The organism is Roseofilum reptotaenium CS-1145 (genome assembly GCF_028330985.1).
Taxonomy (GTDB): Bacteria; Cyanobacteriota; Cyanobacteriia; order Cyanobacteriales; family Desertifilaceae; genus Roseofilum; species Roseofilum reptotaenium.
Map to the genome: position 1 here is coordinate 1 of NZ_JAQMUE010000034.1, position 115,343 is coordinate 115,343.

General features: G+C 44.5%; 99 protein-coding genes, 2 tRNA genes and 3 pseudogenes (1 of these 104 running past the window's edge). 54 read left to right on the top strand and 50 right to left on the bottom strand.

Annotated features, from left to right (window positions below):
* Positions 1-232: 232 nt before the first annotated feature.
* The 4 genes from PN466_RS04855 to PN466_RS04870 all read right to left on the bottom strand — a co-directional run bounded on the left by PN466_RS04855 (position 233) and on the right by PN466_RS04870 (position 2,378).
* A complete protein-coding gene (locus PN466_RS04855) occupies positions 233-661 on the bottom strand; it encodes a hypothetical protein (RefSeq protein ID WP_271937426.1) in 429 nt (142 codons plus the stop codon).
* Between the two features lie 117 nt (positions 662-778).
* Positions 779-1,849: a hypothetical protein gene (locus PN466_RS04860; RefSeq protein ID WP_271937428.1), complete on the bottom strand. Its 1,071-nt coding sequence runs from the start codon at positions 1,847-1,849 to the stop codon at positions 779-781.
* A 282-nt stretch (positions 1,850-2,131) separates the two neighbouring features.
* Positions 2,132-2,203, bottom strand: a tRNA-Asn gene (locus PN466_RS04865).
* Positions 2,178-2,378 carry a 3'-5' exonuclease gene (locus PN466_RS04870; RefSeq protein WP_271937429.1) on the bottom strand — a complete coding sequence of 67 codons (201 nt, stop codon included), beginning with the start codon at positions 2,376-2,378 and terminating at the stop codon, positions 2,178-2,180. The genes PN466_RS04865 and PN466_RS04870 overlap by 26 nt, the downstream gene beginning before the upstream one ends.
* Positions 2,379-2,682: 304 nt before the next feature.
* Between PN466_RS04870 and PN466_RS04875 the strand changes: the two genes are divergently transcribed.
* From PN466_RS04875 to bicA, 5 genes and pseudogenes are all read left to right on the top strand, one after another.
* Complete coding sequence (locus tag PN466_RS04875) at positions 2,683-3,204, top strand: hypothetical protein (RefSeq protein WP_271937430.1); 522 nt, start codon at positions 2,683-2,685, stop codon at positions 3,202-3,204.
* A 170-nt stretch (positions 3,205-3,374) separates the two neighbouring features.
* A pseudogene (gene bioB, locus PN466_RS04880) lies at positions 3,375-4,367 on the top strand (biotin synthase BioB); the annotation flags it as partial.
* Positions 4,364-4,963 (top strand): biotin transporter BioY, encoded by a 600-nt coding sequence (locus tag PN466_RS04885; RefSeq protein WP_278002991.1) that lies wholly within the window; start codon positions 4,364-4,366, stop codon positions 4,961-4,963. The pseudogene bioB and the gene PN466_RS04885, both read left to right, overlap by 4 nt.
* A 25-nt stretch (positions 4,964-4,988) precedes the next feature.
* Positions 4,989-5,465: a signal peptidase II gene (lspA, locus tag PN466_RS04890; protein ID WP_271937433.1), complete on the top strand. Its 477-nt coding sequence runs from the start codon at positions 4,989-4,991 to the stop codon at positions 5,463-5,465.
* Between the two features lie 81 nt (positions 5,466-5,546).
* Positions 5,547-7,238, top strand: coding sequence for a bicarbonate transporter BicA (gene bicA, locus PN466_RS04895; RefSeq protein WP_271937435.1), 1,692 nt, complete (start codon positions 5,547-5,549; stop codon positions 7,236-7,238).
* 43 nt (positions 7,239-7,281) lie between these two features.
* Here the strand turns inward: bicA and PN466_RS04900 are convergent, their stop codons facing one another.
* A complete protein-coding gene (locus PN466_RS04900) occupies positions 7,282-7,713 on the bottom strand; it encodes a phosphate-starvation-inducible PsiE family protein (protein WP_271937437.1) in 432 nt (143 codons plus the stop codon).
* 171 nt (positions 7,714-7,884) lie between these two features.
* On the opposite strand from PN466_RS04900, the gene PN466_RS04905 reads away from it, so the two are divergent.
* The 4 genes from PN466_RS04905 (at position 7,885) to PN466_RS04920 (ending at position 12,565) form a co-directional block, all read left to right on the top strand.
* Positions 7,885-10,131 carry a transglycosylase domain-containing protein gene (locus tag PN466_RS04905; protein ID WP_271937438.1) on the top strand — a complete coding sequence of 749 codons (2,247 nt, stop codon included), beginning with the start codon at positions 7,885-7,887 and terminating at the stop codon, positions 10,129-10,131.
* Between the two features lie 256 nt (positions 10,132-10,387).
* Positions 10,388-10,987, top strand: a complete 600-nt coding sequence (locus PN466_RS04910; RefSeq protein WP_271937439.1) for a DUF1997 domain-containing protein — start codon at positions 10,388-10,390, stop codon at positions 10,985-10,987.
* A 107-nt stretch (positions 10,988-11,094) separates the two neighbouring features.
* Positions 11,095-11,682: a hypothetical protein gene (locus PN466_RS04915; RefSeq protein ID WP_271937441.1), complete on the top strand. Its 588-nt coding sequence runs from the start codon at positions 11,095-11,097 to the stop codon at positions 11,680-11,682.
* 13 nt (positions 11,683-11,695) lie between these two features.
* Positions 11,696-12,565 carry a (2Fe-2S) ferredoxin domain-containing protein gene (locus PN466_RS04920; RefSeq protein WP_278002993.1) on the top strand — a complete coding sequence of 290 codons (870 nt, stop codon included), beginning with the start codon at positions 11,696-11,698 and terminating at the stop codon, positions 12,563-12,565.
* A 73-nt stretch (positions 12,566-12,638) separates the two neighbouring features.
* Here PN466_RS04920 and PN466_RS04925 read toward each other — a convergent pair whose 3' ends face one another.
* The 4 genes and pseudogenes from PN466_RS04925 to PN466_RS04940 all read right to left on the bottom strand — a co-directional run bounded on the left by PN466_RS04925 (position 12,639) and on the right by PN466_RS04940 (position 19,249).
* A complete protein-coding gene (locus tag PN466_RS04925) occupies positions 12,639-14,987 on the bottom strand; it encodes a CHAT domain-containing protein (protein ID WP_271937444.1) in 2,349 nt (782 codons plus the stop codon).
* Between the two features lie 224 nt (positions 14,988-15,211).
* A pseudogene (locus PN466_RS04930) lies at positions 15,212-15,895 on the bottom strand (COP23 domain-containing protein).
* 19 nt (positions 15,896-15,914) lie between these two features.
* Positions 15,915-16,070: pseudogene (locus PN466_RS26195) on the bottom strand (alpha-hydroxy-acid oxidizing protein); the annotation flags it as partial.
* 509 nt (positions 16,071-16,579) lie between these two features.
* Positions 16,580-19,249: a TIGR03960 family B12-binding radical SAM protein gene (locus tag PN466_RS04940; RefSeq protein ID WP_271937446.1), complete on the bottom strand. Its 2,670-nt coding sequence runs from the start codon at positions 19,247-19,249 to the stop codon at positions 16,580-16,582.
* A 156-nt stretch (positions 19,250-19,405) separates the two neighbouring features.
* On the opposite strand from PN466_RS04940, the gene PN466_RS04945 reads away from it, so the two are divergent.
* Positions 19,406-20,212, top strand: coding sequence for a Uma2 family endonuclease (locus PN466_RS04945; RefSeq protein WP_271937448.1), 807 nt, complete (start codon positions 19,406-19,408; stop codon positions 20,210-20,212).
* A 36-nt stretch (positions 20,213-20,248) separates the two neighbouring features.
* Here PN466_RS04945 and PN466_RS04950 read toward each other — a convergent pair whose 3' ends face one another.
* On the bottom strand, positions 20,249-20,800 hold the full coding sequence (locus tag PN466_RS04950) for a hypothetical protein (protein ID WP_271937450.1): 552 nt from the start codon (positions 20,798-20,800) through the stop codon (positions 20,249-20,251).
* A gap of 289 nt (positions 20,801-21,089) precedes the next feature.
* Between PN466_RS04950 and PN466_RS04955 the strand changes: the two genes are divergently transcribed.
* A complete protein-coding gene (locus PN466_RS04955) occupies positions 21,090-21,284 on the top strand; it encodes a hypothetical protein (RefSeq protein ID WP_271937451.1) in 195 nt (64 codons plus the stop codon).
* On the opposite strand, the gene PN466_RS04960 is transcribed toward PN466_RS04955, so the two are convergent.
* Positions 21,281-21,661: a hypothetical protein gene (locus PN466_RS04960; RefSeq protein WP_271937452.1), complete on the bottom strand. Its 381-nt coding sequence runs from the start codon at positions 21,659-21,661 to the stop codon at positions 21,281-21,283. The two genes, PN466_RS04955 and PN466_RS04960, sit on opposite strands and share 4 nt — an antisense overlap.
* A 316-nt stretch (positions 21,662-21,977) precedes the next feature.
* Here PN466_RS04960 and clpS point away from each other — a divergent pair, with 316 nt between their 5' ends.
* The 8 genes from clpS (at position 21,978) to PN466_RS05000 (ending at position 28,094) form a co-directional block, all read left to right on the top strand.
* Complete coding sequence (clpS, locus tag PN466_RS04965) at positions 21,978-22,259, top strand: ATP-dependent Clp protease adapter ClpS (protein ID WP_271937453.1); 282 nt, start codon at positions 21,978-21,980, stop codon at positions 22,257-22,259.
* 40 nt (positions 22,260-22,299) lie between these two features.
* Positions 22,300-23,103, top strand: a complete 804-nt coding sequence (locus PN466_RS04970) for a CPBP family intramembrane glutamic endopeptidase (RefSeq protein WP_271937455.1) — start codon at positions 22,300-22,302, stop codon at positions 23,101-23,103.
* A gap of 36 nt (positions 23,104-23,139) precedes the next feature.
* Positions 23,140-23,835 carry a response regulator transcription factor NblR gene (nblR, locus tag PN466_RS04975; RefSeq protein ID WP_271937456.1) on the top strand — a complete coding sequence of 232 codons (696 nt, stop codon included), beginning with the start codon at positions 23,140-23,142 and terminating at the stop codon, positions 23,833-23,835.
* Positions 23,836-24,005: 170 nt separating this feature from the next.
* Positions 24,006-24,464 carry a DUF192 domain-containing protein gene (locus tag PN466_RS04980; protein ID WP_278002994.1) on the top strand — a complete coding sequence of 153 codons (459 nt, stop codon included), beginning with the start codon at positions 24,006-24,008 and terminating at the stop codon, positions 24,462-24,464.
* Between the two features lie 491 nt (positions 24,465-24,955).
* A complete protein-coding gene (locus tag PN466_RS04985) occupies positions 24,956-25,147 on the top strand; it encodes a DUF2949 domain-containing protein (protein WP_271937459.1) in 192 nt (63 codons plus the stop codon).
* Positions 25,148-25,375: 228 nt separating this feature from the next.
* Positions 25,376-26,251 (top strand): M48 family metallopeptidase, encoded by an 876-nt coding sequence (locus PN466_RS04990; protein WP_271937461.1) that lies wholly within the window; start codon positions 25,376-25,378, stop codon positions 26,249-26,251.
* Positions 26,230-26,311: transfer RNA gene (locus tag PN466_RS04995), tRNA-Leu, on the top strand. The genes PN466_RS04990 and PN466_RS04995 overlap by 22 nt, the downstream gene beginning before the upstream one ends.
* Positions 26,312-26,732: 421 nt before the next feature.
* Positions 26,733-28,094, top strand: coding sequence for a hypothetical protein (locus tag PN466_RS05000; protein ID WP_271937462.1), 1,362 nt, complete (start codon positions 26,733-26,735; stop codon positions 28,092-28,094).
* Positions 28,095-28,246: 152 nt separating this feature from the next.
* Here the strand turns inward: PN466_RS05000 and larC are convergent, their stop codons facing one another.
* Positions 28,247-29,506: a nickel pincer cofactor biosynthesis protein LarC gene (gene larC, locus PN466_RS05005; RefSeq protein ID WP_271937464.1), complete on the bottom strand. Its 1,260-nt coding sequence runs from the start codon at positions 29,504-29,506 to the stop codon at positions 28,247-28,249.
* Positions 29,507-29,523: 17 nt separating this feature from the next.
* On the opposite strand from larC, the gene PN466_RS05010 reads away from it, so the two are divergent.
* From PN466_RS05010 to PN466_RS05035, 6 genes are all read left to right on the top strand, one after another.
* A complete protein-coding gene (locus PN466_RS05010; RefSeq protein WP_271937466.1) occupies positions 29,524-30,189 on the top strand; it encodes an L-threonylcarbamoyladenylate synthase in 666 nt (221 codons plus the stop codon).
* A gap of 570 nt (positions 30,190-30,759) precedes the next feature.
* Positions 30,760-32,016 carry a HetZ-related protein gene (locus PN466_RS05015; protein ID WP_271937467.1) on the top strand — a complete coding sequence of 419 codons (1,257 nt, stop codon included), beginning with the start codon at positions 30,760-30,762 and terminating at the stop codon, positions 32,014-32,016.
* 160 nt (positions 32,017-32,176) lie between these two features.
* Positions 32,177-34,981, top strand: coding sequence for a hybrid sensor histidine kinase/response regulator (locus tag PN466_RS05020; RefSeq protein ID WP_271937469.1), 2,805 nt, complete (start codon positions 32,177-32,179; stop codon positions 34,979-34,981).
* Entirely contained in the window at positions 34,974-36,386 is a 1,413-nt protein-coding gene (locus PN466_RS05025) for a hybrid sensor histidine kinase/response regulator (RefSeq protein WP_271937471.1), read from the top strand. Before PN466_RS05020 ends, PN466_RS05025 begins: the two co-directional genes overlap by 8 nt.
* A gap of 57 nt (positions 36,387-36,443) precedes the next feature.
* A complete protein-coding gene (locus tag PN466_RS05030; RefSeq protein ID WP_313898535.1) occupies positions 36,444-37,274 on the top strand; it encodes a segregation/condensation protein A in 831 nt (276 codons plus the stop codon).
* 173 nt (positions 37,275-37,447) lie between these two features.
* A complete protein-coding gene (locus PN466_RS05035) occupies positions 37,448-38,614 on the top strand; it encodes an NDP-sugar synthase (protein WP_271937472.1) in 1,167 nt (388 codons plus the stop codon).
* 79 nt (positions 38,615-38,693) lie between these two features.
* Here the strand turns inward: PN466_RS05035 and PN466_RS05040 are convergent, their stop codons facing one another.
* Together PN466_RS05040 and PN466_RS05045 are read right to left on the bottom strand one after the other, a co-directional pair.
* A complete protein-coding gene (locus tag PN466_RS05040; RefSeq protein WP_271937474.1) occupies positions 38,694-39,155 on the bottom strand; it encodes a transposase in 462 nt (153 codons plus the stop codon).
* A 36-nt stretch (positions 39,156-39,191) separates the two neighbouring features.
* Positions 39,192-39,677, bottom strand: coding sequence for an IS110 family transposase (locus tag PN466_RS05045; RefSeq protein ID WP_271937475.1), 486 nt, complete (start codon positions 39,675-39,677; stop codon positions 39,192-39,194).
* Between the two features lie 776 nt (positions 39,678-40,453).
* Between PN466_RS05045 and PN466_RS05050 the strand changes: the two genes are divergently transcribed.
* Positions 40,454-41,062 (top strand): Uma2 family endonuclease, encoded by a 609-nt coding sequence (locus tag PN466_RS05050; protein ID WP_271937591.1) that lies wholly within the window; start codon positions 40,454-40,456, stop codon positions 41,060-41,062.
* A gap of 231 nt (positions 41,063-41,293) precedes the next feature.
* Here the strand turns inward: PN466_RS05050 and rseP are convergent, their stop codons facing one another.
* Positions 41,294-42,385 (bottom strand): RIP metalloprotease RseP, encoded by a 1,092-nt coding sequence (gene rseP, locus PN466_RS05055; protein WP_271937477.1) that lies wholly within the window; start codon positions 42,383-42,385, stop codon positions 41,294-41,296.
* A 59-nt stretch (positions 42,386-42,444) separates the two neighbouring features.
* Complete coding sequence (serS, locus tag PN466_RS05060; protein WP_271937479.1) at positions 42,445-43,725, bottom strand: serine--tRNA ligase; 1,281 nt, start codon at positions 43,723-43,725, stop codon at positions 42,445-42,447.
* Positions 43,726-43,888: 163 nt separating this feature from the next.
* Between serS and PN466_RS05065 the strand changes: the two genes are divergently transcribed.
* Both PN466_RS05065 and PN466_RS05070 read left to right on the top strand, forming a co-directional pair.
* A complete protein-coding gene (locus PN466_RS05065; protein WP_271937481.1) occupies positions 43,889-44,638 on the top strand; it encodes a class I SAM-dependent methyltransferase in 750 nt (249 codons plus the stop codon).
* Between the two features lie 81 nt (positions 44,639-44,719).
* Complete coding sequence (locus PN466_RS05070; protein WP_271937482.1) at positions 44,720-45,172, top strand: Crp/Fnr family transcriptional regulator; 453 nt, start codon at positions 44,720-44,722, stop codon at positions 45,170-45,172.
* Positions 45,173-45,372: 200 nt separating this feature from the next.
* Here PN466_RS05070 and PN466_RS05075 read toward each other — a convergent pair whose 3' ends face one another.
* A complete protein-coding gene (locus PN466_RS05075; RefSeq protein WP_271937484.1) occupies positions 45,373-45,930 on the bottom strand; it encodes a hypothetical protein in 558 nt (185 codons plus the stop codon).
* Between the two features lie 354 nt (positions 45,931-46,284).
* Between PN466_RS05075 and PN466_RS05080 the strand changes: the two genes are divergently transcribed.
* Complete coding sequence (locus PN466_RS05080; RefSeq protein WP_271937486.1) at positions 46,285-49,665, top strand: serine/threonine-protein kinase; 3,381 nt, start codon at positions 46,285-46,287, stop codon at positions 49,663-49,665.
* Positions 49,662-51,221 (top strand): phospholipase D-like domain-containing protein, encoded by a 1,560-nt coding sequence (locus PN466_RS05085; RefSeq protein WP_271937488.1) that lies wholly within the window; start codon positions 49,662-49,664, stop codon positions 51,219-51,221. Before PN466_RS05080 ends, PN466_RS05085 begins: the two co-directional genes overlap by 4 nt.
* A 384-nt stretch (positions 51,222-51,605) precedes the next feature.
* Here PN466_RS05085 and PN466_RS26200 read toward each other — a convergent pair whose 3' ends face one another.
* The 4 genes from PN466_RS26200 to PN466_RS05100 all read right to left on the bottom strand — a co-directional run bounded on the left by PN466_RS26200 (position 51,606) and on the right by PN466_RS05100 (position 57,146).
* Complete coding sequence (locus tag PN466_RS26200) at positions 51,606-51,719, bottom strand: element excision factor XisI family protein (RefSeq protein ID WP_390889970.1); 114 nt, start codon at positions 51,717-51,719, stop codon at positions 51,606-51,608.
* Positions 51,720-51,726: 7 nt separating this feature from the next.
* Positions 51,727-53,889, bottom strand: coding sequence for a DNA helicase RecQ (gene recQ, locus PN466_RS05090; protein WP_271937490.1), 2,163 nt, complete (start codon positions 53,887-53,889; stop codon positions 51,727-51,729).
* Positions 53,890-53,996: 107 nt separating this feature from the next.
* Positions 53,997-55,631 carry a serine protease gene (locus PN466_RS05095; RefSeq protein WP_271937492.1) on the bottom strand — a complete coding sequence of 545 codons (1,635 nt, stop codon included), beginning with the start codon at positions 55,629-55,631 and terminating at the stop codon, positions 53,997-53,999.
* Positions 55,632-55,673: 42 nt separating this feature from the next.
* Positions 55,674-57,146 (bottom strand): WD40 repeat domain-containing protein, encoded by a 1,473-nt coding sequence (locus PN466_RS05100; protein WP_271937494.1) that lies wholly within the window; start codon positions 57,144-57,146, stop codon positions 55,674-55,676.
* Between the two features lie 233 nt (positions 57,147-57,379).
* On the opposite strand from PN466_RS05100, the gene PN466_RS05105 reads away from it, so the two are divergent.
* Positions 57,380-58,144 carry a pentapeptide repeat-containing protein gene (locus PN466_RS05105; RefSeq protein WP_271937495.1) on the top strand — a complete coding sequence of 255 codons (765 nt, stop codon included), beginning with the start codon at positions 57,380-57,382 and terminating at the stop codon, positions 58,142-58,144.
* A 29-nt stretch (positions 58,145-58,173) separates the two neighbouring features.
* Here PN466_RS05105 and PN466_RS05110 read toward each other — a convergent pair whose 3' ends face one another.
* Genes PN466_RS05110 through PN466_RS05125 form a run of 4 tightly spaced genes read right to left on the bottom strand, consistent with a single transcriptional unit; the run spans position 58,174 to position 60,960 of the window.
* Positions 58,174-59,118, bottom strand: coding sequence for an ABC transporter ATP-binding protein (locus PN466_RS05110; RefSeq protein ID WP_271937496.1), 945 nt, complete (start codon positions 59,116-59,118; stop codon positions 58,174-58,176).
* 3 nt (positions 59,119-59,121) lie between these two features.
* Positions 59,122-59,328: a hypothetical protein gene (locus tag PN466_RS05115; protein WP_271937498.1), complete on the bottom strand. Its 207-nt coding sequence runs from the start codon at positions 59,326-59,328 to the stop codon at positions 59,122-59,124.
* Positions 59,313-60,215, bottom strand: a complete 903-nt coding sequence (locus tag PN466_RS05120; RefSeq protein ID WP_271937500.1) for a DUF1822 family protein — start codon at positions 60,213-60,215, stop codon at positions 59,313-59,315. The genes PN466_RS05115 and PN466_RS05120 overlap by 16 nt, the downstream gene beginning before the upstream one ends.
* Entirely contained in the window at positions 60,202-60,960 is a 759-nt protein-coding gene (locus tag PN466_RS05125) for a sigma-70 family RNA polymerase sigma factor (RefSeq protein ID WP_271937501.1), read from the bottom strand. The genes PN466_RS05120 and PN466_RS05125 overlap by 14 nt, the downstream gene beginning before the upstream one ends.
* Positions 60,961-61,158: 198 nt before the next feature.
* Here PN466_RS05125 and PN466_RS05130 point away from each other — a divergent pair, with 198 nt between their 5' ends.
* Positions 61,159-61,362 carry a hypothetical protein gene (locus PN466_RS05130; protein ID WP_271937502.1) on the top strand — a complete coding sequence of 68 codons (204 nt, stop codon included), beginning with the start codon at positions 61,159-61,161 and terminating at the stop codon, positions 61,360-61,362.
* A gap of 125 nt (positions 61,363-61,487) precedes the next feature.
* Here the strand turns inward: PN466_RS05130 and PN466_RS05135 are convergent, their stop codons facing one another.
* Genes PN466_RS05135 through PN466_RS05145 form a run of 3 tightly spaced genes read right to left on the bottom strand, consistent with a single transcriptional unit; the run spans position 61,488 to position 63,333 of the window.
* The gene (locus tag PN466_RS05135; RefSeq protein WP_271937504.1) at positions 61,488-61,934 is read right to left on the bottom strand and encodes a DUF1499 domain-containing protein; all 447 of its coding nucleotides are present in this window, start codon (positions 61,932-61,934) and stop codon (positions 61,488-61,490) included.
* A gap of 33 nt (positions 61,935-61,967) precedes the next feature.
* Entirely contained in the window at positions 61,968-62,747 is a 780-nt protein-coding gene (locus PN466_RS05140) for an ABC transporter permease (RefSeq protein WP_271937505.1), read from the bottom strand.
* A 22-nt stretch (positions 62,748-62,769) separates the two neighbouring features.
* Positions 62,770-63,333, bottom strand: a complete 564-nt coding sequence (locus PN466_RS05145) for a GNAT family N-acetyltransferase (protein WP_271937506.1) — start codon at positions 63,331-63,333, stop codon at positions 62,770-62,772.
* An 81-nt stretch (positions 63,334-63,414) separates the two neighbouring features.
* Between PN466_RS05145 and PN466_RS05150 the strand changes: the two genes are divergently transcribed.
* The gene (locus PN466_RS05150) at positions 63,415-65,094 is read left to right on the top strand and encodes an alpha/beta hydrolase (protein ID WP_271937507.1); all 1,680 of its coding nucleotides are present in this window, start codon (positions 63,415-63,417) and stop codon (positions 65,092-65,094) included.
* 21 nt (positions 65,095-65,115) lie between these two features.
* Here PN466_RS05150 and PN466_RS05155 read toward each other — a convergent pair whose 3' ends face one another.
* Both PN466_RS05155 and PN466_RS05160 read right to left on the bottom strand, forming a co-directional pair.
* A complete protein-coding gene (locus PN466_RS05155; RefSeq protein ID WP_271937593.1) occupies positions 65,116-66,516 on the bottom strand; it encodes an NACHT domain-containing protein in 1,401 nt (466 codons plus the stop codon).
* 68 nt (positions 66,517-66,584) lie between these two features.
* The gene (locus PN466_RS05160; RefSeq protein ID WP_271937508.1) at positions 66,585-67,145 is read right to left on the bottom strand and encodes a pentapeptide repeat-containing protein; all 561 of its coding nucleotides are present in this window, start codon (positions 67,143-67,145) and stop codon (positions 66,585-66,587) included.
* 199 nt (positions 67,146-67,344) lie between these two features.
* Between PN466_RS05160 and PN466_RS05165 the strand changes: the two genes are divergently transcribed.
* Complete coding sequence (locus PN466_RS05165) at positions 67,345-68,895, top strand: SagB/ThcOx family dehydrogenase (protein ID WP_271937509.1); 1,551 nt, start codon at positions 67,345-67,347, stop codon at positions 68,893-68,895.
* Between the two features lie 70 nt (positions 68,896-68,965).
* Here the strand turns inward: PN466_RS05165 and PN466_RS05170 are convergent, their stop codons facing one another.
* Positions 68,966-69,160 carry a hypothetical protein gene (locus tag PN466_RS05170; protein ID WP_271937511.1) on the bottom strand — a complete coding sequence of 65 codons (195 nt, stop codon included), beginning with the start codon at positions 69,158-69,160 and terminating at the stop codon, positions 68,966-68,968.
* Between the two features lie 39 nt (positions 69,161-69,199).
* Positions 69,200-69,388, bottom strand: a complete 189-nt coding sequence (locus PN466_RS05175) for a hypothetical protein (protein ID WP_271937513.1) — start codon at positions 69,386-69,388, stop codon at positions 69,200-69,202.
* Between the two features lie 251 nt (positions 69,389-69,639).
* On the opposite strand from PN466_RS05175, the gene PN466_RS05180 reads away from it, so the two are divergent.
* Positions 69,640-70,965, top strand: a complete 1,326-nt coding sequence (locus tag PN466_RS05180; protein WP_271937514.1) for a M16 family metallopeptidase — start codon at positions 69,640-69,642, stop codon at positions 70,963-70,965.
* A gap of 59 nt (positions 70,966-71,024) precedes the next feature.
* Positions 71,025-71,891 (top strand): fructosamine kinase family protein, encoded by an 867-nt coding sequence (locus PN466_RS05185; protein WP_271937515.1) that lies wholly within the window; start codon positions 71,025-71,027, stop codon positions 71,889-71,891.
* Between the two features lie 90 nt (positions 71,892-71,981).
* On the opposite strand, the gene PN466_RS05190 is transcribed toward PN466_RS05185, so the two are convergent.
* The 3 genes from PN466_RS05190 to PN466_RS05200 all read right to left on the bottom strand — a co-directional run bounded on the left by PN466_RS05190 (position 71,982) and on the right by PN466_RS05200 (position 74,514).
* Positions 71,982-72,578, bottom strand: a complete 597-nt coding sequence (locus PN466_RS05190) for a DUF3226 domain-containing protein (protein WP_271937516.1) — start codon at positions 72,576-72,578, stop codon at positions 71,982-71,984.
* Complete coding sequence (locus PN466_RS05195; RefSeq protein WP_271937517.1) at positions 72,578-73,666, bottom strand: AAA family ATPase; 1,089 nt, start codon at positions 73,664-73,666, stop codon at positions 72,578-72,580. The genes PN466_RS05190 and PN466_RS05195 overlap by 1 nt, the downstream gene beginning before the upstream one ends.
* Positions 73,667-73,797: 131 nt before the next feature.
* A complete protein-coding gene (locus PN466_RS05200) occupies positions 73,798-74,514 on the bottom strand; it encodes an MORN repeat-containing protein (RefSeq protein ID WP_271937519.1) in 717 nt (238 codons plus the stop codon).
* Between the two features lie 295 nt (positions 74,515-74,809).
* Between PN466_RS05200 and PN466_RS05205 the strand changes: the two genes are divergently transcribed.
* Complete coding sequence (locus tag PN466_RS05205; protein WP_271937520.1) at positions 74,810-76,321, top strand: DUF3370 domain-containing protein; 1,512 nt, start codon at positions 74,810-74,812, stop codon at positions 76,319-76,321.
* A 55-nt stretch (positions 76,322-76,376) separates the two neighbouring features.
* On the opposite strand, the gene PN466_RS05210 is transcribed toward PN466_RS05205, so the two are convergent.
* Both PN466_RS05210 and PN466_RS05215 read right to left on the bottom strand, forming a co-directional pair.
* Positions 76,377-78,491, bottom strand: coding sequence for a pentapeptide repeat-containing protein (locus tag PN466_RS05210; RefSeq protein ID WP_271937521.1), 2,115 nt, complete (start codon positions 78,489-78,491; stop codon positions 76,377-76,379).
* A 229-nt stretch (positions 78,492-78,720) separates the two neighbouring features.
* Complete coding sequence (locus PN466_RS05215; RefSeq protein WP_271937523.1) at positions 78,721-79,026, bottom strand: hypothetical protein; 306 nt, start codon at positions 79,024-79,026, stop codon at positions 78,721-78,723.
* A 287-nt stretch (positions 79,027-79,313) separates the two neighbouring features.
* Here PN466_RS05215 and PN466_RS05220 point away from each other — a divergent pair, with 287 nt between their 5' ends.
* The gene (locus PN466_RS05220; protein ID WP_271937525.1) at positions 79,314-80,492 is read left to right on the top strand and encodes a quaternary amine ABC transporter ATP-binding protein; all 1,179 of its coding nucleotides are present in this window, start codon (positions 79,314-79,316) and stop codon (positions 80,490-80,492) included.
* 91 nt (positions 80,493-80,583) lie between these two features.
* Positions 80,584-81,552, top strand: a complete 969-nt coding sequence (locus PN466_RS05225; RefSeq protein WP_271937527.1) for an ABC transporter permease — start codon at positions 80,584-80,586, stop codon at positions 81,550-81,552.
* Here PN466_RS05225 and PN466_RS05230 read toward each other — a convergent pair.
* Positions 81,549-82,820, bottom strand: a complete 1,272-nt coding sequence (locus PN466_RS05230) for a hypothetical protein (RefSeq protein ID WP_271937528.1) — start codon at positions 82,818-82,820, stop codon at positions 81,549-81,551. The two genes, PN466_RS05225 and PN466_RS05230, sit on opposite strands and share 4 nt — an antisense overlap.
* On the opposite strand from PN466_RS05230, the gene PN466_RS05235 reads away from it, so the two are divergent.
* The 5 genes from PN466_RS05235 to PN466_RS05255 are packed head-to-tail and all read left to right on the top strand — an operon-like array spanning position 82,819 to position 84,769.
* Positions 82,819-83,001, top strand: coding sequence for a hypothetical protein (locus PN466_RS05235; RefSeq protein ID WP_271937530.1), 183 nt, complete (start codon positions 82,819-82,821; stop codon positions 82,999-83,001). The genes PN466_RS05230 and PN466_RS05235 overlap by 2 nt on opposite strands.
* Entirely contained in the window at positions 82,983-83,258 is a 276-nt protein-coding gene (locus PN466_RS05240) for a hypothetical protein (protein ID WP_271937531.1), read from the top strand. The genes PN466_RS05235 and PN466_RS05240 overlap by 19 nt, the downstream gene beginning before the upstream one ends.
* On the top strand, positions 83,255-83,620 hold the full coding sequence (locus tag PN466_RS05245) for a clan AA aspartic protease (RefSeq protein WP_271937532.1): 366 nt from the start codon (positions 83,255-83,257) through the stop codon (positions 83,618-83,620). The genes PN466_RS05240 and PN466_RS05245 overlap by 4 nt, the downstream gene beginning before the upstream one ends.
* 27 nt (positions 83,621-83,647) lie before the next feature.
* Positions 83,648-84,286 carry a DUF2301 domain-containing membrane protein gene (locus PN466_RS05250; RefSeq protein WP_271937534.1) on the top strand — a complete coding sequence of 213 codons (639 nt, stop codon included), beginning with the start codon at positions 83,648-83,650 and terminating at the stop codon, positions 84,284-84,286.
* A 36-nt stretch (positions 84,287-84,322) separates the two neighbouring features.
* Positions 84,323-84,769: a DUF29 domain-containing protein gene (locus PN466_RS05255; protein WP_271937536.1), complete on the top strand. Its 447-nt coding sequence runs from the start codon at positions 84,323-84,325 to the stop codon at positions 84,767-84,769.
* Between the two features lie 684 nt (positions 84,770-85,453).
* Here the strand turns inward: PN466_RS05255 and PN466_RS05260 are convergent.
* Positions 85,454-87,178, bottom strand: coding sequence for an Rqc2 family fibronectin-binding protein (locus PN466_RS05260; protein ID WP_271937537.1), 1,725 nt, complete (start codon positions 87,176-87,178; stop codon positions 85,454-85,456).
* A 50-nt stretch (positions 87,179-87,228) separates the two neighbouring features.
* Positions 87,229-87,594, bottom strand: coding sequence for a DUF3368 domain-containing protein (locus tag PN466_RS25865; RefSeq protein WP_271937538.1), 366 nt, complete (start codon positions 87,592-87,594; stop codon positions 87,229-87,231).
* 158 nt (positions 87,595-87,752) lie between these two features.
* Here PN466_RS25865 and PN466_RS05270 point away from each other — a divergent pair, with 158 nt between their 5' ends.
* The 4 genes from PN466_RS05270 to PN466_RS05285 all read left to right on the top strand — a co-directional run bounded on the left by PN466_RS05270 (position 87,753) and on the right by PN466_RS05285 (position 93,328).
* Positions 87,753-87,911 (top strand): hypothetical protein, encoded by a 159-nt coding sequence (locus tag PN466_RS05270; RefSeq protein ID WP_271937539.1) that lies wholly within the window; start codon positions 87,753-87,755, stop codon positions 87,909-87,911.
* Between the two features lie 164 nt (positions 87,912-88,075).
* Positions 88,076-88,603 (top strand): hypothetical protein, encoded by a 528-nt coding sequence (locus tag PN466_RS05275; RefSeq protein WP_271937541.1) that lies wholly within the window; start codon positions 88,076-88,078, stop codon positions 88,601-88,603.
* An 86-nt stretch (positions 88,604-88,689) separates the two neighbouring features.
* On the top strand, positions 88,690-92,217 hold the full coding sequence (locus PN466_RS05280) for a PAS domain S-box protein (RefSeq protein ID WP_271937543.1): 3,528 nt from the start codon (positions 88,690-88,692) through the stop codon (positions 92,215-92,217).
* Complete coding sequence (locus PN466_RS05285) at positions 92,207-93,328, top strand: hybrid sensor histidine kinase/response regulator (RefSeq protein ID WP_271937544.1); 1,122 nt, start codon at positions 92,207-92,209, stop codon at positions 93,326-93,328. Before PN466_RS05280 ends, PN466_RS05285 begins: the two co-directional genes overlap by 11 nt.
* A gap of 130 nt (positions 93,329-93,458) precedes the next feature.
* On the opposite strand, the gene PN466_RS05290 is transcribed toward PN466_RS05285, so the two are convergent.
* Both PN466_RS05290 and PN466_RS05295 read right to left on the bottom strand, forming a co-directional pair.
* On the bottom strand, positions 93,459-95,273 hold the full coding sequence (locus PN466_RS05290) for a bifunctional serine/threonine-protein kinase/formylglycine-generating enzyme family protein (RefSeq protein WP_271937545.1): 1,815 nt from the start codon (positions 95,271-95,273) through the stop codon (positions 93,459-93,461).
* 72 nt (positions 95,274-95,345) lie between these two features.
* A complete protein-coding gene (locus tag PN466_RS05295) occupies positions 95,346-97,721 on the bottom strand; it encodes a CHAT domain-containing protein (RefSeq protein WP_271937546.1) in 2,376 nt (791 codons plus the stop codon).
* 147 nt (positions 97,722-97,868) lie between these two features.
* On the opposite strand from PN466_RS05295, the gene PN466_RS05300 reads away from it, so the two are divergent.
* Positions 97,869-98,648, top strand: coding sequence for a Uma2 family endonuclease (locus tag PN466_RS05300; RefSeq protein WP_271937548.1), 780 nt, complete (start codon positions 97,869-97,871; stop codon positions 98,646-98,648).
* Positions 98,649-98,780: 132 nt separating this feature from the next.
* On the opposite strand, the gene PN466_RS05305 is transcribed toward PN466_RS05300, so the two are convergent.
* From PN466_RS05305 to PN466_RS05320, 4 genes are all read right to left on the bottom strand, one after another.
* Positions 98,781-99,344 carry a hypothetical protein gene (locus PN466_RS05305; protein ID WP_271937549.1) on the bottom strand — a complete coding sequence of 188 codons (564 nt, stop codon included), beginning with the start codon at positions 99,342-99,344 and terminating at the stop codon, positions 98,781-98,783.
* A 334-nt stretch (positions 99,345-99,678) separates the two neighbouring features.
* Positions 99,679-101,676, bottom strand: coding sequence for an amylo-alpha-1,6-glucosidase (locus tag PN466_RS05310; protein ID WP_271937550.1), 1,998 nt, complete (start codon positions 101,674-101,676; stop codon positions 99,679-99,681).
* An 83-nt stretch (positions 101,677-101,759) separates the two neighbouring features.
* Positions 101,760-102,764, bottom strand: coding sequence for a pentapeptide repeat-containing protein (locus PN466_RS05315; RefSeq protein WP_271937551.1), 1,005 nt, complete (start codon positions 102,762-102,764; stop codon positions 101,760-101,762).
* A 336-nt stretch (positions 102,765-103,100) separates the two neighbouring features.
* On the bottom strand, positions 103,101-105,056 hold the full coding sequence (locus PN466_RS05320; RefSeq protein WP_271937552.1) for an alpha-amylase family glycosyl hydrolase: 1,956 nt from the start codon (positions 105,054-105,056) through the stop codon (positions 103,101-103,103).
* 250 nt (positions 105,057-105,306) lie between these two features.
* Between PN466_RS05320 and PN466_RS05325 the strand changes: the two genes are divergently transcribed.
* From PN466_RS05325 to PN466_RS05335, 3 genes are all read left to right on the top strand, one after another.
* A complete protein-coding gene (locus tag PN466_RS05325; protein ID WP_271937553.1) occupies positions 105,307-106,029 on the top strand; it encodes a biliverdin-producing heme oxygenase in 723 nt (240 codons plus the stop codon).
* A 134-nt stretch (positions 106,030-106,163) separates the two neighbouring features.
* Positions 106,164-106,418 (top strand): DUF4212 domain-containing protein, encoded by a 255-nt coding sequence (locus PN466_RS05330; protein WP_271937555.1) that lies wholly within the window; start codon positions 106,164-106,166, stop codon positions 106,416-106,418.
* Positions 106,419-106,536: 118 nt separating this feature from the next.
* Positions 106,537-108,228 (top strand): sodium:solute symporter family protein, encoded by a 1,692-nt coding sequence (locus PN466_RS05335; protein ID WP_271937556.1) that lies wholly within the window; start codon positions 106,537-106,539, stop codon positions 108,226-108,228.
* A 30-nt stretch (positions 108,229-108,258) separates the two neighbouring features.
* Here PN466_RS05335 and PN466_RS05340 read toward each other — a convergent pair whose 3' ends face one another.
* The gene (locus tag PN466_RS05340) at positions 108,259-108,594 is read right to left on the bottom strand and encodes a XisI protein (protein ID WP_271937557.1); all 336 of its coding nucleotides are present in this window, start codon (positions 108,592-108,594) and stop codon (positions 108,259-108,261) included.
* Entirely contained in the window at positions 108,582-108,998 is a 417-nt protein-coding gene (locus tag PN466_RS05345) for a XisH family protein (RefSeq protein WP_271937559.1), read from the bottom strand. Before PN466_RS05345 ends, PN466_RS05340 begins: the two co-directional genes overlap by 13 nt.
* A gap of 372 nt (positions 108,999-109,370) precedes the next feature.
* Between PN466_RS05345 and PN466_RS05350 the strand changes: the two genes are divergently transcribed.
* Entirely contained in the window at positions 109,371-110,855 is a 1,485-nt protein-coding gene (locus PN466_RS05350; protein WP_271937561.1) for a UDP-N-acetylmuramoyl-L-alanyl-D-glutamate--2,6-diaminopimelate ligase, read from the top strand.
* A 295-nt stretch (positions 110,856-111,150) separates the two neighbouring features.
* Here PN466_RS05350 and PN466_RS05355 read toward each other — a convergent pair whose 3' ends face one another.
* Both PN466_RS05355 and PN466_RS05360 read right to left on the bottom strand, forming a co-directional pair.
* The gene (locus PN466_RS05355; protein ID WP_271937563.1) at positions 111,151-111,873 is read right to left on the bottom strand and encodes a hypothetical protein; all 723 of its coding nucleotides are present in this window, start codon (positions 111,871-111,873) and stop codon (positions 111,151-111,153) included.
* A gap of 387 nt (positions 111,874-112,260) precedes the next feature.
* Complete coding sequence (locus tag PN466_RS05360) at positions 112,261-114,324, bottom strand: thioredoxin domain-containing protein (RefSeq protein WP_271937565.1); 2,064 nt, start codon at positions 114,322-114,324, stop codon at positions 112,261-112,263.
* Between the two features lie 182 nt (positions 114,325-114,506).
* Here PN466_RS05360 and PN466_RS05365 point away from each other — a divergent pair, with 182 nt between their 5' ends.
* A protein-coding gene (locus PN466_RS05365) for a CHAT domain-containing protein (protein ID WP_271937567.1) crosses the window boundary here: on the top strand, positions 114,507-115,343 show its 5' portion. It continues 1,692 nt past the right edge of the window; the window shows 837 of its 2,529 coding nt (coding positions 1-837); its start codon is at positions 114,507-114,509; the stop codon falls past the right edge of the window.

Below are 115,343 nucleotides of genomic sequence, written 5' to 3' on the forward strand. Positions count from 1 at the left end.
CATATTTTCTCTGACGAGCAAATCAGTCGGGCTAAAGAGTTGTTGATATCTGGGGAGATGTGCCGCTCACAAATTATCAGGCAAGTGTTGAAAACCGATTCAGGAAAAATTTACCAGGTGGGGAGAAAGAAGTTGCTGGAGATAGAGGCTGGACTTGAAGCACAAGGGTATAAATGCCCCAAAATGTCTCAGGCGAAGAGAAAGCAGTTACAGGAACTTCACAGTTCGCGGTCTAATCCCTGGAGGCAAGAGGCCAGAGCTGGCTACTTGGCATGGAAGGAGAGGCAGGAGAGCCAATCCTAGGGAGGTTATCATTTCCTCCCAGGGGTTCATTGAGTCTGGCGTTTTCCTTCTTCAGGAAGAGGATGGTTTCCTCTAGGGAGTCAATCTTGGAGTAGGCTTCCTTGAGTTTTAATTCAAGTTCCCTAACTCTCTGATTACCGCTAATGTCAGAGGTCATTAGTTCTACTTCAGAGCTAACAGAAAGGTGTCCATAATAAGAGTCATTCATGTGGTCAGAATGTCCTAAAGACCATGACCGTTGTTTGGTCGTCAAACCAGCAATTGTGCCATGGTAATTTGCCAGATGGCGCAGGGCATGAGTTTGGGTGAAACCTTGACCGCCTACTTGAGTTATATACCGTAATAGAACAGTGTTCATTCTCCTAGAGACAATATCCTTAATGGTACTTGGTGGAGAGTCTGCTTTAGGAGTGCATTCGGGCATTGGTATTTCTGGACTTTTAATATCCAACAATTCAATGAGATTATCCTAATCTCATTGAATTGTTGGGGCAGATATTCGCCCTCCAGTTTTAATGGTTATCCAGTGGTGTCTTCCACTGTCATCAGTGACCCAAAACCCATCACCCAAAACTATAAGGTTTTCTAGGTTCTCTGGGTCATAGAGTGCCAGGAAAACCTTATCTCCTCTCTTGACAGGTTTGTCAAGATTGAGAATAGATTTAAATTCAGATGCCCTAAAACCGTAAATCAAGTTAAAGCAGAATGCCTTAAACCATGACCTACGTTTATCCAAAGCTTTCTGTTGTTTACCTGTTAACTCATAACCATTGAGTCCTAAAACCCTATCCCTGAAATCTAAAAAAGATTTAATGTCAATGGTTTGTTCCTTGTTTTTGGTGACTACTCGAATAGTTCCAAAGTGACTTGTTACCTTATCTAACTCAGCAGAAAGTTTGCAATCTCTCAGAAGCTTACAGCAAGCTGTGTAAGCATTTTTGAATCCTTTGGTTTTCTTCTGATGAAGTTCATTCCAATTGCGAGTAATCTCAGAGATGATGTTTTCCCCAGTAAGCCTAAGCTTGGGGTTTAGCTTCTTAAAATAGACCTGATAGGTCTTGCTGTAAATACTCAGAGTATTAGTCTGAAGTTTCTCATCACTCCTGTCCCTACCGCACTTGTCATAGCCTGAAAGATAGTTTTTCTTCACAATCTCAATGGCATCGCCAATAGTTAGGCAATCATCAACAAGGGTTTTAGTCCCTTTGATTTCTGACTCGTACCATTCCCAGAATTCGGACTCTGACTCAAGGGTTTTGAGTTTGTCCGAAACGGCGATCGCCTTAGCCAGAGCATTGACGCAACCATCGCGAGTAAAGTCTTCATTGCAACCATTATTAGCCGTTGTTGCCTTGGTAGCTGTCTTGAATCGGAGATACAACCGGTTACCGCTACTGACAATACGAACGCCCTTGGGGGTACTCTTCTGGCAAGCTTTAAGGTAAGACCTTACCAGTTCGTGGTCTACCTGCTTGGAGATGTCAATCTGATTAGAGTGAAAATACTCATTCACCAAGCTCCAGGTCTGTTTTACATAGGTGTCCATGTTCAACACCCTTTCAACACATTTTCAAGGTTCAGTGCGTGAAATATATGTAGAGGAAGGCTTTTAGCTATTCAAATGGCGTTAGCCCTAAGAAGTAGGTCAGGTTCAAGTCCTTTCATCCGCATTGCCTGAAAAACTGGCGGTAAAAGGTCTTTCACCTCCTCATCGCCAAGACAAGAGAACCTACAACCTAAAAACAACCTTTTTCAAGGTTACCCTATCAGGAGTGAATAGGTAAAGCTGGGTCATATTACAGGTGATTGAGGTTGTAGCACAAAAGAACTCCCCAGATTGGACTCGAACCAACATTCTATCGGTTAACAGCCGATCACTCTACCATTGAGCTACTAATGAAAACGCGATCGCTCTCCAGCCCCTTAGCTCGGTGAACCGTGCAAAGAGTGATGGGAGAAATATCATCAGAAAATAGCGCGTCGATCGCCTTTCCCAGATTTTCGATCGATTGTGACTCGGGATGAGATTCGTAGATGGAGTGAATGGCATCCACCCTATCCTTGGGTTGTTCCATTAACAGTCAGCCCCTGCGAAGCCCATGATAGCCTGCCTTGGGTCGCCAACAGATAGCATCCAACCGCGATCGCTACGGTTAGAGAATTAGTTTTGCTCTCTCACGACTACCGATATGCTGCGAGTTCCAGATCTAACTGTAGAAGACTCGTTGGCAACAGCAGAATAAGGCCATAAGCTAGAAACTTGCCTGAATGGGTAGTGGATTGAAAGGAGCAATGGGAGTATCTCAATTGAACAAAAATTACGTTAAACTCAGAAAGCATCAATGGGTTCACCTACCGTTGAATTGAGGAGTGTAGATTATGAAGCATTATTTACAAAAGATCCTAGGCGTAGGAGCGATCGCTCTCGGAACTGCCCTCGGAACGCTCAGTTTTAACCCCCAGCCCGCCCAAGCACAAGCCGCCTATGGCAGTTATATCGGTGTTGGGCCTGCTGTTGGTTTGGTTGAAGGGGGGAATGCTAACCGGCAAATTGCAGGAGTCATTGCCGTGCGCTACAAATTCCTAGAAATTCCCCTCTCCATGCGAGTACAAGGGTTTATTTTGGGTGGATCGGCAGCAGTCGTTCCCACCGTATCCTACGATTTTCCTCTCAACTGGCAAACCGATGCCTATATTGGTGCAGGCTATTCCTTTGCCAATGGGAATAATGTTTCACCCTTGGGCAATCAAAACGGCTTTGCCCTACAACCAGGGATTGATTACATGATTCCATCGAGTAATGCGGTGATTTTTGGTAATGCGGTCATTGCCTTCGATGCCTATCGAAACACAGGAGAAACTGCCGTTTCTCTGCAAGGGGGAATTGGGTTGAGATTTTAGTGGGGCCAAGTGTAGTGATACAATTCAATTGCATTACTATTACTTAAGTACAGGGGCTGGACGTGGTTCAAGCACCATTATCAAATTCATCTCAGGGGTTAGGGCGATCCCATAACCCCGCTACTCTCCCTAATGAATCCTCATTAGCGGTATGGCTCGATCGCCTCAGCGATCGGATTATTAACGGAAAACGGCTTACTCAAGAAGAAGCTCTGGAACTGACGCAAATTCAAGGTCAGGACAACATCCTCTTACTATGTGCCGCAGCCGATCGCGTGCGTCAAGAATGCTGTGGTAATGTGGTAGATCTGTGCAGTATCGGCAACGTTAAATCGGGTAGTTGTTCGGAAAACTGTGGCTTTTGTGCCCAGTCTGCTCACCATCCAGGCAAAGATTCCCCCATTTACGGACTCAAATCCACAGAAGAAATTTTAGCCCAAGCCAAAGCAGCCGCAGCCGCAGGCGCTAAACGGTTCTGTCTGGTGAGTCAGGGACGGGGGCCAAAATATAGCTCTCCCAAATCTCAAGAATTTGAACAGGTTTTAGAAACCGTTCGTCAAATTATTGACCAAACCGACATTAAGCCCTGTTGTGCCCTCGGTGAAGTCACCCCAGAACAAGCTCAGGCCCTTAAAGAGGCTGGAGTCACTCGCTATAACCATAACCTAGAAGCCTCTGAGGACTTTTTCCCCTCCATCGTCAGTACCCACCAATGGCGCGATCGCGTGGAAACGATCAAAAACCTCAAAGCCGTTGGCATTCAAGCCTGTGCTGGCGGTATTTTAGGCATGGGGGAAAGCTGGGAAGACCGGGTCAATTTAGCCCTCTCCCTCCGGGAATTAGACGTAGAATCTGTGCCCTTAAATCTACTGAATCCCCGCCAAGGAACGCCCTTAGGGGAACGTTCCCGACTCGATCCCTACGAAGCTCTGAAGGCGATCGCTATTTTCCGCCTTATCCTACCCGAACAAATCATCCGCTATGCCGGTGGACGGGAAACCGTCATGGGAGAACTGCAAGCCCTAGGACTGCAAGCTGGCATTAACGCCCTGCTCATTGGTCACTATCTCACCACCCTAGGACAACCTCCAGAAGCTGACCATCAAATGCTCGCTTCTTTAGGACTTGAAGGGGGAGAAGCCCCCATTCCTGGAGGGCATTGAAATCCAGCAATGTGATTCATTTAAATGAACTGTTGTGGGCATTTATTGGCCTGCTTCTTACCATTGGGGGAACCTTTTTAGAAGCCTTTATTGCCTCCCCCATGTGGTCTTTTCAAGACCATCTTTTATCCCTCCATTCCCTCGGTGTAACCTATCAGATTGGAGGCGTTTTATTAGTGGGGTGCATGGGAGGTAAAAAAGCCGGAGTTTTATCTCAAATCGGCTATTTAATCATGGGCTTAACCTGGTTTCCTGTATTTTCCCAAGGAGGAGGATTAGGTTATCTTAAAGAACCCTCCTTTGGCTATTTGCTCGGATTCATTCCTGGAGCATGGATTTGTGGTGTTTTGGCGTTTCGCTTCCCTCCACGCCTGGAATTCTTAGCCCTGAGTTGCCTGGGAGGATTAGTCAGTATTCATCTGACGGGTATCTTATATTTAAGTTTGACTGAGCTATTTTCCTGGACTCCAGAAAGCAGCCAACAGCTCTTAAATACAATTATACAATATTCTCTATTTCCCCTTCCCGGACAACTGGTTGTTGCTTGTGCAGCGACAGTCATTGCTTACCTCTTGCGCCATTTGATGTTTTATTAAATGAATAATACAGCTAACTTGCTCGATGAAATTCAAGAAAAATCCCTTATTTTGGATATTGGCGTTAATTAGTTTAATATTGGATCACCTAGCTAAGTTTTGGACGATCCAGAATTTTGAATTACATGAGAGTTGGCCGCTCATACCCGGTGTTTTTCATTTTACATACGTCCGCAATTATGGCGCTGCCTTTAGCTTATTTAGCGAAAATGGAGAATGGTTGCGTTGGCTATCCTTAGGGGTAAGTTTAGCTCTCATGGCTTTGGCCTGGTATGGGCCAAAAATGACACGCTGGGAACAGGCGGGTTATGGCTTTATTTTAGGAGGAGCTTTAGGCAATGGCATTGACCGGTTTGTGGCTGGGTATGTGGTGGATTTTCTCGATTTTCGATTGATTCGCTTTCCGGTCTTTAATTTAGCGGATGTCGCCATTAATATCGGTATTATTTGTTTGTTAATCGCTACAATTTATCCGGAAATGAGAACCAAGAAAAAGGCTTAATACCCAGAGCCAATCTTCCGGTATGGTGATTGGGTAAGTTCTATAGCAATTGATGCAGCTTTTGATAAAGGAAAACGTTTGATGCAAATTACCAATACCATCCACTTCCGAAACCTCAAAGGGGATATTTTTGGGGGGCTAACTGCCGCCGTCGTTGCCTTACCGATGGCCCTTGCTTTTGGAATTGCCTCCGGTGCTGGCGCTTCTGCGGGGTTATGGGGGGCGATCTTAATCGGATTTTTCGCGGCTTTATTTGGCGGTACTCCCAGCCTGATCTCCGAGCCTACCGGCCCGATGACGGTTATTGTGACAGCAGTAATTGCCGAATTAATGGCCAACAATCCAGATAGCCCAGAAACGGGTCTGGCCATGGCTTTTACCGTGGTGATGATGGCAGGAGTTTTTCAAATTCTCTTCGGTATCCTGCGACTGGGGAAGTATATTACAATGCTTCCCTATAACGTCATTTCGGGGTTTATGACCGGAATTGGTGTGATTCTGATTTTTCTGCAAATTGCCCCGTTTATCGGTCAACAAACCCCACCAGGAGGGGTTCTTGGGGTAATTAAAGCATTCCCTGATTTAATTTCTAATATCAGTCCCTGGGAAACCTTTTTAGGATGGATTACTTTAGGAATTTTGTTCTTTTATCCCACACAACTGAAAAAACTCATGCCGCCTCAACTGGTGGCTTTGGTGATTGGAACGGGCATCTCTTTGATGTTTTTTAGAGATATTGATATCCGCACGATCGCCACTATTGGAGAAATCACTCCCGGTTTGCCGGAACTGCACATGCCGACATTTACCCCAGGCACTTTGCGGTTAATGTTTGTGAATGCGATGGTTTTAGGTATGGTTGGCTCCATTGATTGCCTCTTGACCTGTTTAGTCTCGGATAGTTTGACTCGGACTGAACATAAATCCAATAAGGAATTAATCGGTCAAGGGGTTGCCAATTTAATTACCGGTTTATGTGGGGGCATTGCGGGTTCTGGGGCAACAACGGCCACTGTGGTCAGTATTCAAGCTGGGGGACGGACTGCTTTAGCGGGAATTAGTCGCGCCTTAGCCTTATTAATTGTGGTGTTATGGGCAGCCCCGTTAACTTCAGGAATTCCTTTAGCTGTTTTAGCCGGAATCGTCTTAAAAGTGGGGATTGATATTATTGATTGGGGCTTCCTAAAACGGGTTCATACAATTTCTTGGAAGGCTGCTGGAATTGTTTATAGTGTGGTTCTTCTGACGGTGTTCGTGGATTTAATGGTGGCGGTAGCGGTGGGCGTTTTCATCGCCAATATTTTAACCATTGAACGTCTGGATGAACTGCAATCTCAGTCTGTCAAAGCGATTACTGATGCCGACGATCAAATCGTAATGAGTCAGGAAGAAAAGGGAATTTTAGATGCGGCTAATGGTCGGGTTTTGCTGTTCCATTTGAGCGGGCCGATGATTTTTGGGGTAGCGAAAGCGATTTCCAGAGAACATGGTGCGATTGGGAGTTATGATGTGTTGATTGTCGATTTGAGTGAAGTGCCGATTCTTGGTGTTACTTCTTCTTTGGCGATCGAAAATGCGATCCAAGAGGCGATCGATGATGGACGAGATGTGATTGTAGTTGGAGCAACCGGAAAGGTGAAACGTCGTTTAGAAAAGCTCGGTATTGCTGGCTTAATTCCCGGCGATCGCTGGATGGGCGATCGCCTAACCGCCCTGAAGGAAGGTTTACACATAGTCCGGCAAAAACAAGCCTCGAATACCATTTCTCTTTAATACTCCCTATCGATTCTGGGGAAAGCAAGGGGCCCCCAGCCCCTTATTTGGGCTTGAGGGTCTTGATTAAAAAGTAGAACCCAATGGTTAGAGCGAGGATGATGGAAGAAATACCGAATAGAACGAGGGGATGGAACTTACTGATATCGAGGATAATCACTTTGCGGGCGATCGCCACCATGGCCACCAGGAAAATGATTTCCACATGGATGACTTCTTCTTCCAGATAGACTTTAGTGGCTTCAATCAGTTCTAAGCCAATGATAATCAATAAAAAATAATCAAATATTTTTAGAATTTCTTGGATATTGAGCAATAAGAAATGAGGCTTGTTTTGCATTTGCTCAAATAATATAAAACCTAATTCGATCGTACCTAAAAAAACAACAAAAACCAGCATTAACAACAAAAAGAAGGCAATAAGACGTTCAAACGTCTCTAAAAACTTCTTCATGATTTTAATCAATCGATTCATACTCTCCTCTTAAAGATAGTCAGGTTTAAAGTTGTTAACGGGTAGACTCAGAGTTATTGCAGGAGATGATGGCCCTAGGTATAAAGAATCGAGAACTTTTAGCTAGAGAGAAACATCAGTTAAATTAGAGAGAGTCGTATCTCCTCCGAACTGATTTAACTAAGGCAACCTATGAGTTCTCAACCTCCTGGCCCTCCGAATAACCTTCTGGGTACACTGACCCAAGTCGCGCAAACGATCCAAGCAAAAGTTCAACTTGCACAACTGGCCCTGAAACCAAAGGCCCGGGTGGCTAAACTGATGGTGGAGGAGACGGAAGGAGAAGCGCCCGAGGAATATCCCCTATTGGGCGATCGCATTCTAATTGGACGCTCTTCAAAATCCTGCGATATTGTGATTCGGAACCCGGTCGTGAGCCAGATCCATTGTTCCTTGATTCGGGACTCAAAACAAGGGTTTACGATTAAAGACGAGGGGGCAACGAATGGTATCTATCGGGGGCGGCGAAAAGTGCCGGAAATGCGCCTTTATCATGGCGCTCTCCTGACGCTGGGCCCCCCAGAATTACAAGCTTCGGTTACCCTGCGCTATACCAATCCCCCCCCTTGGCCGATTCAGGTGCTGCGCTATAGTGCCTATGGGTTGGGAGGTTTAACCGCTTTGCTGACGCTCGCCATTTTAATGGAATGGCAAAAAGTTAATATTTCTCCTTTGCCTCGCAATATTCAAGGACCGGTGATTGTGTATGCACGGGATAATGAAACCCCACTCGTGCCTCCCACCAATCAAGCTCACTTAGAACTCCCTCGCCTTTCTGAGTTTTCCCCCCATCTGGCTAAAGCTCTGATTGCTTCGGAAGATAGCCGCTTTTATTGGCATTTTGGGGTCGATCCTATTGGTACACTTCGGGCGATTCGAGCGAATTTGAGAGGGGGAGGAATTCAACAAGGGGGAAGCACCATTACCCAACAGTTGGCTCGCAGTTTGTTTCGGGAGTATGTGGGTACATCTGATACAGCCGGTCGTAAGCTGCGGGAGGCGATCGTCGCTCTGAAATTAGAGACCTTTTATAGTAAGGATACCTTGCTCCTCACCTATCTGAATCGGATTTTTATTGGGGGTGCAAACTATGGTTTTGAAGATGCGGCGCAGTATTATTTGGGTAAGTCAGCCAGGGATCTCACCCTTTCTGAAGCAGCAACTTTAGTGGGAATGTTACCGGCTCCCAATAGTTTTAATCCGATTCGAGATTATCAGGCAGCGATTCGTCAACGGGATGGGGTGTTGTATCGGATGGAAAAATTGGGGATGATTTCCGTAGAGGAAGCGAACCGAGCGAGGCGATCGCGCATTCAAGTTAACCCCAAGGCCCTAGAACAGTTTAATCGCTCTATTGCTCCCTATTTCCATGATTATGTGTTTATGGAATTGGAGGAATTATTAGGTACAGGTTTGGCGCGAGAGGGCAATTTTATTATTGAAACCGGTTTAGATCCGCAGATGCAAGAAATTGCCGAGCAAAATCTGGAACAGGCGATCGCCACCACCGGCGAAAATTTTAATTTTGACCAGGGCGCGCTGGTTACCCTCGATAGTCAAACCGGAGAAATTCTAGCCTTATCCGGCGGTAAAAATTATCGCGAGAGTCAATTTAATCGGGCTGTGCAAGCCTATCGTCAACCTGGATCGACCTTTAAAGTATTTGCCTATGCTGCTGCTCTAGAAGAGGGCATTTCCCCTTGGAAAACCTATTCCTGCGCCCCTTTTACTTGGCAAGGTCAATCCTATAGGGGCTGCGAGCGCAGTGGCGGGGAGATCGATATGGCCGTGTCCATGGCCCAATCGGAAAATTCGGTGGCTCTGCGTATCGCTCAGGATGCGGGATTAAATGATGTGGTGCGTATGGCTCGGATGTTGGGTATCAATGCTGACTTAAAGGCGGTTCCTGGTTTAATCCTGGGACAAAGTGAAGTTACCCCCCTAGAAATGACCGGTGCATTTGCTGTTTTTGGCAATTCTGGAGTATACCATCGCCCCCATGCTATTCGCCGCATTCTGGACAGTAGTGACTGTGCTGTACCTAATCAAATGGATACCTGTCGGGTGATTTATGATTATGCCCAAGATCCGAAAGAGAATTACTCCGTACTTTCCCCGGAAGTCGCGAAAACCATGACTGCGTTGTTACAAGGAGTGGTGAGTCAGGGCACTGGAGGTAATGCGTATTTGGGATGGGGAGAAGCAGGAAAAACGGGAACAACCAATAATGGGGTGGATCTGTGGTTTGTTGGCTATATTCCTAGTCGCAGTTGGGTGACGGGGATTTGGTTAGGAAATGATGATAATACACCGACCTATGGCAGTAGCGCTCAAGCAGCTCAGGTTTGGGGGGATTATATGGGGGATTTGATGGATTGACAGACTCGCCTGGCTTGTTGATTGCGATCGATTATCGGCGATCATGAGAATTATTGAGTTAAGTCAATAAAAATTAACAATAAAGCCTGAATTCTTCATACAGGACAGGGTATGATATCTGCAACTAAAATCCAGCATTTATAGTTCCAACAATGCTCTGTATTGAGTAGCGAGTTGTTTTCTCGGTTCTGGCTCCCCACTAGAATTGTGAGAATTTTGTAAAATAAATTTACATCAGCACATTAATAACCCATCCATGACCACCCAATTTAGTGCCACTCAATCGGTTAACCTCAATGTTCCGCCCCAACCGATTCCCATTCAGCATTATCTACGGCAACCCAAACGTCTCGTTAATGCCTTAACTGCTGAAAGTCAAATTGAACACTTAAGTGACGAAATTTTTCGGCTGAAAATGCGTCCTTTGACGTTTATGATGTTTACCTTCCAACCGACGGTAGACCTCAAGGTTTGGGCAGATGCTCACGGAAATGTACAATTGCAATCGGTCAATTGTCACATTCGAGGTATTGAATATATTAATCAACGGTTTCATCTAGACTTAAAAGGTAAACTTTGCCCTCAACAATGTGGCGATCGCACAACTCTTCATGGAAAAGCCAATTTAGTCGTGCAAGTAGAACTGCCACCCCCCTTGAATCTCACCCCACCTTATATCATGGAAAATACGGGGAATGGATTACTCGGAAGTGTCCTTTTAACCATTAAACAGCGTTTGATGCATCAACTGCTGTGGGATTATCGCCACTGGGTACAGAATAGCCAATCCTTGGATAATCCTCAGCCATCCAATGCTGCCAACTTAGAAGCCTTGGTTAACCCCAATCAGGCTTAGTCCTCCTGATGAGAATAGGGGGATCGCTGATTACCTATTATTAACGGGAAACGTCGATCGCTTTAGGGCTAAGATAATGGTACGAACACTTAGGGGCATCTTCAAAGATGAAACTTTATCCAGAAGCTCAGACCCATCTCTCCAGTTTTAGCCAGGCTTGGCGCGCTCTCTCTCTTCATTATCTTACCCCTTGTGTCCTCTTGGCCCTCGGAACCGCCAGCAATATCATTTATGCCCATGTTCCTCTCGTCGCTTTTGCTGCTATGAGTGGGGTGATATTACAGAAGCGAAAGGCGATCGCCATTTCAGCGATGATTTGGTCGATCAATCAACTCATTGGCTTTGCTATCCGAGGGTATCCCCTCTCTGGAAGTGCCTTCACCTGGGGGGCGCTTATGGGAATAGGAACCCTCAGCGTTGCCTTCTTTGCCAGTCAAAAACCGACCTTTAGCCAGCATACTTGGGTTGGTCATCTCCTCTGGAATTTGATTGCCCTTATTGGTGGTTTTGTTCTGTATCAAGGTCTGATTTTATTGGCCTATCCTCTGCTCAGTGACGGTCATTTTATGGACTCGGCGATCGTTTGGCGATTATTTGTCAAACAAATGACTTGGGGAGGAGCGATCGCTCTTGGGTACAACCTCTTACTCTGGCGTACCCAAAATGTTACCTTATCCAAAACTCATCCGCAATAAACGGCTCAGAAAAATGACACACTTTTCCCCTTGGGTAACTCCCCTGAACCATCGAACCGTTGAACCCCTCTATGGAGGACACCAGATCGAATATGAAGACTTGCCTTGCACCATCGATGTTACTGGGCCTCTACTCTACACCCTATTTCAAGAGCGCTGGCAAGACGTGCAAATTGGTCATGTTGTCGAAGGAAGTGTCTTAGAACTCGAATTTACCGAAGCACCCAAAATCTGTATTCTCTATGATGGCTATCTTACCGTCGTCACCCAAGCCTGGCACTTGCATCTGTGTCTCGAAGAACACCTAGGCGGCCCCCTGTGCAAAACGCCCCCAGAACTGCGCCAACAACGACTCATTCAGCGAGCCTCACTGTACCGTCGCCTGAATGAAAAGGGACAACCCCGCAGTTGGGGGATTCAGTTTTGGAATGGGGCGGGAGAAAAAATGATGAATTTATTTTTACCCAATCCATTTTTAGGGGAAGATGAAGACCTTTTACCCCTGGGTAAACCTCAGTTAGAAAAGCTAAGTTTGTACGAAGAATTACGCCAGATTTATGTGTTAGGAAATCAACCCATTCCCTACAACCACAACCCCCTGAAACGTCCTTACCTTTCTGTCTGTCGCTCCAGTCGCTGCTACCCCTCGCGCCAGTGGAAACCCATTTATGACGCTCTCCAGCAAGCCGTAGAAGAAACCGGTACTGAGGTCACGGTTATGAATGCTGGCTGCTTAGAGGTCTGTAAACTTGGCCCCGTCGTCTTTTACTCTGGAGATAGAACCTGGTACACCCGCGTTACCCCAGAGGTGGCCAAGCAAATTGTCCAAGACCATGTTATTGAGGGTAACCCAGTCTCTAAACATCTCTATCCGCCGAACTAATTGAAACTTACGCAGGAACCTGGTTTCTTGGTTATTTTGCGTAAGTTCTGTGATTAATTAATGAGACTCGGTATTAAGATTCGCCCACTAGAAAAAATCCTGCCCAGTAACCTGGTTCGGAATATTCTTCCATTGTGGTTAACATTGCTTGTCGGAGTGCTTGAGCTTTGTTTTCTCCAGCTTGCAGATTTTTGTAGAAATCTACCATTAATTTGGAAGTTGCTTCATCAGGAACTTGCCATAAAGAAATAACTACACTGGGAACTCCTGCTCCAACAAACGGACGGGCAATACCGACAACTCCATCGGTAGTAATCTCTCCTAACCCAGTTTCGCAAGCACTTAAGACCACTAAATCTGCTGTCAAGTCAAAGTTATAAATTTCGTGTTCTCCTAAAAACCCTAGATCTTGCCCTGAAGGAGCAAAAGCTAAACTAAATGGATTGCCATGAGTAGCTAGATGGATGATGTTGGCATTAGGCATTAGTCTAGTAATTCTGGATTTTGTTGCTCTTGTGCCTGTAATGGCAGTTGTATCTAATAATTGAGCGATCGCTTCTGCCTCTTTTTCAGCATCGGGTAAAGCTTTGAGTTGTTCACCATTGTTGCCTATCGGCATAACTGGATTACCAACTACTAAGTTTTGATTGGATAAGTTTGGAGCTTTTTTAGCTTTTTGTTGTTGAGTAATTTGCAGAAGTTTAATAGAGGGAGATATTCGCAGGGTATGTTTTTGAATTAGGTATTTATTATCCTTTCCTGTGAGGGCGGCAAATGGAACTCGAAATAGCTCGCCGTCGGGAATAATAATCACTTCTTCTTCTGGGTTTTTAGGTAATAGTTGGGCTATCGGTTCTATCAAAATTTTGTGCGCTTCTTTTAAACAATCATCAATGATAATCATTTGTTGTTTTTCTTCTTTGCTTTGACAGTTACTGCCTATTTCAGATTCTGGTAAATCTTTTGTTGCACTTCCTCTGACACTGGCAAAAGTGTTTATCGAAAGATTAGCTAAAGAAATTTCTGAGTTTTGATTGCTGGAAGTCGTAGTAGTTTGGTTAATTATGATAGTACCAGTAGTGACAATAGCGGTGCCAAGACTGCTAATTAAAATGAGTTTTCGTTGATGAGGAAATTTGAAGAATAGATAAGTTCCAGAAAGAGGAATTAGTAGGATAATAAAGATCGCAAGATGAGAAAATGAGTTGGATCTTTTGTCGGAATTTATCGAATGATTGTTAGATAAAATACGATTATATTTAGAGTCGATTAAACTGAAATCTTCCCGAACAAAATGGACTTCTCCTGTAGGTTTAACTATCCAGATATAAAGTTTGGGTTCATAGGTTGGGTTTATGCCAAAAGCATTAATACTTACAGGTGTTAAATATTTAACTAATGTTGCATTTTGCTCCTTGGCAATAGCTTTAATTTCATCAATACTTATAGACGATTCTTTATTTTTATCGATTAGATAAGAGAGAATACGAGTACGACCATATTCAGCAAATTCTAAAGCTTCTGTATATTTTTTCTGTTGAATTCGTAACTCTGTTAACCCATAACTAAATAGTCCAGCTTCTCCGAATAGATGGTTATCCCATGAACCACCACTGCCGGCAAATCTCTCTAGGAGATTTACGATTGTTTTATTCCATGATTTTCTATCATTTTTCATAGCCTCTAAAAACTTTTTCTCGGCTGCATCTATTTTGCCTTGTTGCAGTAATGAGAATCCCAAACTTGACTGAATGTAAGAAATTCTAGAGGAAAATGGATCGTCAACACAAGTTTGACAACTGAATTGATCTTGGTATTTTTCTATTGAATCTATTGCCTTTTGATACTGTCTAGTTGCTTCAGCATAGTTGCCTAATTGAAAATAAATTGCTCCTAGCTGTCTATACGACACATATGAATGTCCGCGATTATCAGACTCAACATGTAGAGACTTTTTCAGAGAATTAATTGCTTTTTTGTATTTTTTTGCACCAACGTAAGCTTCATGTATTGGGTGAAAAATATGTGGAACACCTCCCTTTCTTAAGTCTCTTTTACACGCTTTAATTGCCTTTTCCCAAGCTTCAGCAATGTTATAGCCCGTGCATATGTTTGAGTCAATTGCAAAAATATTTTTTTTCAGGGCTTCAATTTGTTCTAAGTCTTCTATAATAGCTTGTTTGTCTGCTTCAGAGATAGGTGCATTAAATTGCCTTTTGTTTATAATATACATTAAAACCCTACCAATTTCTCTATCTGATATTTTTTCTGTTATTTCTATTCGATTAGGAGAATTAACCCACGAATCTTGTGCTAAAGCTGAGGGAATAAAAGGCTTCTTTTGACTAAAACTTTCTAGAGGATTACCAAGAATAGAAACTAAGGTAATTATTACCGTTGTTGTGAACTGATAAAGCTTCATAATTAACACCTCTTTAGGTTGAAAAATAATTGAATAGAGTACAATTGCACACAATTAAGTAATTAACATTTATGAAATTTAGCTATCAGAAAACACTTACTTCTCAAAAAAGACATACAACTTTCCTTTCTCTCTCTAAATTTTGCTTGATTTTGGAGATAAAAACCCTAGAATAAAATCTTATAACCTATTCATAATTGTTATCTAATTATGAAAAAACATCATTAAAAAGCAGGGTTATCTCGATGATTTTCCTGCGGCTTTAACCTATTCAAAACATCATAAAAATTGTAATAAACTCGTTTACCTTCAGCAAAAGTATCAGGAGGTTCTTCTCCTCTTAATAATTCAGGTTTTTCACTTGGGAATTGACGGCGGTTAATCAAATCTTGCACCACTAAATCTGGATCGTCACTAGACTCTAAAGTGAACAGTAAATCCTCATTCTTGCATGAAGCCCTCATTTGTTTAACCCCACATACTACCGGAATATTCCGATTAGGAACCCATGTTTCCCAAGTAGCAACAATATACTTCAATCCATCTCTATTATATATATTTTGAAACCGCTACGAAACCATTTTACATCGTTGTTCTGGCGGGTAATTTTCACCAAAAAAATCATTATCTAACTTCCAAAGAATAACAATTATTTCTTCATTTGATTGAGGATTTTCCACAATTGTTGCAGGAATACTTCTACCTTGATATTCACCAGTTCCACAAAAGAATCTAACCCCAGATACTGGAACTGAACTTACCTCAACTTTTTGAGTTGGAACGGGTTCAGATGTCACAGGTTGTTCCGACTCAGGTTTAATAAAAGGAGTAATAGCTGTAATCAAAGCAGCAATTGCACCTAGTACAGTAGCTAATGTAATCCAGTGGTTTTTCTGATTATTGCTCATAGTTATGACAGGATAGAACTTTATTGAAGTAGAACTGAAACATCTTCGGCGTGTTTGCGATCTCTGCAATTTCTTCAACGGTGATAGTCACCAGTGAAGACCCCCTAAACATTGTGCTATATTTTGCATCCGCTCTCGCAATCGCACGCTCTCCTTCGTGATGAAAAAGGCGTTCTCGACCATGTTGATAAGCGAAGGCTTTACCTCCGACCATTACAGCAAATACCCCGAAACCGGGACTTTTAATTGTAATTGATATCCCTAATTCGCTCGTAATTCTTGGGGCGGATTATTCGGTTTCCCCACCGCAATACAGCAATCCTCTGGGTTGGGAACCAACTCTAGCTCCCGGTTTTGCGACCACTTGCTTCTGCTTCTGAAACTTTGCAAACGCCCACGAAGGAAAGATTTTATTCCACAGCCAATCATAACAGATTTTCCAGGGAGGAACACGGGGCGCACCCCGTTTGTTGAGCTACAAAGTCTCAAAATCAACCTTATCAAGTTTCATTTGTTCGCGAAACGTATCGACGATTTGATCGAGAACTGCACCAAGAGTACTGGACTGTTTCAGCTAATTTGGCACATTTGGGTACGTTATCGACAGTGTAACGCACCCAAACCCGCACCCAAAACCACATCCAGAAGATTACTCTGTACCGGATGATGGACAAACTTCCCCCATTACTCATCCAATAAAATCAATTGTTTGCGGTGAGTATGACGCACGGAAAACTCCGGTGAATCTGAAGAATTTTCAGAACCACGACTAATGAATCCAAACAGATAAACCACATCCATGGGACGCAATAGAGTTCCGTCATTGCGGCAACTGCCCAGATAACGAACCTGTGCCAAACCTTCAGCAGAAACTGATTCTAACTCTAATTCAAATAACTGCTCGCGAAGGTTAACTCGTTTGGGTTTGCCAGATTTAGTTTTGCCTTCCTTAATGATTTCCTCACGGTCTAAAATAGCCTGAATCCAATCTTGCCATTCCTGGGAAATAACAGCCACAGAACACTCTAGGATAATCTGATATTCTGCCCGCTCTAATAACTTGGCGCTGCTTTTCCCTTTTAAGGGGACTTCTATCGCCTCGTAAAGGGGACATTCCGCAGGCAGTTGGGCGCGAAGACGCTGTAAAAAGTCTTCCGGTGCGACTGGCTGGGTTAATTCAAAATCGACTAATTCGCCACTGCTTGTGATGCCTAACGAGAGGGCACTGGCGACCATGATGCGGGGGCCGGGATGATATCCTCCACTATAGGCAACCGGTAAGCCAGCGCGACGTACTGCCCGGTCAAGCAGTCTTAACCAGTCTAAATGACTGATTTGTCCCATTTCTCCCTGTTTGCCCCATTTGACTCGTAAGCGTTGAACCGGCGGTACTTTCGTATTGTCGCGAACTTCTAGAGTGGGAATGGGAGGTGGGGTGACAACGATATTATGGCCGAAGTTGGTTCCACAGACTCCGCAGTGGGAACAACTTTCAAAGGAACAGTCGGGAACGGTGGTGGCTTCGAGGGCGCGTTTGAGGTCGTCTTTGAGCCAGGTTTTGCTAATTCCAGTGTCGATATGATCCCAAGGAAGGGGTTGCTCTAACAGAGACTCAGAAGCGTTCACCGAGCGGAGTCGAGGTGATGAGCGGAGTCGAGGTGAGGAAGAATTCTCCGAAAGGTGGTCAGGAAGCGCGTGCCAGGTTCCTTCGGTAATTTGGCGATATTTCCAAGTAAGTCCAGCTTGCTCGATCGCCTCTTCCCAAGCATTATAGGCCGTATCGAGACTCTCCCACCAGGCATCCATCCCCGCACCACGCTTCCAAGCTTCCAGGATAACCGGGCCGAGTTGGCGATCGCCCCTTGAAAGAAAATCTTCCATGGCCGATAATCGGATATCGGTAAAATGGGCCTTGACTCCCCGCATCTGCCGAAATTCTTCACGTAATAAGTCCTGCTTGCGTGCAAATTCTGCGGTAGACACGCTATGCCACTGAAAAGGAGTATGGGGTTTAGGCGTAAAGTTGGAGATAGTGAGAGTAACCCCCAAGCGTTTGCGACCGCGAGTATAACATTCTTGCTGGAGCCAATGGACCGTTTCAGCAATACCTAACACATCTGCGTCCGTTTCTCCAGGCAAGCCAATCATAAAGTAAAGTTTAACCCGATCCCATCCCTGATCGTAAGCACTCTTTACCCCACGCAAGAGTTCCTCATTCGTCAACCCTTTATTAATAATGTCGCGCATCCGTTGGGTTCCCGCTTCGGGAGCAAACGTGAGGGAACTTTTGCGCGTCCCTCCAACGAGGTTACCAATGTTTTCATCAAAGCGGTCTACCCGTTGACTGGGAAGGGAGAGGGCAATTTTTCGCTCTTGAAGACGGTTTCTGAGTTCGAGTCCGACCGCAGGAAGGGCAAGATAGTCGGAACAACTGAGGGAAAGGAGGGAGATTTCATTATAGCCCGTGGTTTGAATCCCTTGTTCGATCGCCTCAATCACCTCATCTGGGTCAACATCTCGTGCTGGACGAGTGAGCATTCCCGGTTGGCAAAAGCGGCAACCTCTGGTGCATCCGCGCCGAATTTCCATAGTTAAACGGTCGTGGATAGTTTCAATATAGGGCACAAGGGCGACGGAATAGGCGGGCATGGGGGGAGCTGTTCGTCGTAAAATGCGATCGGGTACATCATCCCGCAGGGGAACCACACTTCCGTCTGGCATGGGTTGATAAAATTGGGGCACATAGACTCCGGGAATTTGCGCCAGATCCAGGAGTAAATCTAAGCGGCTTAAGGTATTATTTAAGCTTTCTTCGACAATTAAGCCAATTTCTGTCAGCAATTCCTCCCCATCTCCCAGAGCCATAAAATCAAAGAATTGGGAATAAGGTTCCGGGTTGGATGTAGCGGTTTGTCCACCGGCAAAGATTAGGGGAAAATCACCCTGGTTTCGCTCTTCCCAGGTGAAGGGAATACGAGCAAGATCGAGCATTTCCAGGATATTGGTGGCTCCGAGTTCGTAGCTGAGACTAAAGCCAATGATATCGAATTCTTGCAGAGTACGACGAGATTCAAGGGCAAAGAGAGGCGTTTGGGTCTCCCGGAGTTTAGCACTGAGGTCAGGGCCGGGTAAATAGGTGCGATCGCACAGTTGGCGGGGTTGGGCATTAATAATATTGTATAGAATCTGATGCCCCAGATTGGATGAGCCTAATTCATACAATTCCGGATAACTCAACACCCAATGCACAGATGTCTCTGACCAAGACTTATAAGCTGCCCCTAATTCCTTACCGATGTAGCGAGCGGGTTTATGGATATCGGGGGTCAGTAATTCATCGATGGCAATAACCATAAGTTCACCTCTCGTATAATCTGTGTTCTCGATATGACGATTACGCCGTCAATGGGAGCGATCGTACAAACCTCTAGGATATCGTAGGAACGATTCGCCTGTCTTTTAGGTTTGAGAGCGATCGCGATAAAATCAAGAGAAACCCTGGTTCAGCTTATGCACCTCAAATCCTATCCTAGAGATCACTTACCCTCAGCTCAAGATTTACCCGACTCAGATGAAACCCCTGTGGATAACGAACTGCAAGATTTAATTCCCACTCTTCTCAAAGCAATGTTGGCCTCTATTTGGTCAGAGCGCATGGATTGGTTTTTTGGTGTAGATATGGGAGTTTACACCGATCCGAACCAACCGGCAATTGTCCCCGATGGTTTTTTGAGTATCGGTGTGCCCAGAATCAGGGATGAAGGTTTACGTTTATCCTATGTTCTTTGGGAAGAGCAACAAGTTCCGACTTTAGTGTTAGAAGTTGTCTCAAAAACCCGAAGAGGAGAATATAGCCAGAAAAAACAACAATATGCCCAACTGGGAGTTCCCTACTATGTCATCTATAATCCTCTGCGAACACAGCAACAGAGATTAGAGGTTTATCAACTTCAGGAGGGTCAATATCAATTATTATCTGGGGAACCGGTATGGTTACCGGAACTGAATTTAGGTATTGGTAGCGATCGCGGCACTTATCAAGGCATTACCAGAGAATGGCTCTATTGGTATGATGAGAAGGGCGATCGCTATCCAACTCCAGAGGAGAGAGCAGAGAGTGCTGAATTAGAGCTAGAGAGTGAACGCCAAGAAAAGGAACTCGAACGAGACAGAGCCGATCTCCAACAACAGCGAGCAGAGGGGGCTGAACTAGAGCTAGAGAGGCAACAAGAACGAGCCGATCGCGCCGAATCCGATTTACAACAGCTACGGGAGAAACTACAACAATTAAATATCGATCCCGATGCTCTATTGTAGTTTTTTCAGAGTACAAATAACGAAATCATCTTAAACCTATAAATTTACCCCTAATTCAGTTAACATTTCATCCGATGTTTCTTGAATCATAATTGCACCGGATGCTCTCAATAACCATGAAAAAGAACCATAAGGTATTGGATCGTCCACGACCTGAAGAGCAATAAATAGAGTATTGGAGTCTTGAATAATTGCGTCCCACCAAAACCAGTATCTTTCGTTAAAGGATAAATCAAAACAACCAATCCACTCCATTACTGACCATTTAATGTTTTCAATTTCTTCTTCCTGTTCTTCTAGAGAAAGAGTATTCCATTTCTCTATCTCTTGCTCTATTTCTTCATCTGTTCGTTCCAGGCCACAGCGTTCAACAAACCATTTTGGCAATAGGTTATACCACTCTTCTTCAGATGGCCAATCTTTTTCATATTGCTTAAGCACCACTGACAAAGCTTCTTGACAATTCTGGAGAACTCGATCGGCATTACCTTGACAGTGAATCTTAAATATAATTAGTCCAGCCCACTCTACTCTATCTTCTGGGTTGGAGGAGTATAATAAATGTCTTAATTCATCTACTGGTTTCATCTCAAACTTCATTAGCATTTTGCACAACCGTCCCTTTAGAATTATTCCATTCTCCGTGTCTCCGTCTCCTCCCCACTCAAATTTTAAAAGCATTCCCTTGAGAGTTACCCAGCTTCGGGACTTCTCTTATAGGTATCATTACTTTAACCAATCGATCTGGCTAAACCTTGATCCCTCATGATCCCCAGCATTTGGTGATCGAAGTCACTTAATTTGCACTAATTCGATCACATCTGAGCCTAGATATTGACAGTTAACTAGAGGTATATCAAAAAAGTGAGGTTCAATCATGACACCCACCAGTTTAATCCGTCGGCTGGTAGAACAGATTCTCTACCTAAAACGGCTCACCCCCGAACTAGAAAATGCCATTAATGCCGAATTAACGCGCTTAGGCCATATTTCCGATGTCGATTATGAAGCCCTAGAATTGTTGATGAGCGAAATGGATGAAGGGCGTATTCAATTGGTTTCTAACCCCTAGTGTTCTGATTCTGGGTTCTGATGAAGATTCCATAGACGATCAATAAAGGATCGTAACTGCTGATGGTGTTCACTTCTCTTAGAATCAGCGGGGTGCATTGCTCCTAATTGAGTAATAATAGGAATCACTTCTGTGTCAAAGGCCAGATGGAATGCATGGACTGGCCATAAGAGATCTGGGCCCTGGCGTACATCATAATAGGGGGGCAGATCCGTTGACAGGGGGCTATCATTCTCAGTCGATGTCACCAAAATTAAAGGGCGCACCCAAGCCAAACCTCTCGCGATAACAATCTGAATCACTTCAGTATAGAGGCGATCGCCGTTCACTTCTAAATATACAATTTGACAAGGTTGGATGTTGTTCCAGTTCTCCATTATTACTGAAGAGTAGTGAATCACTAATCACCCGTTATAGCGTTAAAAGTCTAGTATACAGCGATTCTCTCTTCTGAAGGAGTACAGCCTGAAGGGTTAGACCCTAAGTAATACAAGCTATTCCCTATTCCCTAGTGCCAAGCGCTATACCTACCCTAGAACACTTTAACAAAACTTCACACTTCCTCCTAAGGAATGCTATAATTTCACTTTAGGTCTATCAAAGAGCGCTGTATCAAGCCAATCAGAGTTCTTAGCATTTAATCACTCAAATACAAATGCTTTCCTTTGATTCATTCACCAGAGGTCTAAAGCTATGTCTGTGGAAACCATTGAAAAACGGTCAACAACTCGCAAAATTGCCCCTCGTTATCGGGTTCTACTCCATAACGACGACTTCAACACCATGGAGTATGTCGTCGAAACACTCCTAAAAACAGTATCGAGTTTAACTCAGCCCCAGGCCGTGAGTATTATGATGGAAGCCCACAATAGTGGACTAGCCTTAGTGATTACCTGCGCTCAAGAACATGCTGAGTTCTACTGTGAAACTCTGAATAATCACGGACTCACTAGCACCATTGAGCCAGAAGAATAAGACCTCTAACCCCATAAGGGAAAGAAAAAAAGCACCAGCCATGCAAAGAATCCTCCGATTTTTGGTGGTGCTTTTGTGTGTTTGGTTACCCATTACCTTGCCTATTTATCTCTGGGTTCGAGATCCTAACTGGCAAAGTATTTTGGCGATGGGGATTTTGTATATCGAGTTCCTGTTGCTGGTTTATGTTTGGTCTCGATGGGTTGACCCCATTCCCCATCTGGGTAAATACTATGGAGTGAGTTTAAACCGAGCAAATCGCTTAGAGTTTTTCGCCGGTTTGTGGATTGCCGTTTCTCTACTCTTAGGATTGTTTACGATACAAGAATTGATGGGTTGGGTAACGTGGAGACCTTTACCCCCATCAATGGCTCAAGTCATCTTAGAAGCCATTCTCGTTGGTTTCGGAGTCGGTTGTGCAGAAGAGCTGTTTTTTCGCGGGTGGTTCCTGAGTGAACTGCAACAGGACTATTCTCCGAACCGCAGTGCTTGGATCAACACCCTAATTTTTGCGGTGCTGCACTTTATTAAACCCTTGGGGGAAATTCTGCGAACCTGGGTTCAGTTTCCTGGTTTGGTGCTGTTAGGTTTAACCCTAGTTTGGGCAAAATATGCAACCTATGGACGATTAGGATTATCCATTGGTTTGCACACGGGGTTAGTGGCTACATTTTATGTAATTAATGTGGGTCAGTTGATTGAATATACACAAACGGTTCCCTCTTGGATAACCGGTATTGATCAAAATCCCCTAGCGGGTATGATGGGAATATTATTTCTCAGTGGGATTGGCTTTTGGGTCAGACGGCGATCGCGAAGACTGCTGAAACGCTCAAATCCCTGATAAACCAGGCATCCTTACGGGGTAACCTCGAATCTTATGAACACCGTTGTCGTTGAGTCTCACCCTTGTATCCTAGTGATTGAGAGTGATACAAACTTAGCTGAAAAAATGAGTCTGGACTTACGAGAATCGGGTTACGATCCAGTTGTGGCAAGCGATCCGAAACTCTGTCTGACTCAAGTCGATCAGATTAAACCCAATTTAGTAATTATCGATCGCATGTTAGTGGGAGATTCTGGGTTAAGCGTTTGTGAAAAAATGAGGGGACAGGGAATTGTAGCCCCGATATTAATGTTAATGGCCAAAGATACAGTAGAAGACCGGGTGGCTTGTCTAGAGTCCGGAGCAGATGATTATTTCATTAAACCCTATCGTACAGAAGATTTTTTAGAACGACTGCGCCTGTATATCAAAAGCGATACGGAAAATAATGAACAGTTGCGCTTTAGTGACCTGATTTTGGATCTCGGTTCTCGCAGAGCTTTTCGGGATGGACGGGAGATCGAGTTAACGATGAAGGAATTTGAACTGCTCAAGTGCTTGATAGAACATCCCCGTGATGTCTTAACCCGCGAACAGATTTTGGAACAAGTTTGGGGATATGACTTTATGGGAGAATCGAATGTGATTGAGGTCTATATCCGTTACTTACGACTGAAAATTGAACATGAGGGTGAAAAGCGTCTCATTCAGACGGTGCGCGGAGTTGGATATGTTTTGCGGGAACCTTAGCCATGAGAAAGCAGAGAACAGTGACCAGATTTTCCTCTACAATTGAGTACATCTCGATCCTCCTAAATCACCCTTTCCAAGGAGCTAGCAAAGATCAAAACGCAGCTTACAAGAGGTCAAAGCGCTCTAGTATCGCTGTGGTAGGGTTAGCTCTGTTGTTGAGTCTGGGGATGATTGGATGTGCCGGATCGACGGCTCCCCCTCTTGCTGTCGATCCAATCTCTGAGGAGAATTTCAAGGGACAGCAGTTAGAAGTCTCCGCACAAGTGGCGATCGCCGGGGAAATCATTGAACTAGAAGTCGCTCGCACTCGCGAACAACAAGCTTTAGGATTAATGTATCGACCAGCATTACCGGACAATCGGGGAATGTTATTCCCATTTGCTGATTCTAGACTCCTGACATTTTGGATGAAAAATGTCCCGGTTCCCTTAGATATGATATTTTTGCTTGATGGAGAAGTGAAGGCGATCGCCGCTTCTGTTCCTCCTTGTAACACAGCTTCGTGTCCCGTTTATGGCCCAAATGAACCGGTCAATCAGGTGATTGAGTTGCGCTCTGGACGAGCAGCAGAGTTAGGTCTACAAGTGGGCGATCGTCTTGAGATTCAGTTTTTAGATTCTCTCTAAATATACAGAACACAACTGTCGATTCCTCCCTCCCTCCTCCCCCTTACCCAATCTGTTTCCAGATCCCTTACGGGTCAAGGGTTTTTGCTCGTTTAGTCTCCAATCTCGATGGCTCAGAGTTGATCCCCAAAGGCAAAACTCGTTAAAAATCTGTAAAAGGGTTTACAAAACCGTAAAGATTTGATAGAGTTAGGAACTTAAACCCTAATAAAGTTATAATCAATATCCAAAGATCTAGTGAAACGGGTCAAGCTGCGCTCAGAACCGTCCAGATCCCCCGGAACTTTAGATCCGGTTTACCAGACTCTTACCTTTGATCAGAATGTGATCGAGATCCTATTTCAAGATGGGAGAAGATCACATCAAGGATTAAATCTCTTGATTTATGCTTGTACGATGGGGACAGAATATAAACTGACTCCCCCACCACCCAATTAACAAATTCTGATTTCACAATACACTTTTAAGACAATGAGGTGAAAAATTTGATTATGTCCCCCGGAAGCTACGCCAAACTAATTCGATTTTTACAAGACGAGTTATCTATCTCTTCTTCTTCGATCTCCTTAGCAATGAGACAATGCGAGCACGATCCCGGCCCCTTACCTATGGTGTTATGGCAATATGGTTTAGTCACTTTAGAGCAACTCGATCAAATCTTTGATTGGCTCGAAACCGCCTAGAGATTGAATCAAGTTGAATCAGACTATGGAGGCTAGGATTTTATCATCGCTCTCAAACAGATTCTAATTAATTCCTGGATCGCGCTTTTTCGGCACATCCTGAAAAGGCTCACCATCCAAAAGGGGGTTGAAGATTCAGCCCCCTTTTGGCAATTGTTGCTACAATAATTGGGAAGTTGGTTCTGTGCATTCAGCTCAATTCCCTAATTGTGAAACTTGAAGTGTTCTATGGAGTTATCAAAACTAATTTTAAGAGGACTTAAAGCCGATCATTTCCGTCATCCCCTGGATCGAGAAGCGACACAAGCGCTCAAGCAACTGCCCGGACTGGATATGGTGATCCGTAATTTACTCGCTCCACTGGGGGAAAAATATTTCTATTTGGATAATATTGCCTCAAGTATTTTGGTGAGCGATCGCCAACTGCCCCATTTACACCAGCTACTCCTAGAAGCCAGCCGGATCTTAGACCTCGAACCGCCCCAACTCTACATCAAACAACATCCGGTTCCCAATGCCTATACCTTCGCCATGCGAGGACGGCAACCGTTCATGGTCGTTCATACCTCCCTCATTGAACTACTCACCCCTGAAGAAATTCAAGCCGTTATTGCCCATGAGTTAGGCCATCTCAAATGCGACCATGGGGTATACCTGACGTTAGCGAATTTGATGGTACTCGGAGCTAGTTTAGTCCCCGCCTGGGGAAGCCTCATGGCTCAACAACTGCAAACCCAGTTAATGGAATGGGTAAGATGTGCAGAATTTTCCTGCGATCGCTCCGCCCTCTTAGTGAGCCAAAATCCCAGAACCGTCATGTCCGTCTTAATGAAACTCGCGGGTGGATCGCCCTCTCTTGCTCCCCAACTGAACTTAGATGCCTTTATTGATCAAGCCCGTGCCTACGATCAAATTGATGATAGCGAACTGGGTCAACTGCTCAAACAAGCACAAAATGCTGAACTCACTCACCCAGTTCCCGTACTCCGCGCTAGGGAAGTGGATCGATGGGCAAGTACCCAAGATTATGAAAACCTGTTGCAAACTCTAAAAATAGGCTATAATTCTGAAAGTGTTCGCAAGGGCGGATGGCGAAATTGGTAGACGCACCACACTCAAAATGTGGCACCTTCGGGTATGAGAGTTCGAGTCTCTCTCCGCCCATACCCAAAAAATTCAATAAATTTGAGATTTCTAGGCCCTCCTTGCCATAATTATTACAAAAAGATGGAAGAATGGGTAAAAACCCTTACCCTAATCTGTCGCTAATGCACCATCTGAGCTGTATCACAGCACTACGAATCAAGACAGTTTTAATTTTGGTTAAGGTTATTGGAAGGGCAAAATATAGTCTTGCCTATTGTTCCCTGCTTTGCACAAACCTGGGAGCCTGCTGGCATTACACCCAATTGACCCGGAAATAGGTTAACCTGATAAGTAAAGAAAAATTGGAATCCTCTGATTTGATGTAGGATTTGATCGTATTAATGAGATAACTCAAAAGTTTCTAATATAGCAAAGCTTAAACAAAATTGCTGCGCTATATGGCTTGGGGTGCAGAACCATCGAAAAAGGGGCAATTACCATGGGATCTAGCTTAATGGATCAAAACTATCCACCCTCTGGTTTCAAAACAACAGAGCTAAGAAAAAATACTAGTCAATATCAAGAGACCATTTATCGTTATTTCTTAGCTATTGTTAAAACAGATAGTCCAGATCAAGTTCTGCAACAATTCAGAAGATTATTTATCGATCATACTGAAATTAACGATCCAGCGGTAAATCAGGCGTTGTTTTCTCTTGTATTTGCCAATAAAGAAGAAAATTTTTCCCATACTTTAAAACGCTGTTGTTATATTCTGATTAACAACTGGGAAGCGAGCAGACATCATGATGCCGTGCGGGATTTAGTGGGCAGTTTTGAATCTCAAAAAATCGGTCGTAATAGCCATTCTATTCCCATTAAGAGACTTAAAGCATGGACGCTAAACTTTATCAACAGTCCTGATTATGAAGGAATTAAACTTTTTTGCGCTAAATTTGACTTAGAAGAACAGACTTGGAGCGATCGCTACACGTCCTATCTGTTAGTTCCCCAATACACTAATCTCCAAAACTCTGCCGAACAACGCCAAGCTGCTAAAGTACGATCTCAAGAACTTAAAGAAAAGTTCAAGTTTGATTTAGCCATGTACACAACCCGGTCTCAGCTTACCCATAAGCGGACTGATGAAGCGCCTAAAAACCCGACTCGTTTAGGCGATGAAGTTTTACATCTGATTAAAACCATCCTCCTCAGACGCGGGCCATACAACTATCTTAATTTAGCCAATATCTTTCTACAACAAACTCAGGATATTAGTTATCATGAATTTAAGCAAGCTCTTCAGCGTTACCTCGTTTTTTCAGTCAATGATACTGCTTTTATCCATTTGATTGAAAACCAATTATCCGTTAAGTTAGAAAATGTGTATACTGACTATGATGGTCTTCCCGTAACTAGAGCGCTACAGTTGAGAACGTGTAACCGAGTTGTAGAATATCTGACGACTGAAGATCGCACTACTCCTTCGACTTTATTTGTGCTGTGGGTAGCTCAGAATAATCCTCTGACGTTGGTGACAATGATGCTGAAACTCATCTTAATCAGTAAGCCAACTAGGGTTCACCTCGAAGCTCGGATTGCCGATTTAATTAGCTATTACAAAAATTATCCAGAACAGGAATGTAAGTGGTTGATTAATTTCATGGAGGTGTTGAATATTGCCTTTGCGATTTATGCGGATAATGTCCAATACAACTTAGTTCGGATTGACCAAAAAAGCTTGGGTAGTCAGACTGAATCAAATTTAGATAAATATCAAATTTTTTCCCAACTGAATATGGATAAGCCAGTGGATTTTGTTCATGAAAATCATGAAGATTTCCTGGAAGAAGAGGAGTGATATAGAGCTTTGCGCTGGGGAATAGGGAATAGGGTTGTGGTATAGCAGAGAAGGAGTTGGTTAGGACAGTTGGGTTATGGTTTGAGGCAATAGGAACTCTAGCAATAGAAAATGTCCTAACTCTCCCTTTCTCTGCTAGATAGTGAATTCAATTAACCATGAGTCACTGATTTTCCGGAGTGGATATTAATGGTTGAAAGATCGAACTGTTGTAAGGCTAATTCTAGGGCAGTTTGATGAATCTGTCGCCAGGGAAGATTATGTTGGCGGGCAAGCTGGGCGCAATCTTCATATTCGGGTTGTAGATTGGAGAGTTGGTCACCTCTCCAGGCTAATTTAATCTGAACTGAACCATAGGGTGTTTCTAGAGTGCGGAGTTCTCGACGCAAAATGGAACGCTCTTGGAGGGTACGGCGAATGCCTAATGTGGTGGTTTCCTGGAATACGATTGTTTCACAGGTAGTAATTTGAGCGGGTGGACAAATGACGGTTAATAGTACGCCTAGGCGGGATTTTTTCATCATGATCGGTTGGGTAAAGACATCTAATGCTCCCGCAGCAAAGAGTCGATCGCAGCAATAGCCGATCGCCTGGGGACTAAGATCGTCAATTTGAGTCTCCAACACCGCTATCTGCTCTAAACCCTCCTGCTCTCCTGGAGAACCCACCCACAAACGGACTAAATTGGGTAGCGGTAACTGGGCCGATCCTGCTCCTAATCCTACCTTTTCTAACTGCATGGAGGGAACAGAACCGAAGCTGGTGGCTAATGTAGTGGAGATCGCCGCTCCTGTCGGGGTAACCAACTCCCGCTTAATACCATTACTGTAAACGGGAACCTGGGCCATTTCCCACAACTTCAACACCGCTGGAGCGGGAACCGGTAAAATGCCATGAGCTGCCTTCACCGTACCCCCTCCCGTCGGTAGTGCCGAACAAAATAGGCGATCGATCCCCAGCCACTCCAATCCCAAACAAGTCCCCACAATATCCACTAAAGCATCCGTTGCCCCCACCTCATGAAAATGAACTCGCTCCGGTTCAATTCCATGAACTGCCGCTTCAGCTAAAGCCAAACGTTGAAAAATCGCTAAACTGCGCTCTTCCACTCGTGGCGCAAGTTTAGCCTCCTCAATCATTTTTACAATTTCCGGTAAATGGCGGCTGCCGTGGGGATGATCGTGATGATGATGATGATGATCGTGGGAATGCATCAGATCCACATGCACCTTCGTCCCCACTTGACCCTGATGAGTAACTTTTTCAGAGTGTAACTGATACTCATCCTCAATCTGTAAGGATTTTAATTCCTCTTGCAGGTATTCTAGAGGAACTCCCGCATCCACCAGAGCACCCAAACACATATCACCGGCTAAACCGGTGGGACAATCCAGATACCCTATTTTATTCATTCATCTACCCCCAAGTTATGGCAATCTTGTATACCCTGCATCCAGAAACACCGCAACAGCGAACCCTCCAAGAGATCAAAAGCGCTCTTCAGGATGGAGCGGTGATGTTATATCCAACCGATACGGTATATGCGATCGGTTGCGATCTCAATGTTAAATCAGGCATTGAGCGCGTCAGACGGATTAAGCAACTCTCTAATGATAAACCGTTAACCTTCCTCTGTTCTTCCCTCTCCAATGTGGCCAGCTATGCCACAGTTAGTGATGTGGCCTATCGAACTATGAAACGTTTAATTCCTGGCCCCTATACCTTCTTGCTGCCTGCAACCAAGGCGGTTCCCCGTCTCGTGATGTCTCCCAAACGCCGGACAACAGGAATTAGAGTCCCCAATAATCCCATTTGCTTAGATCTCTTAAAAGCCCTAGATAATCCTCTGATTTCCACCTCCGCGCACTTAGTGGGGGATGAGGAAATGTCCGCTACTCCCAGCGCTCCCGAATATACCTCTACACAAGAACTCTTTGACCGTCTCGATAAGCTGGTGGATATCATTATTGATGATGGTTTACCGGTTCAATCCCAAGTTTCCACCGTTTTGGATTTAACCGCCATGGAACCAAAAATTGTGCGTGAAGGTCTGGGATGGGAAGCAGCATCGGATTGGGTGTCCGAAGCAAGTTAAATAGACTTCTTGCAGAAGGTGAGGGAATAGGGAATAGGTATTAGATACAGGATTCCTGCATTACTATTCATATTCTGCCCATTTATGCAAGGGATCTAATCTGGAGGATCATCACCCCTAGGGTTTGATGATCTTCTTAGGGGTTAAGGAATCAGGGAACCTCAGAGGCATCTACCCCACACAGTCTAGGGAAAGGCAATAGATTTTAGGTTCCAGAATTATACGTCTGTCCTAAGTGCCAAGGCGGTTGCTATATTTTTTAGCCAGTCCTGCAATTGTCCTACTGAGGAGTTCTCTGGGGGTTGGCGACTCTCCCCCCAAATCAGGGAATTCAAAATAGCTTAAAGTCTAACGTTGACAATGGTTTGGACGATCGCACCTGAAGGTGTGATCGCCAAGTCTTTTCCTGCGCTCCTGTGATGGGGTAGATCTGCACAGATCAAAGAGTGCCACAGTAGCACCCCTTCATTTTCTGAGGGACACCTACAGTCAGAGTATAGACAGCGCGAGGAATTCCAACCGAAGCGGTGTCATCACCGGAGTGCATTCAACCCAAAGGAGATTGAAATTATGAATACCAAGTCCAGCCAGTCTGCTACCCTCTCTAACGCCCATCAAATTAACCAACAACCTTCTTTAACGGTTCTTAATTCTTGTGCAACCGTTAAGGAGGAAATTCCGGAGTCTTCTGAGACGGTAATGGATGTAGACGCTTTACTAGAGTTAATTAGCCGCGAGATTCGCAGTGCGATGCAGATTAATTGCCGCTCGATTCAGAGTGTAGCTAAACGGATGGCACGGGAAGTAGAGCGCATTTGCCAAAAGAGCGATCGCATTCAAAAATCGGGAATTATTGAATCTTGGCAACGGACGTTAGCCAATAACCGGATTGAAAAATGCTTGCAATACTATAAGCTTGGCTCCCATCAAGGTCGCACCGAACTCCATAGTAATTTGAGTGTGATGGTATATCGCCATGTGGCGAAAAGTAGCGCTCGGTTGGGATTTAAGGCTCGCTATAGTTTAATTGAAGACTTCATGCAAAGCTTTTATGTGGAAACTCTCAAAGCTTTCCGTCGGGAAAATGAACTGACTCAAGACTATAGCCCTCGCACTCGCCTAGAATTAGCTGAATATATGGCGTTTACGGAACAATATGCCAAACGACGGATTAATTTACCGGGGGGCATTTCCCAACGCTTGATTGTCCTCAGAGCGCAAGGGTTTTCTCGCCGTCAACCGCAAGAGATGTCGGTTGATATGGAAATGGCAGTGGAGTCGGGTAAGACGGAAGAAGCGCAAATGTATAGTAGAGATCCTGCACTCCATCAAATTCGGGAGAAAATGGTTGCTGGTGCGGTTGATCCCTCAGAGTCAGTATTGCGCGATCGTGTGATTCGGGAATTAACCCAATATCTCGAAGCTCAGGAACAATTTGATTGTATTGATTACCTGAAGCTCAAGCTGCAAGACTTCTCAGCTACGGAAATTGATGAAACCCTGGACTTGACTCCTCGCCAACGGGATTATCTGCAACAACGGTTTAAGTACCATGTAGAGAAATTTTCCCGCTTCCATAACTGGCATTTGGTTCACCAATGGCTCGGTGCAGATCTCGATCAAAATCTCGGCATGGCTCCTTCCCAATGGCAACAGTTCTTCAATCAATTGGCTCCTGAGCAGCAACAACTGTTCCAACTCAAGCAAGCGGGAATTGAGGATGCTCAAATTGCCACGACCATTGGTTGCACCCCGAAGCAATTACAAAAGCGCTGGAATAAATTACTGGAATTGGCTTGGAAGGCACGTAATCAAGTCAACTCTTAATGAGAACAGCGCAGTGAGGATGTGATAAAGGGGATCTTCAATTCAGACTGTTCACCTCGAACACTCTCCCCTCCCCTTTTGACCTTATGCTACTATTGAAGATTAAATCTGTTGCATCCCATCAATCCATCCTTTTATTTTCTCCCCTTCAAACCCGCTCATGGCAGGGAAACTTAAAAACCCTTTATTTCCAGAGTCTAAACAAGTACCGCTTGGTTGGGTTCTGATTGTACCTTTTCTAATTCAGATTTTTGCCGCAGTGGGTTTAACCGGTTGGTTTTCCCTACGCAATGGTGAAACTGCGGTTGAACAGGTGACGACTCAACTGCGAAATGAACTCACCGCTCGCATTGATGAACATCTAGCAACCTATCTGCAAACGCCTCATTTAGTTAATCAGATTAATGCACAGGCGATCGCCAGCGGTCAATTAAACATCAATGATGAAGTAGCGGTTCGCACTCACTTATGGCAACACATTCAACTGTTTCCCCAGATTTCCCAAATTGGGTTTGCCAGCACCGATGGTTATTTCCGTGCCGTTAATCATCGTTTGACTCCTTTCTCGTTTGAATGGATTGTCAGTAGCCCCAAGCCTTCACCAAAGATTAATATTTATACTCTAGATAACCAAGGAAATCCTCAGTCGTCATCGACTCAAGACTCTGTTATGGATCTCCGTCAGGAAAACTGGTATCAAGAAGCACTAAAAAATAAAGATCTAATTTGGACTCAACAACAGATTTATCCCAGTCAAACCCCAGAACTCATCCTCAATGCAAGCCAGCCTCTATACCAGAATGATAGCCAAATTACTGGGGTTCTCAAAACCAGCCTCAGCCTAGTCCAAATCAACGATTTTTTACAAGGCTTACAGATTGGGCGATCGGGGCAAACGTTTATTATGAATAGTCAGGGGGATTTAATTGCCAGTTCTCTGCCCGAACTCTCCTCCAAGAATCCACTCCAAACCTCCGTTCCAATCACCGCAGAAAATAGTCCCCATGCCCTGATTCGATTAACGACGAAACAGATACAAACTGAATGGGGGAATATTGAGCAAATCCAGGAATCCTATCAACTCAGTTTTTTATTTAAGCATCAACGACAATTTGTCCAAGTCACTCCCATCGAAAATAATCAAGGTCTCGATTGGTTAATTGTCGTTATCATCCCTGATTCAGACTTTAGGGGAGTTATTTACGAAAATATTCGCAATACCATTTTACTGTGTTTTTTCGCTTTGATGGTGGCAGCCAGTCTAGGATTAGTAACAGCCCGCTGGATTTCTAAACCCATTTTGAACTTAATTCACGCCTTAGAATCAATTTCAGCAGGCAACCTAGATCAAACTTTAAATATCTATCAATCTCGATTACCTAAAATTCATGAACTAGAAATTTTATCTCGGTCTTTTAACCAAATGGCGGCTCGATTTCGTCAGTCTTACGAGGAATTAGAAATCCGGGTTCAATTGCGAACATTTGAGTTAAAAGAAGCCAAAGAAGCAGCCGATGCAGCTAATTCTGCAAAAAGCGAGTTTCTCGCCAACATGAGCCATGAATTACGCACTCCTCTCAATGGTATCCTAGGATATACTCAAATCTTAAAACGCTCTCCCAATATCCCCGAAAAAGAAGAAGATGGAATTGACATTATCCATCAATGTGCCACTCACTTACTCACCCTAATCAATGATATTCTAGATCTATCTAAAATTGAAGCTAGAAAACTAGAAATTGATCCCTCTGATATCAATTTTAATACCTTTTTAGACGGAGTTGCCGAGATTTGTCGGATTCGTGCCGATCAAAAAGGAATCGCCTTTCATTATTCCCCCGATCCAGCCTTACCTCATGGCATCCATGCTGATGAAAAACGAATTCGTCAAGTTCTCATTAATTTACTCGGCAACGCAATTAAATTCACGGATACCGGGCAAGTTTCGTTTGAGATCAAAACCTTAGAAAAAAATCATACAAAAGAACAAAAAATCCATAAAATTCGCTTTCAAATTCAAGATAGTGGTATTGGCATCTCCTCTGAAAAACTGGAAGCCATTTTCTTGCCGTTTGAACAGGTTGGAGATGTATCTAAAAAAGCTTCAGGGACTGGGTTGGGATTAGCCATTAGTCAAAAAATAGTGGCAATGATGGGCAGTGAAATTCAGGTGGAAAGTGAACTCGGTCAAGGAAGTTTATTCTTTTTCGATTTAGAGTTGCCTGAAGTGTTACAATTTTCAGAGGAGTTTACTGCTCTGGAGTCTAAAGAAATTATTGGATTTGAAGGACTGGAAAGTGTCAACATTATGGTCGTTGATGCTCATTGGGAGACTCCCTCCATTATTACTAATCTTTTAGCACCTATGGGATTTACTGTCACGCAAGCGAATCAGGGTCAAGAGGCTCTAGCATTACTGCCTGTATTTGTACCCGATTTAATCATTACTGATTTAGACATGCCGGTTATGGATGGCATTGAATTAATCAAAGAAGTGCGATCGCGTGAAAATTGGCAAGATTTACCCATTATTGTCTCTTCTGGGCGTGTCTTTGCAGAGGATCGCAACCGCTCTCTAGAAGTCGGTGCGAATGCATTTTTACCTAAACCCTTAGACACTCATCGCCTTCTAGAACAGATTCAAAGCTGCTTAAATATTGAGTGGATTACTCAACCAGAATCCATCGAAACAACAGATGAACATCTGGCGGTTCCAATTGTCTCTCAATCCTCTCAGACTCTTTCGATCCCCGATCGAGAAAATCTAGCCGAATTATATCGCTTGGCAATGGAAGGAAATCTCAAGAAAATGCAAAAGAAAGTGAGTTTAATTGCTGAAGCTAATCCGGATCTGAGTCCTTTCTGTGAGCAAGTCAATCGATTGGCAAAAGAGTTTAAGGAAAAAGAACTCCTCGAACTCATTGAAACTCATTATCAGAGCCTCAGAGGAGACAGTCATGAGTAAGAATAGCGATCCCGAATTGAATATTATTTTAATTGTAGATGACAATCCCAATAATTTAGCTGTTTTATCTGATTTTCTTGATGAATCTGGATTTGAGGTTAGGGTTGCTAGAGATGGAGAAAGTGCTTTAGAAAAAGTGAACTACGCCCCTCCAGATTTAATTTTGCTAGATGTTATGATGCCGGGAATTGATGGATTTGAAGCCTGTAGACAGTTAAAATCCAATCCGGAGACGGAAGCTATTCCCATTATTTTTATGACAGCTTTATCCGATACGGTGGATAAGGTTAAAGGACTGGAGTTAGGAGCAGTTGACTATATTACTAAACCTTTTTCTCAAGAAGAGGTGTTAGCTAGGGTAAGGCTACATTTGAGACTGAGGAAGATGGCTGAGAAGTTAGCCGAACAAAATGAAATACTTAAGCAAGAAATCGAAGAAAAAAATCGTGCTGAGGTAGCCCTGCAAGCGTTAACTCAAGAGCTGGAACAACGGGTAAACGATCGAACTGCTGAGTTGCAACAGGCGCTTACAGATTTGCAAGATGCTCAGGTGCAGTTGGTGCAAAATGAAAAAATGTCTACGTTGGGTCAATTGGTGGCAGGAGTTGCCCATGAGATTAATAACCCAGTGGGGTTTATCATGGGAAATTTAAGCCACGCCCAGCAGTATATTCAGGATATTATTGAACATCTAAATTTATATCAACAGTGTTATCCAGAACCCGATCTAGAAATTCAAGACCATTATGAAGAAATTGAATTGGATTTTTTACTGAAGGATTTGCCGGATTTGATTGGTTCTATGCACGAAGGAACAGATCGGATTCGTAATATTAGTCGGTCCTTGAGAACGTTTTCGCGATCGGATATAACGAGTAAGGTCAGCAGTGATATCCATGAAGGAATTGATAGCACTTTGCTAATTCTCAAACATCGCTTGAAAGCAACGGAGGAGCGCCCAGCGATCGCCATTATCAAAAAGTATGGAGATGTGCCGGAAATTACCTGTTATCCGGGTCAACTGAACCAGGTGTTTATGAATTTGCTAGCGAATGCTATTGATGCCTTAGATGAATCGAATCAAGGACGCACGTTCCAAGAGATTGAAAGCAATCCCAACCAAATTACAATTCAAACCCAATTGTCGCCTTCCCAACGGGAAGTAATTATTACGATTGAAGATAATGGCAAGGGTATTCCCGAAGAGATTCAGAATAAAATATTCGATCATCTCTATACCACGAAAGCCTATGGACAAGGGACGGGTTTAGGACTCTCGATTAGTCGGCAAATTGTGGAAGAAAAACATGGGGGTAAACTAAGCTGCCATTCAGCGAGCGTTTGTGCCAGCGAAACGGAGTTTTATCGCGGTTGTGTCTTTACCATTACCCTGCCCGTAACGTAGAATTACCCCTTCGCTATAGTAGAAGAGAAGTCTAGCGCGATCTGGAGTCCACACTTAATGAATTCTGCTTCCTTACCTCCCTTGGAGTCGGATCGACCAGAGGAATTGCGATCGTGGGAATCCTCCCCTTTTCCCCAAGATATGGGGATTTCCTTACTGATCGAAATGGCTCAACGGGGGGAAATCGATCCTTGGGATGTGCAAGTCATTGATGTGATCGATCGCGTCTTAGAGCAGCTTAACGCCCGTGCTGCCATGACTCCCGAAGACCAGAGTGTGAATCGGGCGGACTTATCGGAATCAGGTCAGGTGTTTCTCTACGCCTCTATGTTAGTCCTCTTAAAAGCTGAAAGCTTAGAAGAAGATAGCAATGACCTCTCTCCAGAAGACTTAGCAGCCGAAATGGAGGACTATGACGATCAGCCGGATGGCAGTCGTCCTCGAATTCCTTTCCGCTTAGAAAACCAATTGCGTCGCCGAGCCATTGCACGACCGGTGAAACAACGGCGAGTAACTCTGCAAGAGCTGATCGATCAACTGCAAACCATGAGCCAAACGCTCGCAGATCGCTCGGGGAAGTCACCACGTCGTCGTGCCCTTTCTCGCGCTCAAACAGCCAAAGCTATCCGTCAGTTGGCTCATGAGGAAAACTTATCAGAAGTGGCGGAAAAATTAGAGAAGTTTCTCAGTCAATATGGGTTGGCTGAGGAAGAGCAACCGGAATGGCTGGAACTCGAGCAACTGCTCGTCTCCCATCCCCAATGCGATCGCGTGGGTACCTTTTGGGGTTTACTTTTGCTCTCCGCCCAATCCAAAGTCGAATTAAAGCAAGAAGAATTCTATCAAGACCTAAAAATCCGCGTCCTAGGCGAACTGAGTCCGGCTTAACGACTTTTTGGCCAAAAATCGACAGAAGCCAAGGTTAAGAAGTAAAATCACTGATAACCTATATACACAAGGATCAGGTTGTTATCGAACTCCAAGACCTGATCGGTCAATCCTGATTAAGGTATTGGAACACCCGTAGTGATCAAAAAACTGTGGTTGAGGAATAGACAATTATGAAAGCCATGATTCTGGCGGCTGGTAAGGGAACTCGTGTCCGCCCCATCACCTACACCATTCCCAAACCGATGATTCCCATCCTACAAAAACCGGTAATGGAGTTTCTCCTGGAACTATTGCGCCAGCATGGTTTTGACCAGGTGATGGTCAATGTGAGCCACTTGGCCAATGAAATCGAAAGTTATTTTAGGGACGGACAACGGTTTGGGGTTCAAATTGCTTATTCTTTTGAAGGAAGAATTGAATCTGATGGAACTCTGGTCGGGGACGCATTAGGCTCGGCAGGCGGAATGCGCCGAATTCAAGATTATAATCCGTTTTTTGATGATACCTTTGTGGTTCTGTGTGGCGATGCCCTGATTGATTTGGATTTGACGAAGGCGGTTAAGTGGCATAAGGAAAAAGGGGCGATCGCCACGGTGATTATGAAATCTGTTCCCAAAGAGGAAGTTTCTAGCTATGGGGTAATCGTCACCGATGAGGATGGACGGGTGAAGGCCTTCCAAGAAAAACCCTCCGTTGAAGAAGCCATTAGTACAGATATTAATACCGGTATTTATATTTTTGAGCCAGAAGTGCTCAATTATGTTCCCTCTGGCCAGGAATATGATATTGGAGGCGAATTATTTCCCAAGTTAGTGGAAATGGGAGCGCCATTTTATGGTATTTCCATGGATTTCCAATGGGTTGATATTGGCAAAGTGCCGGACTATTGGCGAGCAGTGCGTGGGGTGCTGCTCGGAGAAATCAAGAATGTATCGATTCCTGGACACGAGGTTTCTCCTGGTATTTATACCGGTCTCAATGTGGCGATTAATTGGGATAAGGTGGATATTACTGGGCCTGTTTATATTGGCGGCATGACCAAAATTGAAGATGGTGCAAAAATTGTCGGCCCAGCTATGATTGGCCCCAATTGTCATATTTGTAGCGGGGCGACGGTGGAAAATAGTGTAATTTTTGAGTATTCTCGCCTGGGTGCAGATGTACGATTGATCGATAAACTGGTCTTTGGACGGTATTGTGTGGATAAAACCGGGGCATCGATTGATGTGCGATCGGCTGCTTTAGATTGGTTGATTACGGATACCCGTGCCGTGCCACCGCCTGTGCCTCCAAAAGAGCAACAGGCGATCGCCGAATTGTTAGAATCCGATTCTTAACTCAACCCAGAAATCCGGTTTCTTATGTCTTCTTGGCGATGTTTGCGATCAACCCATGCTGTAGATACTGTCTTGGATATCAAGGGGTGGAGATCGGGGCGGCGATCGTGTAATTGGGGTCAAAAGGCTTTTGGGACTTCAACAAGGCAAACGCCAAATGAAGAAGTTTACGCATAACGGCCCCAATCACCTGCATTTTCACCTTACCTCGATTCAATAGCCTCTGGCTGAAAGCCTTGAGTAGAGGATTATGGTTCATCGCCACTACCGCTGGCATATACAAGGCTTTTCGTAAACGCCGATTACCGGTATGAGAAATGCGGGGTTTACGTTGAACCGAAGTACCAGAAGTGCATTGGCTGGGAGTTAAACCCGCATGGGCAGCTAACTGACGAGGGCTGTGATAATTTTCAATCTGACCAATTTCAGCTAATAGAACAGAAGCAGTCAGTTCACCAATACCTGGAATAGAGGTTAATAGTTCTTGTTGTTTTCCCAGGTGGGGATGGCGCTGAAAATGGTCTCGAATCAGCTCTTGCACTTGTTGTTTTTGCTGCTCTATACCCTGTAGATGAGATCAGATTAACTCAGCGATCACACCTGTAGAGGTTTCCAGACGGTTGCGCTCTTGTTGTGCCATCTGTTCCAGAGAGTCTAAGCGTCGCATCAAGGCTTGAAGTTCCTTGATCTCTACTGGCAAGGGAGTCCAAGGGGAGGGGTTAATGGCTTGGCAAAAGCGAGCAATTAACCCAGCATCCACACAGTCAGTTTTCGTTCGTAACAGTTCGCTTTTGGCAAATCCTTTAATCCGGGCTGGATTGACGATACTGACGGTGAAGTGTTGGCCCACCAAGAATTCGGCCAGTGCTTCTCCATAGGTACTGGTGGCTTCCATGCAAGCATGGAGCTTAGATACTTCTTTGCCTTGAAGCCAAGCGAGTAACTTCTCGAAGCCTTCACTATCATTGTTGAACTTTCTTGGTTTACTGCTTTGTCCTCCTTTGAGGCAAACCACATGAAAGTCTTTTTTGGAGATATCGATCCCTAAAACGGTTTTTTCCATGTTTGCTTCCCCACATAGGATATTTTGCCCATGGCTGTCACAGGCAGGATAAATAACTAACGAGAGTTCATGCAGGCTATGCTCTCATGAGTGCCTTAGATACTGTCCAGTTTTTAGATTGCCTGTGTTCAGTTGAGTTGGCTTATCTACATAACAGATTAACGGGTCGTCATCTAAGGGGCGGGGCAGCTTCAACTCAACGGATGCCACATCACTCGATCTTTCTACTAAAACTGTACTTAGGGCATGATCATTTCAGCATTTCTTTACTTTCCCTCTCCTCTGACGAACTGGGGCTGTTGTCTTGTCTGTTCTTTATTTTCCTCCTGATCTACATTGATGGAGCTGGCTGTTTAACGATCGCTGACCCAGCGTGATCTCCTCCTTTGCCTGATCGCCAACTCTAACGATCGCCTCCTCTCTTAAGATACAAGGGGCGGGTTAACCCAGATTTAGGAGACAAACAGATCGATATCCTAAACCCGCCCCATGCCCTTCGCTGAAATTATTGTATCTTCTGGCATCTATTACGTTGGATTACGGACGGGGGAGGGCGGGTTCACAGAATTGCTCCCTCTGTCTCGTGAATTTTGGTAAACCCGCGCCTACAAAATTTATTTTTAATCTTAATATCCTCCAGAGGGTTTAATTTCAAAAGGAACAGCAAAAAGCCGCCTCAAAATACCAGTAGAGTCTAAGTCTTAAGACATGCGATCGCTCAAATCGAGGCATAAATTGGCTAGAATGGGACCAAAATAGCCGTATAAAGCACAATGATGGTCGTCCAGGCTCCCCCTCAAAAATCCCTATGGCTCCAGCTTCCCCAAGAATTGACGCTGCATGTGACACCAGAGCAGTTTACAATGCTGGCTGCGGCGAATCGTGAACTTAGATTGGAGAGAACTGCAACAGGAGAATTAATTGTGAATCCTCCCACAGGTGGCAATACGGGTCATCGTAACCTCAGCATCACTGGTCAACTCAGTGTTTGGTATGAAGCCAACGATACCCTAGGTCGAGCTTTTGACTCTTCCACAGGATTTCAACTCCCCAATGGTGCAAACCGCTCTCCAGATGCGGCTTGGGTTCGTCAAGATCGCTGGGATGCCCTTACCCCCGAACAGCAGGACGCTTTTATTCCATTGTGCCCAGATTTTGTAGTTGAGTTGCGCTCTAAAACCGACAGCCTCAAGGAACTACAGGCAAAGATGCAGGAATATTCAGAGAATGGGGCGCAGTTGGGCTGGTTGATTGACCCAAAAAATAAACAGGTGGAAATTTGCCGTCCAGGTCAAGCCGTTGAGGTGTTAGAGAATCCGATGATATTGTCTGGGGAGGAGGTTTTACCCGGGTTTACGCTGACGCTGAAACGGGTTTGGGCGTAAAGGAAAAAACACTTGCTAAACATGAGTATTTACCTAATCTTGTAGGGGTTACGATCCGGCAGGTAGGGGCGAATGGCCGTTCGCCCCTTGAGATTGTGAATACACCAACAAACCTTGCCATATTGGAGCTTTTTAGCCAAATTGAGATATCTTAAAAACCCTACAAGATTAGCTTTCTAAGGGGGGTTGGGGGGATAAGGATGTACCACATAAAGCGCGAAAACTGCTGTATTACTCTAAAAGTTGTTGAATAAACTCCAATTGGGTGGTATCGCGAATAATCAAGAAAATGCCTAAACCTAATAACAACATAATCCCAGTTTGCATGACATTTTCTTGGACTTTAGTGGGCAGGGGTTTACCGCGCAAGCCTTCAACTAGGAGAAACGCCAATTGACCCCCATCGAGGGCAGGTAGGGGCAAGATATTTAAGATGGCCAAATTCACACTAATAATGGCAGCAAAAAAGAGTAAACTGCCGGAATCCGATCGCGCTAACTTAGCCCCTTCCTCCACAATTCTCACCGGCCCGCCCACTTGACCAGCCATAGAGCTAAAATTGGTGATCAGTTGACCGAAGCCTTGAACCGTCCGCACCACAATATCTTCAAACTGCTCTGCGGCTAAACCCAAAACTTCAAACAGGCTTTGAGGCGATCGATAGGTGGGCGTACCATTGGGAAATAACTGTACCCCAATCCGTCCTTTTCCATCCGGCCCGGGTTGAGGAGTGACTCGCAACGGAATTATTTTATTCTCCCGTTCAACGGTCAAGTTTAACGGTTGGTTGGGAGCCAATTGAATGGTTTCTTGCACTACACCAATCGCACGTTCTGAAGCCTCTAATGGTTGTCCATCGATACTCACAATAATATCTCCGACACGAATACCAGCTTGGGCGGCAGGAGTATCACTGGAGAGGACTTGAGGGACTAAGACTCCGGGTTGATAATTAATGCCATCAGGAACCCCTTGAAACCCAAACTGAAGTACCAAAACCAGATAGGCAAAAATCAAATTGGCAATTACCCCGGCACTAATGACGATCGCCCGGTCTAATAAGGGACGATTATTGAGTAAATCGGGGTCATCTGGGGGAATGGTACTATCGGGGTCTTCATCTGGAAATCCGACAAACCCCCCTAGGGGGATGGCTCGAATCGCATATTCTGTTTCTGGCCCCTGATATTTCCATAAGATGGGGCCAAAGCCTAAAGAAAACCGGTTGGCATGAATCCCCTGTAGACGGGCGGCCAAAAAATGGCCCAATTCATGCACAATAATCAAAACTACAAGAACTGCGATCGCTGCCAAATAACCCATAGGAGTTGATAAACTTGAACACTGAACAACACTATTTTCTTATTGTAGGCGGTAATTCCCTACAAAACTTCCCGTCCTAAATAGGGTTGCAGGACTTCCGGAACCGTCACCGTACCGTTGGGTTGTTGATAATTCTCTAAGATAGCCGCCATCGTGCGCCCGATCGCCAGCCCCGATCCATTTAAAGTATGGAGATATTGGGTTCCTTTTTTCTTCGCCTCACGGAACCGAATATTACCGCGTCGTGCCTGAAAATCACCACAGTTGGAACAACTGGAAATTTCCCGATATTTGCCAGATGAGGGCAACCAGACCTCTAAATCATAGGTTTTCACGGCGGAAAAGCCTAAATCTCCGGTACATAAGGCGATCGCCCGATAGGGCAGTTTCAAAGCTTGCAGAACTGACTCTGCCTGCTGTACCAGGGCTTCTAACTCCTCGGCTGAGGTTTCCGGACGCACAAACTTAAACATCTCTACCTTATTAAACTGGTGCAGCCGAATTAAGCCTCGCGTATCCCGTCCATAGCTTCCCGCTTCCCGACGGAAACAGGGGGTAAAGGCACAATGATAGAGGGGTAGCTCATCTGCATTAAGGATTTCATCCCGATAGAGGCTAGTAATAGGGACTTCTGCGGTGGGAGTGAGCCACAGATCGTCTTTTTCACACTTAAAGCTCTCTTCGGCGAATTTTGGTAATTGCCCAGAAGCGGTGAGAGAGTCGCTATTAATCAGGAAGGGGGGCATAATTTCTGTATAACCGGCCTGAATATGGCGATCGAGCATAAACGAAATTAACGCCCGCTCTAAAGCTGCTCCAGCCCCCATTAACGTCACAAAGCGACTTTGGGCAATCCGCACAGAACGCTCAAAATTCAAGATGCCCAATTGTTCCCCAATTTCCCAGTGAGGGAGAATATTCGGAGTCTGGGGTAAATATTCATCCCCCCAGCGCCGCACTTCCACATTGTCTTCCTCGCTCTTACCCACTGGGGTAGAATCATCAGGAAGATTGGGTAAGGGCAAGAGTAACTCGGCTACTTGGGCTTTCAAGTCTTTTTCTTGGGGTTCAAGTTGGGCAAGTTCGGCCTTAACTTGGTTTCCTTCCTCCTTCAGCGCCTGAATTTCCGGAGATTGGGGTGAAGTCCCCGATTTGATCTGTTGCCCCACCTGTTTGCCAATCTCGTTACTTTTCGCTTGCAGTTGGCTGCGTTGCGTTTCTAGGTCTCGTTGTTGGCGATCGAGGTTTAAAATAGTCTGGAGGTCATAATCTAGCCCTCGACTGTTCAGTTTGGCTTGAACTTGTTGTGGATTATCTCGGATTTGTTTAATGTCCAGCACCGGTTTGTCCTGTAAATAAAGCTGACCCTACACCGATCAGAATATCATCTGCTCAGTCGAGTGGTAAGTTAGGCGATCGGAGTCTGGAATCGGCGATCGCCTGGTTATCTATAGCTAATCAAGACCGACGAACCAATCTTTTATACTATTACACACACGAACAATGGACATTGAGAACGTGGATTTTGAAATAGAATTACCAGAGGTGGAAAGTGTCCGCGACCTAACCATTCATGAAGAGTTTTTCTGGTTAATCCAGAATGGACAAAAGCGAAAAATTCGGCTACACAACTACTCTGAAATCTATAAAATCAACTTTCTCTACGAATATGTGATGAATCAGTTAGACTACCAATCCCATATCGTCCTTAGTTCTTTACTGGTGAAACAATTTACCCAAGCTGGCGGTAAAATTGAAGATATGGTAGTGCTAGATATGGGAGCAGGAACCGGCCTAGTGGGCCAAACTTTAGCGAACTTAGGGGTGAAATCTATTGTAGGAATTGATCGAATTCCCGAAGCGGCAGAAGCAGCTCAACGTCAGTACCCTGGTATTTATGAAAATTACTATGTGGGAGAGTTTAATCTTTTGCATCAAGGGAGTAGGAATACATTTACGAATCGAGACTTCAACTGCTTAATGTGTTGTTCAGCCATTGCCCCAGGTCACATTGGAGAAGAATTCAGTTTCATCTTTAATCAGATTACTCCCCAGGGATGGGTCGCTTTTAATGTCGCTCAGTATTTCTGGGAAGATGAGAGTGAAGCAGGATTTCACCAGCAAAATTCCTGGGTCAACCATCCCAACATCTTTGAGATAGTTGAGATCCAAACCTACCGACATCGAGGGTATATGGATAACCGTTCCTTAGACTACCTAGCCATTGTTGGTCGCAAGCTCTCTAATTTTTGAGTCATTTTTTCTGTCACTGTAGATCAGTCGGTCTGTGACGACCGAGATCGATCCTTTCAAAACAACCAAAGGTAAGTTTCTATGCTAGATCTCAATGAACGTTTGGCAATTGTTCGGCAAGTTCCCATTTTCCAGGAAATTGAGAATGAGGAAATTTTGGAACATCTCAATGCTGCTTTACTGGAATTATGGTATCCTGCCGGTCATTTGATTCTTGATGAAGGGCGAAAGGGGGGATTACTGTATATTCTTTTATCGGGGAAAGTTGAAGTTGTTAAGGATCATGCAGTGTTAGCCCAACTGGGTAAGGGCGATTTTTTCGGCGAGATGTCAATTTTCAATGCTGCGCCCCTCTCCGCTTCTGTCCGTGCAGTTGACGAATGTGAGATACTTTTGTTAACTCAGCAGCAATTGTATGAGGCGATCGAAGTTTCGCCAGGGGTAGCCGTTTATATTATCCGCATTTTGTGTAGGCGGGTAAATCAGATGAATCAAGCGTTATCTGAGTTTCAAGCACAGAAATCTAATCAATAATTAAGTTAATGATTAAGTTGAATGGTTAATTGATATCGGTTTATTGGCAAAACCCTGCTTCTTCAATAATACCTTTGTCATTTTTCGGTAGGTTGGGTTTCATTCCTCAACCGAACCTACCCATAAAGACGTTTTCGATGTTGGCGAAGGGATACTTCAAGAAGCCGGGTTTCTGAACATCTTATGCCTTACATTATATTTTAAGAACCTGCGAGGATTAAATCCACTTCATCCGTGCCACCGGTTTCACCTTGACCGGAAGTGATTGGCTCGCCATTAACTTCGACTGCCATGGGAGTTTCTTGCAGGTTAATGTTATAGTCTGTTGCATCTGCGGTATACCCTACACTAGCGACCATTTGCCGCCCGGCATCGGTATAGACAAACGCCAACATTTGATTCTTTTCTTTGTCGTTATCGTAAGCCCAAATCACCATATACTGGGTGTCTTGGTAGTCAAAGATTTTCGGGGCACGGGTAGGCACATAGCGCCCAGGAGCACCAAAACTCGCATCTAAAAAGCCTTGTACAGACTCTGGTTCTACACTCACATACTGAATTACTGGGTCGCCAGACGAGTAAGAGGCCATTTGGGCTACGGCTGCTTGTTCTGCGGCTTCTGCGGCTGCATCATCATTGAGGTTTCCTGCTACAGGTTCCTCTTTACCTCGGTTGCGAAAATAATCAACGGCCATTTTTGTGCCAATTCCACCGACGGCGGCGACACCAGCACCAATGAGTAGGTTGCGAAGTTTCATTTTTTCTCCTCATGGTTAGAGAGTATGGGTTTAATCTACCATTACCGATCGCCCATTGGTAAGTTGCTTTTAGATCTCGGTGGGATTCTGAAGAGGGGTAGGATAGATGAGGGTGGCGATCTCCCTAAAATCACCCAGTTCTGCTCTCGCTTAAGTCTGTAACGCCAGGGAAACAGATATTGAACTACCCTCTGCTAGTGGTAATGTTATCACCTATTCACAGGAAAATCTCCCCAGCAATGCAGGGCTGGGCTAAGATCGGAGGAAGACTTAACTTAACCAGTTAAACACGCAAATATGCCTCGCATTATTAACGATCGCTACCTACTACTGCCTAACCCCCGTTCAGGTGGAATGGCAGACGTATATAAGGCCATTGACTACCAAAAAGAGGGTCAGCAAGTAGCAGTCAAAGTCTTTAAACATGGGCAAATTGAGCGAGGAGTTCAATCAGAATCGTTCAGACGAGAAAAGCAAATTCTTGCAGAACTCAAACACCTTAGCATTATTGAACTTCTTGACTCAGGGCAAGATAAAGAAACCAAAGAACAATTCCTTGTTTTGGAATGGATGGAGAACAATTTAGAAGGACTTCTTAAAGAGTCTCCATTAGAGGGATGGGACTCTTACTGGGAAAGGCTTGCTCGTCCAATACTTACAGCCCTTGCATTTGCACATGAGCGTCAATGCGTTCATCGAGATCTCAAACCCAGCAATATTCTCGTCGGGCAAGATGGCAGAATAAAGTTAGCTGATTTTGGCATCTCGAAACTTAGAAGTTATTTCCAACCGACTGTCACATTGCGAGAATTTGTTTCTCGTCCCTTCACACCACCAGAAGAGGATGATGGTTCTTATCAGTATAGCCGTGATATATTTAGTTTTGGGGTGGTTGCACTAAAATGCCTGACAAATATTGACCTTGTTGACTACGCTAGTATTCAAACGGCGATCGCTGATCTTGATGCACCACCTGAGATTATTGAAATTATTGAACGGTCTATTGCAACCGATCCTGCTGAACGGCAACCAAATGCAGAAGTCTTGTTAGCAGAAATAGACGCTATTCAGCAAAAACGATCTCGAACTCAGCAATTTAAGGTTCAATCTTGCTACTTAAAATTAACTTCAAAGTGTTTAAATAGAATGCAAGATATGCTAAGTATTTATTCTGCAAATGAAATCCATAAGATTATTCTTGACGATCTCAATGGTGAAGTAAATTGTGGAATACGACCGTATAAATTCAAAAATAATGATAGTAACTCTGAGGGAGATCACTACGAAGTTTACGGTAGCTCTTATCGATATCATGTAAAGGTAGATGATAGAGAGAAAAACCATCTAGTTATCTTTAATGCTTGGGATACACCTCATTCTCAACTGGAACAGAGACGAGATCTAGCATGGAGTTTGCCATATCAACTTAAGTTTGGCACTCCAACCTATTCATATGAAGCTGTAGAGATTATTCAGGAGCTACAAGATGCAGTTGTTGAGCATGAGTCTAATATCAAAGAGCAGGTTATTGAGAAAGACAAACAGAAGGTATTTCAAGTTTGGTGGGATATTTTGCGAGCCAAGACTGATTGGGAAGAGCAGAGGGAGAAATCTCTTAAATATCTTACCTTCAAAACTGATCGTAATCGAGTGATTTTTCAATTAGCAGAATTGCCTGAAGATGATATTGTTGGGCAGTCCCGTCATGTCAAAAACTCTAAGGGGTTCAGCCTTTTGGGTGGAGATGTTATAGAGGTAGAAAGTGATGAATTACATCTATATGTTAGATACGGACAAACCGATCGACTACCTCAACAGGGTGAACTTTCTTTCGATACTCGATTGGCTGAAATTGCGATTAATCGACAGAAAAGTGCTTTAGATGCCATTCGATACGATCGCGCTATTCGTTCTGATTTGCGAAATCTATTAATCAACCCTGATGAAATTAAAGTTCCTACTTTAGAGTCTGAAGTTCAGTTTATCCAAGATTTGAACGCATCACAGCAGGAAGTCGTGAGATCTGCTCTCTCAATGCAAGACTTTTTGTTGGTACAGGGACCACCAGGTACGGGAAAAACAACTTTTATCACGGAAGTTATTCTACAAACACTGCAACAAAATCCTGAAGCACGAATTTTACTTAGCTCTCAGACTCATGTTGCGCTAGATAATGTATTAGAACGGATTCAAGCTAAGAATCCCAACTTGAAACTCATCCGAATTGGCAGTCCAGAAAGAGTTTCAGAAGGTGTTCACTCATTACTTTTAGAGGAGCAAATGGAGAAATGGCGCGAGGAGGCACTAGCCAAAAGTCAAGATTTTCTAGCTGCTTGGTCGGTAAATCATGGAATATCTCAAAAACATTTGGAGAAAGCAATCTTATTCCAGGAACTCAAAAATATTGTGCTAGAGATAGAAAACTTGAGGGTGGAACTACAGCGTCGAAAGCAAGAAAAAGGAGAAAATCACCCTGATTTAGTAAGTTTCAAAGGAAAACAAAAACGAAGACTATTAGCGGCACAAGAACAAGAGTTTAGCCAATTAAACGAAGAAATCAAAGAATTACAGAAAAAGGCAAAATCTTTACGAGATGAACAAAAGCAAAAAGTCAAGCGTCTTCAGGGAATAACTAAACTCAAAGCTAATGAGTTATTAAAATTGACCAGTGTAGATCTAGAGCATCAGAGCAATAATTTGATTGACCCAAATGCACCCAACGCTAAATTACTTCAGCAACTTATAAACCTGCAAACAGAATGGTTCGATCAATTTGGTCGTAATGAACGATTTAACGATCCATTAATTAAGCGATCGCAACTTGTTGCTGGAACTTGTATCGGCATTTCAAGGGCAATTAACAATTCTGAATTCGACCTTTGTATTGTAGATGAGGCTTCCAAAGCAACTGCGACAGAAGTCTTAGTACCAATGTCGCGTTCTAAAAAGTGGCTGTTAGTAGGAGATCCAAAACAACTTCCACCCTTTCAGGATGAAGCCAGCCGAAACACTGGTTTTCTTGAGCAATACGAATTGACTCCAGACAATGTTAAGGAAACTTTGTTCGATCGCCTTTTAAGAATCTTACCGGATGAATGCCAGAAACTGCTGGCTACTCAACATCGCATGGTAGAACCAATTGGTAAACTCATTAGCACCTGTTTCTATGATGGTAAACTAGAAAGTAGCGGCCCTGAAATCGATAAAGTTTTAAGTATAGTTTTACCAAAACCTGTTACGTGGTTAACGACATCAAAGCTTCCTAATAGTCGCAAGCAAAGTGCTGATTCTAGCTTTAATAATTCCTGTGAAGTGACTGTCATCTTTCAATGGTTGAAGCAACTAAATCAAGCAGCTATGGAAGCCCAGAGGAACTATAAAGTAGCAGTTTTAAGTGGTTATGCGGCACAGTTGAAATTGCTGAAGCGTAGGTTAGATGCAAAACAAACTGGCTTGCAGGCATTAGCAATTGAGTGCAATACCGTTGATGCTTTTCAGGGACGTGAAGCTGATATCCTCATTTATTCTATTACTCGCTCCAACAAAGATGGAAAAATCGGCTTCTTACGCGATGAAGCTAGGTTGAATGTTGCCTTATCCAGAGGGCGAGTTGGTCTTTTAATTGTAGGCGATCATCAGTTTTGTCGATCGTTGAATCATAGTCCTCTACATGACGTTTTGCACTACATCGAACAAAATCCAGAAGACTGCATTTGCGTGGAGACGAGCTTATGAACCGGGAATCAGAGTTTATTTCTATCTCTTCTGAGGATCTACGTCGCTATGATAACCGTCCTGGCTTTGACTTAGTTAGTTGCCAAGAAGTCGGTTTGCCTGTTTATAAAATTACCGTTGATGTTCTCACTCAGATTCGCAAACCTATTCCGCCAATTGAGGAGTTTGTTCTAAGATCGATTGATGCTGGGTTGTCGTCTGAGGAGGAAATCGCAGGATTTTTAGGTTTGGAACTCTCAACAACGAGGGAGGCAATGGTAAATCTTAGACTGAGTGAAGATATAGATTTAATTGCTCCCGATGCTTCACCGATTCAAATATGGAAATTGACTAAGAAGGGTGAGAGGACTTTAGGAGAAGCCAAAATTATTGTTCCAGAGGAACGAACTTTCGATATTAACTTTGATGGACTTCTGCGAACTCCGCGTTGGTACGGACAATCTGAGAAGATGTTACTAAAGCCAAGAAATTTAAGAGACGAAGGTGTCGTGGAAATTGAACCCTCACCTAAGCGTCCTCCAGAATTATCTGACTTGAGTATTAAGGATATTGACAAAATTATTCGTGAAATTCTTGGGAATAGCAAAAGTCGGAACCCTAAGAATCAAAATGAGTTAGATGTATTAGCATTAAAGGCAATTGAGCGTAGGCAAAGATTTTTCCAGCCATCTACTGCACTTATTTACAAGGCAAAAGATAGTGATGAAATTCAAGTCGCATTTATTGTTGATGACATCCTATCGAGCGAGCATGAGGCTACCTTCGCTCGTTCAAATGGAGCCAAGAAAATTAGAAGCCAGATTCTTGATGCTTTGCAGGAAAATGAGCCTCTCAAACTTGCAAAAGAGATTTTAGGAAACGACTTTGTAAATAATCATTTGGAGAATTTAGTCGATCTAGATAATGTAGCTGAGGAAGTAGCTTTAGTTACCTCTCAAATAGAATCTGAGATAAAATCTACACAGGAGCAGCTAGATCGGATAGATGATGTCAATGAAAAAGATGAATTACGTCAAGAATTGCACGAAAAGGATGAAAGGATAGCAGAACTTAAAGCTCAACTAGATTTTGTTATTTCTTCTTGTCCTATACGTTTGCTAGAAATGTACGATCATCGTCCTCTACTAGAAGAGGCTTTGAAAGACACTCAGGAACGTTTAATGATTATTTCTCCGTGGATTCGGGCTAATTCAGTCAACCGATGGTTTCTTCAGGAGTTTGAGAATCTACTGAAACGAGGAGTCCAAGTTTTTATTGGATATGGTTTGGGAGAGAAAGACGAAAATCGTTATTCACAAGATATTAAGGTTGAAAAAGCTCTACAAAAATTAGCAAACCGATACTCTACATGCTTCACACTTAAACGCTTGGGAGATACCCATGCTAAGATCCTTATCTCAGATACTAATTTTGCGGTTACCACCAGTTTTAATTGGCTATCATTCAAGGGCGAACGAGATCGCACATTTCGTGATGAGCGTGGGACATTAGTTTCTGATTGTCAGAAAATCGATGAGTTATTCGATAATTTGCTCAGACGGTTCACTAATTCATGAAAACAAAAGTGGAGCGATCGCAACCATAGCACTGACTCCCGCGATACTGACTCCCAAAGTTGCTTAACTCCTGAGTAAGAAGATTGCATTGTATCTGGACATTACCGCAGAAAAACTTCTGGGTGTAGAACGAGAACGCTATATACAGCGCTTTGCGCTGGGGAATAGGGAATAGGGTTGTGGTACATAGCTTTGAGGATTCAAACTTGTGTTTCATAACAGCGCAAAGTGCTGTATCTCAACAAGAGATATATAGTGTTCTCAAATTGGCAAAATGAGAACGACACGATTGCGATTGACGGTAAACCGTATTTGAATAAATTCCAGTTACCCACTTTTTCAAGCCGGATTTTCTGAATTAGAGAAGATGATTGATATGGCACTCTATCCTAGGGCAAACCCTGTATCGGGTCGCTTGACGGGAGAGTGAAAGCCCAGAACAATGTCATGATGGGGAATACCGCAATCGAGAAACTGTTTTATGTCAAGTCTCAACACTTCTGCCCTATTCCCTATTCCCTATTCCTTGTTGCCATTTGCCACGCACTAAGCGAATTTCATCATAAGTATAGGACTCTCCCAAGGCTTCTTTAAGCAAGGTTAAAGAGACTGCGCCGCGCTTTTCTAGCACTTTGATAATCTTCTCTTGTCTTTCGGGTTCGACCAAGGTGTCTAAATCTACGGGTTGATTTAATTCAATTAAGTCTGATAAATGCTTAATAATAGTTGTTGTTCGTAATTCTCGGCGATCGGCAATTTCCTTAATACTGAAGCCTTCCTGATGAAGTTCTAAGGTTACCTTTTGAGTTTCTGAAGGTTCATTACTACTGGGAGGAGGAGGCGCAGGTTCTGTAAATTCTACTAATCCCTGTTCCTGACAGTATTGGCAAATTTCTCCTAGAAAGCGTTCCCCATATTGCCGTAATTTATAACTGCCGACTCCAGAAACTTGGGATAAGGCAGTGAGGCTTTGGGGACGACGTTGGGCCATTTGCATAAGGGTTGAATCAGCAAAGATCACATAGGGGGGAACACCTTGTTCATCGGCTACTTGTTTGCGGAGTTTTCTGAGGTTTTGGAATAATAACTCGGCTTCTCTGGCTAAAGACGAAACCTTTTGTTCTTGCTTGCGTTTCGGGGGAATGGCAATTAAAACTTCCCGTTGACGACGCATAACTGCCCAACTTTGGGGATTAAGCTTAAGGATACTGTAACCATCTGTAGTTTGACTGAGAAGACCTTGATTGAGGAGCGATCGCCCCAACAATCGCCATTCATCCTTACTCCGGTCTTTTCCGATACCATGGGTCGAGAGTTTGTCATGACCATTGCGTAACACTTTCTCACTCATGGAACCCCTGAGTATATCAATAATATAGGTCATGCCAAAGCGCTCTTTACATCGAGCGACACAAGAGAGGAATTTCATCGCCTCAACTGTCCAATCTTGCGTGGGTTTGGGGTTCAAACAATTATCACAACCTTGGCAATTCCCCTCTAAATGTTCGCCAAAATATCGTAAAATAATTGACCGACGACAATCCGTCGCATCAGCATAATCAATCACCTGGCGTAACTGTTGACGGGCGATACGCTGTTCATTTTCATCACTCTTCTGCTCAATAATCCAGTCAACTCGCTTCACATCCCCATAACTCAAAAACATTAAACACCGAGCGGCTTCCCCATCTCGTCCCGCGCGTCCTGCTTCTTGGTAGTAACTTTCTAAACTGCGAGGAATATCGTAATGCACGACAAATCGCACATCGGGTTTATTAATTCCCATACCAAAAGCAACCGTGGCCACCATAATTTGCACATCATCCCGAATAAACCGGTTTTGGTTATTTTGACGCACCGAATCTTCTAATCCTGCATGGTAGGGAAGGGCTGAAACTCCGTCCTTTTGCAGACGTTGGGCCAACTCATTCACCTGACGACGGCTGAGACAATAAACAATTCCTGACCCCCCAGACTGAATCATTTGAAACAGTTCAGCGTAACTTTGGCGTGTTTTCGTCCGCACCTCATAGAAAAGATTGGGACGGTTAAAACTGGCTATATGCACATAGGGATGCTGAAGATGGAGTTGTTGGACAATATCTCGACGCACCCGGTCAGTTGCCGTAGCAGTGAGGGCAATAATAGGCACTTGGGGATACCAGCGCCGAAACTGGGCCATTTGCCGATATTCGGGGCGAAAATCATGACCCCATTCGGAGACACAATGGGCTTCATCGACGCTAAATGCAGAGATACCGACCGTTTCCTGTATGCTATCCAGAAAGGGCTGAAACCACTCGGCCATCAGGCGTTCGGGCGCGATGTACAGGAGCTTGATTTTACCGTTGAGGATGGCCGTTTGTCGCGATCGCACTTCTTCAGCGCTCAAGGTACTATTAAGAAACGTAGCCCCAATCCCATTATCCTGCAACGCATCCACCTGGTCTTGCATCAGAGCAATGAGGGGAGAAACCACCAACGTTATCCCAGAGTGCAAGAGAGCGGGAAGTTGAAAACAGAGGGATTTTCCCCCTCCTGTGGGCATAATCACTAATACATCCTGGTTTTGCAGCGTCGTTTCAATAATGTCCTTTTGGCCCGGACGAAACTGATCGTAACCAAAATAGTGCTTGAGGGTTTCCTCTAAGGTGGAGACTGGAGCCATAATCAACAGGGTAGAGGCGATCAATCTGATTTTAGCTTAACCAGAGCGAAGGAGGCAGGGCGATCGCCCTTTAGTCATCTGAGCTTTCTTACTCCCTTTACCCTGTATTACTCAGTTTCCCAAACTCCCCAGGCTTCAAGTTGTTCCTTAATTAAGTCCATGGGATAAACAACTCCGGTTTCACTGATGGCTGGAGTAAACAGAGTTTCGTGTTCTGTGCGACTCTCTCCCACATTGCCTAAGATAGCGACGACTTGTCGATCTTGATTGAAAATGGGGCTACCTGCATATCCTTGGGTTAAATTTGCCTCAATTTCAAGGGGTTGAGCATCGGTATCTAAACTGCCACTAACCGTTTGCCAAGGGTCAGCATTGAAGGGATGGCCAATTAATTCTACGTCGCGATCGCCTAATTCGGTACTGATCTCTAAGGGTTGAATCGTTTCCGGAATTCCGGCCACTTCTAAAACGACTAAATTCGTGGCAGCTTCTTCTGGGGTAATATGCATGAGTTTGGCGCTGTAGCGGGGTAGAAGTTCGGCTTCTGAAGGTTGGAAAAATTCTACTTGAATCTGGTCGTTTTCTAAGGAAGAAGCATGGGCTATCGCCTCCCGACTGGCGACTACCAAGGCCCGATCCTCCGTCCGTTGCACGACCCAACCCGTGCCAATATTCACGCCATTAGCAATGGGGGTGATAATCCGAGCAATAGGGGCTAAAGGCGACAAGGTTTCTGGGTTCTCTGAAACCTCATTTTCATCCTCTGAAGCGTTAGAGGTCTCTTCTAGAGCCAATAACCGTTGGGATTCGAGCAGATTGTAGTGGGCCTGCACCCCATTTGGGTCTTGGTTGATGGCGTTTTCATAGGCTGCGATCGCCTCTGGCAATTTCCCCAACTGTTGCCAAGCATAGCCCAAAGCCATATACACGCGATAATCTTCTTGTAGCTTAACGCCGACTTGGTAGACTTCCACCGCTTGCTGCCAATCTTCCTGTTGATAATAAATATCGCCCAAGGCAAAATAGGCAGAGATCTCAAAATCATCAAGTTGTATCGCACTTTTATAGGCTTCGATCGCCTGCTCTTGCTGATTATTTTCTTGCAGAGCATTCCCTAATCCCACATAAGTGGACGGATAGCGCGATCCCAGGTTAATGGCCTCATTATAAATGGCGATCGCCTCTTCCACATTGCCCAATTTCAGCAATACATCGCCCAAATCATTATAAACCGGCACAGAATCCGGCTTCAGTTTCAGGGCAATCCGAAATTGAGCGATCGCCGGCTCTAAATCCCCCAATTCAGTCAACACATTGCCCAAATTCCAATACACCCCAGGCAAATTTGGATTTAGCTCAATGGCTTGTTCATATTGAGTTTTAGCCGCTTCCAACTGATCGTCTGAACGTAGGGCGTTCCCCAACCCCACATAGGCAAAAGCATAATTCGGATCGACCTCGATCGCCTTCTCATAAGCCGCGATCGCCTCTTCTAGTTTATTCTGATCTCGCAAACGATTCCCCAGCCCCAAGTAAGCAGGTGCATTATTCGGGTCTTGTTCAATAACCTGTCGCCAAATCTCCTCAGCCGCTTGAAAATTTCCCGCCTTCCGTGCTTCTTCTGCTTGGCGAAACAACTCCTGTAACTCTTGTCCCCAAGCCAATTGAGGATTTAAAACCATGCCAAAACTTAACAGCATTGCCCAGATTTTTATTAAACCCCGCCCCTTTTGTTGAATCATTATGGTTCTTCCCTCATTTCAATCGGCAACTATTCTCCTCTTTTAAGCCACCACTCGCCAAATTTTCACGGTATGATCGAAACTTCCCGTGGCCATGGTGTCACCGTTGGCACTGATGGCTACCCCAACCACATAATTCAGGTGATCGGTAAAGGTTTGCAATAAGTTGCCTGTCTGCAAATCCCATAACTTTACTGTACAATCATCACTGGCACTGGCGAGAACCTTGTTATCTGCTGTAATGATCGCCGAAGTTACAGCCGCTGTATGCTCTGAAAGCACTTGTTCCACTTCTCCGGTTTCCAAATTCCATAAGCGAATGGTCTGGTCGCTACTTCCACTGGCTAACCGTTGACCATCTGGACTAATGGCAACCGATCGGACGCGATCGCTATGGCCAGTTAACGTATAGAGTAACTCTTTGCGGTCTAAATTCCACAACTTAATCGTTTGATCGTTACTTCCCCCGCTAATTTTATCCCCTTGGCGACTGATAGCAATCGAACGAACTCCTCCGGCATAGCCTGCTAATGTGCTGGTTAACTCTCCCGTTTTCCAATTCCACAGCTTAATCGTCTTATCCTCACTGCCTCCGGCCACAATTTGATTGTCGGGAGTAATGGCTACCGTCCACACTTCTCCAGAATAGCCCGCCAGAGTACTCATCAATTCCCCTGTTTTTAGATTCCAGACCTTAATCGAGCGATCGCTACTGCCACTCGCTAAAATTTCTCCATCCGCAGAAATGGCTATGGATAAGACTGAACCACTATGGCCCATCAGAGTTCTAGCCAGTTCTCCCGTTTCCCCATGCCAAACTTTAATTGTTTGGTCATTACTGCCACTTGCCACCCATTGGCCATCACTAGAAACGGCGATCGCCCGAACCGGCCCGTCATGTTCCCCAGTATACACGCAAGAAAAAAGCTGATAACTCTCTAGCTTAAAGGCTTCTATAGCTTGCCGGGCCTTCACCGATCCACTACGTTTGAGTAATAAATAAGCTACTCGCTTAACGGCAATAGATGGATCTTGTAGTGCTCCAATGATTAAATCTAACCCATCTGAGCCAATTTGAGATTGGGCTAATTCCAGTAACTCTTGAGTTTGGCTCAGTTCCTGTTGCAACCGGGTTTGAGTTTGCTGCAACTCCATCAGCGTTTCTCCCCCATCCGTCTGATTGACTAACAACGCCTGGAGTTGGGCTGGACTAATTTCTTCTATTTGAGAATATACTTGAGACAGTTGACTTTGAAGTAGCGATCGCTCTTGGGTGGCTAACTCTAACTGAGACTGTACTTCCCCCAGTTTTGACTGTAACCTCACTCGCGAGGCTAATTCCCTAGCCCTAGCCCAAACCCCTTTAGCCCAGGCTAAACGTAGGCGTTCTCGTTGCAGGAGGACTTGTAGTACTTGGTCGGGAATAGACTCTGGAGTTAAATCCCAACCACAGGTTTTACAGAGTTTCGTGGTTCCTTCAATATACTCTGTACCACAAACAGGACAATTGGTCACAGACCCTCCCTCAGCGATCGGCAACAGGACAAACAGTTAAATCTTACATTCGGGGCCCATAAACCCCACCCTTGAGAAATGAGATTCAAAAACCAACCTCCTCTCATTTAAAATAAAGACCTCTCATCTGGCAAGCCTTTAGGTTCCTATACAACCTGACCTTCTCACAATCCGTAGGAAAGTACACCTGCAAGAAAATCCATCTACTCCTTAGTTCATCTGTCATCCCTGTTATGGCCAATCAAGAACATTTCGCTTTACTTCATGAAGGAATAGACACTTGGAATGCTTGGCGCAAGAGTCATCCTGAAATTGTACCGGATCTCAGGGGAGCAACCTTAAAAGAAGGGAATTTTAATGGCATTAATTGGAGTGGAACCCATTTAGAAGAAGTTAATTTAAGTGGGGCATTTTTGAGTAAAGCTGATTTAAAAGGAGCGATGGTTCGCCATGCATGTCTGAGTGGAATTAATTTAAGTGATTCAGATTTAAGTCATGCTAATTTGAGTGGATCATTACTCAATCAAGCTAATCTCAGACGGGTGAATTTGAGTTATGGGATGTTAAGACGAAGTGATTTAAGTCAATCTTTTTTTACTCAAGCTAATTTATCCCATGCTAATTTGTTTGAGAGTAATTTAATGGGTGCATTCTTGAATCAAGTTGATTTTTCTCATGCTAACTTGGTGGCTGTGGATTTAACTCAAGCGTTCTTAAATCAGGCAAATTTAACCGCAGCCGAGTTATTTCAAGCTGACTTAGAGCGAGCCTTTTTAAGTGAATCTCTGCTGTGTCGAGCTAATCTTTCTAAGGCCAATCTTTACCGCGCTGATTTAAGTGATGCCAATTTACGCGAGGCCGATTTCACCCGTTCCAATGTCCAGGATGTTACCTGGAAAGGTGCGATTCTAACTCATACAGAGTTTAATCACACCAAAGGTATTCCCATACCTTTGCGCTTTGATTTTAAGAATTTAGGGGCTTTGTTTCTAGATTAAGTAAAGGGGGGATTATACTATAAATTGTATTACCCATTACCAGCGCGTAGCGCTCCAATTTTTGATTGGAAAAACTCTTCTAAGGATTGACGTGCTAACTTTAATTCCAGTAATTCAGCATCCATTAACCGCAAACTGGCAATAAAATCATAGGGATTGCCTTGAACTTCACCTGTCCAACAGCCGCGATCGAAAGAGAGATTGGGAATCCAGCGCTTAATGACTTCTAACGATCCTCCTTTGCCTCGTGCTTGGTAGGATTGCGCGTGACCTAATAATTCATCTAATGAACCACAACAAATTAAGTCACCTTGAGATAAAATGGCGATGCGATCGCACACCTGTTCCACATCCGATAAAATATGGGAGTTAAAGAACAGGGTTTTGCCTTGTTTTTTCAGGGATAAAATAATTTCACGAATCTGATAGCGGCCGATGGGATCTAACCCGGACATGGGTTCATCGAGAAAGACGACTTCTGGATCGTTGATTAAGGCTTGGGCAAACCCAATGCGCTGTTTCATTCCCTTGGAATATTGGCGCAGTTGTTTATTTTTTGCCGTTTTAATATCTAATCCAACTTGCTCTAAGAGTTCGGGGATACGGGAGCGAGTAACTGTTGTGGGGATTTGAAATAAACCAGCGGTGAAGTGCAAAAATTCCCAACCCGTGAGATAATCGTAATAGTAGGCGTTTTCAGGCAAATAGCCGATCCGTTGCTTGATGTTGCGATCGCCTAACGGACGACCCAACAGAACGCCTCGTCCAGAACTAGGCTGTACAATTCCCAGTAATGTCTTCAGTAGTGTCGTTTTGCCTGCACCATTGGGGCCGAGCAAACCAAAAGTTTCGCCAGGATACACCTTCAGAGAGCAAGATTTGAGGGATTGAATTTTCTGGTTTAACCAAAACCCCGTCCGGTAAACCTTACTCAAATCCCAGGTTTCAATCACACAAGTGGTTTCTTCAGTCATAGGTCAACTCACGAGGTAATACAGCACTTTCCGATTCGCCAACATGACACGCGCGGCAGAAAGGCAATCGGTAATGGGTAATGGGAAAAGCATCGTTAAACCTTTTCCTAAACGTCCCACTGTTTTGGACTGACTACCTCCCATTACCCCCATTCCTGATCGCCCATTACTTTTTCCAGGGTCTAGCACTCGATCTAAATCATAAACCATTCAGTCAGACTAATATCCCCAAGGGCAACCTTGACTGAAAAGCGATCGCCACGTTCAGCGCTAAAATCGAGTTGCATAGATTTCGTCCTTCGAGAAGAGGCTTGCATGACGACCTCATCTTGATCGTCTAGAATGGACAGTTGCAGGTCTGAGGGTAAATGGGATTGGCTTCCCAGGGGATAGACTTGAACAGAAATATCAAATTCTTCATTTGCCATCGGATGAATACCCATGAATAATCCGATTGGCTTACCTTTGGGGTCTAATTGTAGCTTTTTTCCCCGTTCACAGAGGGTAGGCGCAGAAGCGGTAGCACTGGGACTTCTAAAATTTAACGCGAATTGGGGTTCAGAGGTTGAGCATAATTCCCTCCAAGTGCGCCAACCGGATTCAACAATATTATCTAACCATTGGGTGAGCATTACAGGATGCAAGTGTTCCAAAAGGGTATCCAGGGGATAAAATTCAGTTAATGGGACTTCTGAGTAATAGACATGAGGTAGATATCCGATAAGTGTAGCTTCCGTGAGGTCTGAGTTGAGTTGAATGGCAATATAGGCTAGGCGCTCGCCCCAAGTATCTGGAGGAATAACACACCGAGATTCTCCCGGTAAAACGGGACGACATTCGACCCGACCTTTGCCCTCAATCCATAAGTCAGCACTATTAGAAAGTGATTGTAAAATCAGGTTACTACTGTCAGAGGCTTCCCAATTAGGAGCGAGATCAAACCATTGTAAGTAAGTTTTCACTGCCTGAATTGCTAACGTATTCAGATAGACCTGTTTCGCCTTACGGGGATCGGCTTGATTTTGGGAGCATATGGATGCCTGTTCATGGGCAGTCAGGGTTAAGGGAATTGCGATCGTAGGATTAGTTTTCATCATCGTTTGAGTTGGGGATAGGTTGGGACAAAATGTAGGTTTGAATTTGGTCAGAAAACTTAGCTAAACACCGATGATAAAACCGATTTAGCGTTGCTAGGGGAATTCCCAATTGATCGGCCGTTTCTTGCCAGGAGTAACCTTCAATTATTCTCAGGGCTAAAAATTGAAAATTAGCAGAGGGTTTTCCCATCACGTGCGTCTTCTGAAAGAGTCCGTCTGGATCGACACGAATCGATGCAATCACCTGTTCCGAGACTAAGGGCATTCGTTCTGGATAGATTTGTTCTAAAGTGACGGGATTTTCGGCTTGATTAAACTGTTTTTCTAAGTCATCAATGCTGAGTCTTTGCACGCCCCTAGGAATGCTTTGCAAAACCCAACGAGAAGCTTCAATGAAAAATCGTTTTTCTAAGAGATAGTTTGCCCATTGCAAGACTTCACCTTTATCCGGATCGTAATCATCAATCCGGTGGCAAAGATGGTAAAACAGTTGCTGTTTAGCTTCTGCATAAATCTCTGCATAGTGGTTCTTAAATTGATTACGCCTGGGTCTGGCTAGTTGATTGGAGTCGATCAGAGTCCGGATTAGTTGTTCCAAAAGCTGCTTCCGGTACAGGCTTCCAGGAGGATGTTGTTTGGCGGCGATCGCCAAGGGTTTCAACGTTTGGTCTAACTCTGTTAAGTCTGGTAACTCTGCCATGCCTTCCGTACTAATGAGAGAACCTCTAAGGATAAGGTGCTGCATGACACCTCTATAGGGTTCTCAGTTTTTTCGGGCGGTTTTTATGCAGACTTTACAAAAATTTACATTTCTATGGCTCAATATTACGTTTTGTTACAATTACTGCCAGTTTTGCATAAAATCCTAGGGATTTTTCTGAGAGATCTAATGAAGGCCTCATTAAGCTTTCCAGGTTTTGGTGTTCTCTAGGAGTTCCGTCCCATGATTTTGATTCGCGATCTTGTCAAGCAAACCCTGATGACTGGATATCTCTCACGCACGACTGAAGAGCAGCTTCGATATCTTCTCCAATGTACGCACTACGGAATTGAAGATGTTCAAGCCTTTTACCAACTCCAACGGGGAGTCTTAACTGGGAGCGTTACACAAGAGTCTCGTAGTGCGCTCTATAGCGCTACGCGCTGATAATGGGTAACGATAATGGGTAATGGGAGAGATATACCCTTAACAAGGGGCCCTCAGCCCCTTGTCTCCCAAGGATCGATGGATGGTTCAGGTTAAACAGAAATGGCCTCAAGTGTGATTGAGCTTTAAGCAAACAAGCTGCGAATCTCTTCGATACGTTTGCGGTTGACTCCTAAATCTGATTGACCTAACCGAGAAGCCGATCTCACCTGGATAACTTGGGCTGTTTGATCCACATAAAATTCCACATCATCGACATATCCCATAAGCTGGCTGGTAAACTCAGCATAAAGATAATTCTCTGATTCAGTAATCATGGCAGTTCGGGGCATTTTCTGGATAATTGATTTCAGTTTATTCAGAGCTTCTGAGGGAGTGCCCGCATAGGAGAATGGTTGAATATAATGTTGAGTATCTGTGGTTTCACATTGGCTACAAACACAATTGGGAGAAGATGGACAAGGGGCAAGTTTTCCTTCTTTAACGCCTAGATTAGTGGGCCGTTTTCCAGCAAATGAGAACATAAAATTAGAAAAGATGATTCCATGCAGACAACTTAGGTATGCTACCATTCCAGGAATAACTTTTAATTTTTAATTTTTGATTTAACTAGAGGCACTGGTATAGTAACGTAAAGCGAATTTCCAGAAGGCATTGGATAGGATTAATAAGGCGATCGCCAGCAGTAAAGAACCGATGAACCACGTTATGTTGATCTCTCCTAACAGTGCTTGGGCGGGAACAGTCGTTAAAAAGGCAACAGGAACGACAAAGGTAAAGAAAACCCGATAGGCAACGGGATAAGCGATAACTGGATAGCGTCCAGCATCTAAAAGTGCTCTGAGTACTTCTGTAATATTATAAATCTTGACAAACCAGACGCTAGTTGTACCTAGAAGAAACCACAGGCTATAAAGAATTAAAATACCGAAAAATAGGGGAAATAAGCCTAAAATGAAGTCAGAGATGACTAAATTGAGCCGATTCCCCGCATAGAGAATAACCCCTAAGCCGAAAGCTACATCGGGTAATCCCCAAGGGGAAATCATCCGTGTCGAGAGCCAAAATTGGGTGCTAATGGGTTTGAGCAGCACAAAATCTAGGGTTCCTTTTTCTACCTGGTCTACGATGCGATTGAGATTAGGTGCAAGAAAGGCATTAGAAATGCCTTGCAGCAGGGTAAAAAATCCCATCACCAATAAAGCTCGTTCCCATGACCAACCGTCAAATGTATAGCCAGTTCGGTAAAATAAAAACAGTCCAAAGATTCCACCAACAAGATTACCAAGACTGGTGAGGGTGGCAATGGCAAAATTCAGGCGGTATTCAAGTTCAGCGGCAATGGAAGTTGTCCAAAATAACTGAAGTAGCTTAATATGTTGCATTACTTAATCGATTTTAATCGCTTTAAATTTCGCGGTAAATGATTGTTCTTTGACAAGATTTGAGATTCAGAAACTCTTCATCATCGATCACTCCAATAATTGAGAACCCTTGCTGATGATGGAAGTTGAGTGAACGATGATTGGTAATGGGTTGGGTGACAATAAACCCCGATAAGACTGAACCGGGAAGAGTTTTATAGAGAAACCGATACAGAGACTGGGCAACTCCTTTTCCTGTCCAACCTGGTTTAGTGACTAAGACTTGGATGTAGTAATGGCGATCGCTCATGAGGCGATCGCTATAATCTTCTCCTGTCCAGCGAATCGTTTCCAAGATCTGGGGTGTAATTTGGGGTTGCGAAAGCGCCACCAAGCCCACAATTTCCGCTTGCTCCTCTGGTGCTAAAGTGGCTAAAAAATAACGAGTTCCCTGCTTCATATGCTCATGAACTTGCTCCTGGGTAATTTCTGCCAGTAAGAAACCCCCACTAGAATCACGGATCTGAGTGCGAGCTTGGGAACTATGAAGATCAGCAATCGCTTGAATATCAGAAGTCTGGGCTTCTCGGATGTGAAAATGATTCATAACCCTATTATACGAAGGTTATTTACTTTATGACACTTAAAGCACTTTAGCATATCATTGAATGGTGTTGAGGAGGAAGCCATGAAGATCAAGTCAGTCCTAATGAGAACTATCTATGGATTATTTCTATTGGCATTAAGTTTATTTCCCTGGTCACAAAGACCAGCCAGAAGTGCAGAGAAGATGTATTTTACCTATGGTCCTTTAGAATTTGCGATGTCGGTAGATGCTCTCGATACGTTTGCGAAAACGGGAGAAATTACCCCGGATTTCAAGTTTTATGCCCAATTTCTGGAACCCGAAGATCTTCAAGAGTTACAATTATTACTACAACAAAAGTTTAATTTAAGTCCGGTAGCAGTTTCTCAGATGACCTATACTGCTATGGGAGAAGAAGTTTTGAAACGCTTAGGATATTTGGTACAAACTCAAAAGCGTCAAAATGGGTTTTATGCGCTCAGATCTGCCTTAATCTTAGCTGCCGATGATCCAGAAGGATTAACGTTAGTCAACATTATGCGTTATTTTCCCAGTCAAGGGATTCGGATTAATACTGGTGTGGTTTTTGAATTGCAGAACCTATTAAGCACGTTTTTTCAGTATCGAGATTCTACGGTACAAACGATTATTGAACAAGCAAAGGCAGAGGCGACTTTAAATCCGATTGCTGAGAGTCTACCGGATATCCTGAAACTTGGCCCCTTCAGGGTTCGCGAACAGAATTTAATTGTCAAAACCCGAGATTTTTTAGAGTCAGATATCGATCTCTATTTACCGGAAAATCAAGATCAAGTGGTCCCTTTAATTGTCATTTCCCATGGATTTGGCTCGACACGGAGCAATTTTGTTTACTTAGCTCAATATCTTGCCTCCTATGGATTTGCGGTTGCTATTCCTGAACATATTGGTTCTAATTTAGCGTATCGACAAGCTCTCTTAGAAGGGCTGTTGAATACAGAGATTTATCCGAATGAATTTGTCGATCGCCCCTATGATATTAAACTCTTATTAGATGAGTTAGAAAAATTACAAGCTGAAGGAGTGACTTGGTCGCAAGGCATTAATGTCGAAAGTGTCGGCATCTTAGGTCACTCCTTGGGCGCAACAACAGCATTATCCTTAGCTGGAGCAGAGTTAAATCGAGAACGTATGCGCCAGGAATGTACGTTGGATAATCCCATGTTAAATGTATCGGTACTCTTGCAATGTCGAGCTAATGAGGTCAATAGGGATGAGCAACAGTTACACGATCCTCGTGTTCGAGCGGCGATCGCTGTTTATCCTCTTAGTAGTGTGATTTTTGGCCCAGAACAAATTGGTCAAATTGATGTGCCTACCCTACTAATGGCTAGTAGTCATGATGTAGTGACTCCCGTGGTGACTGAACAAATTTATCCTTTTTTATGGCTGAAACACCCAGAAAAATACTTGGCGTTAATGGTTCCAGGGAGCCATTTTTCCGTCAGTGCCCCCACCGAAAATAATAATCCCTTCGCCACAGAATCTGCTCAAGAAAAACCCAGAGATAATACTGTGGGCATTAATGCCATGAAGAGCTTAAGTTTAGCCTTCTTGAAAGTCTATTTAGCTCAAGATGACTCTTATTTACCCTATCTGAGTGCCAGTTATGCCCAAACTCTGAGTGCAGAAACCCTACAACTGAATTTAATTCAGTCCTTAGACGCTGAACAATTAGAGCAAGCCTATGGACAAGAATTACCGATTCCAGTAGTTCAGCCCATCAGTCAGAGTAATGAGTAATGAGGGAGAGTATGATAAAGTTTAGATCTTAAATTCTTCAATTTGGGCAAAATGTTCCTGAATCAGTTGATGGGGAAATTGATAGCGATCGCCAATTTTTTGAATCAACCCCTTACTACTGGCATAGTTCAGAAAGCGCCGATTATCCCAAGGCATCAGATCCTCGCGATAGAGCTGATATCGAAGCATAAACGTCCGCAATGACGGCAAGCTAATTAGAATCCCCAGTCCTGCCAAAACGGTGCCCAGAATTAAGCTCATCATTAACCCTAACCCTAATCCTTCAACTAAAGCAGCAATAATCACCCCACAAATTGCGCCAAATAACAAAGCTGTCGCTATACCCACTCCAATTTGGTAATGCCGATTTTGTTCCGGGGCTTGGAAATAGCCAGCATTCACATCCACGCTCGCAAAATTGGTGCGATTTTCCTTTTGCATCCATTTGGCTAAAGCAATTAACCAATGTTTGGTCTCTTCTGGTTTGGGTCGTTGCTCGGAACGATACCATTGCCGTTCGTCAGAAGGTAGATCTTGGGCTAACAAACGACGTAAATAGGCATTGAAGAGATAGCGATATTGCTGCTCCGAGTCAGAAATTCTCGCCCAAGCATGGATTAAAATTTCTTCATCGGCTAGGGTCATTAAGTTCAAAAAAAGAGGAGTTTTAGCTAATGACATAAGTCCCTTGTATTCATGTAAACTATGCCACAGCTCTCGACTTCTGGCTTGGAATAAATAGTCTTTAATCTGTGTGGGATTGAGCGGTTTTAACCAAACGGCTCCTTGAAGTTTTAGCCGAGTAGGACAGCGCTTATAGGAATCAATTCTTGATCCTAGGATGAGATGGAGAGACTGTTGGGTATTGGCTCGGAGTTCTTTAATCGCTTGTAGGGTTTGATTTTGACGATCAAACGATAGGGTATCTAGATTATCTAAGATGACGAGAATTTGTCCTTGAAACAACCATTTCTTCGCAACTTTACGAGGTAGTTCATACTTCAGGAAACTTTGCTCAATCAACCAAGCGCTTAAGGTATATTTGTACCATTGGGATAAATCAAACAGTAGGGGAATCGGTTGATGGTTATAGGTTTGAGCGCGTGCAATCGCCTCATCTGCCAATTCTAATAACGTGGTGGTTTTCCCGCTACCAATATTGCCGAGCACGACCCAAACGCCTCCCGTCTGATCGAACAGGTTAAAGGGGCTGGTGCTGGGGTCTAATTGGGTGGTGGGTGAACCACTCAGTTTCACCTGAATATCCCCCGGCCGTCCGACTCCTAATGGGTTCGGTTCATTACTCAAAGCAGTGAGTACCTGATGATGTAAAGATTGACTCAAATGCGCCTGGACATCATGGCGTACCTTAAGAAGGAGCTTGTGTCGAATCCGAGTCTGCTGGCGATCGCCAAAAGTCATGATCAATTAACAATTAACAATGGGTCTTGGTTGGTTATCCTAAATCATCGTCAACCTTTAAGCTGCCGTCAAGAATCTGGATTTGAGTCTCGATCTTCCCCTAGGGGACGATGACCATCGGGTAGTACCGTCGTTGGATCAACAATGGCATCTGTCAGATCTGCACCTTGCGATCGAAATAAATCGCATCGTTGCAAATTGGCCTGCTGGAATTGAGCCGATTTTAGTTTTGCCCCTCGAAGGTTAACCCCGTAAAGATTTGCCTTCTCTAGATTGGCATAGGATAAATCTGCATTTTGCAGGTTAGCATAGGATAGATCTGCGCCTCTTAAGTCGGCATAACGAAGATTAGCCCGAGACAAATTTGCCGATCGCAGTCGAGCCTGGGATAAATTAGCCCCATGGAGTTGAGTATCGCTCAATAAGCTCCCTTCTAAATCTACATCAGCTAAATTCCCTTGACTTAGATTGCTATAGGGCAGGTAAGCTTGAGTTAAGTTACTCCCTTGAAAATTAATTTTCCTTAAGTCGGCATCAAACAAGTTCAGTTGCACTCCCTCAATTCCTTCAAAATCCCGTCTTCCCTGTGCATATTGTTTGAGTAGAGCCTCTGAGCTGATTTTCTCCATTTTGCTTGTTATCTTGGAAACAGTCTATGATTTACTGCTTGATGCCAAGCAGTCCTAAAACAATAAGTAAAAATGCTTATTAAATGGCCAAAATAACCTACCCTATTTTTGTGCGAATTTTAGGGTTTCATAACTTTTTTTTAAGATTTGTAACGTAACAGGCATTTCTGTTTAACATTATCTTCATCTGCAACGGCCCATGTCTCAACCCAACTCTCCTTCCCACTCGATCGCTCAACACTATCATCAACGCACCAAATACGACCCGGACACAATTGGTCAGAAAAGCCAGGGACTCAACTGGGAAGATCAACCCATTCCCTTCAAAGAGTATAAACTGGGAACCTCTATTGACCTCAAGCCCTATCTGAGTCCCGATACCCATGAGCAAGACTGGCAAAACTTATCCCGGTTCCTCCTGTGTAGCTACGGCATCACGGCTAGGGTTCCTACCCTCATGGGTGAATCCTTCTACCTGCGTTCAGCTCCTTCTGCGGGAGGATTATATCCAGCCGAAGTTTATCTGATCTCCCAAGGTACATCCCTACTCAAACCTGGTCTCTATAACTATCAGTGCAAAACCCATAGTCTACTCCACTATTGGGAGAACCCAGTTTGGGAAGGCTTAAAAACGGCCTGTTTTAACCATCCTGTCCTCAACCAAACTTCTGTGGCGATCGCCCTAACTGCCGTCTTTTACCGCTCTTCCTGGCGGTATCAAGACCGCGCCTACCGCCGAATCTGCCTGGATAGCGGCCATCTCTTAGGCAACCTTGAACTCGCTGGAGCGATGTATGGATATCGTCCCTATCTCATTGGTGGATTCACTGACGATCTGATCGATGAACTCCTCTATCTCAATCCGGAAACAGAAGGAACCCTCGCCATCCTGCCCCTAGTCCCCTACACTAAACCAGACATTCCTCCACCGTCTCCTCCCAGCGCTCTGCCCTCCGAGACACAAACGGACTATCCTACCCTTCCGGAAGGAAAGCTCTTGGAATACCTGCATCAAAGTACCCGCATCTCTGCCAACCCTCTTCCCAAACCCGATCTCACCCCCCTAGACTCAGAGGATAAATACAATTTTCCTTTTTGCTTAAAAGTTTCCACCACCAGCCGACCTCTCAACTTGGGAGACTTAGGGAGTACGCCCCCTCGGGCTACAGAGGAAGCCCCTTCCCTAGAAAATACGATCCTCCAGCGTCGTTCTACCCGTTCGTATACAGGCGCTGACCTATCCTTAGCTGAATTACGGGCGCTTTTAGACTTTACGTATCAACCCCAAAACTATCAAGACCAGTATCTCGATCCCACTCCGGACTATTTCGACCTCAGCTTATTAGAAACCTTTCTCGCTGTTTCTGGAGTGAATGGATTAGAAGAAGGATGTTATTATTATGCTCCCAGAGCGCAAGAACTGCGGCAAATTCGATTTAAGAACTTTCGCCGAGAGCTACATTATTTGTGTTTGGGACAAGATTTAGGTCGAGATGCCGCCGCAATTATTGTTCACACTGCTGACTTAGGGAAAGCGGTAGCTAAATATGGCGATCGCGTTTATCGTTATCTCCATATGGATGCCGGTCATCTTGGACAACGGGTTAACCTAGCTGCCATTCACCTCGGCTTGGGAGTCAGTGGGATTGGTGGTTTTTTCGACGATCAGGTCAATGAAGTGCTGGGAATTCCTGTCGATGAGGCAGTCATCTATATCACTACCCTAGGTCGTCCGCGACGGTTGGGGTAACTCATCTCAAATTCTGAGAGGTTTCCTACAGTTGGCTGACACTTCAGACGTGAAGGATTGCCATCTTTAGCTAGATTTGATCCGGATCGACTCCCAGTTGCTGTAGGCGATCGCGTAATTGTTCAATGGTGGCTTGGGCATCATTCGCTCGTTGCTGTTGGCGATCGCGCTCTAACTCAGCCGCATTTGCTCTTTGGCGCTCCAATTCTTTATCGAGTCGCTCCCGTTCCTTTTCCAGGCGTTCGCGATCGCGCTCTTGCACCACATCCAGATAGGTTCCTAACTGCTTGCCCTCTGCGGTTAATCACCGTAACTCTCCTGAAATTGTTGTCAAACTTACGCCCAACTTGGGACTTGTCCAGCCCTCCATCGGCGTGATTTCCTGCACTATTTCCCCTTTTCTCAACCACCCTTCCAGTCTATTTCCTTTGGGGTTGTAAGCATAATACTCCTCTACTCCATGGGTTTGATAAAACTCAAACTTTTTAGTCATCACTTCCTAGATAGAGAGAGTCTTCTTCAATGAATGGAGTTGTTGGTTTATCTACCATTTCATCAGAGCCTCACGTCTTGCTTTGGCTTTAATTATGGCCGTTCTTGAGTCCGGGAGCGATCGCTACTCAGAGCCTGATCCACCTGCCCATATGCTAATTTTCCATGAAACTTATGAGTCAATACATCCCAGTTTTGGCAGAACTGTTTACCATAGAAAAAGAACCTTGTACCTTGTGATACTTTTCTTCAATGACTTCAACCTTGCTTAGGTCTGCTACTCCAGGACGGTGCATCGCTCCCACGGTGCGTCACCTGCACAATGGACTCACCATCGTCGCCGAGCAAATGCCTGTGGATGCTGTGAATTTAAGCCTGTGGCTCCCAGTCGGTTCTGCGGTAGAATCAGACCCCATCAATGGCATGGCTCACTTCCTAGAGCATATGATCTTCAAAGGAACCCCTAATCTGCCCCCGGGTGAATTTGAGCGCCGGATCGAAGAACGAGGTGCAGTTACCAACGCCTTGACGAGCCAAGATTACACCCAATTCTATATCACCACCGCGCCTCAAGACTTTATGGAGTTAGCCCCCCTACAGTTTGAGGTGATCTTCAATGCCACAATTCCGGATGAAGCCTTTGAACGGGAACGCTCAGTGGTGATTGAAGAAATTCATCGCTCCGAAGATAATCCCCGTCGCCGAGTTTATCAAAAGGCAATGGAATTAGCCTTTGAAAATTTACCCTATCGTCGTCCAGTCTTAGGCCCAAAAGAGGTGATTGAAAGCCTGAAACCGGAGCAAATGCGAGAGTTTCATCAGCAGTATTATCAACCTCACAACTTTACTGCTGCGGTGGTAGGGAATTTGCCGGTGGACGAGTTGATTCAAATTGTGGCTGATAGTTGCACGCTCACGGTATCTGGGGAACGGTTGAAAGCTTCAGAACCGGTTGCACCAAGATTAGGGCAGTTTTCAGACACTGCCCCTTTTAATGGCTTAAGCGAAGCGCCTTTTACAAGTATTGAACGCCGAGAGTCTGTCGATCCGAGTTTGCAACAAGCACGGTTAGTGATGGTGTGGCGGGTTCCGGGTGCTTTAGCTCAGGACAAAACCTATGCGTTTGATATTCTCAGTGCGATTCTCTCTCAAGGACGTACTTCTCGGTTAGTCCGTCAGTTGCGAGAAGAGCGGAAGTTAGTGTCTAGCGTGATGGCAGCCAATTTAACGTATCATAGCCAAGGGTTGTTTTATGTGGCGGCTCAGTTGCCGACGGAGCATTTAGCCGAAGTGGAAGAGGCGATCGCCGAACAAGTCGGTTTTCTCAGCCATAATCTGCAAGCGTCAGAACTGCAACGCATTCGCACTCAAGTGGCAAACCGATTTGTCTTTGGAACGGAAACACCGAGCGATCGCGCTAACTTGTACGGTTATCATCAAGCCATGCTCCAAGATGTCAACCTTGCCCTCAATTATCCGACTTGCATCCGTTCCCTAGAGCTAGAAGATTTGCAAGCGGCTGCCCGCTCCTATCTTTCTCCAGAAGCCTATGGTATCGTCACCATAAGACCTAAATAATTAACGATTAACAATTAATAATTAAAATAATTATTGATTGTTAATTATCCAACCAAGCCATGTGGAATTTAATTGCCAATCGCATTAGTGAAGTGACCAACCAATCCTTTGAAATTCAATCTCATCGATCGGTCGGTGGGGGTTGTATTAATCAAGGGTATCAAGTTCGGGGAAGGGATCGTGTCTATTTTGTGAAACTCAATCGCGCTGTAGATATCGAAATGTTTGACGCTGAAGCCTTGGGTTTAAAACAAATGCACGATACCCAAACGATTCGTGTTCCCACCCCTATTTGTACCGGAGTCGCAGGCAACTCAGCCTACATTGTCTTGGAATGGTTAGAATTCGGGGGTGGAATGTCCAAATCTTGGGAAGAAATGGGGCGACAACTGGCGCATTTGCACAGCGCCAAGCCACCTCGCCCAGAGTTTGGCTGGGATGGCAATAATACGATTGGTTCAACTCCTCAAATCAACACTTGGACAGCAAATTGGGTTGAATTTTATCGGGACCATCGATTAGGATATCAATTCCGACTAGCTAAACGGCGAGGAGGGCATTTTCCCCAAGAGAAGGAACTGTTCGCTGCGCTTCCCGAACTGTTGGCCAATCATCACCCCCAACCCTCTTTAGTTCATGGGGATTTATGGTCGGGAAACGCGGCTTGCACGGTGTCTGGAGAACCGGTGATTTTCGATCCAGCCACTTATATTGGCGATCGCGAAGTCGATTTAGCGATGACTGAATTATTTGGCGGTTTTCCTGCCTCTTTTTATCAGGGCTATCATCAAGTTTTGCCGCCCAATCCCGGTTATAGTGTCCGTAAAACCCTTTATAATCTCTATCATATTCTCAATCACTTCAATCTTTTTGGTGGTGGTTATGGTCCTCAATCCAACAGCATGATCCGCCAATTATTGCGATGAGAATCTGAGGAATTCATCATTAATCATTAATGGTATTGTGGGGTATGTTGCGTTAAACGAAGTGCAACCCAACATACTGCCATGAGTATTTCAGAGATTTTGCACAAATTCAATTAATCTTTCACAGGCTGAATGTTCCCAGTCAATATAGCCTGCTTGCGCCGCTTCTCCTAAACGCCTATCGGGTTTATCTTGACTTGCTAACCATGCATTAACTTTAGCCTTAGAAAAATTATGGATTCTTCTACTTGTAGAGCTTTCCATACAACTGATAAACTCTTCAATACAACTCATTTCCTTATCGGAGAGTGTCTTTAAGACTAAATCTTCTAGCATTCCAGAATTTTGATGATCGGGAAGGATAAAATAGTTAATTCTTAAATCACTACTGACATTCGGATAACCCCGAAATTCAGAAATCTGTCGTTGGATACTTTGAGATTTAGACGTAAATGAAGCATCTGCATCACCGGTAATCCCTAAAGCCACCACACTAGAAAAGCCAGGGATTAAAGGAGCAGCTTTTAAAAACTGCTTTAAATTATCTTTTCCACCATAAACCTCGATCTGAATATCCTTAATTTGTAAATACTTAATCAACCCAGAGAAAAAGAATTGTTCATCCTTCCCTTCACCAAGGATGACTCGTGGCTTGTGAAAGTTGACAGTTGGGTGAGTCTGACTCATTAGCGCATCTCCAGATTTAGATCTACAGAAGTCTCTAGAGTCTCTTGGTCATAAACTAAAGATTTAATCAAAGGAGAATCTTTTTCCCGTTCTAATCTGACATAGCGAAAATCATAGGACTCAGACTGAGAAAAGGCTTGGTGAGCAGCAATAATACATTCACGACTATGGGTAGTGGCAAAAATTTGGGTATTATACTTTTGAGTCGTCAGAGCAATAGATTGCCAAACTTTTTCTAAAACTGAATAATGAATACCATTATCAATTTCATCAATTAACAAGATGCCATCGCTAATACTCATAATCGACAGAATAATTGAAAGTAGTCGTCCCATTCCTTCCCCCATTACGGAAATAGGAATTAAAGAATCCATTCCCACATCTCCATAAATCATGGGAATTCCCTCATTAACTAAAATAGCTAAACGATTTAACCTTGGCTCTAAGATTCTCAAAATATCGACAATTTCCTGTTGTCTATTCATCGCTTCTAGATCGCTAAACTTTTCGGCATCCTCACTGGGTGATATTTTTAAGCGACTACTGATAAAATAACTAGCATCCAAAAAATCTATTTGTGCTTCTTCGGGTATAGTTTCTTGTTCAATACCTAGCCTCATTTCACCAATATCTTCTTTGTCTAGTGTCAGAAAAATAGTAAAAATCACGTGTCGATCGTTTTGTTTAAACTCTAATTTTAAGTCCTTGAAAAACTTTCGGGTATTCGATCTTAAACTTAAAGGTAGTATTCTGGGTGTTGAGGCTTTATCCAAGCTTAATTTCAGGTCAAAATTGATATTCGTATGATCGACTATCTTGATTTTAATATTTCGATCGGATCGTTTTTCATAAAATAGCCACTCACAAATCTCTTCTATGTTAAAATTGGGGTGACGGACAATCCCCCGGTCAAAGTTTAATCTTAGGGGTGTTTCTAGGGAATTCAAGCTGGTTGATAGAGCGATCGCCTCTAGCAGGGTAGTTTTGCCAACATTATTAACCCCTCCAATTAAATTGACTCGCTCTAGGTTAGGGATGGTGATGTCCTTAAAGCATCGAAAATTGCTAACTGTAATCTCTTTGAACATAGAAATCTACTGGATTAAACCCTCCTGGTTTGATTATATCTGAGCGATCGCCCTAGGTTCGTTGTAGCACTGCCTTCGCTAAAATGCTCAGAGCGAAGACAGCGCTACAAAAAACTGAGTTTTCTAATGCACTACTTTTTCAACTCTCCAGCTTGCCAATTTCCCTCCAATTTCGTGCCGTTGGTATAAGTAAAAACGCCCCAACCCTGTTTCACCCCATTGCGAAAATTACCCTCATAACGATTACCACTGGGGAAAATACAAGTGCCAAAGCCATTGAGTTGGCCTTCCCGAAATGCTCCACTACATTGGGTACCATTGGCAAAATTCAAGGCTCCGCGACCATCAGGACGACCATTGCGAAAAGCTCCTTGATAGCGATCGCCATTTTGATACACACAAGCCCCTGTACCATTCAACTGTTGATCCTGAATTGTCCCTTCACAGCGCGTTCCGGTACTCAAAACGATCGCTCCTTGACCCAGACGCTGACCATTCTGAAACTGCCCTTCATAGCGATATTGTCGCCCAAACGAACAAACCCCATCCCCTTGCAGACGACCATTACGGAACGTACCTTGACATTGAAATCCATTACGGAAACGTAGGGTTCCTTGACCGTGAAAAATGCCCTCTACTAATTGCCCTTGATACTGAGTTCCACTCGGAAGGGTACACGTCCCTTCACCTGTTAACGTACCGCCACTAAAATTCCCTCGACAGAGAGAATTGGGGTTAGCTTGTGCGGGGAGGCTAAACCCAGTGAGGGCCGTCACTGTGGCAGAAATTAAGGCGATCGCTAACCCGTGAGCCAATCCAAATTGGGGTTGTCCTATCATCCGTTGCATTGCGTTCTATCCCACGATCTGGTCTTAATGTTCAAACTTCTCTATCATATAGGTTTAAAGTTGATCCGGTTAATGGAAAAAGTTCCATGCAGTGGCGATCGAAACTTCCCCGGATCTCGATTCAGATCCGAGAACATTAAGTAGAGCGCCAGGTACTGGTAATCGGTACGTCACTTTCTGCTGGCTCAAGCCACGCAGCTTAGATTCTCCCAAATCTAACGAAGAGGTGACTAGATCATGAGCCAAAAACGATAACACTTTCGGATATTTCCCTAATTAACCCTACTGCGAGCCTATGCTGCCATTAGTTTCTTTATTGATTTTCTCCCAAATTCCGATTCCGCCTTCTGAACCGACTCCTATACCGATCAATCCCGCTCCTCAACCGACTGCTGAACCTACCCCTGAACCGACTCCTACTCCCACACCTCCCCCTCTCCCTCCTCCAGAGCGCTTGAGTCCCCTCGAAACCATTCCCAAGCTTCCTACCTTGCCACAATTTGAATACTTACAACCGACTGAAGTTCGTCCCTTATCAGGTCAACTGGATCGGGTTCCGGTTTTTAATAGTAATAGTCCCGAACTGGTCAAAACTGAAGGCATTCTCTTATCCACATTTCCAAAACGGGGAATGCAGCACCCTCAAGCCCACCTAGATTATCCTTTAGAAGGAAGATTTGATATTTTTGCTCATCATATTTCTCGTGCTAGAACACAAGCAGAAATTCGGTCATTCTTTCAAGGAATTCTAATCTATAATCCAACGAATCAACCGATTACTCTCAGAGTGTTGGAAGGAGCCAGTTATTTAACTCGCCCCGATGCCATTTTTATCGACTTACCCGAAATTGTAGATAATCGCTTGGGAACCATCTTTTCTGGCCCTGGAAGTCGTGCTGTAGGCGATGTTTTACGGGGTCGAAAACAAGGGAATTGGCCAGATGTGACGGTGATTCAACCCGGGGAAGTTCAACAACTGATGAATCTCCCGATTCCTGCGGGAACCGTGCTTCCAACCTCCAACGGTCGCTCGACTCTGTTGCGGGTGGAAACAGATGGCCCAGTTCATGTGGCGAATTTAGCCATGCTATCCCCGAAAAACCCGGATGGTACGGAGCGTGTACCAACCCTGCAAGAATGGCTGAGTTTATTGGTGAAGGGCACTTTATCAGGGCCAAGAGATTTACGACCGACTCCCATTGATAATAAAACCACCAACTTCCCCGCTCGGTTTATTTATGGTCGAGTGGCGGGCATTTCCCAGGGTTCGCAATGGACAACGACATTAACCGATAATCCCCAATCTGAGGATTTAACGATTCCCAAACCCGGACGGGCGATCGCCTACGGCCTAAGCTTACTCCATCGCGGACGGCTGGGTACAGGGCAAATCCAAAGCGCTCCCATGTTAACCCGCTATCCAGATACAGCCTATTTTGGCCATGGGAATTATGGGGTTGAATATAATTTAACTTTGCCCCTTTATAACAATACTCAGAAAGCACAAAAGGTTACTATCTCTTTGCAAACCCCCTTAAAAGATGATGGTACGCAAGGATTATTAATGTTTTTAGATCCTCCCGAAGATCGGATCTTCTTCCGGGGAACAGTGCGAATTGTGCATCAAAATTCCCAGGGACAAGCGACAGAACGTTATATGCATTTAGTGCAACAGCGAGGACAACGGGGAGAGGCTTTATTAGAGTTAACCCTGCCTCCCGGCGATCGCCAACAGGTGCAGGTAGATTTGATTTATCCCCCCGATGCCACCCCTCCCCAAGTCCTAACCGTTAAAACAGAGAATTGATTCAGTCTCTATTTGTGAGTATTGCTCACTTAAAGGTTATCTGGATGAATGTACCCTATTCACAATTGGGATGAATTGCGCCCTGAGAACACAGATACGTCAATTGCTTTTCATCTAAATTTTGCACTTCACTAAAATCTACTCCTGCGAATCCCTCCGATTTAGTTGCAGGAGATTGTTTTTCAATAAATTCATCCTTGTTAGGTGATTTGACTATGGGTTCAAAAACCGCACCCTCGAAGTTAGCACCGGCTAATTTTGCGCCTTGAAAATCAGTATCTACTAAGACTGCTGCAGTAAAATTAGCATTTTGTAGTTGGGCACTATTAAACGTCACACCCGTTAACTGACTTTCGGTAAAATCTGCTGATTGCAATTGGGCACTGCTGAAATTGGCTTGGGATAAATTGGCATTTTCCCAAGTCGTTTCTGTAAGATTCGCAAACTTAAACTGACTCGAAATCGCCTGAACTTGTCCTAATCTCGATCCTTGTAGGTGGGCATAAGATAAGTTAGCATCGTTTAAGTTGGCTCCAGTTAAACTAGCAGTTTCTAAGAAGGCAGACTGGAGTGTAGCACTCGATAACTGAGCGCTACTGAGGTTTGAGCCAGTCAGTCGAGCCTCATTTAAATTGGCTTTATTTAAAATAGCGCGAATCAAATTGGTACGGCGAATGGTGACATTGGAGAGGACTGCGCCGGTTAAATCCGCTTCTTTTAAGTCTGAACCGCTTAAATCTGCAACTTCATCATCAAATGTGCCTAAGCGTTGGTCTTTTCCTGCGCCATAAAATCGGCTCCATTTTAAGCTGGCTTGGGATAAGATTGCCCCACGAAAATTAATTCCAGAAAGGTCTGCTTTTTCCATCGCCGCAACAAAGGCAACAGGGGCAGAAGTTTTGCCTAAATCGACTTGCGCGAGAGAAAAATTTTCGGGGTTTCCCTGGTCAATGGTGAGAATTTTTACGATCGCCTGTTGGGTCGCCCGCAGACGTAAGCGGATAATGTTCTGTTGTTTTTGGCTACTCCCTGGACTGAGGGTTTCCATGTCCTTTTGCAGAGCTAGATTTGCCCGTTGTAAATAGGGCAGAGCATCCGGCCCCATGCTAAAGAGAGCCTGTTGAATGGCATCGACTAAGCGGGGGTCAGTTTCCTGAACTAATAAATCAACCAGAAATTGATAGGCTTTGGGGTCGTTGAGTGTGCCCATGGCTAAGACTGCCTCGCGACGTTTTTGGGCAGAATTGGCAACTGAGGGATCGAGATGTTGCACAAGTTCGATGAACAGTTGATTATCCTGAGCATCTCCTTCACGCACTGTGGTTTGGGATTGGATAAAAATTTGGGTTCCCACAAATGCAATTAGAACAGAACCCAAGCCTAACCCGATCGCACTCACCAGGGTAATGCCGGGATGATTTTGCATCCAACCCCATAAGCTGGATTGCTCTTTCCCCGTTTTAGGCGTAACAGCGAGAGCGCCCGGAGGGTCTTCTTCCGAACTGGTGTAGCTGATGGGTAAGGGTTCGGAGATGGGATAGGTTCCAGCAATGCGGTCATGGAAGGCGCGATAATAGCGGTCAAACAGGCCGCTAAAGACTTCCACAGTCAACATTAAACCAGATAAACCCAGTAGAATGGCTAGTTGGGGAAAGGCTCCACTATAGCGCCAAATGCCGTAAGCTACGCCGATGGGAAGTCCCCAACGCCCGATCGCCTCGCGCACAAAAGCCCGTCCGATACCGGGAACGCCGCCATTAAACGAGATTACCCGCACCCCTAACCAGAGTTTGGGGGAACTTTGGCCAGTGGTTCCCAGCAGATAAAGTTGCCATCCAGCTACCGCCACAGGAGCAATAAAGGCAACTGACCAGAGCAAGTTGGTGAGAGGAGAGACCTGGTTTTGGCGATCGCTCACTTGTAGAGCTAGGGTTTTGGAGATCGTCTCTTGACCAGTAGCCACCAGGGAATTTACAGGAACTGGGGATTGATTCCCTTGATTTTTGGCATAGTCCCCCAAGCCATAGGGAACGGCAGCACTCACGACGACCATAGAGACCTCAACCACCCAAGCACTAAACCGTCGTAGGGATAAGGGGGGACGACGAAGTTTAAGGGGGGGCTTAGGGAAAGAAGAGTTACTCTCTTTAGGGGCCGTTGAACTTGCCATAAGGTCGAGTCTTGAACTGAATAGAGCGCTACGTGCTGGTAAGGGGTAATGGGTAATCGTGAAAAGTTAAGGCAATGTGCATTTTGTAAAATCCCCAATATAGATTCAAGTTAATTGGAGAACACTATATATGGTGGATTGGGACAGGGGAAAACCCGGTTTTCTCGATTGCCTATTGCCATTCGTGCTTATTGCCTCCTCCCCGACACAAAACTCTTTGCACTTTAACTTAATTTTGCGAGGGGTCAGATTCAATTAAGAATTTGTAACCTAAGTACAAGGCTCCTCCCAATACCGCTAAGGTAATCAGGGTAGTGACCAAGCGCAGGAACAGATTGAGAAATCCAAAGCCAATCACTACACTCACACCAGCGACCACCAGTTTACCGGTATTCGATAGACCTTGATACCAGGTTTTAATTTTTGTCAATAGGCCTTTAATCGCCTCAGAGCTAAATGGGCTAGATGGACGATTGAGTTGTTCTTCGTTCTCTCGCAGATGGCGACTAGGATCGCGGGGATTTTCAGGATTCATCGGTTCTGCTCTCCAAACCAGGTGTTGATAGGCAACTCTACTAGGATAGCTCAAGGGGTGCAGAGGATGGGGAGTGAGACGGGGACGCACAGAAGAGGAAGATGGAATTGTACAAAGACATATAGTGCTTCACGAAATAAGGTCGTGAGGATGGGATCGCCCCTGGCTATTTGGCAATAGGGCACGCCCACTAAAGTCGAGAAACACCAAGTCGTCGTTTATAGTGTATACAGCAGCGCTCTAGTTAAAGATCTATGGGGTGCTGTTGATGTTATGCTGGAATCATCATGAGTGAAACCAAAATCCACCTGGAAAATTTAATCAAAATTTACGGAAAACACCCCTCGAGAGCTTTGCAAAGGTTCCGAGAGGGGGCAAACCGTGAGATGATCTTGAAGGAAACCGGTAATGTTCTGGGTATCGCCGATGTTTCCTTGAAAATTAATCGCGGGGAACTCTTTGTAATCATGGGATTATCTGGATCGGGGAAATCAACCCTGGTTCGTTGCATTAATCGATTGATTGAACCCACCAGTGGCAATATTTACATTGATGGTGAGGAAGTGGTTCATACGAGTCAACAGAGAATCCGGGAAATTCGTCGCACTAAAATGGCGATGGTGTTTCAGAAGTTTGGCTTATTTCCCCATAAGACAGTCGTAGAAAATGTGGCTTATGGGTTGAAGGTGCAAGGGATGGGACTCAAGGAGCGCCGACATAAGGCTATAGAGATTTTAGAGCGAGTGGGATTAGCACAGTGGCGCAATTATTTGCCCTCGTCTTTGAGTGGAGGAATGCAACAACGGGTAGGGTTAGCTCGTGCGTTAGCCACAGATGCAGAAATTTTGCTAATGGATGAAGCCTTTAGTGCCCTCGACCCCTTAATTAGGCGCGAAATGCAAGATGAATTGATTCGCTTGCAAGCTGAACTGCATAAAACGATTGTCTTTATTAGTCATGATATTCAAGAAGCGCTGAAAATTGGCGATCGTGTGGCGATCATGAAAGATGGTGCAGTGGTACAAGTGGGAACTCCTGAAGATTTGGTGTTAAGTCCCATTGATGATTATGTGAGTGCCTTTACGCAGGATGTTAATCGCGCTCAAGTGCTGAAAATTGGCACAGTAGCACGGAAGACGACCCCCTTAAATCGACATCAATATACGATTGAGATTGCTCTAGAACAGATGAAAAAACAAGGGGTCAGTCAGCTCTATGTTGTCAATGAGAACAAAGTTCCGGTTGGTTTGCTCCAGAAGCAGCGTCTTGAGTATGCGCTCAACAATGGCAATCAAGATTTAGCTCATCTGATAGTTAATGACTTTCCCAAAATTGAAGATTCCCATTGTTTAGAAGCGGCCTTTTCGCTGTCGGATTCCGGGATGGCGATCGCTGTCACCAATCCTGATGGAAAATTCCACGGCATCATTACCCCCAAAGAAGTATTAATGAGTATGAGTCAATAATAGGGAATAGGGAATAGGGAATCGGACAAACCCAGTTTCGCCCTTTTCTCCCCCTGTCAAAAAATAGAGTGTTATTTAGTTTAATAAATTCATGATTGATTGTTTCTCTCCTTCTTTAATCAGTGAAACACCGGTTTTACTTGACCCTTTTCAACTGTATACCCTGCCCCTAGGGGATTGGGTTTCCAATTTTGTCGATTTTTTGGTCGCTCAATTTCGCCCGGTTTTCCAACTGATTAGAGTTCCCTTTGCCTTTGTCCTGAATGGGATTGAAGTGGGTTTGTTGGCGATTCCTCCAACTTTATTCTTAATCTTCTTAGGGTTGCTAGTGTGGCAATTTTGTGGTTCTGCCATTGCGATCTATAGTTTAGTTGCCATGGTAGGAATTGGCTTATTGGGAACCTGGGAACCGGCAATGACCACCTTATCCCTGGTAATTTGTGCGGTGACGTTTTGTATTCTGATTGGTCTACCGATTGGCATTTTAGCCGCCAGAAACGATCGCTTTGACTCCATTTTGCGGCCGCTTCTGGATGCCATGCAAACCTTGCCCTCCTTTGTTTATTTGGTTCCTGTGGTCATGCTCTTTGGTATTGGAGAAGTCCCTGGAGTCATTGTAACTTTGATTTTTGCGGTTCCACCCCTAATTCGATTAACCAATCTGGGGATTCGTCAAGTCTCGAAGGAAGTGGTGGAAGCGGCGATCGCGTTTGGTTCGACTCCCAACCAAGTCCTCTGGGAAGCTCAAGTTCCCCTGGCTCTACCCACTATCCTGGCTGGCGTGAATCAATCCATTCTCTTAGCCCTCTCCATGGTCGTTGTGGCTTCGATGATTTCTGTCGAAGGTCTGGGTCAAATGGTATTACGAGGTATTGGTCGTTTAGATGTGGGATTAGCGGCTGTTGGTGGGATCAGTATTGTGTTAGTTGCGATCCTATTAGACCGGGTAACCCAAGCTTTGGGTAAACCCCAAAAAGTCTCTTGGAAAAAACGCGGGCCGGTGGGCTTGTTGCTTTCTTTTCCCCAAAAACACGAGATCGACCTAGGAAAAGGCTTCTAAGGGTCTCCTGTAAGTCGGTTAATATCTTGCTCTAAGATATCGGTTTCGGTGGTATAGGCGAGATCGTCAGGGACGATCGCCTGTTTTTTGCCCAGATGTTCAGCATAGTTGAGTTTCTGCTGTACTTCTGGGGTAGGCTCGCAGAGCATGGAGTAGCGATCGCGGCGAGTTTGGTTGCGTTGTTCAATTTTCCCATTGGCTTGTCCCAACCAGAAATAACGGATCAGGGGAATGGCTAAAAATCCGACACCATAGGCCAGAAGAATACCGTAAATAGATTGGACAAAGGCAACGAATCCCCCCAATTCAGCCGCCACTGTGCCATCTGCCAATAAGCTTCCCAAGACTAATGCCCCAATTAGATTGGCGGCTCCTAAGCCGATCGCTAATATAATTTGGGTTGAACTGGCGGCACTAAATCGCCATTTCTTCTCTTGGAGATAGGAAGAATAGCTTGTTGAAGCTTGCTCAGTGGCCGTAATTTGTAAATCGGGGAACTGATAAAGAATTCCCCCTTCTGGAGTGACTTCGGGACGACCATTGAAGCGTACCAAAATGGGTAACAGATAATTTTCATATTCGCGATCGTACCCCTTACCTAGATCGTCCAAATAGGGCGCAATCTGTTCAGCCACCACGACTCCTTGTTGAGAACGGATTGTAGCTGCGATCGCCTGCCAACGACGCTGTTCTAAATGGGCATTTGGGTTACCATCCCCAAATAAAAAGGAAAAAATTGCCTCTAAAAAGTTCATTTCTGAGGAGGAGCGCTGAGGACGGTTTGGGCTGGAATAATCTGGATAAAACATCCACCATAAATCCCCGAAATTCAGAGGAAACCAAAACATCCGCATTGATGAGCGTCCACTACTCCCCCCACGATCTGAGTCTCCGTCTTGGGAGGATTGCAGACTGATGACGATGACGGCGATCGCCACTAAAATCAGCACTAACGATAAAATCAGCAAAATACCAAAGGAAATTCGCACCAAATAAAACAAAATCCGCCCAATTTGCTGTAGCGTCTTTTGCCAACGCAAGCGCCAAAACTTCCCTTGTAGAATCGTGCGAAAATTTTTCGGAAACAGATAGGCAATATCGCCAGACTCAGCCACCTGGAGATGTCCCCTCGCATCTGCGGCGAGAGCTAAAAGCGCTTGCTGGGTTTCCTCCACATTAAACCCGGTGCGGGTGGACACATCTCCAACGGTTACCCGATACCCCAGATCTTCCACTGCTTCCATCAGTTTCAGATTCGGAACAGCCATGTTTGCTACCTCTTACTCTGTCTCTTCTTGCTCTTGTGTCTATTATGAGCATAGCAATGGGGGAATGGGGAGTGGGGAGGATATCGCGATCGCCGTCTATGAATTTCACGGTATGATCAATAAATCCTATCAATCAATGGTGAAGCGATCGGGAGTTAGCCTATGCAAGCAATCCTTTTAAGTCGTGAAGAAGTCGCTCAACGTGCCCATCAATGGTATGAAAGGAAAATCCGGCCACAAGTAGAAATTGAAGAAAATATCGGTAAGATGGTCATCATTGACATCGAGACCGGTGATTACAGAGTTGATGACAACGGCTTACGTGCTGCTGACGACTTGACTGATAAACATCCTAATGCCAGACTCTTTGGGATCAAAATTGGGTATAACGTTGCGGCGGCTTTTGGTGGCGGTATTATGGAACGTATCGTCAAGTGATTTCAGGTATCGTAGCTGACGGATACGCAATTATTACGATCCCATTTCGGATTCCCAATCGTGCTGACTTTCCGATTCAATTTGTAGTAGACACAGGATTTACAGATGAGCTTTGTTTACCACTAGAAGCAGTCGCATTATTAAATCTTCCTTTTAAGTATGATATGCAGGTAAATTTAGCAGATAACAGCCAGGTAATGCTTCCCGTTCACAAAGCAATGATTCTTTGGGATGGGGAAGAGCGAGAAGTTCGTGTGTTGGCGACAGGGCGACGACCTTTAGTTGAAACGGCTTTACTCGGTGACTATGAACTGGCGATCCAGTTTATAGAAGGTGTATTAGTAACGATTGATGCGTTGTAGTGATGGACACTTGTAAGGAATATTCTGATGACAACTAATGTAGAACAACCGATTTATCAAGGTCAATTTGGTAGCTTTACCATTACTGAAGAAGACCGCCAAGGGGTGGTCATTTATCGTGCTGGGTTAACCGTTTCGGCTGTGTGTATGGCGATCGCCACTACCCTCACTCTCTGGCCGAATCATAACCCAGAAACTCTCTTCTGGCTCACTCCCCTCTATTTCCTCTTCTGTCTCGCATTAGGGGTTAGCCTGCTCACCATCCATATTTACATGGCTATCCTCCATCGTCTCTTACAATTATTTCTGATCGTTGGCACCATTTCTGGTCTGATCCTCACTTTCTCCAGTGCCCAACCCCTTGCCCTTACGGTATATACTCAACCTCTGACCTTATTCGGTATTGGATTCACCTTTGCCGCCCTCACCGGCATTTACTTCAAAGAAGGATTCTGTTTCCATCGTCTAGAAACCAAACTGCTCACCCCCCTAGTGCCCATTCTCCTCCTGGGTGTTCTCTTTGGTACTCTTCCCCTGCAAGCTCAACAAATTATGTTAGCGGCCTGGAGCCTCCTATTTCTGATTTTTGCCGGGCGAAAACTGATCCAACCCATTCCCCCAGACATTGGCGATAAATCGGTTTTTGAATACCTGAAAAATAATTAATACAGCGTCTCGCTGTTCGTAATTGGAATTAAAGAAATGACTAAGATCGATCAATTGAGTGATCTTTATGAGATCGATAATGAGGAATGGTTCTCTCAAACCTTGAAACTCTTGAAAAACAAACAACTCGATCGTCTCGATTTAGATCATCTGATTGAGGCATTAGAATCCGTGGGTCGCCGAGACAGATTAACTGTTGAGAGTTTTCTTGAACAAATTGTCAGACATTTACTTCTTCTCCAATATGGGCAAGAAAAATATGATTATAATGCCAATCATTGGCAAGCTGAAATCATGAGTTTTAGAACCCAACTTCACGAATATTTAACCCAAAATCTACGAAATCATTTGGAAGAAAACCAGTCAAAAATTTATCAAAAAGCATTAAAATATGTCAGGAAAAAGACAGGGCTGATAGTCGATTTCCCTGAAGACTGTCCTTACAATCTTGAACAATTACTCGATCAAGACTGGCTTCCTTAAAAAAAGATAGGGGAGAGGGGGAAGAGGGGGAGGATGGGGAGGAATAAACCCATACTCTCATGCATTAGATTTAGTTCGGTGTAAGCACTTTTCGGCTGTCGCCGACATGAAAGCGCTAAAGCGCTTACTACGAACCGAGTTTTCTATTGCACTATTTTAGGTGAAACAGTAGATTCGTAGTGGACTGTTTCACCTAAAATAGGACTTTGTTTGTAGTAAGCACGAAGAGTGCTTAAAAGCCTAGCTGGAGAGGGCTAAAGCCCTCACTACGAACGAAATCTAATGCATCAAATTAGGTGAAAGAGTAGATTTGTAGGTTGGGTTGAGGAACGTTTCGCTTCGCGACATGTTCATGTCCGCCTTGCGGAAACATGTCGGCTTTGCCGAAAACCCAACAAGTACGTTCGGTTGACGTTGGGTTTCACTTCGTTCAACCCAACCTACGAGAAAATGGCGAGGTATTGTTCTATAAAAAAACCAGCTAAAATCTAGCTGGCATTGAATCGATATCATCAATATCAATTGTCGTTTCCGAAAATCCTGACTGCGCGTTCCCACAACACGAGGAGGATCGGTCTCTTTTGTCTCTCTTTACCAATCGTAACAGAGAATCCGATTTTTTTTAATAAAAGTTCATACTTAACGGTTTCTCTTTCGATAACTATTTATAATCAGAGATTGGGGTTATGATTCGAGCGCTGCTTCTTGGGGACACCCCCAAAGAATACGCTCATGCTTATAGACAACCATTCCAGGTTGAGCGCCTTTCGGTTTATACACCGATTTCGGTTCTGTGTAAACCACTGGAATCTGCTTACTTTGCCGTCCTTGGCTATAATGGGCGGCTAGATTAGCCACAAACTGGAGGTCTTCGGTATCCGGAACCTGTCCCGGAGAGACTCTCATCAACACATGACTGCCAGGAATCTCTTGGGTATGGAACCATAGATCGTATGCTCCAGCTAGTCTAAAGGTTAAGCGATCGTTTTGGCGATTATTGCGACCGACGAGAACTTCAAACCCGCTAGGAGTTTGGTAACGATGGGGTTGGGAGCGGTGGGAGTTGCGTTGATAGTCGGATGCTGGAGAGTCTAAATACTTCTGTTCAATTAATTCTTCGCGCACTTCCTCTAGAGTCGATAAATCCTCAGCCGTGCCATACTCCGCAAGTTGCAGTAGGGTAGTTTCTACTTGTTCGAGATAGCGCTGTTCGGTTTCAACTGCTTCTAAAAGGGGTTGAACGGCAAGTTGAGAGCGCTTAAGTTTTTGGTGTTTTTTGTAGAGCGCTTGGGCATTTTGTACGCCATTTTTTTCGAGATTGAGGGGAATTTTAACCGGTTTTCCGGTTTCAAAATCGGCTAATTCAATCGCCTGCATCCCCGGTTGCCACTGGTGTAAATGAGCCATCAATAAGTCGGCTAAATACCGGTAGCGATCGGCATCTTGGGATTGATTTAACCGTTCTCGGAATAGGAGCGCCTTTTGATGGAGCTTGCCTAAATGCGATCGCACCTTTTGCTGCAATTGATAATGTAATTGACTAAATTCTTGCCGATCAAGATGCTCGTTATAATACCCACTAATCAAATTCTGTACGGATTCGACTACCTCCACCCGATCCCAAGGCATCACCGTATACCCTTTTTTTGTCCATCCCGGTGTAAACGTTCCCTGCTGCAAGCTGTGTAACCAATGCTGCCAGCGATCATACAGCAGAGACCAATCAGCATCACTTAAACTATCTGTGGGTTGATGGAGAGCGATCGCCGTCCCGAATAGCCAAGACTCAATCAACCGGGGACTTAACCCCCGATAACTTTGCAGTAATTGCCGCTTGAGTGGCCCCGGAATCAATCCCACCCGCCCCCGAAAATCACTGAATGACTCTTCTAGACTAGGTATCCGATTCTTTAGAGCTGGAGGATTCACATAGGGTTGTCCCGTCAAAATGGGGCGTACACTCGACTGTTGTTCGCTCACCTGATGGGCAGCGGTAACAATTATATTTTCCTGATTGACCAAAATCACATTACTATACTTCCCCATCACCTCCACAATTAAGTGCCAGCGAATCGGATCGCCCGGTCTTTGGGCAAACTGCAAATCAATTGCCCGCTCCCAAGGGGCAATTTCGGCAATGGAAACCAGAGCTAACCCATTAAGCTGATGGCGCAACTGATCGCTAAATGTAAACGTATCCGGTGCTTTTGGGGGAGGGCTGCTCATGGCGATATGGGCTGCCTGTGGATGCCAACACAGCGTTAACCATCCCCGCCCCTGAAGCATCCGCAGGGCAAGGGATAGCCTGAAGCGATCGCGTTGAAAAACCTGCTCTAAGCGAGCCGGTAAAGAGCGATCGCGCAAATCGGCACAAATGGCCATTAAAGTCGTAAAATCAACCGGTTGCACAATGAATTGTCTAACTAACCAAGATTTCTAGTATAGCCCGTTCCCCGAACCTATATTTCTTGGGCCAAAGTTAAAACTTGTTCATAGAGATGATTTGAAATCCTTGTACCCCGATCTTGCCTCTGCTTTAGAACATCCTTAACATTAGGAATCAGGCTCTGGCGCTTTGCCAATACCAAAACACCCATGGTTCCAATTAAGGGTAACTTTCTTTCTAGTGCCACTCGTCTAGCTGCCCGTTCATCAATCAGTAATTGATCGGCTTTAGTTTCTTCAGCTAAGGCGATCGCTTCTGACTCTCCTAAGTCTAAATGAAAAGACTCCTGTAACTCCTCTACAAGCCGCTGATTATTGACGGTGACCACTTGTAGCCACGACAAATCCTGTACTTGTTGCGCTGCTGGATGATCTCCCACAAGCAACTCATTAAAAACGCCCTGCAGTTGTGTGGTGATCCATACTATGACTATAGTCTTTCCTGTGGATTACCGCAAGCAGACATGGATGCAAACAAACAAGGGCTTGTAGAGTACGATAAAATCAAGAGCAACTGCAAAGTAAACAGATAAGGTTTATGCTTATCCTATGTTCTCTGGCAAGAGGAACAAGTAAGGAGAGTCAACAAGATTGCGCCGATCGCGCAAAAGCAGTGGTTGAAGAAAAAGATCGCACTATTCAACAGCTAAGAGAGAGCCTAGCGCAACTGGGTATCAATCCAGATACTCTCAGTTAGAGGAGTAAGCTATCGCCGTGTCTCCGTGTCTGTGCGTCCCCCGATCTTCTCGACTCCCCACTGTTTACTCTTTGTTAAGACAGATTCTTATACTGTGGGCAGGTTGCATAATCTCGGTTAATCTAAAATAGAGTAGAGCGGCTCTCTCTTAGGCATGTTGCATAATGTCCCCTAATTTATCTGGTCGTAAACTTAAATTCAAACGCCGTCCCCACTTGGCGATCGCTGTGCTTCCTGATGTCGATTCAGCATTTGCTGCCTATCGATTACTCTATAGCGAAGGGATATCCCCTGAATACTTAGCCATTGTGGGGCGAGAATTTAATCCTCCCGAATGGGTAGGATTGTATAAACCCATGAAGATTATCTTTGCTAAGGCCTATCGACTGGCCCTATTATCCGCCTTGGCTGGGAGCGCGATCGCGGCTATCCTCCTATGGGTCTTAAAGCTGGAGATTTCCAATTTTGCTCACCTCCATATCGCTCTAGTCATTTTATCAGCCGGACTCATGAGTGGTCTATCGGGTAGTCTTGTGGGCGCACTGATTGGCTTTTTTGGTGAAGGAAATACTTCTAGTATCTATCGCCATCACCTGCAACAGGGGCGATATCTGCTGATGATTGAAGGACCAGAACACATGGTAAGGCGCTCGAAAGAAGTGCTAAGTCAATATTCGACTTCGCCCTCTTGAGCCATGGAAAGGGGTGGATCGGCTATTCTAGTATTTTCAGATGACCTACCCACGCCCAGATTCCAGAGAATATTGCCATCAATGCCATGCTTCGTGTTAAGCAACGGTTTCATCGACTTTTCCAAACTGTACCCTTAGGAGTGGCCTTAATTGTGCCTTTTCTCCTGCAAATTGCGATCGCAGTGGGCTTAACTGGATATTTCTCTTGGTACCATGGCAAAGCAGCCGTTGAAAATGTCACCAGTCGCTTACAAGCAGAAATCACGGCTCATCTCGACGATCGTCTCGTTAATACTCTTTCCATTGCGCATCAGATTAATCACGTTAATGCTAATGCCATTGCTTGGGGAGAAACAGACCCAAACAACCTTGAGCAGTTAAGCCAAAAATTTTACGAACAACTCCAGTTATTTCCCCAGATCCGTGAAATTCAATTTGCCAATTCCCAAGGCGAATGGGTGAGTGTGCGTCATTCTCAGAAGGATAATTGGAGCCTAGAACTGGCGATCGCGTCCTCTACAACCGATGGTCAATTCCATATTTATTCCCTCGATCGAGGAAAACGGGGAGCGCTGTTGCGATCGCTTCCCAACCGCGATCCTCGTAAATCGTTTTGGTATCAAGAAGCCACTCGCAACGCCATTATCAACAACAATTCTCGCCAATCTTGGACAACGCCCTATCTCTCAAATACGGGACAGATGAGTCTAGATGCCGTCTTACCGATCTATGGCAGGAATCAAACCCAACTGGGTGTCCTATCTACTTCCATCTGGCTTTCTAAACTTCAGCAGTTTCTACAAACCTTGAATGAGCGACTAGATGCGCAGATTCTAATCTTTAGCAATACAGATGGAAGTATTGCGCCTGTAGTCACCCCTTTGGAGTCAACCTATCCTCTGATCAATAGTGCGACGGACTATCTCCAAACCTATTTAGTCCAGCACCCTCAAATACAAGAAGCCATTGACCTCCAGGTTAGCCTTCTTGATACTCCCTACACTCTGCACTTGAGTGCCCTAAGCGATCATCAAGACTTAAATTGGCTCATGGCGATTTTTGTCCCCCAAGATCCCTTTCTGGAGGATATTCACCAAGGAGGCCATGTTACCGCGATCGTCGGTTTACTGGCGTTGATCGCTGCCACTGTACTCGGTTGGCTTATCACTCGCCACATTATCCGACCGATTAAGCAACTCTCGCAAGTGGCGATCGCCCTTTCCGAAGGGGACTGGTATCGCACAGCCGATCCTTGGTACAATCGCACCGATGCCCTAGGAACTCTGGCTCTAGCCTTTGAGCGAATGCGCTATCAGCTCAAGCGCTCTCATCGTCAACTGCAATCCTATTCTCGGTCTTTAGAAGCTAAAATCCAAGCCAGAACGGAAGAACTCGAACAAGAAATCCGCGAGCGGCAAACGATGGAAATTGCTTTACGAGAATCGGAAGAAAAATTCTCCAAAGCCTTTCGTCGTACTCCCCACCCCATTACCATCACTTGTTTAAGGAGTGGCAAACATCTGGAAGTCAGTGATAGCTTCCTCAGTTTAACTGGCTACAGCAATGACGAAGTGATTGGTCGTACCGCGTTAGAGCTAAACCTTTGGGTTCATGTGGAAGAGAGGATGCACTTGTTTCACCTGATTCAGCACAAGAAGCAGGTGAAAAACTATGAATTTACTTATCGCACAAAGGCTGGAGAATATCGGGTGGCTCTACTCTCATCGGATGTGATTACGGTGAATGACAAACCCTGTTTACTTTCGGTGACCACTGATATTACCGATCGCAAACAGCTCGAGGAAGACTTACGGCGATCGCAACAATTCCTCGACAGCATCATCGATCATATTCCCCTAGCCATTTATACTAAGGATATTACCCACAATTTCCAACATCTAATTTGGAATCAAGCCAGCGAAGCGATTTTTGGTTTAGGGAGCGATCGCGTGATTGGCAAAACCGATGCCGAAATCTATCCCCTAGAACAAGCAACCCAATACAGTGCCTATGACTTGCAAGCCGTGCAACAAGGGAAACTTCTAGAGATCGCCGAGCATCCTTTTCAATCCCTCACGCGGGGCAAAATTCTACTCAGAACCCTCAAATTGCCCCTCTATAACCGCCACGGAGAAGCCACTCATTTACTCTGTATTTCTGAAGATATTAGCGATCGCAAACAAGCAGAAACTGCCCTTCAACAAGCCAAAGAAGCTGCGGAAATGGCTAACCGCGCCAAGAGTGAATTTTTAGCCAATATGAGCCATGAATTACGCACACCTTTGAATGCTATTTTGGGCTTTAGTCAATTAATGGCCAATAACCCTAAATTTGCGGCTGGAGCTTCAGAAATTAATATCATTAACCGCAGTGGAGAACATTTACTTGACCTGATTAATGACATTCTGGAAATGTCTAAAATAGAAGCAGGTCGGATGACATTTGTGCCAACCGCTTTCGACTTAGAGCAATTATTACAAACTTTAGAAGGAATGTTACATATCCGGGCAACTTCTAAAAGGTTAACGTTGACCTTCGATCGCCCCCCGGATTTAGTACAATATATTCAAACTGATGAACAAAAATTACGCCAAGTGTTGATTAATCTCTTGGGAAATGCAATTAAGTTTACAGAGCAAGGGACAGTCGAATTACTCATATCTCAGGTACGAGAAGATCCTTTAATTCGTTTGCAGTTTGCCGTTCAAGATACGGGAATTGGGATTGCAGAAGATGAATTAGAGCAATTATTTAATCCTTTTGTACAAACTGAGTCGGGAAGGCGATCGCATCAAGGAACCGGATTAGGGCTTTCCATTAGTCAAAAATTTGTCCAACTCATGGGGGGTAACATTGAAGTTCAAAGTATCCTGGGGGAAGGCAGTTGTTTTCGATTTGAAATTCAAGCCACCCTTGCCAGTGCGGAAGGAGTCGATCCCGTTATTGTACGCAATCGAGTAATAGGTTTAGCACCTGGACAACCTCGATATCGGATGCTAATTGTCGATGATATCCCTGAAAATCGTCTGTTATTGGTACGCTTATTACACCCTTTGGCATTGGAGATCCTTGAAGCCGAAACGGGAGAAGAGGCGATCGCCCATTGGCAGCAGTATCATCCCGATCTGATCTGGATGGATATCCGCATGTCAGGTATGGATGGATACGAAACCACTCGACGGATTCGGGAACTAGAAAGTCAAGCCTCCCCAACCCAAAAAAGCATCATTATTGCCCTGACTGCCAGTGCCTTTTCCCAAAAACGAGAGCTAGTCTTTGCTGCTGGATGTGATGACTTTATTGCTAAACCTTTTCAGGAAGAAACGATCTGGAATACGCTAGCCAAACATTTGGGTCTAGAGTACATCTATGAGGAAGCCTTACCCCCAACTGATAGCCCTGAGCCATTTACCCTTACGCCCAATCAGCTTAAAATAATGCCATCGGAGTGGATTGAGGCCGTACATCAATCGGCTTTAAGTGGCGATGATGAGAGGATTATCCAACTCATTGCCCAAATCCCTCCCCATTACCAGGGTTTAATTAACACCCTGTCTGATTTGGTGCATCATTTCCATTTCAATACTTTGTTGGAATTAACGGATGAACAGTAAAGTTCTAGCCGATGTGTTAATTGTAGACGATACGCCCAACAATTTGCGTTTGTTATCGTCGATGTTAACGGAAAAAGGTTATAAGGTGCGTAAGGCGATCGATGCTAAAGGGGCGCTCAAAGCCATTGAGGTGCTAAAACCGGATTTAATTTTGTTGGATATTCGGATGCCGGAAATGGATGGGTATCAAGTATGTCACATTTTGAAGGCTGATACTCGGACTCAAGATATTCCAGTAATTTTTATTAGTGCTTTAGATGAGACGGTGGATAAGGTGCGAGCATTTAATGTGGGGGGAGTAGATTATATTACAAAACCCTTTCAAGCGCCGGAAGTGTTGGCGAGGGTAGCGACTCATTTGCAGATTCATCAATTACAACAGCAGTTAGAGACTCAAAATACTCAGTTGCAAGCGGAAATTGTGGAACGGCAAAAGGCGGAAGCCGGATTAAAAGTTTTGTTACATGCGGTTTCCCATGATTTGCGGAATCCGGTAACCGGGATGTTGATGGTGTTTAAAAATTTGTTGAAGCGGGATTCGTTTGCTTTAACCCGATCGATGGTAGAGCGGATGGCAGATAGTTGCGATCGCCAGTTAAATTTAATTAATTCTTTGATTGAAACCCAACACAGTGAGATTTGGGGGGTGTCTCTCAATTGTGAATCCTTATCATTATCTACATTAACTGCTCAGTTGGCAGCAGATTGGGAACCGATATTGAGTCAAAATCAGGCGACTTTAGAAGATCGGATAACGTCTACTTTACCCCTAATTAACGGCGATCGCCAGCAACTGTGGCGGGTATTTGAAAACCTGTTCGCCAATGCCCTCAAGCATAATCCCCCTGGTTTAAGCCTGACTCTCAGCGCTAGAGTAGAAGGGGATTGGGTGCGGTGTACCGTGGGAGATAATGGTACAGGAATGAGCAAAAAACAGTGTGAAACGCTGTTTCAACCCTATACAAGGGGCGATCGGGAAACACGCAAAACTGGATTAGGCTTAGGACTATATTTATGTTCCCAAATCATTCACGCCCATGGCGGCGAAATCGGAGTAGATAGTGTTGTGAATGAAGGCACCAATTTCTGGTTTACGTTGCCGACGCTATAGTGCTTCGTGCTGGGGAATAGGCAATAGGCAACAGCCAATAGAGAACGAAAATGTCTGAACTCTCTCGTCTCTTGCTATGAGAGTAAATCTACGGAAAAAAGCAATAAATTCTGCTCTTAACTAAGCATATTTATTGATTTAAGTCAGGGACGACAGGATGGACAATCCGCAGGCCAAAGGTGCAATATCGATCGCCAGCATTGCGGTGGTTGCGATCGGCACTACGACGGAATATTGAATAGGTGAGAAACCAAGACCCCCCTCGTATTACCCTTCTGGTCCATTCATCGCTATCGAGCCATATACTACCATCGGCAGGAGCGCGATCGTAACGATCATGCCAATGGTCGGCACACCATTCCCACAGGTTTCCATGCATATCATATAAGCCAAATCCATTGGGCGGAAAACTACCGACTGAGGTGGTTTTCGCACGATTTTTACCTTCCGGGTCATCTATATCACTATAGTTGCCATCATAATTAGCCAGGTCAGTCGTCAGGGTTTCGCCAAAATGAAAGGGCGTTGTTGTTCCTGCCCGACAAGCATATTCCCATTCTGCTTCAGAAGGCAAACGATAGGTGTTTCCCGTATATCGAGATAGCCGGGCGCAAAATTCCTCGCAGTCGTACCATGAAACTTGTTCTACAGGCAAATTCTCTCCCTTAAAATAAGACGGATTAGACTCTAGGGAAATATTCACCTGGGGAAATGAAGCTACCCTACGCCATTGAGCCTGCGTGATTAAAAACTTCCCCATATAAAAGGGGGGCACGGTTACTAAATGCTGGGGTTTTTCATCATCCGATCCTTCTCCCTCTGGTGAACCCATGAGGAAGTCTCCCCCAGGAATAGCCACCATATCTAAAACTATTCCTTCTCCCAAGTCCTCCTGGAAATACTGCGCTTCTCGATTTTCCTGCTGAATGATTTTGCCCCAAGCGTTAACTGTCACGACCTCAAAGCTAAATTTAGAGAGTGAACCTTGGTAAGGTTGGGGTACAGATAGGAGAGTAGACTTTAAAGATTCGAGTTGAGCTGGTTTGAGATGAGCTTTGTTAATGACTTGGGTTGACTCTGGTTTGAGTTGCACCCTATCCATAGCTGGAGTCGGTACTGTTGAAGTCTGGAGTCTGTTAACTTCTTCTAAAGCTTCCTGAGCTGAAACATAGCGACTATTGAAGTGATACCGGATCATATTCTGTAGGACTTCCCGCAATCTTGGACTGGAATGAGTAGCAAAGGGTTGCCAGATGATTTCTAGAGTTTCTGGGTCTGCTGGTAGACTGAGGGCTGGTTTTCCCGTGAGTGCTTCAATGGCGATCATGCCCACAGCATAGATATCGCTACAAAATTTAGGCTGTCCTACCGCTTGTTCACTGGGCATATATCCAGGTGTACCAACACGAACTGTCCGTTGATTTTTCTCTCCCAATTGAGTTAACTCAGACAGGTGTTGCTTGACTGCACCAAAATCAATCAGTACCAGTGTTTGATCGGGCTTACGCCGCATCAAGTTATTGGGTTTAATATCCCGATGAATGACTTGATGATCGTGCAAAAACTTTAAGGGAGTGAGGATATCTTGTAATAACTGAATCACTTGCTCCTCTGACCAAGGTTGTCCCGGGTGTATTTCCTGGCTTAACTCATGACCTTGGATATATTCCTGAACCAGATAAAATTCTCCTTCTTCCGTAAAATAGGCCAGAAGTTGGGGAATTTGAGGATATTTTCCTAATTTTTGCAGAGCCTTTGCTTCTGTCTCAAATAAGCGCTGGGCTGTCTTCAGTTGTTTTGGACTCTTGAACTGGGGCTTCAGTTGCTTGACAACACAGAGGGGATATCCTGGAAGGTGCAAGTCTTGTGCCAGGTAGGTGAGGCCAAATCCTCCTTTACCGAGTTCCCGTTCTATCTGGTAGCGACCCGCAAGCACTGGTGACATGGTTCAATTAAAAATTCAAAATAAATTGAGTTGTGGGTGGGTGACTCCAATTGTAGTATAAGATGATCTCCCTTAATCGAGACCATTGCCAATTAAAATAAATGGGGCCCAATAGTAGGGATGTTGAAAAGAGGTGGGATCGAGGTTATCTGTTTGGGGAAGTTGGGCGTTAATTACGCTCAATTGCGCTTGTCGAATGGCTTGGGCTAGGGTGATATCAGGATCGGTATCGAGAGATTGATAAAATTGATCCATTAAAACTTGGGTTCCTTGATCGTCAACGTGCCATAGGGTGGCGATCGCCGCTTTTGCGCCTGCTTTTTGCATCTGATAGCCTAAACCGAGGATTTCTTCGCCATTCCCCAGAATTTCGCCAATCCCTGTCTGACAAGCACTGAGGACAATTAAGTCCACGTCGGAAAGGTTCCAATGCTCAATATCCCGTAGGGTAATGCGATCGCCATTTCCTAATAAAATAAATGATTCTTCTGGCTCTCCTTGAACGAATGCTGCATGGGTGGCTAGATGCACGATCTGATGTGCCTCGAGTTCTGGCAGGGTTGCATCTCGATTAAAGTCCTGATTCCACAGGGTCGTATGATCGGGGAAGCGCTGGATCAAATTTTGTACTTCCTTCTGGGCAAAGGGTAATCCAGAAAAGTCAAATTGGCGATCGCCGACTTGGACGTGATAATTGCCTTGGGTAAACGCTCCGGCTAGAATTTTCCGTTCTCGATGGGTTTGGGGGGCAAAGTTTTGTAAGCTGGTGGCCGTAATATAATTAATCTCAAACCGTTGAATTAACCAATCCTGACCATCATATAAAGCACTGAAGGGCAAGTGGCGCAATTGACCATCTGGTGCGTAAACTAAGGCCTCAATTCCAGCTTGATTTAAATCCTCTTTAATGGGTTGCACTAACCATTCATAAAGCTGTTGACCGAGTGATTGTACCCGGGGTAAGGGGTATTTGCGCGTAATCGTTGTTCTAAATTCAGTAATTTTTTGTTCAAGTTCCGACTGACTTACGGGTACCGTACGTCTGATTGGTGGGCGATCGGCAAAAACCACGATTATTTCTAGCCGATCTTCCCACATGAATGGATAGACAAACGCTGTCTGATGTTCAAACTGTTGGAGTAGACTCTTCAATCCTTGAATATGAGAATTCCACTCTGGATTTGTCGAGTTGTAATCAGCCATTCTCTGCCTAATTGGGTTGATACGAGATGATTCTAGAAACGGCTTGAAATTCTGATGTAGACTCTGATATAATAAGTTAATTTGGTTTAATTTTTCAGTTTCCTCCACCGTGCGATCGCCTTCTGGAATCGCCCTTAATTCTTCTAAGTCTTCAATCCAATCTACACCCTGAGTCTCGGCTTCAAGGAAATCGTTGAAAATATCCTCTTCCACGGGATGTAAACTTAAGGTTGGCAATTGATGATCCCCTTTAACACTGTGTAAATATTCATCCAGTTCTTGCAATTTCAGCAAGTCCAGAACTTGATGGGCTTCTTCTGGGCGGTTATTTTGAAAGAGTAGATTCGCTAAATGGCGATAGCGCTGAGAAACCGTTGCCAGAAATGCCTTTTGTTGTTCTAGGGAAAAATCAGTAATTTGGCTATGAATCAACTGAAGCTCATTCATCGACTGCTTGTAAAATAGAATAGCTAACTCTGCTTGTTGCTGGGACTCGAATAGACGACCAATATTATGGAGTGTAGCGGCATAATTTTCTGTTTTTTCTAATTTTTTCCAGATCAAAAGTGCTTGATAAAAATGGGAAAGGGCAGGTTCAAACTGATTTTGTTCAAGATAGACAAACCCTAATCCATTGAGGCTATTCGCTACTCCGACTTTATCTCCTAGTTCGCGAAAAATAGATATGGCTCTATGATAAGCTTGACTGGCTTTAGCCTCCTGGTGAAGGATGGTATGAAGATGTCCAAGATGATTATATAAATGTCCCTGTTCTTCTTTTCGATCTAAACGTTGATTTAAGGCTAAAGCTTGTTGGGCAGTAGCTAAAGCACGATTCGGTAAGTTTTGCTTTTCATACAGTAAGCTTAAACCGGTTAAGGCTTGAATTTCTGTGGCGCTATCTCTTCGCGATCGAGAAATCGATCGAGCCTGATTCAGCAACTCTAGGGCAGTGTCATAATCTTCTAAATTGATTTCAACACTGGCTAAATTAATCAAAGTCTTCGCTAATTTTCTTCGATTGCCAATTCGTTGTCGTAATTTCACTACCCTCTGATAAAACTGCTGTGCAGAAAAAAAACGTCCCTGTGCATAGTCTCTTTTACCCCAGTTTTCTAGGGTATCGGCTTCGCTGACTGGATCGGTTTGAACTTCCACAGAGCCAGACTCTGAAGTTTGTGCGATCGCCGGTAATTCAAGTGCCAACACACTGCTGATCGCGATCGCCGAAATTGTCCGAACCAAGCTTATACTCATCATCATCAATCCGAGAACTCATCATTTACCAGCTTGGCAAATGTCCCTTAAATTTGGGGAATTCAGAGGTTCGGTAATCTGTAGCAATCAACCGCTACCATAGTAGAGAAAACCTCACTGTGCAATCGTATAGCCATGTCACCCAAATATCCGCGCCCAGACTGGCCAAACTCTTTGCCCACCATGTATGATTTACCCAGCGAAGATCCGGAGGAACCGGGATTGCCTGACTTATTTCACGATCTACAACCCCAATTACTCGATCTCACCTTTGACTCTCCCCTTTATCCAATCGAACAACGGTTAATTGCTAAAGACTTAAATCTATATTACGATTCCAATCATACCAATTGGTATAAACGTCCTGATTGGTTTCTCGTTTTAGGCACGGGACGATTTAACCGCCAACAGGATCTGCGCCTGAGTTATTTAATCTGGCAAGAACGAATTTCACCGTTTTTAGTCATTGAACTCTTATCTCCAGGAACGGAGCAAGAAGATTTAGGTCAAACTTTGCGAGAAGTCAATAAACCGCCGACAAAATGGCAAGTATACGAGCAGATTTTACGGGTTCCCTATTATGTAGTTTATGACCGCTATAATAATCAGTTTCGAGCCTTTGAGTTAAAAGGTTCTCAGTATCAACCCTTGAGTTTACCAGAAGAGAAATTATGGTTTGAACAGTTAGGGTTAGGCTTGGGAAAATGGCAAGGAATTTATGAGGGTGTGGAAGGATTATGGTTACGTTGGTACGATCGCCAAGGCAACTGGATACCGACTCCTACGGAAAGACTGGAGCAGGAGCGTCAACGGGCACAAGAGGCAGAAAATGCATTAGCCCAAGAGCGACAAAAACGGGAAGCTCTATTAGAGCGCCTTCGAGCTATGGGTATCGATCCTGATACATTGTCGTAGAGCTGTAGTGCCTTGAAACAGCTAAAATGAGGTAATAGATGTAGTGCGAGCATCTTGCCCGCTTCTCTTTTCCAATTAACCGGATTTGATATTACTAGCGAGTATGGGGTGATTTCGTCTATTTTTCGTTTTTCAATTGTCATAAGATTTATTTTCTAGTTTTTTTCGGCTCTGCTTGGCGATCGCAAAGATATTTGACCATTGCCAATTAGATACATCTTCAGTCTCATACAGTGTAATACACTTGTTCTTTTGTTGATCTGTCTCACCAGCAAGAATCAAAGGGCTATGTCCTAAGAATTTACTGTTTTTTCCGTACACGCTAGAAAAGTGAAGCTCTCCAATAAATAAATTCTCTACTGGATCAATACCCCCGAAAAAACTGCCTTTCCCAAAATAAGATAGAGTCACCAGATGATGATAAACTGTCATTTTCATCTCATAAATGTGATTGTCCATGTCTGCAAAAAACAAAGACAGATCGCCTGAGAAACTGTATTTACCTCCTCTTGAGTCAACTCTTACGACAGTCATTTGTTCTAAGATAGAATACATAAAACGTTGAATTGGAGAATTATAATCGCAGTTGTAGGTTTCATCTATCAAAGAAGCTATAATCATCCGATTACGCTCTGCTATGCTCATTTCTGAAAGGATGCTCTGCCTTGAATGACAATTAGTGTTTGCTAATTCCATACTGTAAATGATCTAAAAAATATGCTATAATATTAGCATAAATTACCCCCGCGTTGTTATACCATTTCTCTATGATGATGTGCTGAAACAAGGGGCTTAAGCCCCTTGTTTCTCAGGTGTCGATTAGTTGCAAGATTAAAGAGAAATGGTATACCCCTCTTCTGTCACTTTCCGGTTTCTTCTATGATTAGTAATTTCCAGAGCTAAGGTAACGTGAGTTTTGGATAAGCTGAAACCCTTATTCTATCGTTGGCTGTAATCCCCATTCCTTCGTCAAATCAGCCGCAAAATGCCCTTAACCAAAACTGGCGTTAAAGCACCCAATTAGCTGTGTCTAGGGAGCTTTTTGGTGTTGGGCAATGACTTGCCACGCGCGCAGGGTTTCGGCTACACTCCAAGCTTGGGCAATACACCCTCTGGGGGTAAAGGGAGGATCGCCATCAAAGATTTCACTGATACTTCCGATGCCGTGAGTGTATAAATGGTGCGCCATGGGAGTGAGGAAACTCAGCGCTCGATCGGGTTGGTTGTAGACTTTGAAGTGGGCGATCGCAAATGGCCCTAATAACCAGCCCCATACTGTACCTTGATGATAGGCTCCATCTCGATGGGCCAAATTGCCTCCATAATGACCGATATATTGGGGATCGTCTGGACTGAGCGATCGCAACCCATACGACGTTAGCAGAGATCGCCCACAGGACTCCACCACTCCCCGTTGCTGTTCTGGAGTTAGGGGACTTTGGGGTAAGGAAACCGCAAAAATCTGATTCGGTCGCAATTTCGGATCGTTCCCTATACTTGTATCAAGTACATCATAGCAGCATCCTGCCTCAGCATTCCAAAAGCGAGCAAATCCCTTTTCTGCTTGTTGTGCGAGCGTTTCGTACTCCCGATCTTCCTTCCCTAATTTACGAGTAAACGCGACCATAGTACGCAGTGCATTATACCATAAAGCATTCACTTCCACCGGTTTTCCTTGCCGGGGAGTAACCACCCAATCTCCATATTTAGCATCCATCCAAGTCAGTTGGGTCATGGCTTCTCCCGCATACAGGAGACCATCATCGGGATCGCGATGAATTTGATAGCGGGTTCCACGACAATGCCAGTCAATGATGTCCGCTAAAACGGGGAAGAGTTCAGCTAAAAAGGAGCGATCGCGGGTTGCCTGATAATATTGGCGAACGGCTTCAAAATACCATAACGTCGCATCGACCGTATTGTAAGCGGGGTCTTCTCCGCCATCCGGAAAGACATTGGGCAACATGCCCCGATCCACATATTGGGCAAAGGTTGTCAATACCCTCTTAGCCACTTCCGTGCGTCCTGTCGCTAGAGTTAAACCGGGTAAGCTAATCATTGTATCCCGTCCCCAGTCTGTAAACCAGGGATAGCCAGCGATCACCGTTTTCCCATGGGAGTTAGGGGACAGGGGACGACATACAATAAATTGATCCGCAGCGAGAATTAACTGTCGAATCCAGTCCGGAGCCTTTTCTGTGTTCAGATAGGGTGTGGCTTGCCAGCGTTCGAGGTGTTGCTTTTCATAGCGGTGTTGCTGCTGTAGCGCCTCTTTGCCGTCTAGATTTACCTGAGGCTCGGTACTGGCAACTAGGGTGAGGGAGTCTCCGGGACTAAGGGATGCGGTGAGGGTGCAGGCATGAAAATGGTTATCTTGATGGCCATCTCCCCGATAGCGTTCCATGGGGAGATCGTAGCCTTGTATCCAGGTTCCTGAAAGGGTGAATTCACCTCCAGAGCTGAATAAGTACCAGGGGATAGACTCTCCTGGCGTTTCTAGTTTTATGCCAGATTCAATCCGTTGGGTATGGATGGTAAAGTCTAAATCCTCTTGTAGAAGATTGTAGGGCCGAGTGTTAGCGATCGCATCAATCTCTAAATCCACAGGGGTACTACACCGCACCAGATCGTAGCGAATGTAGGTGGTATTTTCCCGCTGCCGCATCCAGATCCGTTTTTCCAGCAGCATATCCCCGCAGGCAAATGTCCATACGGGGGTTGTCCCTTCTAAACGGAAGCTTTCGAGATGGCGATCTCCATTTCCGTCCACTTTACCGCCCACCCATTGGTTAGTGAACAGGGGATAGGACTTTTGGCCATAAGTAACGGTTTCATCGAGTTTGGTTAACAGCAGAGTTCGCTGTAGTGGGGGTTTCAGTGCCGCCACTAATAACCCATGATAACGGCGCGTCAGGCCAGAGGCGATCGTCCCCGATGCGTAGCCCCCAATGCTGTTGGTAACTAACCACTCACGAGAGAGGGCAATTGCTGAATCACCACAGATTTCCCGTCCTACCTCAATCGCCATATGATTTTTCTTCTCCGCTCCGCGATCGCAACCTGAATCTTTCCAGGACTCTAGATTACACCATTTTCCATGGCATGATACTCCTAGGCATGGATTTTGCCATCTGGCATCATCGCGCCTTCTAAATTTGCTCCTTGCAAATCAGCTCCCACCAAAGCCGCATCACGCAGACTAGCACCTCGTAGATCGGCATCACGCAAACAAGCCCCATCTAAATTAGCGCCCCATAGATACGCCCCGCGCAAATCGGCTTCACTCAGATCCGTGCCTCGCAGATCTGCTAAATTTAGATTCGCTTCCGTTAAATCGGCTTTACGCATATCCGCTTCACACAAATTGGTTTTCATCAGATTGGACTGAATAAACTTACCGCCTTTGAGGATCGTTCCCTGCATATCAGCTTGTTTCAAATTTGCTTGATCGAAGTCAGTAAAACGCATTTGGGCATTACTGAGGTCAGTTCCCACCAAATTAGCGCCTGCCATTTTTGCGCCATTTAACTTCACTGAATCCAATTCCAAGCCACTAAAATTCATCCCTTGCAGTTTCAATCCATTCAAGAATGCACCGCTCAGTTTCACCCCATTTAAACCCGCTCCTTGAAGATTGGCTCCACTTAAGCGCGCTCCGGATAAATTCGTCCAATTCAGATTAGCACCCTCTAGATTCGCTCTTCGCAAATTAATCCCATTCAGGTTTGAACCACATAGATTCACTCCTGGCATTTTTGCTCGAAACAACGTCACCCAAGTCAAGATCGCCCCAGTCAATTTGGCTCCCGTTAAATCCGCTTTCCCCAAATGAGCGCCCCGCAAATCTGCTTTTGTTAAGTCTGCTTCGATTAACACGGCTCCTTGCAGTTTCACATAGCTCAAATTGGTACCATACAAGAACGCCCCATTGAGATTCGCCTCTTTCAGAAAACACCGTTCTAAATAGGCTCTCGCCAGAGACGCTTCTTTTAAGTTTGCACCTGACAAGTTAGATTTAGGTAACTCCACACCGATTAAGTTGGCATAGGTCAAATCCGAGCCACGAAAATCCCGTTCACCGTGAATATATCGTTGTAATAGTTCATTCGCATCCATGATATTACTCTCCTCAATTCCTGACCGTTTTGTCAGTCAACGTATTTTCTTTGACACCTTTACCTGCAAAATTTCTATTGCTTACCCTCCCTAACCGATCAAACGGGTATCCGGTAAAGCCCCTAGCTGCTCAGGTTGACCTCTTTTGGAGTTCAGAAACGATTGAGTCCAGAAATACAGTCTCGATTTTAACGTTTACTTATGCTGAAGACTGGTCTTTCTGCACTTTAATGAAGGGCTTTACGTTAGACCTTATTATGGTATTACACCCATCCTCTACTATTCCATTAACTGTAACAAACCTTTAGAAAGGGAAAGAAATAGTTATATTCACCCTTAAGATTCTCGGCCAGATGTCCAATGGTCTCTCCATTTTACAGTTCCTTCACTAGCAACCACCCAGCGCCGAGAAACTATATTTTCTCTCAGGGGAGATTGACCTTCACGCCACAGTGCATATTTATAATTAATTAATTTTCCTGCACTTTCATTGAAGGGAATTTCAGCAAACCAGGTATTAGAATTAATGTACTCTAAAGGATAGGCTTTAGCTATATCCCAATTCCCCAATTCTGGACAATCTCCAGTGACAATAATACGTTCTCCAGGCTGGGTATTAACACCATTGAGTTGGACGCGAACAATGGTTTTTCCGGTGACTCTTTCCGCCACATGACTAAGAATAATCACTTGATTTTTTTCTAGGGTCAAATCGGACAGTATACTCGACTCAACCCTATATTTTTCCAGGGACATGATATCCGTATGCTCACCATCGGGTAATTCCGTATCGATGGATTCTACAGTTACGCTTTCCCCTCGATTCATCGCCACAAACAGAATCGAATCTCGATACCGTCGCACATAGCAATAGACATCAGGAGTAATGTATTTTTCCCATTGTCCTCCCATGGAAACGGCTGGATTTAAGCGACGCACACCAGATAATAAACGAATGGTCCAATAGAGTTTAGTATTGGTATCCCAGCGCTTCATGAGGGGACGATTATAGGGGTCATTATTTCCAAAGGGATTGTCTAAATCAACCTGGGTATTATTATAGAGATATTGTTCTGTTCCGTAGTAAATACAAGGAATACCCCGGCTGGTCATTAATAGGGCGATCGCTAAATGTAACACTTCCGGATCGTCATTCAAACTCTGGAAGCGGTACATATCATGATTGTCGATAAAGGTAATTAACTCGGTTGCCCCAGAATAGCGATAATCTTGATCGAAAACATCCTTGATCCGGTAAAATCCATCCTCTAAACCTAACCCTAATGCTTCCCGAATTGCCGTGCATAGACCAAAGTCTAAAATCGTCATCCCGGAATTATTGGCAAACTCTACAGAACGATCGTCAAGAGGATGGGAATAAATCCATTCTCCAAACACAAAAATATCAGGTTTATGGGTTTGAATTTCGGCATTGAATTCTTGCCAAAACCAAATAGGCATATGCTTAACGGTATCGACGCGCAGGGCATCCACCCCCCGATCAATCCATTGTTTAATCGCTGCTTTAATATAACTGCGGTATGCTGTATTATTTTCATTAAATGTAGCTAATCCCGCTAACTCACAATTTTGGATTTGCCACTCATCTTCCCAGTCTTGAACTTCACCATAGTGATGATACCAATGATCCTGGTCATTGTTGAAATCGGCAATTTTCACCCCGTCATCATAGAGAATCCCCTTTTTGCCACTAATATCAGGATTGCTATGGTTACAGACAACATCCAAGATTAACTTCATGTTGCGCTTGTGAATTTCTGCAATGAGTTGGTCAAATAGGGTGTTTTTCTCTTCTTGAGTTTGGTTCAAAGAGGGATTATCTTCTGGCCGGATAAAGCGGGGATTGATGCGCTTAAAGTCTTGAATCCAATAGCCGTGTATAGCGGCACTTTCAACAAATAAGTCCTCAATTTGTTCAAATAAAGGAGTCAGCCAAATCGCTGTTACTCCCAGGTTTTTCAAATAGTCGAGTTTGTTGATTATTCCTTGTAAATCTCCACCCCAATATTTGCCCCAATCTTCATGGGTGGGATCGTAGAGTTCGGGATTTGGCCCTTCATTATTGCGCGGATCGCCATCACAGAAGCGATCGACAACAATAAAGTAAAGGGTTTCTTGGCGAAATTCAATATCGCGAGTATAGAGAAATTCTAGGTCTAAGTCTTCCTGTGAGTTAGGAGACTGTGCTGATGGGTTTAATGGGTCTTCCGACTGAGGATCTGAGGGGGTATACTGGCTCTGGGAAACCTCTGATAAGTAGGGATCAGTCATCACAGCAGCACTTCCTCGTTAACACTGGGCTACTCTAGAATAGCAGAAGCATAGACCTCTACAGGCGCTGAGAGGCGATCGCCCATTCGGCCTAAGTGACTTAAGTTTAAGAAACTTAATGTAAACGTTCATCAAATCGTTCTAAGGTAGCTATATAGAGGCTGAGAAATCAACCCTAACCCTTTGTGGAGACTTGCCCAAAGGATTTTTTAGATCGTCTTTCATTTTCAAAATCGGGAACTGTTTTAGGATGAGTACCAATTTAGCGACTAAGCTCCGCGAGGGCACGAAAAAAGCCCATACCATGGCGGAAAATGTGGGTTTTATCAAATGTTTCTTAAAAGGAACGGTAGAGAAGGAGTCTTACCGCAAACTGTCAGGTAACCTTTACTTCGTCTATTCTGCCATGGAAGAAGAGATGGCTCGTCACCAGAATCATCCAATTCTGGGGAAACTCTATTTTCCTGAACTCAACCGCAAAGAGTCTATTGAACAGGATTTAGCCTTCTATTATGGCAGTAACTGGCGCGAGGGAGTATCCTTGTCTCCAGCAGGTCAAGCCTATGTAGACCAAATTAGAAAAGTCTCCAATGAAGAACCGGAATTGTTGATTTCCCATCTGTACACTCGGTATATGGGGGATTTGTCTGGTGGGCAAATTCTGAAAAAGATTGCCCAAACCGCGATGAATTTACCAGAGGGACAAGGAACTCAGTTCTATGAGTTTGCTGATATTCCAGATGAGAAGGCATTTAAGAATAACTATCGGCAAACCATGGATAGTTTACCGATTGATGAAGCAACAGCCGATCGCATCGTCGAAGAAGCTAATGCTGCTTTTGGCATGAACATGAAAATGTTTAATGAACTTGAAGGTAGCTTAATTAAGGCGATCGGACAACTGTTGTTTAATAGCCTCACTAGACGGCGTACTCAAGGCAGTACAGAATTGGCAACTGCTACTGATAACTAAACCCCTCCACTCATAAGTAGTGATGATTGCTGTCACTCCGTTGCTCTTATAAGCCTCGACTGAAAGGGTTTGAATGGTAACGGGTTGACAGCATTGTTATATCAATTAAACATTTAAAATGGGTATTTTAGATCATGAATGAAGAGGAAAGGCAAGCCTATTGGCGAGAAAATACGACGCTAATCCGCAATCTATTAATGGTTTGGGGTCTGACTTCCCTGGGATTAAGTATCTTATTGGTGACTCCCCTGAATTCCATTACCCTGGGGACACTTCCCCTAGGATTTTGGTTGGCACAACAGGGAGTAATTTATGTATTTGTGGTTTTAATCTTTGTCTATGCGATACAGATGGACAAAATCGATCATAAGTATAAGAGAGACGAGTAATGTTGGAATGGGGGAATGGGAAGACACGGAGACGCGGTGAGTTGTTCCCCAGGGTAAGGGGAATTTTTTAAGATCAGAATCATTGAGAAATAGATATCAGAATCATTGAGGAATAGATATGGGTGTAGAGGTTTGGACATTTTTGTTTGTAACCCTATCGCTTTTGCTTTATCTCTATATTGGTTGGAGATCGCGAGTTAAGGATACGCAAGGGTTTTTTGTGGCGGATCGGGGGGTTCCGGCGATCGCCAATGGTGCGGCAACGGCAGCAGATTGGATGTCAGCCGCTTCGTTTATTTCGATGGCGGGGTTAATCTCGTTTTTGGGCTATGATGGCTCGATTTATTTGATGGGATGGACAGGGGGCTATGTATTATTAGCGTTGCTGTTGGCTCCCTATTTACGCAAGTTTGGGAAATATACGGTTCCTGATTTTGTGGGCGATCGCTATGATTCCAATATCGCCCGACTGGTTGCTGTAATTGCGGCGATTTTCGTTTCTCTCACCTATGTCGCCGGACAGATGCGCGGTGTGGGGATTGTCTTTAGCCGGTTTCTACAAGTGGATGTGAGTACCGGGGTAGTCATCGGCATGGCGATTGTTGCCTTTTTTGCTGTCCTCGGTGGGATGAAAGGGATTACTTGGACGCAAGTCGCCCAATATGGCGTTTTAATTATCGCTTATTTGATTCCGGCGATCGCCATTGCCTGGTATCTGACGGGTAACCCGGTTCCCCAACTGGCGTTTACGTTCAGCGATATTGTCGATAAGCTCAATCAAGTGCAAGTGGATCTGGGGTTTGCCGAATACACCCAACCCTTTGCTAATAAATCCATGTTGGACGTGCTGTTTATCACCATTGCTCTGATGGTGGGGACGGCTGGACTTCCCCATGTGATCGTCCGCTTCTATACCGTTCCCAACCCTCGTGCCGCTCGCTATTCCGCCGGTTGGGCGCTTCTGTTTATCGCTATTTTATATACTACGGCTCCCGCTTTAGCCGCCTTTGCACGCTATAACCTGATTGATAGCTTGCACAATAAAACGATTGAAGAGGTGCAACAGTTAGATTGGGCGACGAAATGGGAAAATACGGGCTTGCTGGCGTTTGAAGATAAAAATGGCGATGGTTTGATTGAGCTAACCCCCAATCCGGAAACCAACGAAATTACCATTGACCGCGATATCATTGTTCTTTCGACTCCAGAAGTGGCAAAATTAGCACCGTGGGTGATTGCTTTAGTGGCTGCGGGAGGGTTAGCGGCTGCCTTATCTACCGCTTCTGGCTTACTGTTGGTCATTTCTAGTTCCATTGCCCATGATGTGTATTATCGTCTGATCGATCCGGGGGCTTCTGAGTCACGCCGGGTGATGGTGGGGCGGATCATGGTCGGTTTTGCGATCGCCGTTGCCGGTTATTTTGGCGTTAATCCTCCCGGTTTTGTGGCTCAAGTCGTGGGGTTTGCTTTTGGGTTAGCCGCAGCTAGCTTCTTCCCCGCGATTATTTTAGGCATATTTGACAAGCGTAACAATAAAGAAGGGGCGATCGCCGGAATGGTCTCCGGTTTAGTCTTTACCAGCTTCTATATTATCGGGGCAAAATTCTATGGGATGCCCCTTTGGTTCTTTGATATCTCCGCCGAAGGCATTGGTACAGTCGGCATGATCCTTAACCTGATGATTGCCCTAACCGTTTCTCGATTAACCCCACCTCCCTCGGCAGAGATTCAAGAAATGGTCGAAAATCTCCGCACCCCGGATCATGGCCCTCCTGCTCTGGCGGACATTGGAGAAGAAGAATTAGATTAAGCTGATCATATCAAGTCCGTGCGCTATCCCTTAAACGGTTGCATAATCTGTATATTGCCGGATCTCGGGATCGTGAAACCCCAGCACAATTTGGTCTTTGTCCACCCCTCGATCGACTAATTCTTGAGCGACTCTCATTTCCGTCATATTGTGCTGAACCCAAATCTTGCGGTTGATAATATCGAGGTGCAGCACACAACCATAGACGCGGCGATAACCATCCCATCCTACATTTACCACTTGATAATGGTCTTGTTGGGTATCAAAAACGGTGTAGCAATCAATCTCCCCGTTAGCAATGGGAATTGCAGCATACTCGGTTAATAAGGACTGAATGATCTGGCGATACTGTTCTAGGATATCCATCGTACAATTACCTCTTTTTCTGGATCGTAAATCATTTGTTTTATTTGGTATCGTTCTAGGGAAATTTGTGTGAATTCTCGCTTAAAAAAGCCTTCATGGGTTCTTGCCGGTATAGCCAAATATAAAATCCTGCTTGGATCGTTGAGTTCCAGGGCTAGTTGATAATTCAAAAACTGTCCTAAGGCTGCATGATAATCCGTCAGGGGTGAATCGCTCAAGAATGTCTTAATTTCAACGGCAATTTTTTCTTCTCCTCGCTCTGCGGCTAACAATTGCTCCGCACCTAAATCAATTTCAAACTTGGTTCCACCAACTTCTAGTCGTAAGGGATCATCAGTGATCCTCCACTGCTCCTTTTCTAGGGCAATTCTAACCGCAGAATGATATTTATCTTTAGCTGCCATCAGGATTTTAGTTCTAGAATGAACAACTTTTTGAAGAATAATACTTTAGCTATCTTGATCGAAAAATTCATTATATCTTAACTTCTAATGGGTTCGTAACTTTGAAGTGCCCTCTCCCTAAATTCCTCTCCCACTCCGAGAGGGACTTCTCCCAGAATAGAGGATAGAGTTAATTATATTTTAGGGCGATCGCGGCAACCCATCGCCTAGCAAAACTAGAAACTGGGTTTCTCGCTGATCTGCTCGTTGATTTCCTTCCACGTTCGTGCCCATCAACCCCTGTCCTGCTTGCCATTCTCAGCCAGTTGACGCATAGTAAGTAACAATTCCTGTGCAATTGCCAACGTATGTTTCTGTGAGGAGGGCTGACGGATGAAATTAGGCGAGCTGCTGGCTAAAGTGAGTGGGTTAGGGGAAGTGCCTGCCCATCCTGCCTTAGACCTGGAGATTAGGAACTTAAGCACGAATTCTCATTCTTGTCAAGCTGGAGATCTGTTTATCGGAATGCCCGGAACCCGTGTGGATGGGGGAGAGTTTTGGCCGAGTGCTGTGGCTGCGGGGGCGATCGCGGCGATCGCCTCGGAATCCGCTCTAACTAAGCATCCTCTAGGAAAAAATTGTGTGATTTCCAGTACAGACATAGCGAAGGACTGTGCGGAAATTGCGGCTGTATTCTATAACTATCCCGCCCAAACCTTAAAGCTAGTCGGAGTTACAGGAACCAACGGGAAAACCACCACTACTCACTTGATTGAATCCTTTTTAACTCAGGGACAAAAGCCGACTGCTCTCCTGGGAACCCTCTACGCGAAATGGCCGGGATATCATCAAACCGCTATCAATACCACCCCCTTTGCGGTTACCCTGCAAGCACAGCTCTCCCAAGCCGTTGGAGCCGGATGTGAGTATGGGGTGATGGAAGTTAGTTCCCATTCCCTAGAGCAAAAACGAGTTTGGGGATGTCCGTTTGAAGTGTCTGTTTTTACGAATCTCACCCAAGATCACTTGGACTATCACCCCACGATGGAAGCTTATTTTGAAGCTAAGGCACTGCTGTTTAGTCCAGATTACTTGAAGGGAAAAGCGATCATTAATTTTGACGATCCCTATGGAAAACGGTTGATTGAGCGCCTACCCCAAGAACAGGTTTGGAGCTATAGCACTGAGAATCGTTCCGCTTCGTTGTGGACAAGCGATCTAGAATACCAGCCTAAGGGCGTGAAAGGAATTTTACATACGCTATTAGGTGAGATTGCCTTTGAATCGCCCTTAGTCGGTCAATTTAATGTCTCCAATCTCTTAGCTGCCATTGGTGCTGGCTTGCATCTGGGTATTACCTTAGAAACTATGGTATCGAGTTTACCTGATTTCTTGGGCGTGCCGGGACGGATGGAGCGCGTCAGCATCAATCGAGATCAAGAGATTACAGTGATTGTAGACTATGCTCATACCCCTGACAGCCTAGAGAATTTATTGAAAGCCTCCCGTCCGTTTATTCCAGGGCGGATGATTTGCGTGTTTGGCTGTGGGGGCGATCGCGATCGCACCAAACGCCCCATAATGGGTAAAATTGCCGCCGAATTATCCGATGTGCCGGTGGTGACTTCTGATAACCCGCGTACGGAAAACCCAGAGCAAATTCTGCAAGATATTGTCGCTGGTATTCCTGAATCTGCCCAACCAATGGTGATTGGCGATCGCGCCGAAGCCATCCGTCATGCTATCCTAGATGCAAAGCCTGGAGATGGCATTTTAATTGCGGGTAAAGGTCACGAAGATTATCAGATTTTAGGCACAGAAAAGATTCACTTCGATGATCGAGAACAGGCGAGATTAGCTTTAGGGGAGCGAGCGTAAATGAGTAATGAGTAAATCCTTTCTCTTTTGCGTGAAGTATAGCCCTCACCCCCAACCCCCTTGAACAGGGAACAGTTTTAAGCCCTCAGAGGGTGACAACCGGCTTGAATTTATAGATACCCTTGGCTTTGAGCGTTTAAGATGGCGAAAAAAAATCAGCGATTTTTTGGGCAAGCAACCCTCTAACTCGATGTTAGAGTTATGCGATCGCCACCTTTCAGTTGAAGTTTTCAGCAAAATACAACCTCAAAGGTTGTGATACAACCTTTGAGGTGCCTTGTCACCCCTTGAGTCCTCAGGGTTTGATCCCTGTCAAATAAATAGATTCTTGTTGGCGCGATTTCAAATCCGTTTCATATAGAAGACCTTCTTGAAAAGCAACTTCTTTTACGTCACTAAACCCAGCTTTTTCCATGAGGGCGGTCAATAGTTCAGCATCATACATAAACTGATGTCCCCAACTGTAGATTAAGCTATTTTTAGCTAACATCTGGTTTGTTAACCCTTGATTCGGGGGCAATGAGGCCAGATCGTATGCTCCCAAATACGGTACGCTAATACGCATACATCCACCGGACTTAAGATAATCTAGGCAATTGCATAGCGCGCCGATTGCTAAGGTTGGGGGCAGATGTTCTAAAACATGAGACACCACAATGCCATCAGCACAGTTTGATAAATTTCGGTCGTAATAAGGTAAATTAATCAGTAGGTCCAACTCCCACTCTTTTTTGCCCGCGATAACTTGAGCAACTGTTGACAGGAGGGGAAATAAGTCAGCATTAATATAGCTACTATCTGTTATAGTTCCACAGCCAATATTTAAGATCAGCTGTTCCCCTTTGAAATTAGCAATTGTGCTTTTGTTGTATCCCAAACCTTGCAGCAAAACTGTCATGTTTAAGGATATCCACCTCCCCAGACTTTGTCTAATTGCAGTTAAACCAGTCGGAGGTGTAACCCGGCGGGCAACTCTATTAAACTCTTTTAATAAAACTTTCTGCTTGTCAAGTTCCATATTAGACCTCTTGCAAATTAATTTGATGATACGATGAAAAGCTATTTATTTCAGAAGCCAACTTCTGCTTACAACTTGCAAAGCAAACCATAACGGCAACGACGATTGCGATTGTCAAGAGAATAGCTGGTGGAAAATTGAATAGCTATTATAGCTATAACACAAAAAAATTATGCGAGAGGTCTATTGCTCACAAGACTGCTACATAAAATAGGAGCAACAGTAAATTCATCGACTTGGTGGATGACCTGTTGAAGTGTGAGCATGGTTACCAGCAAAGGGTATTTCTCTGGGAGAGCGAGATGCCGTACAAGAGGCATCCCTTATCTCTAGCTCTGAGTTGTGGAATGCAATGGTCTATAAAGTTGAGATTACTCAGTCAGCTCCCTAAGCTCGGGTTTGACATTGCTGTAATTGACTGTGCAATTCCTCCACAGAGGTTGCCGGTTTTTTGCAAGACAGACCTTGGCAAACTAAGGCGATCGCTCCTTCAGGTAATTCGGGGACTTTCTGGATCAGAACAGTCGGTAAATATAACCCCCGTAGCTGCTCGAGTTGCCCCTCCACAATCCGTACTAGGGTACAATTGCGATACCAGTCTAACGCTGCAAATAGGCTAGGACAGGCTTGGGGCGATTTCGATAGAATCGTACTGAACGCCAGTAACCCTTGTTCAGCGCGATCGAAATAATCCAAATTTTCAGTTAACAGGAACAAGCGCACTAAATTCGCCATCGCAATGCCATTGGCTGCGGGAGTGGCATTATCCAAATAGCTCCGTTCTTGGATAATTAAATCATCACTTTTGACACTATTATAGTAGCCGCCCAATTCCACACTCCAGAGCAATTCATCAAATTCAGCTTGAATTTGGATCGCTTTTTCCTGTAGATTGGGCAGTTCTAAACTCGGAGAACACCACAAACTCGCCTGCTGAATATCCAAGAGAGCCTTAATCAACAGCGCATAATCTTCAGCTTGGGCTAAAACGTCGGGTTCCCCCTCGTAGTTGAGACGATCACAGCGACCATTTACCCATTGATTTTCTAGAATAAAATTAGCGCCCTGAATGGCTAAATCCAGATAATCGGGACGTTGCCAAACTTTCGCGGCTGCGGCTAACCCGGATAACAGTAAACTATTCCAGGATAAGATCATTTTAGTATCGGTAACCGGTGGAATTCGTCCGGGCCAAGTTTGTTGTTTTGCTTCCTGGTTATTGCGAGCAGGGGGGAATGTGGGGAGGGAGTCGCGATCGCTGCCATAGCGCAAAGTAAAAAGTTTACTTAATCCAGTTTCTAAGCGATCGGAAAGTTGCCCTTTTTGGGTGCGCTGCAATACAAGCTTACCTTCAAAGTTCCCGGATTCAGTAATATCAAACTGTTGCTGAAGGTCTTGAAATTCTTCTGGGGTGAGTTGACTCTCTAATGTACCATAATCCCAGATATAAAAATCTCCTTCTTCCGGTTCTAAAGCCGTGGATGAAGTGAAATTATCGGCATCTTGAGCTGCCCAAAAATAGCCTTTGGGATCGGTCATTTCGCGCTTTAACCAGGTGACAGTAGTAGCGATCGCCCTCTCTATCGCCTTATCCTGCACCCCTGCATCCCACAAATGGGCCAGATATTCCATAATCTGACCATTATCGTAGAGCATCTTTTCAAAGTGGGGAACCGTCCAAGTCCCATCCACCGTATAGCGATGGAACCCTCCAGCTACATGGTCAAAAATGCCCCCCAGCACCAGGTCATAGCCCCTCTGAGCGCAGCTTTCCAGGGCATTGTAGGGGGACTCTGGAGTCGTGAAACGGGTCGCTCTGAGGGCCGTTTCAGCGTAGGGAATCATGGGAAAATTGGGCCCCATATCCCGTGCAGTGAGGATACCAACGCTGGTTTCTAAGCCTTGGTGCAAGAGATCTTCGCCCAATTCTCCGGTTGCGGGGATAGTCGCTGCTTGATGCAGAGCTTCGGCGATCGCCTGTTTGCGACTGGCTAATTTTTCCCCCTCCTGATCGTAAAACATTCGCAAGGCTTGCAACACTCGTAAAAATCCGGGCCGACCATACCGAGGTTCCACGGGAAAATAAGTACCGCCATAGAAGGGAATGCGATCGTCTGGAGTAAGGACAATATTTAACGGCCATCCCCCTTGTCCCGTCATCATTTGCAACGCTTGCATATAAATACTATCCACATCGGGACGCTCTTCTCGATCCACTTTAATGGGCAGAAAATTAGCATTCATATATTCAGCAATTTCTGCATTACTAAAGGCTTCCCCTTCCATCACCGTACACCAATGACAGCTTGAATAGCCAATCGAGAGAAAAATCGGTTTATTGTCTTTTTTTGCCGTTTGGTGTGCTTCATCACACCACGGCCACCAGTCTATCGGATTTTCAGCATGTTTGCGGAGGTAGAGACTTCGGGATTGAGCCAAACGATTGGTCATTGATCTATGATGGATGAAGATAACAGTATCTTCTGCATTCTAATACTAATTCTCAGAAACTGTGCAATTCACAATTGACTGACAATTTGCTGAGAACCAATTGTCTCTTGAGGGTAGCATCATCACGGCTGGGAATAACTCAAATTGAGACGCAATTTTCTCTTCTGGAGATTGAATGAACTATGATAAAACCTATCCTAACTATTTTGTTTTTTAATGCTCTAACTTTTCTGCCTTCCGTCAGTTGGGCTAATCCGGTGGATCAATTACGCCCAGTTTATGAAAATATTTTACAAACCTATCCCCAGGAGTTGGAGCAAGCCCAGCAATTAGGCAATCCGTTGTTTGAATTAAGTGTTCTCAATAAAGCAGCTATTGCCCATCAATATCTGGGTCAACTTCAGGAAGCTATACCTCTCTATAAGCGGGCACTTCAATTAGCCCGTCAATTACAAGATGAAGATCTTGAAGGGAGTATTCTCTGGAGTTTGGCTACTGCCCATAGTCAACTCGGAGATCCCTATGGTATTGACTTTTTAGAATCCCAGTTGCAAGCAACTCGCACCCCTTCGGGCCGTAAAGTTATTCTCAAATATTTGAGCTTGGCTTATCTACAAGCTGTTAATTATGAAAAGGCGATTTTTCTGCGCCAAAATCAGTTAGAAATTGTCCGTGAAATTGGCACCAAAACCGAAGAGATTGAAGTCCTGAATGATTTGGGATTAGCTTACTTTGCCAACCTCGACTATCGTCAAGCTATTCAAATCCAGGAAGAAGCCTTATCTTTAGCTAATTCTACTGGTGAATTTCAGCTTAAAGGGAATATTTTGTTTCACCTGAGTATTAGTTACAGTTGGGTCAAACAACAGGAAAAAGCTTTAAAAACACTCGAGGAACTTTTAGCCTTGGGTGAGGCAACGGATAATCTGGTCCAAGTGAATCAAGCCTTGAACGGACTAAGTGAATATTATACGATTCAAGAAGACTACGAGCAAGCCATTGCCTTACAAGAAAAACGC

Coding starts and splice junctions, on each gene's coding strand:
- PN466_RS05150 (WP_271937507.1), top strand. CDS start 63,415: ATGAAGATCAAGTCAGTCCTAATGAGAACTATCTATGGATTATTTCTA.
- PN466_RS05095 (WP_271937492.1), bottom strand. CDS start 55,631: ATGATTCAACAAAAGGGGCGGGGTTTAATAAAAATCTGGGCAATGCTG.
- PN466_RS05070 (WP_271937482.1), top strand. CDS start 44,720: ATGCTAGATCTCAATGAACGTTTGGCAATTGTTCGGCAAGTTCCCATT.
- PN466_RS05010 (WP_271937466.1), top strand. CDS start 29,524: ATGGCAATCTTGTATACCCTGCATCCAGAAACACCGCAACAGCGAACC.
- PN466_RS05110 (WP_271937496.1), bottom strand. CDS start 59,118: ATGACTGAAGAAACCACTTGTGTGATTGAAACCTGGGATTTGAGTAAG.
- PN466_RS04925 (WP_271937444.1), bottom strand. CDS start 14,987: ATGAAGCTTTATCAGTTCACAACAACGGTAATAATTACCTTAGTTTCT.
- PN466_RS05300 (WP_271937548.1), top strand. CDS start 97,869: ATGTCACCCAAATATCCGCGCCCAGACTGGCCAAACTCTTTGCCCACC.
- PN466_RS05045 (WP_271937475.1), bottom strand. CDS start 39,677: ATGGAAAAAACCGTTTTAGGGATCGATATCTCCAAAAAAGACTTTCAT.
- PN466_RS05065 (WP_271937481.1), top strand. CDS start 43,889: ATGGACATTGAGAACGTGGATTTTGAAATAGAATTACCAGAGGTGGAA.
- PN466_RS05190 (WP_271937516.1), bottom strand. CDS start 72,578: ATGAGTCAGACTCACCCAACTGTCAACTTTCACAAGCCACGAGTCATC.
- PN466_RS05160 (WP_271937508.1), bottom strand. CDS start 67,145: ATGGAGAAAATCAGCTCAGAGGCTCTACTCAAACAATATGCACAGGGA.
- PN466_RS05125 (WP_271937501.1), bottom strand. CDS start 60,960: ATGCAGCACCTTATCCTTAGAGGTTCTCTCATTAGTACGGAAGGCATG.
- PN466_RS04900 (WP_271937437.1), bottom strand. CDS start 7,713: ATGAATCGATTGATTAAAATCATGAAGAAGTTTTTAGAGACGTTTGAA.
- PN466_RS05280 (WP_271937543.1), top strand. CDS start 88,690: ATGCTTCGTGTTAAGCAACGGTTTCATCGACTTTTCCAAACTGTACCC.
- PN466_RS04985 (WP_271937459.1), top strand. CDS start 24,956: ATGTCCCCCGGAAGCTACGCCAAACTAATTCGATTTTTACAAGACGAG.
- PN466_RS04945 (WP_271937448.1), top strand. CDS start 19,406: ATGCACCTCAAATCCTATCCTAGAGATCACTTACCCTCAGCTCAAGAT.
- PN466_RS05270 (WP_271937539.1), top strand. CDS start 87,753: ATGCTTATCCTATGTTCTCTGGCAAGAGGAACAAGTAAGGAGAGTCAA.
- PN466_RS04915 (WP_271937441.1), top strand. CDS start 11,095: ATGAAACTTTATCCAGAAGCTCAGACCCATCTCTCCAGTTTTAGCCAG.
- PN466_RS05020 (WP_271937469.1), top strand. CDS start 32,177: ATGGCAGGGAAACTTAAAAACCCTTTATTTCCAGAGTCTAAACAAGTA.
- lspA (WP_271937433.1), top strand. CDS start 4,989: ATGAAATTCAAGAAAAATCCCTTATTTTGGATATTGGCGTTAATTAGT.
- PN466_RS04970 (WP_271937455.1), top strand. CDS start 22,300: ATGCAAAGAATCCTCCGATTTTTGGTGGTGCTTTTGTGTGTTTGGTTA.
- PN466_RS05275 (WP_271937541.1), top strand. CDS start 88,076: ATGTCCCCTAATTTATCTGGTCGTAAACTTAAATTCAAACGCCGTCCC.
- PN466_RS05235 (WP_271937530.1), top strand. CDS start 82,819: ATGTTTGCTACCTCTTACTCTGTCTCTTCTTGCTCTTGTGTCTATTAT.
- PN466_RS04870 (WP_271937429.1), bottom strand. CDS start 2,378: ATGGAACAACCCAAGGATAGGGTGGATGCCATTCACTCCATCTACGAA.
- PN466_RS04910 (WP_271937439.1), top strand. CDS start 10,388: ATGACCACCCAATTTAGTGCCACTCAATCGGTTAACCTCAATGTTCCG.
- PN466_RS05120 (WP_271937500.1), bottom strand. CDS start 60,215: ATGATGAAAACTAATCCTACGATCGCAATTCCCTTAACCCTGACTGCC.
- PN466_RS05050 (WP_271937591.1), top strand. CDS start 40,454: ATGGTCGTCCAGGCTCCCCCTCAAAAATCCCTATGGCTCCAGCTTCCC.
- bicA (WP_271937435.1), top strand. CDS start 5,547: ATGCAAATTACCAATACCATCCACTTCCGAAACCTCAAAGGGGATATT.
- PN466_RS05290 (WP_271937545.1), bottom strand. CDS start 95,273: ATGTCACCAGTGCTTGCGGGTCGCTACCAGATAGAACGGGAACTCGGT.
- PN466_RS05230 (WP_271937528.1), bottom strand. CDS start 82,820: ATGGCTGTTCCGAATCTGAAACTGATGGAAGCAGTGGAAGATCTGGGG.
- PN466_RS05000 (WP_271937462.1), top strand. CDS start 26,733: ATGGGATCTAGCTTAATGGATCAAAACTATCCACCCTCTGGTTTCAAA.
- PN466_RS05185 (WP_271937515.1), top strand. CDS start 71,025: ATGTGGAATTTAATTGCCAATCGCATTAGTGAAGTGACCAACCAATCC.
- clpS (WP_271937453.1), top strand. CDS start 21,978: ATGTCTGTGGAAACCATTGAAAAACGGTCAACAACTCGCAAAATTGCC.
- PN466_RS05140 (WP_271937505.1), bottom strand. CDS start 62,747: ATGCAACATATTAAGCTACTTCAGTTATTTTGGACAACTTCCATTGCC.
- PN466_RS05335 (WP_271937556.1), top strand. CDS start 106,537: ATGGGTGTAGAGGTTTGGACATTTTTGTTTGTAACCCTATCGCTTTTG.
- nblR (WP_271937456.1), top strand. CDS start 23,140: ATGAACACCGTTGTCGTTGAGTCTCACCCTTGTATCCTAGTGATTGAG.
- PN466_RS05240 (WP_271937531.1), top strand. CDS start 82,983: ATGCAAGCAATCCTTTTAAGTCGTGAAGAAGTCGCTCAACGTGCCCAT.
- PN466_RS05325 (WP_271937553.1), top strand. CDS start 105,307: ATGAGTACCAATTTAGCGACTAAGCTCCGCGAGGGCACGAAAAAAGCC.
- PN466_RS05305 (WP_271937549.1), bottom strand. CDS start 99,344: ATGGAATTAGCAAACACTAATTGTCATTCAAGGCAGAGCATCCTTTCA.
- PN466_RS05135 (WP_271937504.1), bottom strand. CDS start 61,934: ATGGTAGCATACCTAAGTTGTCTGCATGGAATCATCTTTTCTAATTTT.
- PN466_RS05195 (WP_271937517.1), bottom strand. CDS start 73,666: ATGTTCAAAGAGATTACAGTTAGCAATTTTCGATGCTTTAAGGACATC.
- PN466_RS05085 (WP_271937488.1), top strand. CDS start 49,662: ATGAACCGGGAATCAGAGTTTATTTCTATCTCTTCTGAGGATCTACGT.
- PN466_RS05080 (WP_271937486.1), top strand. CDS start 46,285: ATGGCAGACGTATATAAGGCCATTGACTACCAAAAAGAGGGTCAGCAA.
- PN466_RS04980 (WP_278002994.1), top strand. CDS start 24,006: ATGATTGGATGTGCCGGATCGACGGCTCCCCCTCTTGCTGTCGATCCA.
- PN466_RS05205 (WP_271937520.1), top strand. CDS start 74,810: ATGCTGCCATTAGTTTCTTTATTGATTTTCTCCCAAATTCCGATTCCG.
- PN466_RS05075 (WP_271937484.1), bottom strand. CDS start 45,930: ATGAAACTTCGCAACCTACTCATTGGTGCTGGTGTCGCCGCCGTCGGT.
- PN466_RS05210 (WP_271937521.1), bottom strand. CDS start 78,491: ATGGCAAGTTCAACGGCCCCTAAAGAGAGTAACTCTTCTTTCCCTAAG.
- PN466_RS05175 (WP_271937513.1), bottom strand. CDS start 69,388: ATGACTAAAAAGTTTGAGTTTTATCAAACCCATGGAGTAGAGGAGTAT.
- PN466_RS05155 (WP_271937593.1), bottom strand. CDS start 66,516: ATGACTTTTGGCGATCGCCAGCAGACTCGGATTCGACACAAGCTCCTT.
- PN466_RS04860 (WP_271937428.1), bottom strand. CDS start 1,849: ATGGACACCTATGTAAAACAGACCTGGAGCTTGGTGAATGAGTATTTT.
- PN466_RS05200 (WP_271937519.1), bottom strand. CDS start 74,514: ATGCAACGGATGATAGGACAACCCCAATTTGGATTGGCTCACGGGTTA.
- PN466_RS05320 (WP_271937552.1), bottom strand. CDS start 105,056: ATGACTGATCCCTACTTATCAGAGGTTTCCCAGAGCCAGTATACCCCC.
- PN466_RS05330 (WP_271937555.1), top strand. CDS start 106,164: ATGAATGAAGAGGAAAGGCAAGCCTATTGGCGAGAAAATACGACGCTA.
- PN466_RS04955 (WP_271937451.1), top strand. CDS start 21,090: ATGACACCCACCAGTTTAATCCGTCGGCTGGTAGAACAGATTCTCTAC.
- PN466_RS05105 (WP_271937495.1), top strand. CDS start 57,380: ATGGCCAATCAAGAACATTTCGCTTTACTTCATGAAGGAATAGACACT.
- PN466_RS05025 (WP_271937471.1), top strand. CDS start 34,974: ATGAGTAAGAATAGCGATCCCGAATTGAATATTATTTTAATTGTAGAT.
- PN466_RS05220 (WP_271937525.1), top strand. CDS start 79,314: ATGAGTGAAACCAAAATCCACCTGGAAAATTTAATCAAAATTTACGGA.
- PN466_RS05130 (WP_271937502.1), top strand. CDS start 61,159: ATGATTTTGATTCGCGATCTTGTCAAGCAAACCCTGATGACTGGATAT.
- PN466_RS05145 (WP_271937506.1), bottom strand. CDS start 63,333: ATGAATCATTTTCACATCCGAGAAGCCCAGACTTCTGATATTCAAGCG.
- PN466_RS04950 (WP_271937450.1), bottom strand. CDS start 20,800: ATGAAACCAGTAGATGAATTAAGACATTTATTATACTCCTCCAACCCA.
- PN466_RS04905 (WP_271937438.1), top strand. CDS start 7,885: ATGAGTTCTCAACCTCCTGGCCCTCCGAATAACCTTCTGGGTACACTG.
- PN466_RS05255 (WP_271937536.1), top strand. CDS start 84,323: ATGACTAAGATCGATCAATTGAGTGATCTTTATGAGATCGATAATGAG.
- PN466_RS05115 (WP_271937498.1), bottom strand. CDS start 59,328: ATGGTTTATGATTTAGATCGAGTGCTAGACCCTGGAAAAAGTAATGGG.
- PN466_RS05015 (WP_271937467.1), top strand. CDS start 30,760: ATGAATACCAAGTCCAGCCAGTCTGCTACCCTCTCTAACGCCCATCAA.
- recQ (WP_271937490.1), bottom strand. CDS start 53,889: ATGGCTCCAGTCTCCACCTTAGAGGAAACCCTCAAGCACTATTTTGGT.
- PN466_RS05250 (WP_271937534.1), top strand. CDS start 83,648: ATGACAACTAATGTAGAACAACCGATTTATCAAGGTCAATTTGGTAGC.
- PN466_RS05030 (WP_313898535.1), top strand. CDS start 36,444: ATGAATTCTGCTTCCTTACCTCCCTTGGAGTCGGATCGACCAGAGGAA.
- PN466_RS05315 (WP_271937551.1), bottom strand. CDS start 102,764: ATGGATGCGAATGAACTATTACAACGATATATTCACGGTGAACGGGAT.
- PN466_RS05355 (WP_271937563.1), bottom strand. CDS start 111,873: ATGGAACTTGACAAGCAGAAAGTTTTATTAAAAGAGTTTAATAGAGTT.
- PN466_RS05345 (WP_271937559.1), bottom strand. CDS start 108,998: ATGGCAGCTAAAGATAAATATCATTCTGCGGTTAGAATTGCCCTAGAA.
- PN466_RS04875 (WP_271937430.1), top strand. CDS start 2,683: ATGAAGCATTATTTACAAAAGATCCTAGGCGTAGGAGCGATCGCTCTC.
- PN466_RS05180 (WP_271937514.1), top strand. CDS start 69,640: ATGACTTCAACCTTGCTTAGGTCTGCTACTCCAGGACGGTGCATCGCT.
- PN466_RS05165 (WP_271937509.1), top strand. CDS start 67,345: ATGTCTCAACCCAACTCTCCTTCCCACTCGATCGCTCAACACTATCAT.
- PN466_RS04920 (WP_278002993.1), top strand. CDS start 11,696: ATGACACACTTTTCCCCTTGGGTAACTCCCCTGAACCATCGAACCGTT.
- PN466_RS04960 (WP_271937452.1), bottom strand. CDS start 21,661: ATGGAGAACTGGAACAACATCCAACCTTGTCAAATTGTATATTTAGAA.
- PN466_RS05360 (WP_271937565.1), bottom strand. CDS start 114,324: ATGACCAATCGTTTGGCTCAATCCCGAAGTCTCTACCTCCGCAAACAT.
- PN466_RS05225 (WP_271937527.1), top strand. CDS start 80,584: ATGATTGATTGTTTCTCTCCTTCTTTAATCAGTGAAACACCGGTTTTA.
- PN466_RS05035 (WP_271937472.1), top strand. CDS start 37,448: ATGAAAGCCATGATTCTGGCGGCTGGTAAGGGAACTCGTGTCCGCCCC.
- PN466_RS04990 (WP_271937461.1), top strand. CDS start 25,376: ATGGAGTTATCAAAACTAATTTTAAGAGGACTTAAAGCCGATCATTTC.
- PN466_RS05285 (WP_271937544.1), top strand. CDS start 92,207: ATGAACAGTAAAGTTCTAGCCGATGTGTTAATTGTAGACGATACGCCC.
- rseP (WP_271937477.1), bottom strand. CDS start 42,385: ATGGGTTATTTGGCAGCGATCGCAGTTCTTGTAGTTTTGATTATTGTG.
- PN466_RS05215 (WP_271937523.1), bottom strand. CDS start 79,026: ATGAATCCTGAAAATCCCCGCGATCCTAGTCGCCATCTGCGAGAGAAC.
- PN466_RS05310 (WP_271937550.1), bottom strand. CDS start 101,676: ATGGCGATTGAGGTAGGACGGGAAATCTGTGGTGATTCAGCAATTGCC.
- PN466_RS05340 (WP_271937557.1), bottom strand. CDS start 108,594: ATGGATATCCTAGAACAGTATCGCCAGATCATTCAGTCCTTATTAACC.
- PN466_RS05350 (WP_271937561.1), top strand. CDS start 109,371: ATGAAATTAGGCGAGCTGCTGGCTAAAGTGAGTGGGTTAGGGGAAGTG.
- larC (WP_271937464.1), bottom strand. CDS start 29,506: ATGAATAAAATAGGGTATCTGGATTGTCCCACCGGTTTAGCCGGTGAT.
- PN466_RS04940 (WP_271937446.1), bottom strand. CDS start 19,249: ATGGTTATTGCCATCGATGAATTACTGACCCCCGATATCCATAAACCC.
- PN466_RS04855 (WP_271937426.1), bottom strand. CDS start 661: ATGAACACTGTTCTATTACGGTATATAACTCAAGTAGGCGGTCAAGGT.